We start from the raw sequence: 115343 nt of genomic DNA on the forward strand, positions 1-115343 counted from the left end.
CCCTTCACAACACAGGGGGTGGGGCGTCGAAGAAGAAGGCGGGATGGCGCTCTCGCGGGGGACAGGCCTGGAGTGGAAGGGGCCCCTTGGGAAGGCTCCCGGAGGGCCTGGCCGCTGCTCCTCAGCGCCAGCTCGCACCCACTGGGAATGTAGGCTGAACACGACGCCGGCGGACACGCGGGCGCATCTTGGGGGGATGGGGGTGTCGTCAGACTCCCCCGGTTTGGGTGCCTATGCTGTTGACGATCAAAGACCTTTCTGAACAGCTACGAATTAAACCCGCGACCCTCTACGCCTGGGCCGCGCATGGCAAGATCCCCTGCCGAAAGATTCATGGGTTACTCCGGTTTGATCAAAACGACATAGACTGCTGGCTCGCTTCCTTCGCTCCCCCACCGTACGTACCGCCCCAGATCGGGAACCGGAGGGCTGACAAGTCCGACCTCGACCGGCTCATTGCGAGCGCAAAACGCGAGGTCTATACTTCCGGCCACGGGGAAACTAGACCGAGATCAAGCCTCATCAGGAAGGAGGAGCATGATGGGGCTCTTGAAGCGGAATAAGGTCTGGTGGATGAGTTTTATGTATCAAGGGCGACAAGTTCGACGTACGACGGGTACGACGGACAAACGCACGGCCGAATCGATCCTGTGCAAGGTGAAGGTGCAAATTGCTGAAGGTCGGTTCTTTGAGAGGCGTGAGGAACAGGAACGCACTTTTGGGGAAATGATGGATCGGTATCTCAAAGAGCGGTCGGTTCTGAAAGCGCCAAAGAGCCACCAGCGTGACTGTCAGGTCTTGAACCATCTCCGGCCTGTGTTCGGAGCATCGGTGCTGGCCGAGGTCACGCCGAAGGTGCTGGCGGGCTACAAGACCCAACGGCGACTAGAGAACGCGGCTCCTGCCACGATCAACAAGGAGCTACAGCTCGTCCGTCATGCGTTCAACGTGGCAATGCGCGAATGGGAGTGGTGCCGGGAGAACCCCATGCACCGAGTCTCGCTAGAGCAAGTGCGGAACGAAGTGGATCGTTGGCTGACGGCCAACGAAGAGGAGAGCCTCATCGCCTCGTCCTCGCCCTGGCTTCGAGAGATTATCGGTTTCGCGCTGAACACGGGCATGCGTCAAGGAGAGATCCTCAACCTGCAATGGCAGGACGTGGATTTTGCGCGAGGGATCCTCATGGTGATGAAGAGCAAGAACGGAACTCGCCGCACGATCCCCTTGAATGCGACCGTGTACGAGCTGTTAGCGGCTAAGCAAGCCACGACGGGAGCCTCATCCGGTCCCGTGTTCAGAACCCCGCTCGGGCATGAACTCCAAGTACGCTACTTGGTTCGGGAGTTTTGCGAGGCACGCAATCGGGCAGGCATTCCAGACTTCCGCTTCCACGACATGCGGCACACGTTCGCCACGCGATTAGTACAACGTGGCGTGGATTTGTACAAGGTACAACGTCTGCTGGGTCACAAGACCAGCTTGATGACGCAACGGTATGCGCATCATTCGCCGGAGAGCTTGCGAGACGGCGTGAATGTCCTGGATCAGCCGCAACCGGAGCGATTTAGCACAAATTTAGCACAAGGACCGATTTTGAGCGGTCTTGCGAGAGCGAGGACTCTCGCAAGTTACTGATTTTCTGTGGTGAGCCGGCTGGGGGTCGAACCCAGGACCCTCGCCTTAAAAGGGCGATGCTCTACCAGCTGAGCTACCGGCTCACAAAATGGCGGGTGCGAATTCTACCACTGAAGATCGGTCTATGCCTAGAGAGGAAATCAATTTCTTACCGCGCGCGGGAACGGGTCTTGAGCGGATTGCGCAGAATGATGGTTTCGCTACGCTTCGAACCGGTCGAAATAATATCGATGGGACATTCGGCGATCTCCTCCAGATACTGGAGATAGCGCTTGGCCTCCGCGGGAAGCTGCTTGTAGGCGGTCGCGCCGGAGGTGGAGCCGGACCAGCCCTTGAACGTCTTATAGACCGGCTCGCACTCGGTCAGGACCTGAAGATCGGAGGGCATGTCGCGATGGAGCTTCCCTTGATAGCGATAGCCGGTGCATACTTTTAATTCTTTGCAGCCGTCGAGCACGTCCAGTTTCGTGACGGCCAATGACGTGAGTCCATTCACCTTGGTGGCGTAACGCATGACGACGCCATCGAACCAGCCGCAGCGGCGCGCGCGTCCCGTCGTCGAGCCGAATTCTTTTCCTCTGGCCTGGAGCCCGCCTCCCACTTCATCGGTCAATTCCGTGGGGAAGGGCCCGCTGCCGACGCGTGTCGTGTAGGCTTTGACGATCCCGAGGACCGCGTCGATCTTCGTCGGTCCCACGCCGCTGCCCGTCGAGGCGCCGCCGGCCGTTGAGCTGGAAGAGGTCACGAAGGGATAGGTGCCGAAGTCCACATCCAAATGCGTCCCTTGCGCCCCTTCGAACAAGACGGTCTTCTTTCCGTCGACCATCTTATTGACGAGCATGACCGTATCGACGATATGGCTCTTGAGCCGATCGGCATAGCCCATATACTGCTGGAAGACTTTTTCGACTTCGAACCGCTCCATCTTATAGAGCTTCTCGGCAAACCAATTGACTTCGACCAGATTCTCTTCGAGTTTGGTGCGAAAGGCCTTGGGATTGAGCAGATCCCCCATACGAATCCCGATTCGCGCCATCTTGTCGGCATAGGAAGGGCCGATGCCACGCCCCGTCGTACCGATTCTGCGAGAGCCTTTCGACTGTTCCGCTGCCTTGTCGATAGCCTTGTGATAGGGCAGGATGAGATGGGCGCGCTGACTAACGACAAAATTCTTGCCGATCTTCACTCCTTGAGTCTGGAGATGATCCATCTCCTCGATCAAGGAGGCCGGGTCCACGACGACCCCGTTCCCGATCACACAGAGCGTGCCGCGATAGAGGATACCTGAGGGGATGAGGTGAAACACGAAGGTGCCACGGTCATTGATCACGGTGTGCCCGGCATTGGACCCGCCCTGATAACGCACGACGGCATCGACGTCGCGGGCCAAGATATCCACGATCTTGCCCTTGCCTTCGTCGCCCCACTGCGCCCCGATGACTACGAGATTTCCCATCGCCTGAAATGCTCCCAAAAAAAGAGCCCTGGCCAACCGGGGGCCAGAGCGGAGGAGCCATGGTAGGGGTGGCACTGTGGTTTGTCAAGAACCGTCATTGCCAAATCGTTCCTAGTACCGTCCCTTTACTCACCCCCTCACCTTCAAGGGCAGGCCCAACCCGTCTCTTCTTGCGCGCGTCGAACGAGGGGAGTCTTCGACCGCGCGTTCCGCGAGCACGAGAGGCGATTGGGCCTGCTCGCTCTCCTTTTCTTGACTGCCGAGGGAAAGCCATGTTAGCATCAGCGCTGTTTCACGAGGATTTTCGCTTATTTCCAAGTCCATCGATGTGGGGCTGTAGCGCAGTTGGGAGCGCGCGTGAATGGCATTCACGAGGTCGCCGGTTCAATCCCGGCCAGCTCCACCAAAATAATCACGCAGGCTCAGCAAACCTCGACATCCACCCCTAATCACCGAATGACCATCGGCTCCTCCCGGTAAGCGCGATCCGCCTGGTTCACGAAATTTCTCATGCTCCAAATCGAATCCGTCTATAAACAATATTCCACGAGAGTGCTGCTTGAGGGCGCCACGGCGCATCTCCGCCCCGGTTCGCGGGTCGGCCTGGTGGGGCCTAACGGCGCCGGCAAAACGACTCTCTTCCGCATGATCCTCGAGGAGGAGTCGCCGGACAAGGGCACTATCCGCAAACGGCCCAGGCTCCGCATCGGCTATCTCCCGCAGGAGCTCGAAACCATCACGGGCAAAAACGTGCTGGACGCCACGCACCGCGACATCTATCCCGAGCATGAAGCCGAACGCATCCTCATGGGATTGGGATTTTCGGAGCTCGACTTCGGGCGTGAAGTCGAAAAGCTGTCAGGCGGCTATCGGATGCGCGTCGCCTTGGCACATCTGCTGCTGAGCAAGCCTGACGTGCTGATGCTCGACGAGCCGACCAACCACTTGGACAAACCGACGCAGCGCTGGTTCGAGCAATTCCTCCTGGACTCGGAAATGACGCTGCTAATCATCAGCCACGACACGGAATTTCTCAATCGTGTCGTCACCCACATCTGGGACCTCCGGCACCACAAGATCGAAGAATATCGCGGCAACTATACCTCGTTCCAAAAAATCCGCGCCGAACGGGACGCGCAGCAAGAAGCCGCCGCGGGACGCCAGGCCAAAGAAGTCGCGCGGGTTCAAACCTTCGTGGATCGATTCCGCTACCAGGCGAACAAAGCCAGCCAGGTCCAATCGCGCATCAAACAGCTTGATAAGGTCAAGATGATTGAGGTGAAGCGCGATCCCAAGCGGGTGAAGTTCAAATTCCCCATCCCCCCACCGAGCGGCCGGCAGGTGCTAGAGCTCCAGGGCGCGTCCAAACGCTATGGCGAAAAAGTGGTCTACGAGAAAGTCGACTGTTCGATCGAACGGGGCCAGCGCGTGGCGTTGGTAGGAGAAAACGGGGCGGGCAAAAGCACGCTGCTCAAGATGCTGGCCGGAGTGCTGGAGCCGGACAACGGCAAACGGTCTATCGGCCATGGTGTCACCCTGCACTACTTCGCCCAACACCAGGCAGAAACGCTGAACCCGGAACATACGATCCTGGAGTCCCTCGCCGAGGTTTCCAACCAGGCGGAAACGAATTTCCTCCGCGGGATTGCCGGCGCCTTCCTGTTTACCGGCGACGATCAAAAGAAACCGATCAAGGCCCTGAGCGGAGGCGAACGCAACCGCGTTGCGCTCGCACGGATGCTGGTCGAACCAGCCAATACCCTGCTGCTCGACGAACCGACCAACCACCTCGATCCGGCGTCGGTCGACATGCTCACCGACGCCCTCTCGGACTTTCCCGGCACGATCATCTTCATTTCACACGACCCGACCTTTCTGACCAGAGTCTGCACGCGCGTCATTGAAATCGAAGAGGGCAAGGCCCGCAGCTTCACCGGCGACTATGAATATTACTTGTGGAAGAAGGCGCAGGAAATCGAATCCATCAAGGAATCGAGCGAGGATCTGAAGGGGGCGGATCGCGGGAAAACCGTCGGACCGACCAAGGCCATGTTGTCGCAGACTCAGGCCAAACCCTCAGCCGGAGAGCGCCGCGATCTGAGTAAGACCCAGGCCCGCCTGGAGAAGCAAATCGTCAAAGCTGAAGCCGATATCGCCGAATGCGAGACGAAGATTAAAGCGCGGGACCTCGAGCTAGCCAACCCGGCACTCTACAAAGATGAATCCACCAAGTGGAGCGTGCTGCAAACGGAATACGAGGGCTGGAAGAGTGAGCTGGCGCGGCTCACAACCAGGTGGGAAACGCTCTCAGCCGAACTGGAAGGCGTCAAACAAAAGCTGACGGCTTACGCGTAACAGACTACGGCAGACTGCTCAAAAAGTCCGTCCAGCAAGGCCGCAGCGAGTGAAGGCCTGAGGCGTACCCCTAGGGTACGTTGAAGGTCTGAACGACGCGAGAACGAAGCTGGCGGACTTTTTCAGCAGTCTGCTAGGTGGAGGATTTGACCGTTTCTTCGAGGTAGTAAGACAACCAGCGGTTCTTTTCTTTCGTGACCAGCTCGTCCCAGACGACGCCGATCAGAAACCCCTTCTCCCACGGCTTGACCCAAGCCACTTTCCCGTCGAGCCGCTCCATCTGCTCTGCACGATCAGAATCCAGAAACGCCAATGACACGGTCACAGGCAGGGCCATCGCCAACTTCTCTTTCGTGTGCAAGCCTGCGCCGACTCTATTGACGTTATCCAATACGGCCGTCATCGCCTTGGCTCCACTTTTCGGGGAAATCAGCGCTGAGCCAACCAGCGTCGCCCGAACGAACTTACGCCGTTCATTCGTGGCTGCGATCAATCCACCATTTTTTTGATCCTGCCGCTTCACAGGCCTAAGTATAACCGATTAGAAATCTTTGTCCACCGCCAGATAATACAACAATTACGCGCTCTTAGGCCGATAGTACCGACGGCCCTTGAGCGATTCAGGGAGATGATCCTGCCCCCTGGCCTGGGGATCGTCATGGACATAGCGATAGCCTTTCCCGTACCCGAACCCCTTCATCATCGATGTCACGGCATTCCGTAAATGGAGAGGGACTCCCAGATTTCCATGAGATTTTGCATCTTCCATGGCTTCAAGTAATCCGACGTAGGAGGCATTATCTTTGGGCCTGGTGGCGAGATAGGTTGTTCCTTGAGCTAAGTTGATCTGTGCCTCTGGAAGCCCCACAAACTGCACAGCCTGAGCGACTGCGGTCGCCACCACCAACCCCATCGGATCGGCATTCCCTACGTCCTCAGAGGCAAAGATCACCAGGCGTCTCGCAATGAATTTCGGGTCCTCCCCTCCTTCCAACATCCGGGCAAGCCAATAGAGGGCTCCATCAGGATCGGAATCGCGGAGGCTCTTAATGTAGGCGGAGATGACGTTGTAATGTTCTTCACCGGACTTGTCGTACCGGATCGACTTCTTCATTAGCGCGGCTTCCAGCGCCGCTCCATCGATCAGGCGAGTCCCGTCAGGCCCGGCCTGCTGCTGCCGGACCACAAAATCTAGCGCCGTCAGAAGCGCCCTGGCATCGCCGTTGCCATAGGCAATCAATCGTTCCTGGGCCTCAGGGGACAGGCTGGCCTTCCACTTCCCCAATCCGATCTCAGAATCTGTGAGCGCCCGGTCCAGGATCTGCCCGAGCGCCTCGGGTGAAAGGGACTTGAGCACGATAACCAAAGAGCGAGACAGAAGGGGTGAAATCACTTCGAAGGAAGGGTTCTCCGTCGTCGCCCCGACCAGGATGATCGTCCCCCGCTCAACATGGGGAAGAAAGGCGTCCTGCTGCGCCTTATTGAACCGATGGATTTCGTCGACAAAGAGGATGGTTCGTTGACCGTTGATGGCCTGGCGTTGCTCCGCGGTCTTGATGATGGCCCGCAGTTCCGGCACCCCCCCTGTGACCGCCGAGAAGGGCACGAACTGCGCTTTGGTATGGCGCGCGACGAGATGAGCCAGCGTGGTTTTGCCGGAGCCAGGCGGCCCCCAGAAGATGACGGAGGACAATTGATCCGCCTCGATGGCCCTCCGCAAGGGCCGATCCGGCGCCGTGATGTCATCCTGCCCGACGAAATCCGCGAACTCACGAGGCCTCAAACGCTCGGCCAAGGGAGCCTCAACGGACTTCCCCCCTTCGGGAGTGCCAAATAAATCGGGAGTCTGATCGTGAGCAGTCATCATCTCACAGGCTGCAGGAAGACTATGGCGGCACGCCGGCACGTCACTCGTTCACCCAACGTAGGCAACTAATCGGAATCGCCGACGCTGCCACGGCGGATGAGCTTCAAAAACTCCAGCCTGGTTTGCGGCTGACTGCGGAAGGCGCCGAGCATGGAGCTCGTGACCGCGGTGGTATTCTGTTTTTCGACGCCCCGCATCATCATGCAGAGGTGCCGCGCTTCGACGACCACGCCCACTCCATGGGCATTGAGCTTGGATTTGAGCGTTTCGGCGATCTGGACGGTCAACCGTTCCTGGACTTGGAGCCGTCTCGCAAAGGTGTCCACGATGCGAGGAATCTTGCTGAGCCCCACCACCTTCTTGTTGGGCAGATACCCCACATGGACCTTGCCGTAGAAGGGCAGAAGATGATGTTCGCACATGCTGAAGAAATCGATGTCCTTCACGATCACCATCTCGTCGTACTCGATGGGAAAGAGCGCGCCGTTTAAGAGGTGGTCAATGTCCCGCTGATACCCCTGAGTCATGAAAGCGAGGGCCTTGGCCACTCGCTCAGGAGTCTTCACAAGCCCGTTCCGGCCTGGCTTTTCGCCGAGCGCGAGCAACATTTCCGTCACCAGGGATTGCAGCACATCCAGATCCACTGGTTTGCCGCTCCCGTTGACGTCTTCAACCTGTCGCTGCCCCCGCCGCTTGACTGCCTGCTTAGCCATGCCGTCCCTCTCTGAGCACCGGGGCCTGACTCGACGACCCCGCATACTCGAAATAATTGTCGCGCGTTTCGATCAATCCAACTTTTTCCAACTGTCCGGCTGGAAGGTGCTTCACGAGGAGATCCCAGATCAGCAGCACCAGGTTTTCCCCCGTTGTGGTGCAATCGGCAAATTCAGGATCGAGGTTGAGATCGTGATGGTCGAATCTGGCGACCACCTGCTCGCCGACAACCTGATCCAACCGACCGAGATCGAAGCCCCCCCTTGGCGCTGCCGACACAGCACTCTGCACCGTCACCAACACGACATAGTTATGGCCATGCCCGTTGGGATTATTGCATTTCCCGAACGCCGCCCAGTTTTCTTCTGGCGATAAATGATCCGTGTGCAGCCGATGGGCCGCACAGAACCGATATCGTCTCGTCACGCTTGCCTGGGCCATCGTGGATTCAGCTCACATCCAGCTCAAAAAAGAAAAGCCAGGGCTGCCCGAGACTCGGACAATCCTGGCTTCCCCTCACAGTCAACCTACCAACTCGCGCCACACCAGCGCCCATGCCTTAGGCGCTGAAAGAGCTGCCGCAGCCACAGGTCGTCTTCGCTTGCGGATTTTTGATCGCAAACCCGGAGCCCTGCAGACTATCGACATAATCGACCTCAGCGCCTTGCAAGAGCGGGGCGCTCTGCGAATCCATGATGACCTTCACTTCATTCTTTTCGAACACCGTGTCGTCATCGCCCATCTTCGATTCGAAGGCCATGCCGTATTGGTAGCCATGGCATCCGCCGCCTTTGACGTAGACGCGCAACCCGATGATATCTTTCTCTTCCACCATTAATTCTTTAATCTTTTGTTCCGCAATCGCCGTAATCGTCAACATTAGGATCCTCCTCTTGTGACCAGGCCGTCATTCGAAAACCTGCCTGGAATGACTTAGTGTAACACCTCTCTACCGAATTTCAATACCCTGCGACTCAGACTGCCCCGTCGTGGGCGCCACCCACTTACCTTCGGGCACTAACACCACCACGTCTCCCAGCACCTTGGCCTGGCACCCGAGGCGGTGCCACGGCTCGCTGAGGGCTTCCCGATCGAGAAGATCCTGCTCGTCGAAATCAATCTCCGACAGGTTCTCCGTGCCGATCTGCACTTCCACCCGACAGGTCGTGCATGAGGCATTCCCGCCGCAATCATTATTCAACACAAACCCGAGCAGCTTCGACGCCTCCAGCAGTGACGTATTGAGCTCAACCTCTCCGCTTTTGCCCTGAGGATGGAGAAACGTCACGCGCGGCATCGCCACTCCCTCCTAATGCGCCGCTGCACCAGCCGCTACCGGCTGATAGGGGCAACGCTGCAAACGGATATGCTCATCAAACTCGTGGCGGAACAATTTCACACTGCTCTGGACCAGCACGGCTGCGCCGGTCACCAACGTGCAATAGCCGGTCCCCTTCACAAACCCGCAGAGCTGGAGGAGGCTATCCATGTCCTTCTGCGTCCCCTCGCCCTGCTCGATCTTGGTCAGCAGCGCGGCAAGATTGATCGTGCCCATCCGACAGGGAGGACACTGACCACAACTCTCGCCCTTAAAGAAGTTCGAAAAATGCAGGGTCTTCGCCACCATACAGGTCGCATCATCGACCACGATCATGCCGGCTGACCCCAGCCCTGTGCCGGCCTTCTTCAAGGAATCGAAATCCATCGTCAGGTCGAGCTGATCGGCTGTAACCATCGAAAAGGCCGGGCCACCGGGAAAGACCGCCTTGATCTTACGCCCACCCGGCACGCCGCCGCCGCATGTATCAATCAGTTCCCGGATCGTGATCCCCATTGGCCGCTCGTACACGCCTGGCTTGTTGATGGCGCCACTGAGCGAGAACATCATCGTGCCGGGACACTTTTCCGTACCAACCTGCGTGAACCAGGCCGCACCCTTCTGGAGGATCCTCGGAATGTTGCAGAGGGTTTCAACGTTGTTGACCAGCGTCGGTTTTCCGTACAGGCCGAAATCTGTCGGGTAAAACGGCGGCTTCTGTCTCGGCATCGCCGGCCGCCCTTGCATCGATTCAAGCATCGCGGTCTCTTCACCAGCCACGTAGCTTCCATAGCCGTCGAAGATTTGCAGGTCGAGATCCATCCCGCTGCCCATGGCATTCTTGCCCAGGAAGCCCCGCTCCTTCGCCTGCGCCAAGGCCTTCTTCAGATTCTCCCGCTCTTCCTCATACTCATGATTCAGATAGATGAAGGCCGCCTTAGCTTGCACCGTATAGGCCGCGATGAGGCAGCCTTCGATGAGCTGATGGGGCGCCTGCTTGAGCATATAGCGGTCCTTAAACGTGCCGGGCTCATGCTCACCTGCGTTGCAGACGAAGTAATGTTCTTTGACCCGGTGGTTGAGGACCTTTTCCCACTTGATGCCGGTGGGGAAGCCGGCGCCCCCGCGCCCACGGAGTCCGGCCTTCTTCAGTTCATTGACGATATCGGTGGCGCTCAGCTCTTTGACGCACTTCTTCCAGGCCTCGTAGCCCCCGATTTTCAGATAGGCATCGATATCCCAAGGGGGCCCGTCAAGTGTTTGGAGAACTCGTGCGTCAGTTGCGGTCGTCATGCGCCATTCCTCACCCATTTGGCTCAAAGTATGGAGCGATACTATAAAGTGCCTCGCCCATCTTCGTCAAGGCAATGACCCGATAATAGGCCTGAATCTCAACGACTTAGGGCCACTGCCCCATAGGGAACTGGGCATATTGGCCATTTGAGCCGGTTGCGTGAATGCTGGAGGGTCTCAGCGAGGGGGGAATGAGTTGATCGCCGGCGGGCTTTCCCGTCGGCGATCAGAGAAAATCCTACTTGAGGTGGCTGCCGGCAGCCATAAACAACAGCATGGGAATCGACAACATAAAATTGACCCGCGACGCGAGGAGCGCCGTCCGGCCCCATTGGGCCATTTCCGCCGGCGCCGGGGTTCCCTGAGCTGCCGCTGCCGCAGTCACCGCCGCGATGATCTTCTTCTGGTTCGGCCAAATGATTGCGTGGACGTTGGCCATCATGATGATACCCAAGACGCCACCGATCATGAGCGCGGTCGCGCCTGCGCCGCCCTGCATGCCATAGGTTTTCGCGTACAAGAGGATCCCGGCCAGCACCGTGACCGTGGCGCCATAACGGAACCAGTTCAACGCGGCAGGCATCAACTTGGGAATCACGATATTCTTGGTTGGACCGTCCAGACTCTTCAGGAAGGCGGCATTGATGAGGTTGAAGAAATACAACAGTCCGATCCAGGTGATCCCGGCTAGAAAGTGAACCCAGCGCAACAACAGACCGGCCCAGTCTGCCTCGCCGACCCCAACACCGGCCATACCGAGATACCCCACCATCAACACTGCGGTCAGCGCAAACCCTGCGCCGATCGTCTGCATCGGATTCTCAAGAAATTTCATTATGTCTCCTTAGTTTCAGTGAACTGCTCCGCGCATTCTGTACTGTAGGCCCGCTTCGCTTGTCAAGCGAACGAAGCTCGTCACGCGTCAACCGTCATTCGTCAACCGAGGCACCGCTTCCATTTTCGCGTCGATTGGCGCATGACGATTGACGGTTTCCCCTATGCCATCAACCGGTCGACGGTCGCGCAGAGTTCGCGCACCGCGCGAGCAGAATTTTCCAGCCCCGCCTGTTCTTCCGCCGTCAGCTCATATTCGACCACCTGCTCCGCCCCGCCCCGGCCCAGCTTAACCGGCACCCCGACCACGACATCCTTCAATCCATATTCGCCCTCGCAGAGCACCGCACAGGGCAACACTCGCTTCTGATCCTTCATGATCGCCTCGACCATGTCGACCGCCGAAGCGGACGGGGCATAGAACGCGCTGCCGGTCTTTAAGAGGCCGACGATTTCGGCGCCCCCTTCACGAGTCCGCTTCACGATCGCCTCCAACCGCTCCTTCGACATCAACTCGGACACAGGCTTTCCCTTCACTGTCGTATAGCGCGACAGGGGCACCATCGTATCCCCATGCCCCCCCAGCACCATCGCATCCACATCGGGACCTGGCACACTCAACTCGGCGGCAATGAAGGAACGCATACGGGCGGAATCGAGCACCCCCGCCATCCCCAGGACCCGTGATTTCGGCAAGCCACTGACGCGGCGCGCCACATGGACCATCGCATCCAACGGGTTGGTGACGAGAATCAGAATAACGTTCGGCGAGCGGGAGACCAGCTCCGAAACGACCGACTTCACGATCTTGGCATTCGTGGCCAACAACTCGTCGCGGCTCATCCCCGGCTTGCGAGGGATGCCCGACGTAATCACCGCCACCGCCGAGCCGGCCGTTTCATCGTAGCCGTTGGTGCCGACAACGCGGGTGCCATAGCCGCAGACAGGCCCGGCCTGCGTGATATCGAGCGCCTTGCCTTGCGGAACCCCCTCGACGATGTCGACGAGCACGACCTCGTAAGCGTCCTTCTCCGCCAGCCGCTGCGCCGTCGTGCCGCCGACGTTTCCCGCCCCCACCACCGTAATCTTGGGTCTTCCCATCATCTACTCCTCGTCAAACGTGAGACGTGAAACGTAAAACGTGAAACGCAGGCCCCCCTGACGTCTCACCTTTCACCTCTCACGGATGTTCGTGCTCCGTCCAGCCCGCAACTTTGAAATTGATGGTGCAGACGAAATTTTCACCATCGTAGAAATTGACCTTGATCTTCTTCTTGCCATAAGTCTTGGCCAGAAAGCCATCCGGATCATCGACCAACTCCTGATACCCGCCCGCCGGATACTCGCCGAGGTCGTGGAAGACCACGATCATCCCGACTTTGACTTCCTGTAACAGCTTGGCCCAGCAGCGGGGATAGACCTCCCAAAACTTGGCCTCGATCATTTCCTTCGTCGGCTCCGGGCGATCCTCCCCCGGCTTGGTCGGCTGCGCGAACTTCGCCAGCCGACGGACATAGGGATACTGATTCCCCGTAAACAGCTTGTGCAGCCAGGGCGGCACTGCCGGTCGCTCAGTTTCGTTGCTCATGTATCTTCTCTGCCCCTTAATTCTGTTAGGTCGTGAGCCGTTGATAGATCTTCGGCAATCGCTTCGGCAAGGCTTCGATGTGATCGATGACCGCGAACTGCACGTCCCCGTACATTCGCCGGACATACCCATCGGCCTCCCGATCGATCGTGATACAAAACGGATGCACCCCCCGCTGACGCGCCTCGCGCAAGGCCGCCTTCGTGTCTTCCAGCGAATACTCGTCCTTGTAGCCGTCGTCGAGCGGGCGCCCATCGCTGATGAGGACGAGTAGTCTCGTCCGCGCCTCTCGTTCCAGTAATTTGGCCGTGGCATGGCGAATGGCCGCCCCATCGCGGTTCTGCTGCATAGGCACCAGGCCGCCCAGCCGCTGCGCAGCCTTCCCGCTCAACCGGTCGTCGAAATCCTTGACCACCAGAAAGTCCACTTGCCCGCGGCCCTGGCCCGAATAGCCATAGAGCGCATATTGATCTCCGACCGATTCCAGCGCTTCGCACAAAAGGACCAGCCCCTCTTTCTCCAGATCGATCACGCGGCGCCCACTCTCCAACTGGCGGCTGGTGGACCCGCTCACATCGACCAGAAATGCAGCCGCGACATCCCGCTCTTTCCGTTCACGTCTGACGTAAATCCGGTCCGACAGGTCTGCTCCCGCCGCCCGCTCCGCGCACATCCGCACCGCCGCATCCACGTCCAGTTCGTCGCCGTCCGCTTGGCCCGGCACGCGCCGCAACCCCGGCGGCCGCAACCCTTCGAAGAACCGTCGCAGGGCCGAGACCTCGCTCCGATGCTCGCTCAAAGTGGCGCTCACGATATCCCCGCTCCCCTCCTCCGCGGCACGTTCAACGACGCGGCACCAGTTGAGGCGGTAGTCGTCGATCCTCTGGTCCCATTCCGGATAACGTACCGCGCGATCGCCAGGTCCTGCATGATCAACCGGCGCCGGCTGCTCGACCTTCACGTCCAGGAGCTCTTCCACCTGGGAGGGCAACTGCCGTCCCCCGGTAAGCCGATCACCTTCCGTCTCCGTGCGCGTGCCCCCTCGATTCTGCTGACCCTGAGACGAGGATTCCTGCGACCCGCCTGCCGCGCTCGCCATACGCTGAATCTCTTCCGACTGTGGTTGATCATCCTGCATCCGCCCATCCTGTGCATTCTGCCTGATGAACTCGGGATTCATCGCTCCACGATAAACCCAGTTGGTGACGGGACGATAATCCTCGCCACTCTGGTCTGATACGGAAGGGCCCACGCCCACCTCCTCCAACGCATCATCGGCTTGCGCTCCCTGGATCATGGCGCCCTTCGGCGCCAACAGCTCTTCCAGCCGCACATACAGCACATGAGCCAGGCGCACCGATTCTTCCGCTGTCGCCGTGGGAACCAGAATCGCCTGGCACAGGGGCCAGAGAATGGCGATCTCGTCCTTGATGGCTTCGTGAATCGCGATGGGCTGCGAAGCCGCGGTCGAAAGCTGGAGCAGTTGATCGACGACGAGTTCCTTGACGGTCAGCCCGTGCGTCAGCGACCTGGTCTCGATAGATTCCCGCGCCAATTGCTGGAGATCCCGTTGTAGTCCCGGGTACTCCCGCTGCAACAGAAACTCCACCCTCGCATCCTCCACAAGCATCCATAAATCCTGGATCAAGCCCGGATGGGGATAGAAACGAAAGAGCGATGCCAAACTGTCCGGCTCGGCCTGTTTCGTACGGCCATACTTCTGCCGCAGAACCACAATCAAATCGGCGAATGGCGCAAGGGTCAGCCGATAGGTCCCGAACTCCACATGCCCCGCTTCATGAGCTGCCATGACCAGATACAGTCGCGTATTTTCTTCAGCCGTGGGATAGCGGCGGAGGAGCGATGGCAGCGAAATGGTGCGCCCGTCCTGGCTCACCGTCGCGCGCGCAAGCGTCTCCTGACTCAGCGAGTCGGGAAGCGCCTGAATCGTCATGTCCATCCCACAGAGCCCCTGCACGAACAGCTTCACGGTCCTGGCCACCTGCCTGAGCGGCACACCGCTCAAGGCTGTTTCCACCGAGGTCAGGGCCTTCTGCGACTCCAGGGCAAAGTAGGCCCTAGCTCCTTCGACGCTGTAGGCCAGGACTTCCATCCCGGCCGTGAACCAGGCCTCGAAGCGGGCCTTGGCCTCCGCAGATTCGCCGATCAGGCTTACCAATTCAGGCGCGCGCCGCAAATAGGCCAGCGCCGTCTCCGCATCGCGTTCTGCGAGCAAGGCCCCATATTGCAAGACCTTGAGCCGCCAGGCCTCATTCGGCACGACGCGCAACAGGCGGGGCGACTCCGACAGCCAGGCAATGCCAGACGCAGGATCGCGCTCAGCCAGCAACGAACCGACCGTGACGACCTTGGCCCTCACCGATGGGTCTTCGAGATCGCCGAGGATGAGCGGACTGGAGCGGAGAAATTCGATGGTCCCGAAATAGTCCGTCTTGCCGAAACTGTTCTGAGAAATCAGTTTCAGCCCGAACGTCGCCCAGGCCCTGGCCTCCTGAAGAGGCAACACGCGGGCGACCGCAGGAATTTGACGGATGTACTCCAGCGCCACGACAAAATCGACCTGGGTCAATTCGAACCCGACCTCCAGCCAGGCTCCCAATTGATCCGGCGCGATGACCGTCACCACCTCCGGCGAGACACGGAGGAATTCCAGCGCGACGTTCGCATCCTGCTCGGCCAGCTCCAGGGCAGTTTTCAGCACCAGCGACCGAGCTGATGGTGAATCGATCAGACCCAGGACCAGCGGGCTCTCTTTAAAATACTTCAACCCGATCGCACCGGAGGATCCGGCTAACGCAATCCCCAAATCCAGCCAGGCCACCGCATCGCTCAACCGATCCCGCCATTGCAAATCCGGGAACGACTCGATGGCGGCACGAGTAACTTTCGAAGAAATCTCCTCCAGCTCGTCGAACAGCAGCAACACGCCCTCCACCTGATTCGGTTTCGCGGAAGCCCCGGCGAGATCAGCGACCAGCTGCTGAGCCGGAACAGCCCCCAGCTCCTCGGCCAGTTTCGCGATCAATTGTTGATGAGTATCCGACATCTCGGTTCTCGGTCCATTCAGACAAATGTACAGGAAGTAATGGGAAGTACCGGATTGTAAAGGACGCCCTGGCGCTTGTAAACTACGCGCTTGCGCGCAGACATGGGGCAAAAGGCCCGAGGCTAGAGGGTGGGAATCGGGTTTGCCTCTCGCCCCTGGCCCTTCGCCTCTAGCCTATCGAAAGGATTTCGGAATGGCCGAGCCCAAGCCAGAGAGTATCGAGAAAATATTGAAGTTCGTGAAGGGATTCGCGGAGAAAAGCGGAACCTCTATGCACCCGACTCCCGCCGTCACCGAAGCCGTCGTCAAAGGCCTCGCGATGCATATCGATGAGCTGGGAAAACCCCTCTGCCCCTGCAACTTCTACAAGGATAAACAGGCAGAAGCCAAACTCCGCCGGTGGATGTGCGCCTGCGACGAAATGCAGATCTACAAATATTGCCACTGCCTGTTATTCGTGAAGGACGACGGCATGCCGATTACGGAATATCTTCCGGAAGGCCACGAAGGGCGGGAAATCTACGGCCTCGTCACAGACCCAACCCCCGACAAGGGCCGAGCCCTGAAACACAAAGCCGCGCAGACCTCTCCTCTCCCCTCCGACACAGACTCGAAATAAACACCCGCGCAGCCCTTCTTCCCCGCTTTTTCACTCACCCCGTGGCGGGGCGGAGGGAGCGACCTCCACCCCTCACCCCCTCACGACTTCTGCGGCCCCAGGTTCAAGCGAGCCAGCACCAGCTGCGAGGTGACTCCTTTAAGCAGGACACGTTTGTGCCGACCGCTCGCACCGGATTGGATCTGCACCGAACTGGAAGGGATCGAGAGTTGGCTGGCTAAGAACCGGATCAATTCGTCGTTGGCTGCGCCCTCGACCGGAGGCGCGGCCACGCGGATCTTGATCGCGTCGCCATGGAAGCCCACACATTCGGTGCGGGAAGCTTTCGGCTGGATATGAACGGAAAGGACCGCCCCGGCTTTGCTGTCCTGCACAATGAGCGCATTCATCTGTGATAGAGCCAACAGCCTAACAAAGCTTGCTCATTTACGTTGTCCCAGGATGCTCAAAAAGACCGTCCAACAAGGCCGCAGCGAGCGACCCTTCACTTGGGCGGTTGGGACGACCCCAACTGCGCGCGTCCAACGAGGGTCTTCTGAGACCGCGCGTTGCGCGAGCACAGGGATCACCCCAGCCGCCCCACTCCGTTTTTCAGCATCCTGGAATGGATTAGAAAATGGCCTTCACCAACTCCAGAATGCTGCGCTGCATATCGGGATCGTCGGTGATCGGACGAGCAATCGCGACATCGCAGGCCCGGTCGGTAGCTACACCCTGCCGGATGAGGGTTCCGGCATAGATCAGCAATCTAGTGCTGACCCCTTCTTCCAACCCATGGTTTTTGAGGTTCCGCACCTTGCCCGCCAGCTTGACCAACTTGGCCGCCAGGTCGCGATCGACCCCCGCTTCCCGCTCGACCACGGTGGTTTCAATGTCGGGCGCCGGATAGTCGAACTGAATCGCCATGAAACGCTGCTTCGTGCTTTGCTTCAAATCCTTGAGCACGCTCTGGTACCCGGGGTTGTAGGAAATGACGAGGAGGAAATTGTCAGCCGCTTCGATCACCTGCCCTTTTTTTTCGATCGGCAACAGACGGCGATCGTCGCTCAGGGGATGGATGATGACCGTCGTGTCCTTCCGCGCCTCGACGATTTCGTCCAGATAGACGATCGCGCCATGTTTCACGCCGAGCGTCAGGGGCCCATCGACCCAGACCGTCTCTTGGCCCTTGAGCAGATACCGACCCACGAGATCTGAGGCGGTAAGGTCTTCATGGCAGGCTACCGTGATCAAGGGGCGACCAAGCCGGTAGGCCATATGCTGGACGAAGCGAGTCTTGCCGCAGCCGGTCGGCCCCTTGAGCATGACCGGCATCTTGCTGTTCGCCGCAATCGTAAACAGACCGATCTCGCCATGGACCTCCGCGTAGAAGGGCTCCCGCTCGATCCGATATTGCTCAACGTCAACTTCGCGTGACTGCTGACTCATGGTTTCTGCCCTTGTTGGTTGACACGATGTTGCACTGTGGTACGGCACGATAAACGGAACCGAGGATGAAGATCAAGCAATCAGGCAGGATGCTGAAAATGGCCGTCCAGCAAGGCCGCAGGTGAGTCGAAACCGGAGGCGTACCCTTCAGGGGTACGTTGAGGATTTCGATGAGCCGAGAACGAAGCTGGCGGCCATTTTCAGCATCCTATTAAGAGACCGTCACGTCGTCCAAGATCTCTCGCACCTTTTTTGCCAACACGTTGGGCGAGAAGGGCTTCGCCAGAAACGACGTCTCTCGACTCACACCGCCTTGGTCGAACACCGGATGGTCTGGATAACCGGACATGTACAGCACTTTAATCCCAGGCCGAACGGTGAGGAGCTTTTCCGCCACTTCCGGCCCGCTCATCTGCGGCATAACGACATCCGTCAACAACAGATGAATAGCCCCCCCGTACCGTGCACCGGTCAGGAGGGCTTCGATGCCATGGCGCGCCTCCAGCACAGTGTACCCATGGAGTCGTAAGGTCTCGTGCACGAGCCCCCGCACGCTCGGCTCATCTTCGACCAGCAAGATGGTTTCGCGGCCATGTACCGACTCAATGGTATCGATAGCCACCGTCGGCTCCGACGCCTCTTGTGCGACGCGCGGGAAATAAATCCTGAAAGTCGTCCCCTTGCCAGGAGCGCTCTCCACGGTAATACTGCCCCCGCTTTGCTTGACGATGCCATAGACGGTCGAGAGTCCCAAGCCCGTCCCCTTCCCTTGTTCCTTCGTCGTGAAGAAGGGCTCGAACAAATGCGACTTAGTCTCCGCATCCATGCCATGGCCGGTATCCCGAACAGCCAGCAACACGTACGGTCCCGGGGTCACTCCCACGGCATCCCAACGCGGGTTTTTTCCAATCGTCATATTCTTGGTTTCGATCGTCAGGCTCCCGCCCTTGGGCATGGCATCCCGCGCATTGACCACCAGATTCATAATGACCTGCTCGACCTGTCCGGGATCCGCCTTGATGGCGCCAGCATGGGGATCCAATTCGGCGCAGAACTCGACGATGTCCTCCCCGAGGAGACGCCGCAACATACCGTCCATATTAGAGACCAGGGCATTGAGGTCGAGGACTTTCGCCGCAATGAACTGTCGGCGGCTGAAGGCCAACAATTGACGCGTCAGGCCGGTCGCCCGGTCCGCCGCTTTCTTGACCTCCTCCATATCTTTCCGCATGGGATCGGTCGGGAGCAGGCGGCTCAGGAGCAGCTCGCTATACCCTCGAATCACCGTAAGAAGATTATTGAAGTCATGGGCGACACCGCCGGCCAATCGCCCGACCGCTTCCATTTTCTGGGCCTGGCGCAATTGCGCTTCGGTCTCTCGGAGCACCCCTTCCGTTCTGGCCCGCTCGCCGAATTGGCCGATCTTGAGGCCGATATCTTCGACCATCTTCAACAATTCGTCATCAGGCTGCTGCACCTGGCGGCTAAAGAGTTCGATGACTCCCTCGATTTCACCCCCGACCCGAACAGGAAATCCAAACGCGCCGTGGAACCCCACCTCCTCCGCCACGGCCCTCCGGGGGGACGTACTATCCAACGAGACGTCCGTCACCCAGGCGGACTTGCCGCTGGACCAAATACGTCCTGGTAACCCCTCGTCTCGGCCAAACACTTGTTGCCAGTTGGCCGCAAGGAATGACTCAGCCTGGAGGGACGGCATCTGCCACTGGTCGAGACAGCGCAACAAGCCGGCAGCCTTATCCACTCGCCAGAACACGCCCAACTCCCATTCCAAACTCTCCCCAACTGCCTGAATGATCTTCGGAACGGCCTCTTCCAACGTCGCCGACTCGGCCAGGACTCTGGTCACCGCATACTGGGAGGCCAGACGCCGTTCAGTCCTCCGGCGCTCGGTGATATCCCGAATGAAGGCGCTGAAAATGTAGGCATCGCCGATTTTCGCCGGCGACACCGCCAACTCAACGGGAAGCTCCCTCCCGCTTCGATGTTGCGCGATAATCTCAATCCGGCGATTCAGAATCGCGCCAGTTCCTGTCCGAAGAAATTCATGAACACCCTGTTCATACGCCGGACGATCCCGCGCAGGAATGATCGTCTCGACCAGGGACCGACCCAGCGCTTCCTCACGGGACCATCCGAAAATCACAGAAGCCTGCGCATTCCAATCGGTCACGATCCCGCTCGAGTCGATCGTGATCACGCCGTCCAGCGCGGTATCGACGATAGCCCGGTTTCGCTCCTGACTTTGGAGCAACGCGGTCTCTGCCGCTTTCGCCCAGGCACTTTCCTGTTGCGCCTGCCGATGTTCCGTGCGCAAGCGCGCCGTGGACCAGAACAACAGCACCAACATGGGACCCCAGACCACTCCGCCAATAATCCCGATTTTCCACAGGAAGGTGTGAATCGGCGCCAGGATGTCCTGCCGATCCATGCGCACCAAGACCGACCAGCCCAGCCCGACAAATTCTCCAAACCCCTTGGTCTGCGCATAACCAGTCACCACGGGGACATGCCGGCTCAAATGCTCCTCTTCGATAAACCCCGGCAGGCCCGTCTCACTCAGCAACACCGACGGGAGCCCCATTTTTTTGAGATTCATGCCCACCTGAGGGGCGACATTCGAGCTGATAAACACGTGGCCATGCCGCGTCAATATTTGATACTCGACCCGCCCCCGCCCGGCTTCTCCTTGTCGATCTTCAAGCGCGCGAATGGTCCGCGTCGTCACTTCCTCCAGAAATGAGATCGACACCCGCGTGGTCACGACGCCCAGGAACAGGCCTCGCGTATCGAGAATCGGAGCGGTAAACGCGATGGTATCGACGCCATTATCCGACTCATGCACCGCCACATCGGCGACATCGAGTCGTTTCGTATCACGGGCCGATGTAAACCATGAAGTGTGGCTATGGTCCTGCCCCAGCAGCGAAGACTCGGTCGCCGCGATAATCGTGCCCTGACGATCCGTAACCGCGAGCCACAGATAGACTGGGGAATAGGCGGCCTTCATCCACGTCACATACTCGGAGAGATATTTCGGATCGGAACTTCGCGCGGAAAAGGCTCGGGCCATCATGAGGGCGTCGCCTTGGCGTTCGAACAACATCCGGTCGGTTTTCTCGGCCACTTCTGCCGCGGCCAGCGTGAGTTCTTCTCCGGTCGCCACCACCAGGCGCAATTCGACGAACTGCACCAGCCTAGCGCCAGCCGCAAGGGCGAACAGGGTCATCGCCGCAATGAGATAGGGCAGCCACCGATAGCGGTGAAAACTAAGAAACGACAAGGCCGTTGAGGTCTTCATGCTTCGCACACGCGGGACGCAATGAAATTGGAGATCAGCATAGCAGGGTGATAGGCCTGTTTGGACGCGCGCAACCCCGGAAGACCTGCGTCATCCATCGTACTAATATAGTCCGCCCCTTCCGCCATGGCAGTCCGACAGATCTCCCGAAATAAATATTGAGCCAGACCAGGAAAAGTCCGATCCGTAATCTCTACTAGGACACAGAATGTCTTGTTCGTCAACCAATAGCCGAATGTATAGGCGCAGATCCGACCATGAATCCTGACCACCGTCCCCCTGACCGGCAGGACCGACGCCTGCGACCATAGAATTTCATGCGCCGATTCCGCATCGGCCAGCAACATCACCCCGAACGGTTCCAGTCCTTCCGCCTGCTTCTGGCGTGACCATTCTCTCAACAATGCGCGGCAGCCCTGCTGGTCGCCAGCCTGATAGGAAGCCACCTCACAAGACTGCTCCCGCTCGAATCGGTTGCACAGAGCCCGTTGAGACTTATATCGATCGCCAGCCAAGGCCGCAAGGTCTGCCGCGCGATAGAGATAGTCCGGCTCCTTGGGCGTGAGGCGGTACCCCAGCCGCTCCAACTCCGGCGCCAACTGGGATGGCACGTTTTCCACCCGGCTGACCGGCGAGTCTCCGTTCCAACGATACAACAGCTCCATCGCATCGGACAGGGGAGCCTCAATCGAGCCGGATCCGATCGGAGGGAGGGGCAGAAACCAGCCGTCCGGCGATTGCGCGAAGAGGCACAAGGCTCCCTGCAGCTCCACCCACCAATAGGCCAGGACTCCCGTCCAGATGTAATGGTAGACCGGCGAATAGGCCGCAAGCGATTGAGGCCCGCAGAAGCCGGAACGATCCAGGGCCGTCGTCAGATGCGGGATATCATCCAGCATGAGCCGATGCAGCGGCGCAGGCCCCCACTGAACCGCGACGGCCTCGGTAAGGCGCGGAAGGCGAGCCAGCACGATCACGTCCTCTTGAAACCGCCCGATGAGGCGTGGATGCAAGACGAGTTGCTCATGAACGCCCGGTCGATCGAGCAAGGCCATCACCCGGTCTGCATGGCGCTGGATCTCCGCCGGAATCTCTTCCCGCAGAAAGGGACATTTCGTATCCCACCCCAATGCTATGTGGCTATGTGTGTCGTCCCACATCAGAGCCAGAGGATAGAGCTGACAGTCGAACGGACGCTGTGCATACACGCGGCAAGTTGAAGTCGCTGAATCGAAGGCCGGGCAGAGATAACCCTCTCCAGCCTGGTCGGGAACCAGGACCACCTGCGACCCTCGCCGATTAGGGAAGGCCGCCCCCTCAAGGCCCCCGGCCAAGGCCCCGGTAATTTCTTGCTCGGTGAAATAGGGACGAAGAGCGCTATCCGGGTCCGGGAACCGGCAACAGACATCGCACTGGAGGCAGGTGCGACTCGGCACAAATTGTGGAAGCGCAATCGATAACGTCACGGAAGCATCCAGCCGCCCGGTGGCCTATACGAATAGAAAAGGATTCCAATCAACCGGGGTTATCTTAGCACCGTTCACCAGTGCGCCCAAGGGGTCCCTGCTCACTGGCCCTTCGCCCCTTGTGCCAGTCTAAAGCCCATGTTACAGTCGCGATGCCTTGCATGAAGAGCTTTCATTGACACGGATACTGCCTCTGCCTGACTTGTCTACCTCCGACCTCCTCCACCGCTGCACGATCATCCGTGACCAGCTCAGCCAGGCTGGGCTCTTTCCTGCTCTGCCCGGCCAGGATGTCGCTCCCGGAACGGTGTCCACGACGACCACCTGGCGTATTGCGACCACACCGCTCCTGCTCACGCAAGACCAATTAGATTTCTTCCAGCAGTTGGGGCCGCAGCTCTTCTCATTTTATCGGGCGCTGAACCGCCTCTATGCCGACAGCCTGCGCGGCCTCCAGCCGGCCTGGGTCGCGGGATACCTCGACCAAGGCAAACCGGAAGGGCTGCTCACCTACAGCCACATGAAACGGTTTCGCGACCACGTGCCCGCAGTCATTCGACCGGACATCATCCCCACCCAGGACGGCATGGTCATCACCGAGCTCGACTCAGTCCCGGGCGGCATCGGCATGACCGCCTGCCTCTCAGGCCTCTACGCCGAAAGCGAGGCGGCAGGCCTCTCACTCGTGGGAGGCCCCGAGGGAATGGTGCATGGATTTGCCGCCATGCTGAAAGCCCAGCTCGGCCAACGGACCGGCTGTATCGCGATTCTGCTGTCGGAGGAAGCCAAAGACTATCGGCCGGAAATGACCTGGATCGCCACCAAACTGCGAGCCATCGGTCTCGACGCCTATTGCGTGGAACCCCGTCACATTCGATTCACCGAAGAAGGCCTCCGGCTCACTAGCGAGGGCATGGACCAGCCGATCGCATTAATCTATCGCTTCTATGAGTTATTCGACCTCCCGAACATTCCCAAGTCCGAACTCGTCCAATATGCGGCCAAGAAGGACCGGGTGGCCGTCACGCCTCCGTACAAACCGGCGCTGGAAGAGAAGCTGGCCTTCGCCCTGCTCCATCACCCGGTCTTGCATCCCTATTGGGAAGAGGCCTTGGGCCGGGAGGTCTTTCTGCACCTGACCACCATCATGCCGCGCACCTGGGTGCTCGATCCTGCGCCGGTCCCTCCCTCCGCCACGATTCCCGGATTGGCGATCGGTGGACGGGCCGTGTCGAACTGGCGCGATCTGGCCACGGCCACCCAGAAAGAACGGCACCTCGTCATCAAACCATCGGGATTCTCCGAACTCGCCTGGGGCAGCCGGGGCGTATCGGTCGGACACGACATGCCACAGCACGAATGGGCCGGCGCCCTCGACAAGGCCCTGGCCTCATTCCCCCAAACCCCCTATATCCTGCAGGAGTTCCACAAGGGCCGCCTGTACGAGCTCGACTATTTCGATCCGGTCACCGGCGAGATGAAACACATGTCCGGCCGCGCCAGGCTCTCACCCTATTATTTCGTGACTGGCGAAACGGTCGAACTGGCTGGTATCCTGGCAACCGTCTGCTCGGCAGAGAAGAAGGTGATCCACGGAATGAAGGACGCAATCATGGTTCCATGCGGGACAATGATGAAGGCAGAACGCTAAACGATGAACATCCGAAATGTTCCCGCTCAGCATTCATCGTTCATAGTTCAGCGTTAACGATATGCCCTTAACTCTCTATCATGTGTCCTGGTGTCCCGACTGCGATGTGGTGCGCCAGAAACTGGCAGACCTCCAGATCGAATACGAGCAGATCATCGTGCCCGATATCCGTCCGCTGCGAAAAATCGTCCACGAGGTCTCAGGTCAATACTATGTTCCAGTCCTCAAAGCTGGAGATCGGGTGTTGACGGAAACCGAGGACATCCTCGATTATCTGGACAAGACCTACGGTCAGGAACGGATCGCCGACAGCTAAGTGCCCCAGCAAGATTGCTGCTGCTGATTCACTCGACCAGCAAAGGAGACCGGCATGGAAGCATGGAGACGCATACTCGCCGACAGTATCGTAAAACCGAAAGACCTGGCGGAGCGGCTCGGTGTCGACGCGAAAGAAATCGAAGCCATCGTGGGCGACTACCCGATGCGCATCACCCCCACGGTGATGGCGACGATTAAAGAAAAAGGCGACGCCATCTGGAAGCAGGTGGTCCCGGACATCGCCGAGATGGACGACTTCGACGCGGAAGACGATCCGCTCGAAGAAGACCTCATGAGTCCGGTCCCGCATCTCGTCCATCGCTATCCGGATCGCGTCCTGCTCATGGTGACGAACCAGTGCCCGATCTATTGCCGCTTCTGCACGAGAAAACGGCTGGTCGGGAAACCGGGCTTCCTCAAAAAAGGCGAACTCGACCAGGCCATCGCCTACTTGCGCGCACATACCGAAGTGCGCGACGTCATCCTCTCCGGCGGCGACCCCCTGCTCCTGCCGGACCATCTGCTGGAGCGGATCCTCAAGGCTCTGCGCACGATCCCGCATCTAGAATTGGTTCGCCTCGGCTCCCGGGTGCCCGGCACCCTGCCGGAACGGATCACTCCGGAACTCTGCGCCATCGTGAAGAAGTACCACCCGATTTATATGAACCTGCATTTCAATCACCCGGACGAACTGACGCCGGCCGTCAAAGCCGCCTGCGGCATGTTGGCCGATGCCGGGGTGCCGCTCGGGGCGCAAACCGTACTGCTCAAAGGCGTCAACGACGACCCGGAGATCATGAAACGGTTGATGCATCAGCTCCTGCTCGCCCGCATCAAACCTTACTATCTCTACCAGGCGGACCTGACCAAGGGCACCAATCACTTCCGCACCACGGTCGAAACGGGCCTGAACATCATCAAGTCGCTGCAGGGCCACACCAGCGGCATGGCGATCCCCCACTTCGTCATCGACGCGCCGGGCGGCGGCGGCAAGATTCCCTTGCTTCCCGGCGACTATATGGTGCACATGGATGCCGATGGGGTCCTCTTGAAAAACTATGAGGGCAAGGCCTTCCACTATCCTCAGCCGAAACAGGGAGCCTCGCGCGAGCTGCCGATGGTCAGCGCAGGGCCTTCACTGAACGCTTGTAGCAATGGAGAACACGACGACCTGTGAGCACGCCATCCACTCAGGGCATTTTGCCCTACCAACAGATTAAGCAGCTGATCGCGAGCGGCGCCATCCATGTCGACGTGCCGATCGAAGACCGGCAAATCCAGCCGGCCAGTCTCGATCTGCGGCTCGGCCGCAAGGCCTACCGGTTGATCAGCAGCTTCCTGCCGGAACTGTCCGAGATCACCAGCCGCCTCAACGTCCTGGACTTCTACCAATCGGACCTCGTGATGTATGAGATGGACCTGACCGAGGGGGCCATTCTCGAAAAGGGCCATGTCTATCTGGTGCCGCTGCTGGAGCGAGTCACCTTACCCAAGACCATTCGGGCGCGGACCAATCCCAAGAGCACGACAGGGCGGCTGGACGTCTTTACCCGCGTCGTGACGGATCTCAACACCGGGTTCGATGAAATCAGAGCCGGCTATTCCGGCCCCCTCTATCTGGAAATCGTTCCCCGCTCGTTCACGATCAAAGTGAAGACCGGCTACGCGCTCAATCAAATCCGCTTCGTGCGCGGCGACGCCACCGTGCCGGACCGGTCGCTCCAGACGCTCCACAAGCGGGAACCCCTGCTCTATCACAATCTCCCCACGAAACAGGCGCTGGCTCCCCGTGACTTCCGAACGGATCGTGGCCTGTTCCTCCGCATCGATCTGAAGGGAGACGATCGGAGCGCCTCGCCGATCATCGGCTATCGCGCGAAGAAAAACAGTCACGTCATCGATCTGTCGAAGATCGGCCACTATGCGGCGCTCGACTTCTGGGAGCCTCTCTACCGCCACCGCCAGGACAGCCTCCTCCTGGAGCCGGAAGAGTTTTACATTCTCGCGTCGAAAGAACGGATTCGCGTGCCGGCCGGCTATGCGGCGGAAATGGTTGCCTTCGAAGCAGCCTGTGGCGAGTTGCGCACCCACTACGCAGGATTTTTCGATCCGGGATTCGGATATGGCCACGGCGAGTTGCACGGCACCCAGGTGGTGCTGGAAGTCCGCCCCCACGACGTGCCCTTCCTGATCCATGATGGACAAACCTTCTTCAAGGTTGTATACGACAGGATGCTCGCGCGGCCCAGCCAGCTCTATGGCGCATCCCTCGGGTCCTCCTATCAGCGCCAAGGGTTGACCCTGAGCAAACATTTCAAGGTATAGCCGGATGCTGAAACAGTCCGTCAGCTTCGTTCTCGCTTCGTTCAGCCCCTCAACGTACCCCCAGGGGTACGCTTCGGGCCTTCACTCGCTGCGGCCTTGCTGGACGGCCTGTTTGAGCATCCGGCAAAACGCGCATCGAGCTCCGCATTCGGACGTTTTACATTTCACGAACAGCTAGGAACCAGCGAACCATGCAGCCAGAACCAACCAACAAGCCGGTGCGCCCAGAATCAGAGGACGACTCCGGCAGCGATAACCAGATGCGTGTCGCCGGGATGATCGTGGGCACCGCCCTCATTTTCCTAGGCTTCCTGGACGTATTTCTCTCGATCAGCGGGGGATTCGAGATCGACGTCATCCCCCTCTTGATTTACTTCGGAGGCGTCGCGGTGTGGGCCAATGCGGTCGTCGAAAACATGACGCTCCGCTACAGTGTCATCGGGGCCTCCCTTCTGCTTGCCGCCGTCTTCTTCCATTATGGGGAAGTCCTCTTCTGGCACAAGCAAGTGGTGTTTTGGGTCACGGTCGTCGTGGTCATGTATTTTATGTTTAACGAACCAAAGAAGCCTGCCTAACCTCCATGGCGATGACGATTTCCGTCATCATCCCCACGCTGAACGAAGAGCAGACGGTCATGGCCACCGTGGCGCGCACCGCTATCCTCGGCTTCGATGAACTCATCGTGGTGGATGGAGGGAGCACTGACGCAACTCCCGCACTCGTCGAATCATACCGGCTGAGCGCTCAGTCCTCAGCACTCAGTCCCGTACAATGGCTGACCGCTCCCCGCGGGCGGGCCAGCCAGATGAACGAAGGCGCAAGGGCCAGTAGCGGTGAGATCCTCCTCTTTCTCCATGCGGACACCCAGCTCCCAGACAACGCCAAAGCGATGATCGAAACGGTACTGACCGATCAAGAAATGGCAGGAGGGCGGTTCGATGTCCGTTTCGATCACCCATCGATGTGGGGAACCATCATCAGCGGAATGATGAACTGGCGATCGAGACTGAGCGGCATCGCCACCGGTGATCAGGCCCTGTTCGTACGTCGTCCCATCTTCGAACGGATGGGAGGCTTCGCCAACCTGCCCTTGATGGAAGATATCGATTTCTCCCGCAGACTCAAACGAGTGGGAACGACCGCAGCCCTGACCTCAACCGTCACCACCTCCTTCCGTCGTTGGGAACAGCAAGGACCGTTACGGACAATTCTCTTGATGTGGAGACTGCGATTCCTGTACTGGATAGGCGTATGTCCTCACACACTTCACCGATGGTATAGATTGGTTCGATAAATGATGAAACAGCCTTCCTCTCCGTTATCTGACGCCACTCGCACGGCCTTAGTCATCTTCGCCAAGGCTCCAACCCCTGGCGAGGTGAAAACACGCCTCTGTCCGCCGCTGACGCCTGACGAGGCAGCCACCCTGCACGGTAGCTTCGTCCTCGACATGCTGGAACGGACCAAACTCGCCGTCGTGAAACTTCAGATCCCGTTCCATCGGTACCTGGCCTGCACGCCGTCCTCTGAGCTGGTCTTCTTCAAAATTATGGAGGAACGACAGGGCGTCCGCCTGTTAGATCAAGTAGGAGAAGACCTGGGCCAACGAATGCATCACACCTTTGCCGAACTCTTCGCCAAAGGCTACCAGCAAGTGATCATCGTGGGAACCGATGTCCCAACCTTGCCTCTGTCTGTGTATCAAGAGGCGCTCACGATGCTGGGACGCTCGGATGTGGTTTTGGGACCGTCCCTGGATGGCGGCTACTACCTCATCGGCCTCACGCAGCCGGCAGAACAACTCTTTGCCGGAGTGCCTTGGTCCACTGATCAAGTACTCGCCGTCACACAACAAAAGGCCAAGGCCCTGGGTTTGTCGGTCGGACTCACCACCGCCTGGCGCGACGTGGATACGATCGCGGACTTGCAGGCACTCATCACAGAATGCCAAGAGGACGACAAGAAACCCAAGCAAGACCGAATCTTCTCCATGCGAACAGCCGGCACCTTGCAGCTGCTCGCGACCAGACTCAAGACTCGCTAAGCGAAACAATCGGCAGCACCGACCACGTAAGGGATCACCGATGGCAGAACGAGTGGCACTCATCACAGGCGGGGCCAAAGGCATCGGACGAGGGATGGCGCTCGACCTGGCGGCGCAACAATGGTCGGTTGCCATCTGCTATCGCACCAGCGAAGCAGAGGCCACGGACACAGCCGAGGCCATCACCAAACTCGGCGGTCGCGCCCTCTCGATTCGCTGTAACGTGTCGGACCCCCAAGCGGCCAAAAGTCTCGTGGCGCAAGTCGAACAGCAGTGGGGACGGATCGATGCGCTGATCAACGGCGCAGGCCCCTACCATCGCGTGAACCTCTTCGACGAAACGGTCGAAGGCTGGAACGAAATGTTCGACGGCAATCTCCATCCCATTTTCTATCTCGCGCAAGCCGTCGCTCCTGGCATGAGAGCCCGCAAGGCTGGTCGCATCATCAACTTCAGCATGGCCAACGCAGACCAGATGATTTCCCAGCCGGACGTCACGGCACACTACATCGCGAAAGCCGGCGTACTGATTCTGACTCGCACGCTAGCCAAGCTCCTGGCGCCGCACAACATTACCGTCAATGCGATTTCCCCCGGCTTCATCGATTCCGGCAGTGCGCCGCTGGAAGAACTCGCCGCCATGACCAAACGCATCCCAGCCGGATACATTGGAACGGTAGACGACACAGTTGCGGCAGTGCGCTATCTCCTCAGCGACGAAGCGCGCTACGTAAATGGAGCCAACATACAAATTAGCGGGGCATGGGGAATATGACGGGTAGCCTGAGTGCCCTTCTTGCTCGCAGAACGCGCACATGCAGAAAGTGCTCGCTCGATGCGCGCAGTCAAAGGGCACATCAGGCCACCCGCTAAGAAGAGTAAGGAGGAATAGGGAAGCTATGAAAACAGAGCAAGAACTGACAGCACATAGTCGATTCATTCAGGCACTGCAACACGAGCATCTCACCTGTCCCAAGCCTGGATGCGACGGAGCGATGCACAGCAGGGATCTGTCCCAACATACAGATAAGATCAAGACCTATGAAGCCGAATGCGAACGGTGCGGCTTGAAAGAACGGATTGCAGGGAACGAACAAGCCACGCCACCCTGGGACAACGCCTCACTGGAACTGATGGCAGACGAGCACCTGATGCATCAGCAACCGGTCTGCCCCTTTGACGACACCCCGGTCGTCTTCATCTCCCTGCCCAACCCACGACGGCGCGCACGCTACCGGCTCTGCTGCTTCTACTGCGGCCGCCAAACCGAAATGGACTGGCCACCGGCAGAAACCAAGCGGTAACTGGAAGGGATGACCGGACCGCCCTCTTCTTTCCTCCTCCCCATCCGCTGCCTGAACTAAACAGGAAGGGCGCCTGCCTCACTCTCGATTGCGCGCGTCCAACGAGGGCCTTCGGAGGCCGCGCGTTGCGCGAGCAGGAGAGTGTGGCAGGCGCCCTTCCCGATCTTCTCTTCGACTCTGCTATTTCCCGAACGCTTTTTTCAGCAGCGGCTCCATCTCGCCTTTGGCTGCCATCGGGTCCAGGATATCCGTATCGCCGTAGAACTGTCCGTCGATGAACACCTTAGGGAGGGTCGGCCAGTTAGTCATTTTCGAAAGCGCCTCCCGCTTGGCCGGTTGAGACAACACGTCGATAAGCTCAAACGGATACCCGTACTTATCGAAAAACTGTATCGTCTCTCGCGTGAACCCGCACATCGGCATCTGTTTAGTGCCCTTGCCGTAGATCAAAATCTTGTGTGCGGCGACTTCCTTATTAATTTCTTCTTGAATGGGCTCTGCCATAGGTCGGCCTCCTAGACTTCTTCTGTTGTTTTAGCTGTGAGCTCGAGCGCATGAATCCGCCCGTCTTTCAGGGGGACATCCAGCGCCTGATAGATCATGCGGTGCCGATCTAGCAGGTTCTTCCCTGCAAAGGCTGTCGAGACCACCACTACCTTGAGGTGATCCATCGTGCCGGTCCGGTCTGATACCGTAACTGCGGCATCCGGCATCATCCGGCGCACATACTCTGTCAGGACATCTGGCGTAATCATGGCCGCTCCAATCTCATTTTGGTCAGAATACCTTAGCATCGGGAGGAAAGGCAATTCGAGGCGCCCAGAGCTGGCAGGCGGTGGTTTGTCTGGTCGATCTCGTCTGTCTGGTCTTTCCGGTCTGACGAAACCAACCAGATGAACCAGACAGACCAGATCGACCATCCATTTTTTTGCTCCACAGCCCATGATGCCGGTGGTGGACTTCAGCACATGCTGGTGGATAACCACCACGCCTGCCGACGTCGCATCACGATACCTTCCTCTTTTCCTGTAAATCTGAGCCATTTCTATGTAACTCTGCTGGCATGCGGATTGCGATTCACCTAAAACAGGAGCACGGACATAAACCAGACGACAGCACATCTCACCATCAACCAAGGAGGGCGCCATGAGTGAGTTCAAATCCGGGTTCTTCATCTCGGGAGAAGCGTGCAACGGGCGGGTCCTCATAGTGGACGACGAGCCGGACATTCGCAAAGTCGTGAAGATGACCTTGCAGAAGGCCGGCTACGAAGTCTTGGAGGCGGAAAACGGAGAGAAGGCCATCGAGACCATCAATTCCGGAGAAAACCGGCTGCTCCTCGACGTCGTCATCTGCGACATTCGCATGCCGAAGATCAATGGAGTCGAGGCGATTGCCTACTTCCGAAGCAACTACCCCCACGTCCCGCTCATCGTGCTGACCGGCTTCCCGGACACAGATATGGCGGCCTCTTTTCTCCGGCAGGGCGTGGTAGATTATCTCGTCAAGCCAGTCGAGGGAGAGAAACTGCGATCAGCCGTTGCGCGGGCCATGGAACAACGGGAACTTGCACGGCTGTAACGATGAGTCCCCGTCCCCCTATGCCGAGGAGGGCTGTGGCCCTCCTCGGCAAGAGTGCCACAACCCTCCTACAGGGAAGAGGTCTGGATGGACAGCTTCGACCGGACAAAGGTCGCCATTCTTGGAGCGGGGCGAGGCGGCCGCGCGCTGCTGGATCTGCTGCACCAAATCCCGTCAATCGAGATCGTCGGCATTGCAGACCGTGACCCTGACGCACCAGGGCTGCAGCGAGCGCGGGAGTTTCACGTTCCTGTCACCACCGATGTGCCAACCCTCATCCGCGCCCAGGGCGTGAGCCTGATCATGGATGTCACGGGCGATCCAGCGATGGAAACGTACCTGCGCGCCCACAAACCTCCGACTGCAGACATCCTCAGTGGATCGGCCTCCCGGCTGCTGTGGGAACTGGTGCAGCACGAATCCAAACTCGAAGCTGAACTCCTCCAGGCAGAAAAGCTCGCGGGCATCGGCTCATTCGCTGCGGGAATCGCGCATGACATCAATAATCCCCTGCAGCTCATTATGGGCCTGGCGGAAAACTTGGCTGAGGAACGCGACCTGGCTTCCGTCCACGAACAAGCCCAGGAGATTATCGAGGCGGTCAAACGGACGAGCGCCATCTGCCGGGACCTCACCCGTTACTCACGGCGCGCCTCTCCCCATGAGGACGTGCTCATTTCTCTCAACGGGAAGCTGGACGAGGCACTGAAAATCGCGCGCTATGCCTCCAGCTTCCACGATATCGAGATGATCAAAAACTACGAGCCAGGCGCCGCCGTCAAAGGCAACCCGGATGAGCTCCTGCACGTCTTCGTCAACCTGATTACGAACGCGGTCCATGCCATGGAGCAGGTGGGCGGCACCTTGACGCTGGGAACCCAGATCCTTGACGGTCAAGTCAATATTCGAATCTCCGATACGGGATACGGCATTGCCCAGGACAAAATCCCCGAGATTTTCGAGCCGTTTTTCACGACGAAGGCCCCGGGCAAGGGCACGGGGCTGGGACTCTATAATGTCAAAACCATCGTCAATAAAATGCAGGGCATGATTACAGTCGAGAGCATGCTCGATAAGGGCACCACCTTTACCGTGACCTTCCCCAGGGCCGTGTCGGCAGAACAAGGATGTCCGTCATGAGTCCCACGCGCCCCCCGTCTCACGCTGCAACGAGGTGGGGGCTCCAGCTCAAACTGATTCTGGCCATGTTGCTGGTGGGAGTCGTGCCCCTCATCGTGGGTCTCGGTCTCGCATTTTGGCAAGGCTCGCGCGAAATCCAGACCGTCAACGGCGAAAACTTCAAGGCCCTGGCCGAAGAGACGGCGCGAAAAGTCGACCTCCTGATGTCGGATGAAGTCGCACGAACCTCACGGATTGCGGCAGACCCTGCCATCATCCGTGAGCTGGAGCAACGGCGCGATGCCCTGCTAAACATGACGGAGGATGAACGCCGCCGCGCAATGGACGGGCTCAAGAAAGGCTGGGAAGCCAAAAATCCCGCAACAGTCCAGGCCATTACGGGCAGCCACATGGCCGGCCTCATTCAGGAATATTTCTCGGGAGCCAAGAGCGAAGCCGACCAACTGATTCCGCAAGTCGTCCGGTCTGCCACCAAACTGTTGTATATCACCGACATGGAGGGCCACCTGGTCGCGTCATTGACCACCCTGCCTCCCATTGCCAACAAAGACCAGGCCTGGTGGACCGGCGCCTTCCATCGCGGGGTCGGCCAGCTCTTCATCGAAGACGTGCACTTCGACGAACGCGTCCAGACCTATGTCATCAGCATCTCGCTGCCCATTATGGATCGCATCCGGTATGAAGCCATCGGCGTGATCCATCGCGTGATCGACGCCAAGGAATTTTTCTCGCCCTCGCTCGCGCCCATTCGCTTCGGCAAGACCGGGCATGTGATGCTGATCGACCATCGCGGCATCGTCATCAGCTGCCCCATTCTGCCGACCGGCCTCCCGCTCTCCGATGCACAGCTCATTCCCCTCGTCACGCCCCTGCACCCAGGCTGGATCAGTGCGCCAAGCGATGGCCACGGGGGGACCTCCACCTCGATTATCGGATTCGCCCCCGTGCCGGAAACCAGCCGCGCCACCAACGGCGCGCTGGACAAAGGCTCCTGGCACAGCTTCGTCTGGCAAGCCTCCGACGAACTCTTTGCCCCGATCCATCACTTCCTCACCTGGATGGCCCTATTCAGTCTGGTCTCCGTCGGATTGATGGCGGCCCTCGGCTACCTGGCGGCCAATCGGATCGTCACGCCGGTGCGCCGATTACAGGCTGCGGCGCAATTGGTCGGGCGCGGTGAACTGCATGAGCCCATCGACATTCGGACCGGCGATGAGATCCAGGACCTGGCCGATGAATTCAACCGCATGAATCACCAATTGGAAGCGGCCTTTGCGGGCCTGACCGATCAAGTGACCATCAAAACCCAACAAGTGGAGTCCCTGCTCCATTCAACGGACCAGATCCTGGATGCCGTTCCAACCCCGATCGTCATGGTCGATCACAACGAGCAGGTGCGGTACATCAATCGAGTCGGACGAGGCTCCTTTGAAACCATCCTGAATGGGAGCCACGACGTCCCCTTGTTTGATCTGTTCCCCGTCGATACCGCAACACGAGAGCGGCTCCGAACAGAATTCACACGTGTACGGAATGGAGAGAATGCCGCGGTCGCCGCGGTGACTGAAGAGGCCGCCGTCCGCAGCACGATCCGTGACCCGTTACGCCCGACGGCGGACGGGGCAGAAGCCGGCAGCCAGCAAGAAATTCAGATTGGGCCCCGGCGGTATCACTATCAATGGTTCCACCTGGCGGGAGGGAATCAGGAGGAAGACCGGATCGGCCTGATCTTCAGGGACACGACGGACGCCAGCCGGCTCCAAGAGCAACTGATCCAGTCCGAAAAATCCGGCAGCCTCGGGACCCTCACAGCCGGGATCGGACATGAATTGAACAATCCGCTCTTCGGCATTCTCGGACTGGGAGAAGCCATTGGAGAAGAAGCCAATCTCGATCGCGCCAAATCCTACGCCCGCGACATCGTCCAGCATGGCCGCCGCATGGCCGCGACCATTCGAGACTTTACCGGAGTCACGAGCCGCGAGTCATCGGACCAGCGGCAACCGGTGCACCTCGAACAGGAACTCGACCAGGCCCTCGATACCCTCACGGGCAACCTCAATCCTTCAGAATTCACGATCGAGAAAACCTATGCGGGGGACAGCTGTGTGCTGGCGCTCCCAGACCAACTCAGACAGGCCTTCACGAACGTGTTGATGAATGCCATCCAGGCGATGAAGGGCCGAGGGACCTTACGTCTCTCGACCTCCCGCACCGATAGCTCTATCGTCATCACCATCGCCGATTCCGGCCCCGGCATTCCGAAACAATACTTATCAAAACTGTTCGATCCGTTCTTTACCACCAAGGAGCAAGGCGAGGGATCAGGGCTCGGCCTGACCGTGGCGCACCGCATCATCAAGAGATTTGGAGGGGAGATCAGGATTGAGAGCCAGGAAGGGAGCGGCACCACCTGCAGCATCACCCTTCCGGCGATCCCTCTTCTGCTACCCCCACAGGAGGCTTCATGTACCGAATCAACGGCTCGCTCTACGCAACAGCCCTCATCCTCCTAGTGTGTGGGCTATGGTGGGGGCCTGACATACTGTCCGCCAAGGAACGCCCCGCATCGGCCGGCATCCCGCCGGAGAAAGTGGCGGCGTATGTCTATGCCGTCATCAAGGCCGACCGCACAGTCTACACAACGGAGATCGTCAATCGGCTTCAAGAAAAAGGTGTCATCATGGCGTCTGAACATTGGGAGCAGGAGAACGCGCTCATGTTGCCAGCCCAGTTTCTCCATCATTCGAGCAAACTGGCAGCCGAGAGCGGAAGCGGGATCCGCTATCGGCTGATCAGTCTCTGGCCGATTTATCGGCGCAACGCTCCGGCGAGCGACCTGGAACGGAGCGCGTTGGAGTCTCTCAGCAAGAATCCCGACTGGCCGGTCACGGGGATCGTGACCAGTGGGCGCAAGCAGTACTTTCAAGCCATCTATCCAGACCTCGCGATCTCACCGGTCTGCGTCAGCTGTCACAACAACCATCGGCTCAGCCCGAAGCGGGACTTCAAGCTCAACGATGTCATGGGTGGAATCACGATCACCATTCCGCTGGAATAACACATTTAGGCAAGAGGCATAGGGCCCAGGGGCAAGAGGACGGACAGCGGTTCTGAGGGCGAGGCCTATAGCCTCTCGCCACTCGCCTGGATATTCGGTTTAAGTGGAAGCCTTCGTGAAAGCCGAGAGCTACGAGGGTGTAGCAGGCCCAGCCGGTGGAGGAGTTTCAGCCTGCTGATACTCCTCACGGTAGATGGCAATCACTGTCATCAGGATGCTCATGAGGATCGGCCCGACGAAGAGCCCGATCAGGCCATAGAGAGCCAACCCGCCGAGAATGCTGAACACGAGAAAGAGCGCGGGCATTTGGATGTCCTGGCCGATGAGCCACGGACGGAGGATCTGATCGACGGTCGAGACCACGCCAACTCCCCACGCCAACATCACCAGCGCCTTGCTTACTGACCCGACCATCAACAAATACAGGACGACCGGCCCCCACACGAGCGCCGTACCGCCGACCGGAAGCGCCGCAAAGAGGATCGTGAGCGCGGTGAGTACCGCCGCAAAAGGCACTCCCAGCACCGCATAGGCTGCGCCGGCCAGCAAGCCCTGGACGATGGCGGTCAAGAGTACGCCCTTCACGACGGCGCGGACCGTGATATCCAGCCGCGCGAAAATCTTCTGCTTCTGCGCGTCGTTGAGCGGAACGAGCTCATAGAGGAACCAGAGCCAGCGGCGGCCATCCTTGTACAGAAACCAGAGGGTAAAGAGAATGATGAAAAAGTCGCTGACCAGAACAAAGGCGTTCTTCAGCAGGCTGCTCAATTGATCGACGAAAAAACCAGAGACCACTTGCGCGCTCGACCGGACCAATTCTTCCAGCGCGTTAGGATTCAGGAGATAGCGCCCGAGCACATCCTGCAACAGGCCTCCGACCACCGGCACCGTCGAGAGCTGCGCCGGCAGACGCTGAATACCGCCGGCATCGATCCATGCCCGCACCGCCAGCTCTGCGCCGACGGCTTCTTGCACTAGCAACACCGCCATCAGCAACACCGGCGCAACCACCATCACCAAGCCCCCCAGGGTCAGGCACGAGGCGGAGAGGGCGTCGCGCCCCCCCAAGCGGGCGGTCAACCGCACGTGAACCGGATAGGTCATGTGCGCGAGAATCACCGCCCACAGCATCGGGAAGAGAAACGGCTGAAACATCAGCGCGATCTGGTAGAGAAGCAGCAGAAGGAGAGCGAAAAATACGGCGGTAAAAATCTGCGGCTGTGTCATGAGTTCGGCAGGAACAGAAAAAATACGAGGAGCCTATCGGTACCCTTCACCGCGGGAATCTTTATTGTCCAGCACCACGACCTGCTTGGCCCTGTGCGCGGACAGATCACGGACGCCACCCGGCAACTTCGGCAGCTCCTCAGACCAGGAGGTCACCCCCATGTCCGTCATACCTTGGAGCTTGGCGCCCATTTCCATCATGAGCGCCGGCGTATGGACCTCCCCGATCAACGTCGCCGTCTTCATCAGCTGCACGGACTCCGTCGCCATCACCTTCGCCTTGATGCGCCCGCTGCTGATCAGCGTACCGGCCGTAATCGTGCCCTGCACCAGTCCATCCTCGCCGACAATGACCTGTCCCTTGGTCTCAATATCGCCGTCAAGACGGCCATCGATCCGCACCGTCCCCTCGACATGGATCTCGCCTTTTAAGATGACCCCTTTAGCCAACAGGGTAATGTTGTCATCTCCTGAAAAGTCACTCTTCTTCATGCGGCACTCCCCCTTCACACCTGAATTATTACCGCCAAGCTTACACTATTCGGCTCAGCGAGGCCTAGGAGAATCCAAAAGTATGCCGGAGCCGCTCCCATATTCCCCCTCCATGCACCTCGCAATAGATGGTGGGCTCCGTCCCCTCGATAAACACCTCCGACACCTGTTCAGGGCAGCGAAATGTCGCCAGCTGCCCGGTCTTGGGGTCGATGTTGCGAGTCACCACACCGGGCGGCATCGCGAACGAAGGGACGTTGGGCGGGATCACCCGCCGCGCGAGATCCATCCAGATCGGCAAGGCCGCCTGCGATCCTGTCAGCCGCAACGGCCGTTCATCGTCGTACCCGACCCAGACCCCGATCACCAGATCGGACGTATAGCCAACGAACCAGGCGTCCCGATAGCCGTCGGTGGTGCCGGTTTTCCCTGCCACCGCGCCCTGTAGTCCCAGCACGTTGGCCTTGTTCGCAGTCCCCCGCTGGATCACCCCTTCGAGCAGGGAGGTCAAGACGTAGGCCCCTTGAGGCGAAGTCGCCAACAATCGATCCGGCACAGGATTCCAGACGAGGGCTCCCTGCCGGTCTCTCGTCGAACGCACCAGGGTCGGCTTTACCGCAATCCCTCCGTTGGCGATCGTGCCATAGGCGGACGTGATCTCCAGCAACGACACAGACGAACTCCCCAAGGCCACCGACGAAAGGTCCTGGCCGATGGGACTCGTCACACCCAGACGATGCAGCAGCTGCACGATCGGCTTGGTCCCTACGGCCTTGGCCACCCACACGGCCGGCACATTGAATGACTGTTCCAGCGCGGTCCGCACCGTGACCTGCCCGTGAAACTGCTTGTCGTAATTTTGCGGCGACCAGGAACCGGCCTCGGACTTAAAGGTCATCGGGTCGTCCGCCAACAGACTCGAAACGGTCAGATGGCCGGCCTGCCCTTCACGCGCCGCTTCCAGCGCTGCAAGGTAGACGAAGGGTTTGAAGAGGGAGCCCGGTTGCCGTCGCGCCTGCACGGCGCGATTGAATTGACTCAGCCGGTAGTTCCTCCCTCCGGCCAACGCCAGCACGGACCCGGTCTTGGGATCGAGCACCACCACCGCCCCCTGCACCGGCTCCGTCGAACCCTTGAGATGGGGATGCGTGGCCTCTAACGTCGCCAGCCCCTTTGCCAACGATTCGGTCGCCGCCTGCTGGATCATCGGATCGAGCGTGCTCTCGATCCGCAACCCCTCCGGCAACGGCACCACCCCGACCTCTTCCACCTCCCGAAGCAGGGCATCGACGAAGTAGGGTGCATCGGTCAGGACCTCTTCCGACGGAGCCACGCGCAGCGGCGCCTGGGCCGCGCGAGCCCAGGCCTCCTCCGTCAGGAGACCGGTCTCTCTCAAGCGCCGCAACACGACATCGCGCCGCTGCTTCGCCAGCTCCGGATGTTTCGTCGGCGCATAGCTATTGGGTCCCTTGATCAGACCTGTGATCATCGCGATCTCTTCGACCGTCAATTCCTGCAGCGTTTTACCGAAATACCGATGGGCCGCCTCGCGCACCCCATAGAGCGACACGAATCCCGCCTGCCCCAGATAGATTTCGTTCAGATAGCTTTCCAGGATCTCCTGTTTTGTATACTTCACTTCCAGGACCAGCGCCGCCATCGCCTCCTTGACCTTTCGCCCCATCGTCCGCTGCGGCGAATAAAACAAATTCTTCGCCAGCTGCTGCGTGATCGTGCTGCCGCCCTGCACCACCCCACCCTTGGTAACATTGATCCAGAGCGCCCGCCCAACGGCAACCGGATCGATGCCGAAATGGGAATAGAACCGGCTGTCTTCGATGGCCAGGACCGCCTCGATGATCTGCGGGGGGATCTGCGCCAAGGGAATCCATTCGCGCACTTGGCGCGACTCGCCCCGGACGCCGCTGAGCAGCTCCGGCTCCAGATAGATGGGAAAGAGCGACGTACCATCCAACGGAGACAGGACCGCCGTCACACGCCCCTGCTCCAGCGGCAACCGCACCATCGTCGCCCCGACCTGATTCTCAGGCTGTTCGTGGAGATAGATCGTGAGGGCCTGACCGGTCAGCTGATAGTCGCCGGGGGACTGCACCGGCCCTGTCACCTGCCGATAGCCCAGCCGTTGCAACCGCTCCAGCAAGCGGCTGTGCGTCAGCGAAAGATCCGGCTTCAGGAGAAAGGGACCACTGTAGAGACGCAGAGGCGGATGGGCATCGCTCTTGGGCAGTTCGAGAAAGGTCGCGAGATAGGCGCCATACAGCAGGAGGGCAAAACACAATGTAGCGGCGAGGCCTCCCAAGGCCAGGCTCGCATAGGTCACCCATCGCACAGGTTTTTGATCAGCCATGCACTCCGATCTTCTGAGGCAGAAGCGAACCGACCACCATCCCAGCCGCAGCCGCGAGAAGCCCGGCCAGTTGCGGAGGCCAGATCGAATCGGACGGACCGAATAGTTCCAGCCCCAGCCAAGTCATCAAGCCGGCCGCGAGGGCGCACAAAGCTCCCTGCGTCGTCGCGCGGGGCCAAAAGAGCCCGGCGCAGAGAGGCACGAAGGCCGCCACCAGCGTCACCTTATAGGTGTTCACCACGAGTTGATAGATGCTGGCACTGGAACTCAGAGCGATGATGAGGACCAGGGCAGCAAAGGCCACCACCACCAGCCGCATGACCCGCAGCAACTCCCAGTCGCTCAGCTGAGGCAGCAGCCCCTTGATCACATTCTCGCTCAACATCACAGAGGGCGCCAATAACGTCGCGCTCGCGCAGCTCATCACCGCCGAAAGGACCGCCCCGAAAAACACGATCTGCGCAAAGACCGGCGTATGACGCAGGATCAAGGTCGGCAGCACCAGCTGAGAATCCTCGGCCAAAAGACTAGTGAACGTCGTCGGATCGACCAGCGTGGCCGCATAAGCCAGAAACATCGGCACGAAACAAAAACAAAAATAGAGCACCCCGCCCAGGATCGAGCCCCGCACCGCCGTTCGTTCATCCTTCGCCGAAGTGATGCGCTGAAACACGTCCTGTTGGGGAATCGATCCGAGCATCATGGTGATCCAGGCGCCGATAAAGGGAATCCAGGCCGCAGCCGTGGCACTGGGGAAGAACTCCAGCTTGCCTGCCTGAGCCGCATGGCTGATCACCGCCTCCACCCCTCCGGCCAAACCGCTGACGACCGACGTAATATAGAGCAGGCCTCCCATGATCACGGAGATTTGCACGAAGTCCAAAATCGCGACGGAGAACATGCCCCCGAAGGTCGTATAGGTCAGGACGATCAGCGCGCCGATCACCATCCCGACCGGCTGGCTCACGGCCCCCTCCGTCACCACGTTCAGGACCAAGCCCAACACCTTAAACTGCGCCGCCACCCACCCGAGATAAGACACCACGATACAGAGGGCACAGAGCACCTCGACCGTGCGGTTGTACTTCAACCGATAGAAGTCGCCGACGGTCAGGAGATTCATCCGGTAGAAGCGGGGGGCAAAGAACAACCCGGCCAGGATCAGGCAAAGGCTCGACCCGAAGGGATCGGCCACCACGCCGCGCAACCCGTCCTTCACAAAGGTGGCAGAGATTCCGAGCACCGCCTCTGCCCCGAACCAGGTCGCAAAGACCGTGGCGATCACGACCGGCAAAGGCAAGCTCCGGCCGGCCAACGCAAAATCCTTCGTGTTATGGACCCGCCTGGCGGCAGCCAGACCGATCCCCACAGACAGGAGCAGATAGAGAATGACGAATCCAAGAATCATGACATAGCTCAGATGGAGGTGTGGCCGGATTCTAGCGAGGCTGCTGCATTGGCGCAACGTCCGAAAGGATAAGACGCAGCCACCGATCCACGTTCATGTGTTTAGCCGGTTACGGAAAAACTATTGTGCCGCGCAGTGACATCGCGCTACCCTACAGCACTCCAGGGCTTGCGATATCAGGTCCATCGCCGTCACACATAAAGAAAGGACAGCTCATGCGCTTCGTTGTCTCCTGTTTAGTTGCCGTGCTCAGCCTGGGAACCTCTGCGGCCTTTGCCGCCACCCCAGAGCCCGCGAACGATGAACAAAAAACCCTCTACGCCCTGGGCTTAGCCATCAGCCAATCGCTCGGCGTCTTCAACCTGAACGAGTCCGAGCTTGAGCTCGTGAAGTCCGGCATCACCGACGGCGTTTTCAAAAAGACCCCGAAAGTGGAGCTCCAGACCTTCGGCCCGAAGATTCAACTCCTGCAGCAGGCCCGCGCCTCAGTCGTTGCAGACGCGGAGAAGAAAGCCGGAGCCGCCTTCCTCGCGAAAGCCGCAGCAGAGCATGGCGCCAAGAAAACCGAGTCCGGCGCGATCCTCACGATGATCAAAGAAGGCAAAGGCGCAACCCCGAAAGCCACGGATACGGTCAAGGTGCATTACCACGGGACCCTGACCGACGGGACCGTGTTCGATAGTTCCGTCAAACGCGGCGAGCCCGCCACGTTCGGCTTGAACCAAGTGATCAAGTGCTGGACCGAGGGGGTGCAGCTGATGAAGGTCGGCAGCAAGGGTAAGCTGACCTGCCCCTCGAATCTGGCCTATGGCGACAAGGGCGCGCCCCCGACGATCAAGCCGGGCTCGACCCTGGTGTTCGAAGTCGAACTCCTCGAAATCGTCGCAGCCAAGTAGTTCCGCACGATAGTGCTCACGAGGCCGAGCGGGACAACCTCCCGCTCGGCCTCGTGTTTTTCACTGCGCACACCCAACGAAGGTTGGTTCATCTCGTCTATCTGGTTTGGCAGATCTGAAATTCATCCGGAAGGACCAGAAAGACCATCCACCCAGACAGACGAACCTCTGCGCACGTCCAACGAGGGCCTTCCGATCTTCCACACCTCTCTTTAGGGGAGTGGCCGAGGCTGCCCTTCACTGCGCGCATCGAACGAGCACATTCTGATCGTGCGCGTTCTGCGCGAGCAGTGAAGGGCACCTGGCCGCTCCCTGCCAGCCCCCCCTTGTAGTTCGGCCCCCCAACCCGTACACTGTACTCTTCGCGATCCAGCCTGGCCTGAATAGTCCTGCCCGATCGTTCACTAGCAGATTCGGTTAATTTATCCATTCGGACACTAGAGCTATGCCACCTACAATTCTCTTGAGCTGCGAGTCCATCACCAAAACCTACGGCGTGAAACCGTTGTTTTCGGATCTATCGGTCGGGTTAGCCGAAGGCGATCATGTCGGGTTGGTGGGACCCAACGGCTCCGGCAAGTCAACCTTGCTGAAGATCATGGCAGGGCTCGAAGAACCGGATGAGGGCACCAGATCGATGCGTCGGCAGCTCCGCGTCGGCTACGTGCCGCAAGAACCGTTATTCGACGGAGCCCATACGATTGAAGAAGTCCTCGCGCAGGTCCTCATCGACGAAGGTCTGGACCCCCATGAACATAGCGGCCGCACTGCCGCAGCCCTCAGCCTGGGCGAGTTCCCCGCAGCAGACCAGTCCACGGCCTCGCTTTCGGGAGGCTGGAAGAAACGTCTGGCCATCGTCCGCTCACTGATGCTGGAGCCGGACGTCCTGCTAATGGACGAACCGACCAACCACTTAGACGTCGAAGGCATCCTCTGGCTGGAACGATTACTTCGAGCCGAAGCCCGCGCCTTTCTCGTCGTCAGCCACGACCGGCGTTTTCTGGAAGCCGTCACGTCGCGGATGATCGAGATCAATCGCAGCTATCCGAACGGCGCATTCGAAGCCAAAGGCAACTACAGCGACTTCCTGGAACAGCGGGATGCAGCCCTGCATGCGCAAGCCAACTATGAAGCCTCCTTGGCCAACCGGGTCCGCCGCGAAGTGGAATGGCTCAGACGCGGCCCCAAGGCCCGCACGACCAAAGCCAAATCGAGAATCGATTCAGCGGGCCGCTTGATCGAGGAATTGAGCAGCGCCGAATCCAGGAAAGACCCTGGCACGGCCGGCATCAATTTCACCTCATCGGGACGCCGATCCAAACAGTTGGTCGAAGCCACGCAACTTTCCAAATCGCTCGGCGGTCGTCCGATCGTCACGAACCTCGATCTGCTGCTCGGACCGGGCCAGCGAATCGGCTTGCTGGGACCGAACGGCAGCGGCAAGAGCACGCTGCTCAAGCTCATCGCTGGAACCCTCAAGCCGGATTCAGGCACCGTCACCCGCGCGGACAAACTGCGCGTGGTCACCTTCGAACAGCACCGCGAATCGCTGGACCAATCCATCTCGCTCCGCCGGGCCCTCGCCCCCTATGGCGATTCGGTCGTCTATCAAGACCGCGAAGTGCATCTCGTCTCCTGGGCGAAACGATTTCTCTTCCGGTCGGAGCAGTTGGATCTCCCCGTCTCCCGTCTCTCTGGAGGCGAACAGGCCCGGCTCCTCATCGCCAGACTAATGCTGCAGCCAGCCGACCTCCTAATCCTGGACGAACCGACGAACGACTTGGATATTCCGACGCTCGACGTATTGGAAGACAGTCTGGTGGAGTTCCCCGGCGCCTTGATGCTAGTCACGCACGACCGATGGCTCCTGGACCGCGTCTCCACCATGTTGCTCGCGCTGGACGGTACAGGCCAGACCGAATGGTTCGCCGACTATGCGCAATGGGAATCAGCACAAGAACGAAAAGCGGCAGAAGAGAACCGCGCGGCGAGCTCACGCCCCTCCAAGGCCTCACGCTCCGAGTCGGACTCGACTCCGAAAGCGAAAAAGACAGGCCTCTCCTATCGGGAGCAAAAGGAATGGGCAAAGATGGAACAGCGCATCCTCCAGGCCGAAGAGACCATCGCGACCTGTCAGGCCGCCGTGGAAGATCCGGCCATCGCCTCCAATGCCACAGCATTGCAAGAACGATCCGCCGCGCTGGATGCAGCCAAGACAGCCGCTGAACGGCTCTATGCACGCTGGACCGAACTCGAAGGCAAACAGACGGAGGCCGCCGGACAACCGCAGGCCTAGCCCCTCCCGCAGGATGCTCAAACAGTTCGTCCAGCAAGGCCGCAGGCGAGTCGAAACCGGAAGCGTACCCTCAGGGGTACGTTGAGGATTTCGATGAGCCGAGAACGAAACTGGCGGACTGCTTCAGCATCCTGCACCCGTCGCCTTGCAGGCCGCACTAAATTCTGTACAATGCAGCCATGCGCATGACTGCTTCTCTCTCCTCACTATTGATCGTCACCCTCGCCTTGACCGCATCCGGCTGTGAGTCGACCGACCAAACCCTCGGTGCCGCAAAACGAATCGCCACGGGCCAAACCGGCCAGACCATCATCGATCTCGCTCAGGGAAAAGATCCGGCACAGATCGCCAAGAAGCGTCTTGAGCAATATGCGCGCAATCCCAATGCGTTGCTCAAAGACCTACAGGAGGCCAAGAAAGACCTAGAGGCCATCCTGACCGCCCTCGGAGTGAATGTCGGAAAGACCTGGGGCAAGGAAGAGGTCAAACTCCCCGAGCAGAAAAAATATGTGAAGTACACGCAGAACTATAAGAGTCGGGCCATCGTCGACTTCGATGCGGGCGAGATCCTGATCGAGACGCTGGACGAGCAAGACCCTCAGCGCAGTCTCAAGAATGCCGTGGTCACGACGATCCTGACCCCGGAAGATCCCCGAGCGGTCGATTTATTTTCCGACAAAGAAATCGTCCTCACCGGCGACAAGGCCCCCTACCTCTTCGACCTCGTCCACGATCAGCAGAATAAACCGGTGCGCACGCCGACAGAAGCGGAGTCCTTCGCGACCTATCTCCTTGAAAAGAAATCTGCCACCAGGGCGATCGACCAGGAGGGGACCAAGAAGACGGCCCACTTCGTCAAAATTGCGATGGTGCCCAATCTTGCGGTGAAGCAGGCGGACAAATACCGGACGCTGGTTCACCAGTTCGCGCAGCAATATCACATCAGCCCCAGCCTGGTCTTCGCCATCATCCGCACCGAGAGCAACTTCAATCCCTTTGCCGTCAGCTCGGCTCCGGCCTATGGGCTCATGCAACTGGTCCCCACCAGCGGAGGACGCGAAGCCTACCGCAAAGCGAAAGGCCAGGACGTGTCCCCCTCGCGGGATTACCTCTTCAACCCGGCCAACAACGTCGAGCTGGGCGCCGCCTATTTGAATGTCTTGATGTTCAATCAGCTGGAGCCAGTCACACACAACGTGTCGCGCGAATACTGCGTGATCGCCGCCTACAACACCGGTCCGAGCAACGTGTTCCGCACCTTCTCACGCGACCGCACGGCTGCCGTCAACCAGATCAACAGCCTTCAGCCATCCGGCGTCTACGCCCAATTACACCAGCACCTGCCCTACGAAGAAACCCGCCATTACCTGGAGAAGGTGACCGGCTACCGCAAATACTTCGTCAGCTCGTCCGAGATTTCTGCTCAGTAGGGACGACCCACCTCGCCCCTCTCGCGACACAGGCATGGCTCCACTTCATGTTCATAACTGAGTCAGGTACACTGCAGGCGCAGACCCAACAGATAACTGCATATAGGATGCTCAAAAAGGCCGACAGCAAGGCCGCAGGCGAGTCGAAACCGGAGGCGTACCCTCAGGGGTACGTTGAGGATTTCGATGAGCCGAGAACGAAGCTGCCGGCTTTTTTCAGCAGCCTGGTGAGTGAGCATGAGAGAGAAGAACTACGACGCGATCATCGTTGGTGCCGGTCACAACGGACTCGTGACTGCCTGCTACCTGGCCAAGGCTGGCTGGAAGGTGCTGATGCTGGAGCGACGCTATATCGTCGGCGGCGCTTGCGTGACGGAAGAAACCTTCCCCGGCTTCAAGGTCTCCACTGCGTCGTATGTGAACAGCCTCTTCCGCAAGGAGATCATCAAGGATCTCGGCCTTGAATCCTACGGGCTGAAAATTCTGGAACGTAATCCCTCCTCCTTCACGCCCTTCCCCGATGGCCGCCATCTCTTGCTCGGTCCCGATCCGGCACTGAACCATCGACAGATTGCCAAGTTCAGCCTCAAGGACGCGAACGCCTATCCGGCGTACGAGGCCATGCTCGAACGGATGGCCACGGTCCTCGAACCGCTGCTGACCATGAGCCCGCCCAATCTGGCAAATCCAGGACTGCGAGACCTCTGGACGCTCTATCAAGCGGGCAAGCCGTTTCAAGCCATGGGGCCAGCCATGAGCGAAGCTTTTGAAATTCTCACCGCCCCGGCCAGGCAGATTCTGGATCGCTGGTTTGAATCGGAGGAGCTCAAGGCGACGCTCGCGACCGATGCCATCATCGGCGCGATGGCTTCTCCCTCGACGCCTGGCACCGCCTACGTCCTCTTCCACCATGTGATGGGTGAGACAAACGGAAAGCGAGGAGTCTGGGGCTATGTGCAGGGAGGCATGGGAAGAATCACGCAATCATTAGCGGCAGCAGCCCGTGATCTGAAGGTCGAGATCCGTTGCGAATCTGAGGTGGCAAAGATCCTCGTCAAGGACGGCAGGGTCCTGGGCGTTTCCCTCGCCAACGGAGAGGACTGTCACGCGCCGGTCGTGGCCAGCAATGCCGATGCGCAGGTGACCTTTACCCGTTTGCTGGACGCGCAGCAGCTTCCAGCAGAATTCTCCGAGGCCGTCAGCCGCATCAATTACGAAAGCGCGTCGCTGAAAATCAATGTGGCCCTGAGTGAGTTGCCGAACTTTCTGGCCTGCCCTGGCCTGGAGCCAGGCCCACAGCATCGCGGCACCATCCACATCAGCCCGGACCTGGATTACATCGAGCGGGCCTTCGACGAGGCGAAATATGGGCAGCCGTCGCAACGGCCCATTCTGGAATGCACGATCCCCTCGGTCGTCGATCCCACCGTGGCCCCGCCCGGCCAACATCTCATGTCGATGTTCGTGCAGTACGCCCCTTACAAATTGCGTGGCGCGACCTGGGACGATCTGCGTGAAAGTTTCGCCGATCGCTGCTTCGCCGTCCTGAACGACTATGCGCCGAACTTTCAGCGCTCCGTCCTCGCCAGGCAAGTGTTGACGCCGCTCGATCTCGAACGGACCTTCAATCTGACCGGCGGGAATATCTTTCAAGGAGCCATGACGCTCAATCAGCTCTTTGCCTGCCGGCCTGTGCCGGGATTCGCCAACTACCGCACCCCGATCACAGGGCTCTACCTCTGTGGAGCCGCAGCCCATCCAGGCGGAGGAGTCATGGGCATCGCCGGCGCAAATGCCGCAAGAGAAATTCTCTCATCCACCTCGTCGCTTTCGAGACTCGTGAAGCGTATCTCGTGACGCGTCGTTCGTTTTCCGATTCGGACGTTTCACGTCTCACCTCTCACGAACGCCACGGCCTCTGCCAGCCTGCCACCAGCCTCACCTTTTCCCCTCTTGACGGGGTTATGGCCCAAGCGTAACGTAAAGGTGTCCTGTCGAACCGCCTCATGGTAGTAGGTGGTAGCCATGGTCCTCCTTGGGAAACAGATCCAACGGTGCGACCCTGCCAGTTGTAACCTTCGTACTAATCGCGCACTTTCCAACGATATAGCCCGCTTGTCTCGCGAGGGAACTCCTGCGCGCACGCTCCGTCACGCGCTCACAGCATCCCCGTCTCTCGCACCCTCATTCAACAGAACGGACCGAACAAGTCCGCCGTCACTCACTCAACGCGGTATTACGTCACTCGAGCTGGACGACCCGCGGAAATTGACCGCTCGCCGAATGGCCCGAGACAACCAGGAGGTCGTTATGTCCTACAAATACACCACCATCGATGTCATCGTGGGTGTGGGCATGTGCGCCATCGTCTTCGGCGCACTCCTGTTTTTTGTCGCAGCCACGGGAACATTCCAGGTCGCCCCGATCTCGTATACGCCGATTGAGCAATCGACGGAGATGCTGGCCGGCATGGCCATGCTCCAACCAGCGCTCGGGCAAGCCATCGTCGAGCGTGAACTCCTGGAGCGCCGAACCAGCCAGGGCATGGCAGGTGCCATCGCCCTGTGGAACAAGGCGACCCTGGCCCAGCAGAATCTGGAATCCCTCCCCGGCGGACCGTTCGGAGCGGTCCGCCGCGACGCAATCACCGTCCCGGACGATCATGCAGCCCGCATCCAGACCGTCATGGGCCGGGAGATCGTGAATTTCACAAAACGTGGCATTCAGAGTGGGCTGTTGTCTGCCGATCGATACCGCTCCCGATACAACAGCCTCATGATTCACAGAAGCGACGCCAGAGCGCAGCGGCGCGATATCGAGTTTGCCTCGACCTGGCAGGCGACGCTTGGGCGCGGGATTGTCGAAGCGGCCCAGAACTACAGACGCCTGAGCGCGTCGATCCAGGAGCAGCTGGGTAGCGCGATTCTGCAGATGACGCATCTGCAAGCCACGCGCGAAGAAAGCCGGGCCGCGAACCAATATCAACTGGCCAGCTTAATCACCGCAGCCGTTCGCACCGGGGCCCTGGCGGATCGGATCGAGCTGCTCGCCGCAGCAGAGCCCAAGGCCAAACCGGCAGTGGTGGCCTCTCAGGACACAGCCTCCCTGCCGCAGGTCCCGATGGGCGTCCTGATTGCAGCCGCGCTCGGATTAGCCGCGGTATTTTTCGGAGGACTCACGATGGCCGGATCGCTGCGGGAGCGGAAAGCGATGGCAGAGATGAACCGTAACAATGCCCGGTGGGTCTATCGCACCGCGGCGTAACACAGGAGGAGAAGCAGAGAAGGGAGGCCGGTCCCTCACAGGGGCGTGCCGGAGATCAAACCCCGGCACGCCCCTTTGTTCGTGAAACGTGAAACGTAAAGCGTGAAACGTTTCGGAAGAAGAGCGCTCGGCAGTCCTACGTTTCACACAGATGGCGCGCGCAGAAAACAATCGCTCGCATGATCGTTCACCAGACCTGCCGCTTGCAGATAGGCATAGATGATCGTGCTGCCGACGAAACGAAACCCGCGCTTCTTGAGATCCTTCGAAAGTGTATCGCTGACTGCGTTCGTGGCGGGCACCTCTGCCATCCTGGTCCAGCGATTGACGATCGGCTCACCGCCGACGAATGACCAGACATAGACATCGAATGAACCGAATTCCTCCTGGACCGCAAGAAAGGCCTGCGCATTGGTCACAGCCGAATCGATCTTGAGCCGGTTGCGGATGATCCCGGGATTCTTGAGCAACAGGGCTTTCCTCTTCGCCGTGAATCGCGCCACCTTCTTCGGGTCGAACTTCGCAAATGCCTTCCGATAACCTTCCCGCCGCAGCAAGATCGTTTCCCAAGTAAGGCCGGCCTGCGCGCCTTCCAGAATCAGCATCTCGAAATGTTTCCGGTCATCGTGAATCGGCATGCCCCACTCTTGGTCATGATAGATAATGAAATGAGGCTTGGCCCCAACCCACCCACAGCGAGTTTTATTGTCGACAATCGGACGAACAGGTTTGGGCATCAATACAACCATCGGCTCAGAACACAGCCGCCTTCTACTTCAGATGAACGGGAATAAACCATTTCAGTCTCATGCGACCGAAGTCGGTCCGCGCATGGGAAACAGCAGGAGCCCGCTCCCGCAGGCTGCTCAAAATGTTCGTCCAGCAAGGCCGCAGGCGAGCAATCAACGATGGTCCTTCCAAGCTTGCTCGTTACGTTATCCTAGGATGGCCCGGATGAGTCCCCCACTGCGCGCGTCCAACGAGGGTCTTCTGAGACCGCGCGTTGCGCGAGCACAGGGGACTCACCGGGCCATCCCCCCCTGCTGGCGGGCATTTTCAGCAGCCTGTTAGGCCCTGAATTGTTGCAGCAGCGCATAGCCCTCAGCCCATGCCCCATGCCCGCTGTCTGCGTTGATGTGTCCTGCCTGGCCGATATCGACGAACGCGCTCCCCCAGGCATCCGCACAGTCTTTAGCATGGGCCAGCGAGCCGAACGAATCGTTCGTGCTGGCGACCACCAGGCTCCGAAAGGCGAAGGGCTCCATCGGCACAGACTCAAATCCACGAGCCGTAGCAGGAAAGCACTCGCTCTGCGGATCCGGCACCGCCACGAGAAACGCGCCCTTCAGAACGAGCGTCGAGCGCTGCGCCCAATGGGCCACCAGGAGACAGGCGAGGCTATGGGCCACGAGTACGGGAGGAGCAGGACAGGCCTTCACGGCAGCATCCAGCGTGCGGACCCAATCGTCACAGACGGGATTGTCCCAATGGCCCAGATCCACGCGCTGCCAATCGGGATGGCGCAAGCCCCAAAGCGTTTGCCAATGTTGCGGCCCGGAGTTACCGAAGCCGGGCAGGATGAGCACAGGCGGTATCATAGGATCACGGTGATGATGAAGCGCGATAGGCGGAATTGTTAGCGAACCCAGGGAGCAGGCACCGTCGGATTCGGGATCGCCCGCTCGATCGGTCCCACTGGCCGTCTGGACGGCTCCGGTCCCAGAGGGAGCCCTTCCGGCGAGGCATTCCGATTGAGACGGACGATGATGCCGCCCATCACATCCCAGCGGCGAAAATTCTGGCGTGGCGCCTGCGGGTGCTGATTATGGCAATCCACGCAGGACTGAACGATCGCGAGATCCGCCGAGATGGCTTTGAACTGATCACCGTCCACGAAACTGAGCACGCGCACATCGCGATTCTTCTCCAACTGAACGAGCGCATCGCTTTCGGCAAGAGTCCTGGGACGATTCGCAGGATTGAGCGGGCTCAGGCCGATCAAGCCCATTTCAAACCCGTTCACTTGCGCGGCAGCCGATTTCACAAATTGAGCCGGAAGCGGCATGAAGTGCGAATCCTTCTGCCAGTCTTCCTTCGGCACGACCCCGCTTTCCCTCAGATGCTCGACCACGTCCAGCACATAGGCCGTGCGAAACGCCTTGACGATTTCCAGGATGTACCGGGCCGTCTGATCGAACGTAGGATCAGCCGCCTTGGCGGACCAGGCGAAGAGGGTGAGACCGACAGACAGGACAAGGATGAGAACCGGGCGACCGAAGTTCAATCGAACCTCCTACAGCAACAGCCAAACCAGCAGAATGCGAAGCCTCACGAGGACGGGCACAACCTAGCCGATTCGACTTTAGCCGTCAACCATGCAGGCCAGAAGCCAATTCAACGTGTCCCTACTTTTTGTTTACGCGAAGAATTTGATAGTGCCACACGTGTGGCCGACAGGAAAATACTCCCGCAGGCTGCTCAAACAGTTCGTCCAGCAAGGCCGCAGGCGAATCGAAACCGGAGGCGTACCCTTGGGGTACGTTGAGGATTTCGATGAGCCGAGAACGACGCTGGCGGGCTGTTTCAGCAGCCTGCCTCTAGCAGGGGATGTTGACGGCCGGATCGCATAACACCGGCGGAATCACTGGCGGGCGCATGTACTTGCCTGATGGATCCTGGGAGCCCATCGATCCCTTGATCGGCGGGCCGCCTGGCATTCCTGGGAGTCCCTGCCCGGCAGAACCAAACCGCTTCCCGACACTTGAACTCGCCGAGGAGCCAACTCCGGGAACCGGCACCGATGTCGGCCCGCCTGTGGAAACTCCGACGCCGGACGTAACCGGTGGCAGAGCAGCTTGCGGAGTCTGACCCGCCTGATTTTGAACAGTAGGAGGAGTCGGCGTTTGCGGCGGCGCCTGCGCCCCACAAGGAACAGCGAGCAGGACCAACAAAGCAGCCAACGCGAGAGAGTGCTTCATGGGACCAAACATTCTCGAAAAAAAGATCGACATGGAAGGATTCTAACGAGACAGGCGCAACCAAGCAATCCCGCAGGTAGTGGGTCAGTTTGAAAAGCCATGATCTTGAGAATGCTTAAGCGGTCAGGTATGATGGCCGAATGAAAAAGAAACCATCTAAAGATGTCAACGTCACAGCATTTGAGATTTTACAGGCTGTGACTGGCGAGCCTGCCGATTCGTCCCATAATGGGAAACCTGCCAAGAAGAAAGACCTGCAGGATAAGAACCCTGCCGCTGTCGCTTTGGGTCGTTTAGGTGGACTCAAGGGCGGCAAAGCAAGAGCCAGCAAGCTTTCCCCAAATAAACGCAAACAGATAGCTAAAAAGGCTGCAAATGCACGATGGTCAAAGGATCGTTAATCGTAACGATAATATCGTTTGACTACTAACGATAAATGCGCTACTATTCCTCCTGGCGGTTCACCTAGGAGGGGTAAATATGGCGGCCTCAAGTGCGATCATTGATCGATTCGGTGGGCAATCAGCACTCGCAAAGCTGTTAGGCAAACGACAAAGCACCATCCAGCATTGGTACGCCAACGGGATTCCCTCTAAATGGCAAAAACCCCTCCTTGAATTAGCCAAAAAACAAGCGATTAGCCTGCAGCCCCATGATTTCTTTGACGATGCGCCTACCGAGAAAAGCAATCCGTCAAAGATTCCGCATGCAACCCACTGGGGAGAGTTGCAAATAGGAGAGGATCACTTGCCCTGCTATGTATTAGAGACAGGGGAGCGAGTCTTCAGTTTGAAAGGAATGGTAGTAGGGCTGATCGGCACCGAAGGGGGACAGCTCTCCGAGTACATCAAAGTCCAGAGCCTAAGGCCATTCTTACCTTTGGAATTAGTCCCTGGAGAAGGGGATCAAATTCCCGCTCTCATCAAGTTCGATACCGGCAACAAATCCTTCGCAAAATACTCATGGGGTCTGCCTGTCGAAAAGTTCATGGATCTGTGCGTTGCCTACTCTACGGCTTTAGAGAAAGCGGAGCTGACCGAGCGCCAGAGATCAACTGCAGCTAAAGCCAATTCTTTTCTTAGGGCATGCGCTAAAGTTGGTGTTGTTGCCTTGGTCGATGAGGTCACGGGTTATCAATATGAGCGTGCTCAAGATGCCCTGCAATTCAAGTTAAAGTTATATCTTGAAGACGAAATGAGGAAATGGGAGAAGACATTTCCTGACCAATTATGGGTTGAGTTTGGTCGTCTTACAAAATGGCAAGGATCTGTGACGCAACGCCCAAAATATTGGGGCAAGCTGGTTATGGAATTGGTTTATGGGTATCTAGACAAAGATGTGGCGGATTGGTTGAGGGCGCATGCACCGAAACCCAGCCATGGACAGAACTATCACCAATGGCTGAGCAATCAATATGGTCTAAAGCGGCTTACAGAACATGTTTGGATGCTGATAGGAATGGCAACGGCATGCGAATCAATGCCAGAGCTGAGACAGAAAATGGCCGAAAGATTTGGGCGCCATCCCGTACAAATCATGCTCTATCTTCCACCGTCAGAGGAATCTAGGTCAGCGTAAGTTGCTGAAATAATGATGTCTGCAGGCAGCCTATTGACAATGCTTGATCGGTCAAGCATAGTGCCTCTGTCACCACGGAGGAAGCTATGAACAAGCTGACGCAGGCCAAACGAGTTCAGATCATCGCCGCCTTGGTTGAGGGCAACAGCATCCGCGCTACTTGCCGCATGACTGGCGCAGCGAAGGGCACTATCCTGAAACTCTTGGCTGACCTCGGTACGGCCTGCGCTGCCTATCAGGATCGCGCTCTTCGCAATCTTCCCTGTAAGAAAATTCAGTGCGATGAAATCTGGTCGTTTTGCTACGCGAAAGAAAAGAACGTCCCTGAAGAGATGAAGGGCAAGCTCGGCTTTGGTGATGTGTGGACCTGGACGGCCATCGACGCAGACAGCAAGTTGATCGTGTCATATCTGGTCGGTGGACGGAGCGCAGAGTACGCGAAAAAGTTTATCGACGATCTGGCCTCACGCTTGGCCCATCGCGTGCAACTGACTACGGATGGGCACAAAGCCTATCTCAGGGCCATTGAAGGCGCGTTCGGTGCGGATGTGGACTACGCCATGCTGGAAAAGATTTATGCGGCTCCGCCACGCGACGGACAGGCACGGTATAGCCCTGCGGATTGTTGCGGAGCGAGGAAGATTAAGGTGTCAGGCAATCCAGATTTGGCCAAGGCATCAACGAGCTTTGTGGAACGACAAAACATGACCATGCGTATGGGCATGCGACGAATGACCCGCCTGACCAATGCCTTTAGCAAGAAGATTGAGAACCAAGCCCATGCCGTGGCCCTGCATTTCATGCACTACAACTTCGCCAGGATTCACCAAACGCTCCGAGTCACGCCAGCGATGGAGGCTGGAATTGCGAGTCATGTGTGGAGCTTGGGGGAAATCGCAGGATTGCTCGATTCAAACTGACCCACTACCATCCCGCACGCGGACGAGGCGCTCCGACAAAGACTCCCGGCCATTTTCTTCACCTCACAGCTTCGTGATCAGCCGATCCTGAAAGTTGCGAAAAAGCCGTTTTGCAGGGCCCTTGGCCTACAACGAACAACAATGGATCTTGACCACCTTTCCTATTTCCCCGTCGCCTTGCGATCCTGAGAACAAATGCTACAGTTCGACATAAGACTTTTCATTGCGATTCAGACAACACAGGAAGGAAACAGCCATCATGTCTAAAAAACAAAAAGGACCCGGACCATCCTCCCATACGGGCGAATCGATGGAAGAGGAGATTCGTGCTCTTGCCTATCAGCTGTACTGCGAAGGCGGCAATCAGGACGGTCGTGATTGCGAGTACTGGCTGGAGGCCGAGCGACAAGTGATCGCTCGCAGCAAGGCGCACGTGCGCCGAGTCGCCTGATCACGGAGAGACCAGCGTATAGTTGTCGCTTCTCGATGGCTCAATCCGCCCTGAAGCAGGTGCGTAGTAGCGCTGTGCCCTGACCAGCCCTATTGCCTTCAAGACAAACAGCCGCCTCTTTCACTCTTCAGCGCGCAGCACCAGCCGCACAAGGACGAGGCACACCAACAAAGACGCCCCACCCTTTTCCCTCTACCTGTCCTAGCGGACGGTGGCAGCACTGGTGGCTATGGAAGGATGATGGCCTGCTCGGAATGGCCGATCGCTTTGAGCGCCGTTTCCAGCGCGTCGACCATCGACGGAGGGCCGCAAAGAAAGATCACGGTATCGGGACCGGGCGGCGGCAGATGTTCGCGCAGCACCGCCTCGGTGATGCGGCCCGTGCCTTGCGACCAGCCTGCAGGCGGCTCGCTCAACACATGGTAGCAATGGAAGCTCGCGTGATCGCGGACATCCTCCTCCCACTCCTCACGGAAAATGATGTCGGCCTCGGTCTTGTTGGCATAGAGCAAAAACAACTCGACTGGGAGGCTCTTGGCGAGAATCCAGCGAATAATGGCAATCATCGGGGTGATGCCAGAACCACCGGCCACAAACCCCACCTGCTTCGCCATACCGTCCACCCAATGGCCACCGGGATTCGGCCCGCTCATCAGCACCCTGTCTCCGATCTCCCGATCATGGAGATACCGCGACATCGCGCCGGTCTCGTACCGCTTCACCGTCAAGTCGAAGTACCCAGTGGCGCCGGGCATCGACGACGGCGTGTAGGGCCGTTTCACCAGTTTGTCGTCGATCGTGGCATGGACATAGAGATGATCGCCTGGCAACAGATCCAACGTGGCGTCGTCAGGCAGGGCAAAGCAGAGGGTCTTCGTGTCGTGGGTATCGCGATGAACCGCCGTGAGCTCGTACGGCACGGGCAACTTCGACATGATGCGCGTGACAGGTCCCGACATCATGGCTCCATCATACGAGCCTGAGAGATCGGTCGCAACTGAGGCAGTGGCGGGCAAGCCCGCCAAGAGCTGATGGCCGATAGCGTATGGCGGATAGCAGAAACAAGAACCGCATCTAGGAAGATTGATCGCGCTTCACGCTTCATAAATGACGAGAGACGGAATCACGTAGCGCACGCAGACAAGGCACTTCAACAAAGACTCCCATTTCTTCGCCCCGGTGCTCTCGGAAAGAAGCAAGGGCGGGGCAGAATCCCCCCACTACCCACTAGCCTCGTCTCATTGCCAAGCAAGTAACTCCAATTCCCACTGTTACGAGGACAGCTGTGACAAGTTGCTCGCTGTGCGGTTGCTCCCCCCAAGCCCACGAGGCAAAGTGTTCGCAATTGAAATCGAACAGATGATAGGGCGTACCAAGACAACTTTGTGATCTTCGCAGAATTTGACTGCAATGAATCGAATTCGAGGGAGCCCTTACTATCTCGACAGGCTTGCCACAAGAAAACGCACCGAGCGGGGCTCGCACGACACCATGCCCCTTGCGAGCATGAATCACCTCACCGTTCCCTACATAGATACCGTGATGATAGACATGATCTGTCCATACTCTGATCCACGCGCCTTGCCGTAGCAATTGAACCCACTCACCAACCGAAGCATACATAGAAACTCCCTACTAAGTACACGACTTACCCGTACAGACTATTCTGCTCTCAGAAAAAAGTCAACGCGCCAAAAGTAAAGACGTGTCAGTTCAGCCAACACGCATGCCGAAAGTAAACCAATCCCAGCAACCTATCTCAGGCTAACGGACGCAGGGACCAGAATAATATGGCCTGCTCTTCATTGGCATCGGTACGCCCAAGTTACCTTTCCAGAAATGTGAATCTCCGAGGAGCCAATGATATAAGTTTGCATATTCATAGTCGGGATGAATTTTAAGGCCCACGCCTCCAACTCTTGATGTGTCTCTTACCAACATCTTCTTTATGGCCTCGAATACAGGAAGTGTATATTTAGCTTCTCCCCCAATCCTGGCTATAGAGCATGAGGCAACTACGTCGGCAAGCTGAAGAAGGCGGACAAGCTTCGGCTGCGAGGAGAGGACATTAAGCGCAAGCCTATCAGGCTTTACGTAGATAGTCCCAGACTCTACCGTTTCAAGGCAGTCTGCGAAAAACCGGTCCTCATCCGACCGATCCCCGCTGGGCCGTGCAGCGACGACCACACCATGTTTATCCCGGCGGGCCAGTTCGTTGTGCACACGTTCAATAAACAGACGAGTCACATCCGCTTCAGGATTTGGCGCTCCCGCTACAGCCCGTTTAAATCGTGTATCTTCCGCGATCACTAAAGCTTTCACGCCTGCTGCATCAGCAATTGCCAGAGATTGCAGAAAAAAATCCTCCCGCTTGGGATGGATTAGGTTGCGCCACATCCAGAGCTCACGGCCAGGCGACCACTTGAAGCATTCTCGGTCTGGAAATCCAAAATTCTTGCACACATCACTAAGCTTTCTTTCCAAATCCGCAACTTGCCCATCGGGTACACATATGCCTCCGATTCCAACAATAGGGCCCATGTTCGGCCTAGATGGGCTGTCTTGTCGAGCATCGTCAGCAAAAACAAATTCCATACGTCAAATCTACGCTTTAATTTTATACGGCCATGATTCACTGATAGCGAGAATGCGCTTTAAACGAGGTCTGCTTGTCTTTGAGCGGCAATTGAGATTGCAAGCTGCGGATAGCCCTCGACTTGTCCAGACAGAGTGAATCCAGAATCACTAGCCTTGCCTGACAGTATCAAGTCGAAATTACTGATAGCGCCTAATATGGAATTGAGCTGGCCACGATAGTGCGACACATGAATCTTCGCGTTTACTGATTGGCCATCAGCCTGATAGGTACCACGGTATAAATACGTGAGGTCACCTCCATGAATTTTTCCGTTATCTACGACTACCAAACCGACACCAGCACTCCCGCCTGGTGCCGAAAAAACTACTGAGTACAACCCTGGAAGCATTGGTCCTCTTATTTTGAGTGAAAGAATAGCACCAGGCTACTTTCCGTCAGCGATTGTGTCAACCCATTAAATAGGGGAAGCGAACTAGGAGGATATGGGGACTTCCTCCTAGTTCTATGAACTCTCTCCGCACGAACATCCCGCATGCCCCCACTGCGCGCGTCGCATTGACTCTTGTGAAGCGTATCTCGTTCCAGAGTTCGGACGCTTCACGGTCGACGAACGACGCTGGAACCATACGCGTTGCGCGAGCACAGAAGATCATCAGCCTCCACCCCCTCCTCTGTTCCGCGAGCAAGAGGACGGCCAGGCTACCCGCTCAGCGCCTCGAACCATCGTTCCGGCAGGCTTCGGTGCGCTGGTGAGAATTGAGTGCTGAGTCCTGAGATTGAATGACAAGAGCTTACGGTCTATGGCACCAGGGGAATGAGGGGCGCGCATGATTCACGAAATACGAACAGCATGCCGTTTCTGTCGTTGTACAGTCCTTAGGCCGCAGTGCGGACCTTCACTGTGAGACGCACCTGCGCGCCGAGCCGGGCCAGCATGTCAATCAACGCATCCGTGCTGAACAAATCGATACGGCCCCGAAGGAGATCGCTGACGCGGGGCTGAGTCACGCCGAGTATCTTGGCTGCCGATTTCTGCTTGTGACCGCGAGCCGCAATGAGCTTCTGCACCTGGATCATGAGGTCTGCCCGGACCAGCAAATGCTCCGCCTCGTCGTGGCGAAACCCGAGGTCACGGAATACATTCCCGCTAGACGATGAGATCTTCAGTTTCATCCTGCTCCCCCCTCTCGCTTCAGGTAGTCGGAAGAATACGTGCCCTTGGCCAGCCCCTGCAAGGTTCCCACATACCGCTTAGACTTCGACCTCACGATCATCAGATCGCCCTTCACGACAACCAGCAATTCATCGCCGCTTTTGACGCCCATCGCCTTCCGAGCTTCCCTCGGAATGACAAGCTGATTCTTACTGCTGAGCTTATGAATGGCCATAATATCCTCCCGACAAGGCGTTACATTACCGTAGAAATATAACGCCGCTCAATCGCACGCTCTTTTGCGCTCACGCACACCGTCCGACAGAAATCTCCCCCACTTCTCTCTAAGCGGGGAGGAGCAGCCGAGCTGTCCTTCACTGCGCGCGTCGAACGAGCACATTCTGATCGTGCGCGTTCCGCGAGCAAGAAGGATGGTCCGGCTGCTCCCTTCCCCTCACACTCATTTAAACGCCTCATCTTTTTCCGCCCCTCCCCGCGCCTTCCACTCCAAGTCGTAATATTCCCCCCGATCCCTCGCCCAGGGATCGAACACATTCACCACCCCCTGCAGCTCGCCTGCCAGTTCCGGCATCGTTCGCATGAGCACGCGTTTCATGGGGGAGTCGGGTCTCTCAGGCCCAGGCCCATTGTTCGTGACCCACTCGACGCCGAGCTTGCTGTAAAACTCCGGGCGGAAACTGGAAGTGAAGAACCGGTCGCTGAAGAGGCGGCGCGAGGCGTTGAGAATGAACACGACAAACTGGGTTTCCGAAATGGCGAAGCCATCCGGCCGCCGGAACTCCGCCAGCCAGCCCACCACCGTATCGACGTCCTCGATATTGTCAATCAAACTGCCGTTCGGATGGCCCAGGCAATCGTTAATGTCCGATCTATCGTCGTTCTTCTGCGCCTTGGTGATTTCCTTAGAATCATCACACTGGTGCTGCCCATAGACTTCCCGCAAGGTCTTCACGAACTGCTCCTGCTCGTTCCGAGTCGGTGAGTTCTTGGGTAACCGTACATCGATGAAGTCATCGAAGCTGGTCAATTGCTTCAACCCATACTGGCGGCGGAATTCGTTGTAGCGGGGAATGCCCCGCTCCCGGTCCCGGATGAGATCGAGCGCCGCCACGTCGATCTGCTGCGTGGAGGATTGCAGGCGAGGCAGCTTGAGGTTCTGCAAAAACTGCGGATGGTTCTGGAGCGTCAGCAACCCCAGCCTCTGGCGACCCAGGCTGAGCGCCCAATTGGCCAGCCCATTTTGATGCATGGCCTCGGTGGCCTTGCCCCGGAAGGTCTCGATCACCGGCACCTTGCTCCGAATGACGTTCGGCTCCTTGTTCCACTCACGATATTCCAGCAGGTCCGGCAATAAGGGATGCAGCCGGTAGACCGAGATGAACTCCTCAGGAAAATTGAAGGGGGAGCCGAAATGGTTGACGCCGCCGTTGATGTCCTCGTCGTTTGCGAGAGACCAGAGATCCTTTCTATTCCGATCGAACAGGGCATGGATCGGCGCCCCCTCATACCGATGGTTGCCCAGCCCGAAGATGCCAGGCCCTCCGGCCAGTGCTGCGTAGCGGCTATTCGCTTTCCTGGCATCCTCCGAATCTTCAAGGCGGCGCACGACTTCCTTCAGCGCATCCGCCACCGCCTCATGCTCGTGGAAGACGCCCTGCCAGTTGGCGTTCATGCCCCGGTTCAAGGGCTCGTTGTAGAGCAGTTGCGTGGTCCATTCGATCGTGTGGATCTTGGCGATCTCTGCCGCGACGACCAGCCGGGCGATCTCGAACAATTCCTGCGGCGTGACCTCTCTGTAGCGGATGACGTGAGCCGGGTCGGCAGGATTTCTCAAGCCGCTGTCCGCCTCGGGGGTTTGGGCTGCCTGCTTCCGGAATTCCTCGACGAAACCATTGTGCTCTCGCGCGAAGACGTTGTGATAGAAGCTCAGCCCGATGGACCAGTTGTCGGGAAAGGCCGTGGCTTCCTGGCCGGACCATTGCGGATTGATCGGATCGCCTGCTTCGAAGACCGGCAGGTAGCCCAGCTTGTCGCCCGCCCCCTCCCGGACCGACAGCAGCAATAATTTGGCCGGATCGTTAGGGTCGCGCTTCACTCGCTTGCCGGACCGTTCGTCGTAGCCATAGAGCTGCGAGGCGTCCCACCAGGCCGTGACATGGTTGCGGGTCGTCTTCTGCGCCCTCGTCAGATAGGTCTTGCCTCCCTGCGTGAAGGTCTCAGGCTTCGTGCCCTCGGCAATGAGTGCCGCGTCGATCTTGTCGCCGGGGCGGCAGCCCAGTTTCTGGATCTCCGCTCCTGTCAGAGGCTGCTCGACGTTCTTGACCAGTTGCGTGGCGCAGCCGACGGACTTCCACTCAGGCTGGTTATGTCCCTCCTCCAGATGCGTGAACCAGTCATGGATCATGAACTGGATCCAGAAGGCCGCCAGCACATTGAAGAAGGGCGCGGGCCTATACTCGCAGTGCGCCTCTTTCGAGTCGCCCGGCAGGCCGTAGCCCTCGCGGCATGTGGCCTGCGACGATTGCTGCCGCGTGAAGAGCTTGCGGCTGATCACTTGCGGGTCCGGTTTCAAGAGCCCGATGCGATCTCCATGGCGATTCTTCGTCACCTCAGTCAGCCCCAGATCGGGGAAGGTGCTGTCGAACTCCACGTTCCGCGCAAAGAGCTGATAGGTCGAGCCCATCAGCGGGTTGAAGATGTCGTTGCATATGCCCGTCTGCGTGCGGAAACGGATCAGCTCGCCCCGGCAGACCTGTTTCGTGCCGACATCCTGGAAATTGGGATGGGTCTGGGGCAGCTGCATGTCCGGCCAGATTTTCAACACTGGGCCGGCCTTGCCGTCGCGGCCTGTGACGTAGGATTTATAGGTCCCGTTGTTGTCGAAAAGGTTGAACTTGATGAGTTCGATCCGCTGCAGCTCTAACTCATAGAGCGCGCCGTTGATCCCATGCGCATTGGGACCGATGTACTTGGCATCGGACAGAACATGGAGTGGAACTTTTGACGTGACGTCACCCGCGCCCCAGAAGTTCGGCCAATCCAGCCAAGGCCCCTGACTGAATGCCACGGCACGGTCTCCTCCGAGACAACGAGCCCGCTCCTCGGGAACCTTTCCAAGGAAGCGCTCCTCCCTGGTTTTTGCGACTCGCTGGATGTCGCCATGTGCCAGCACTTTCAGGCAGGCGATCCCGGACTCCACAACATCGCATCCGCTGAGCAGGCACAGCCCCGTCATGACTGCGAACATTGATGGGCGACGTATCTGTCTCATATGCAGCCCTCCTCAAGATTGGGAAGTATTGCACGCGACATCACCGGCCCCAGGCTACGACTCGGGCAACATAGAGTCAATATTCCCTAAGTGTGAATACATGCATTATCAAGTGACGGTGCTCCAGAGGGAGGGAAAGATCAGGGCTGATTCCTGTTGTGCTGCGCAGCCGGCAAACAGCAGTGCGAAAACATTTGGAGGAGAAGAAGGACCTACGTTCGTGTGGTCGCTCGACCTAGCAGGCATCTTGGCGAACGGAACATCCGCTGCCATTCTTTCGATCTTGGAAGGCGCCGACTCAACGTTGTGCCTTGCAGAGAAGCGAGAACAACATTCGAGACATTTTCCGGACTCACGATTCTCGCGTGACACCGGTCACTGGCCGATCTAGGGACCAAGAAGCTACACCTGCCTGCTATCGACGATTGAGGCCTCTGGAGTGTAAAGAGTTCAGCCGCATGTTGGCCACGGGTGCGAGCATAGGACAGTGACCAGGCAGCGCCCCTCTTACGTTTCCATCATTTCCAATCGCGCATCGAATTCATGCCCGCAGGCCGTACAACGGATACAATCCGACTCGACCGTCAACTCGTCCGCCCGGATCCCCATGCCCCCACAATCGAGACACCGAGCGAGGTGGACCCTCTGATGGTCCACGGTTTCGTATTGCGTGCCACGGAGACAATACACCGGACTCCCGTCAAGCAGCCACGAGTTCCCCGCGTTGTCGACCACCGGCAAGGTCAAATAATGATGGTTCACGTAGTCTTCAAGCTCCTGCCGGCTGGCGAACCCGTCCTTAATCAGCTTTCCCCCCACCACCTCGTAGAGCCGGTTCTCTTTCACGATCACCTTGGTTGGACCCATCATGCACCTCCCGTTCTGATAGGAGCGTATGGCTAGAAAGCAGATGGCATGAACAAGAAACGTATCTCGCCAGACGAACGGCACTTCACGAGCGACGTGTTGTCAAACGACACCCGAGTAGTATCGGAGAATGTTGCTCACGGAAATGACCCCGATGATCGCCCCATCTTGCGTCACGGCCAGATGGCGGGTGGCCTGCTCCTTCATCATGCGCACGGCGTCGATAATCGGCCGATCACCTTCTATCGCCACCACCGGCGTCCGCATGCAGATTTTGACAAGGGTCGTATTGGGATCCAGCCCCTTGGCCACCACCTCGCGGGCCAGGATAGAGTCTGTGATGAAGCCCACGTAGGACTGGCTATCCGTCACGAGGAGCGAACCCAGCTTCCATTGCTGCATCAACTGCCCCGCTTCTCGCAGGCTGGCATCCTGAGACACATTCCGAATGTCGAAGGACATGTGTTCGGCGACCTGGGGGCCGGTGAGGACCTGCCGACTGGTCTTGTGCTTCTTGGGTTCGGCGGATCGGCGCGCCTCCAGTTCCGAGATACAGGTTTCCAATACCCGGCTGCGCTGCAAGAGGCTTTGGCGCAGGCTATCCATGCCCGTGCCCTCCGGCGCCTCGTCCGGCATATTCACCAATCCAGCGGCCTCGCCCACCTCTGCATATTCATAGGCCTCCAACAACTCGGAGGTCTCCCCGAGAAGATCGGCAATCATACGCTCTGTTTCCAGGTCGAACTCATCCAGGCTGCGCGTGGGCGTGCCCTTGCCCAGGAACGGAGCGAACCCGGCGAGCTGCTTTCGCAGCTGCTCGATGCTCCGGTCCAGAGAGACCCGTAGTTTCTTGGGAGTGGTGCGCGTCGTGTCCATGGCACCTCCTAATGATAATGGCTGAGAATGGCAAATCTTACCTCCGCTCGATCAGCAAGGGCAAGCGACCGGCAGGAGAAGCACCAGACGCACTGATGCAGCGGAATGTGCCCTTGAGGTTGCGCCGGGACAGAGGACACAGTCGGACGACTCGGTGCAGAGCATGCCAACCTTCCATCAGGCGAAATCACCCCACTCAACCTGGCCACTCGCGTGAAGGTCACCAGCCCCTCACGGCCCAACTGATGTGGTTTCGCGGGCCGGACCCGCTTAGGGGGCAAGGTCAGCGGAGAAAGAGGAACCAGAGGTAGACTGCGCTCATGAGGACCGACCCGATCATGACGGGAAACCCGAGCTTGAAGAACTGCCAGAAAGAGATGGGATAGCCGGCTCTGCGCGCCATATCCACGATCACGACGTTCGCGCTCGCGCCGATGATCGTGCCGTTCCCTCCCAGGCACGCGCCCAGCGCCAGAGCCCACCAGAGGGGAAGGATGTCCGGCTGATGCACCAGGGTGGCATAGTCCGTAATCTCGGGATGCAGCGAGCGGGCGAGGTCCACGATCAACGGATTCATCGCCGCGACATAGGGAATGTTATCCACCAGGGCCGAGAGGATGGCCGATCCCCAGAGCACTGCCATCGTCGATCCCGCAAGGTTCCCTTGCGTTACCGCGACCAACTGATCGGCCAGATAGCGAATCACGCCGACCTTGACCAAGCCGCCGACCAGCACGAACAACCCGATAAAAAAGAAGATAGTTTTCCATTCGACATCGGTGAGATAGGACAGTTCCTCGCCATCCTCCGGCTTCCGTCTCGCATGCCCGAGCAACATGAACAGGCTCGCGCCAAGAAGCGCGATCGTGGCCGGCTCAAGATGAATGAGCGAATGGACGCAGAACCCCACGTTCACGATCCCCAACAGCCAGAGACAACGGTACAGGAAGGGCCGATCGACAATGGCCTCTCGCGAGTTCAAGGCCAGCACCGCCGTTCGGAGATGCGGCAACACGGTCATCTTTCGCCCGAAAATGACCCACAGCGCCGCCACAAATACAGCCAGGATCAACAACGCGATGGGACCCAAGACCGCCAGAAAGTCGAGATAGCCCAACTCCGCCTTGCTGGCGATCATAATGTTGGGCGGATCGCCGACCAGCGTCGCGGTCCCGCCGATGTTCGACGCCAGCGCCTCGGTAATCAGAAAGGCAATGGGATTGAGTTCCAACCGCTTGGTAATGGCCAACGTAACCGGCGCCATGAGCAGCACGGTGGTGACGTTATCGAGCATGGCCGAGAGGCCGGCCGTCAGCAGGGCCAGCAGCACCAGCAGACGGAACGGCTTCGCGTCGGCCCGCTGCGCCGCCCAGATGGCCAAGACCTCGAAGAGACCGGTCTCCCGGACAATGTTCACGATCACCATCATCCCGATCAGCAGAAACACGACGCCGTAATCGATGCCGAACTCATGGGAGTAGAAGGCCTCGTCTTGCGACACCACGCCCAGCCCAATCATCACCGCCGCCCCGAACAATGCCACAATCGTCTTGTGGATCCGCTCGGTCATGATGACTAAGTAGCACACACCGAAAATAAGCAGGGCCACAGACACAGAAGACATGCCATTCCCCTTGTCGCGTAAACAATACCACTGAGCGAAAGCCTCTCACGCATTATCGGGAGACCGCCACTACAATGCAATGAAAGTCGTGTAACAGGATGCCCCAAAAGGCCGCCAGCTTCGTTCTCGCAAATCGTGAAAGGTAAGACGTGAAAGGTGAAACGTGGGGAGGCAGGCCTTTCTTCCTCCGAAACCTTTCACGTTTTACGTTTCACATTTCACGAACGCCCAAAACAGCCTTTTTGAGCAACCTGCGCAAAGGACTCCTCTTGCCCTAGACATGCAGACCCGTGGAGCCTTGCCACGTTGATTCGCTTCGCTGGTCCCGCTACGATGACCGTCCTGGGAAGGGTGCCTCGACAGCCCCTGAACCGTTCACGCAGGCAAGGAGGAATCCTGATGCCCCCACCGACCGCGCAACAGATCATCGAAGCCCAACGTCAGGATTGGAATCGTGTGGCCGGTGGCTGGGAGAAGTGGGACCACTTCTTCGAGCAGAACCTGGCCTGCCTCAATCACCGGCTCGTCGCGGATGCGCGGCTGCGAGCCGGTCAGCATGTGCTCGATCTCGGGTCCGGCACCGGCTATCCGGCCCTGCTCGCCGCGCAGGTCGTCGGACCGCAAGGCAGCGTGATCGGCATCGACGTGGCCGAATCCATGCTGGCTGTCGCAGGCCGCAAAGCGAAAACGCTCGGTCTGGCAAACGTGACCTTTCACGCCGGAGATGTGACGACGCTTCCGTTCGGAGCCGGTTCGTTCGACGCGGTGACCAGCCGCTTCTGTTTGATGTTTCTCCCTCACATTCCCAAGACCGCCGCAGAGATTGCGCGGGTCCTGAAACCGGGCGGCTGGCTCGCCGCAGCAGTCTGGTCCGCGCCGGACAAAAATCCCTCCCTCCTCCTGCCCATGAACGTGATCAAGCAGTTCCTCGACCTGCCGCAGCCGGACCAGAGCGCCCCAGGCATTTTCCGGCTCGCCAAGCCTGGCGATCTCGCCGGTATGCTGCAACAGGCCGGCCTGACAGACCTCATGGAGCAGGAGTTTCTCGCCGAATGGTCCTACCCTTCGGCGGAGGACTACTATCGAAGCCTGATGGACATTGCCGCGCCAATCCAGAATCTCCTGGCGCAACTGACGCCGCAGCAACAGCGAGAAGCCGAGCAGAAGATCGTTGCCGCAGCCGAGGAATATCGGAGAGGCACAGCCCTGGCATTCCCCTTCGCAGCCCGCATGGTCGCGGCACGCAAACCTCTGTGAACAACTCCGGCCCGAAACTATGGTAGGCTGCGTTGTGACTCGCGCATTCCCCCTATTCAGCGGTTCGCTAGTCCGGCGCTGGCTCCTGGCAGGATTGATCGCCTGTCTGTCCTCTCAGACTGCCTGGGCCGATGTGCCGCGCCTGCCTGCGACTCTGTGGCAGAACGCGCCCGAACAGGCGCCCCTCCCGCGGAAGCCCTGGATCATCCACGACCGGGCCATCGCCTTGAACCTCCCATCGCTGCTGACCCTGAAAGATGCGGCGGCCAGGCCACACACTCCCCTCTTCATCGAACTCTTCAATGGTCTCCGCTATGAGTTGGCGATCGACTCCACCATCTCCCGCAGCAACGACTCAGCCGTGGTGCGAGGGCTCCTCAAACACAGCGATCACGGGGACTTTATTTTCTATATCAATGGCACCGTGATGGCCGCCACCATCCACGTCGGGCATCGCCTCTTCAAAGTCGAACATGTGGCCAACGGCCGCCACCGATTATTGGAACTGAATCCCGCGAAACTCCCTCCGGACTAGCCACGGCGAAAGCCCATGATGTACCCCCTCCTAGCCAATCTGACCCTCATTGTTCACCTGGCATTCGTGGCCTTCGTCCTGTTCGGCGGGCTGCTCGTGCTGAAGTGGCGCTGGATCGCCTGGCTGCACCTGCCTGCTGCAACCTGGGGCGCGGTCGTCGAATTCACCGGCTGGATCTGTCCCCTCACGCCGCTGGAACATTGGCTGCGCGCGCAGGCAGGAGAAGCCTCCTCTCGTTCCGACTCCCTGGTACAATATCTCCTGCCGGCGCTCTATCCCTCCGGCCTCACGAGGGAGATTCAGATTCTACTCGGGATGCTGGTCTTGGCGGTGAACCTCGCGATCTATGGCTGGCTCTGGCACCGCACCAGCGTGAAGACAACGCGAGGCGCGAAGTAGGACGATTCATCTTGTTCGGCAGACCTGCGGTATAAAGAGATATTGACCTGGTTGTCCGGTCTTGATAGAGGAACGGGTCCGCGCATGTTCATTCGATTGTGAGGATTCTATGCCAATGGATGAGATTACCCAAAAAGTCAGCGATCGTTATGCCAAGGCCGCGTCGACGGGCGAACAGATGTGTTGCCCGACCAGTTACGATATGGCCAATCTCCAATCCTTCATCCCCGAAGAGGTCCTCAAGATTTCCTATGGCTGCGGAACGCCGGCCGGGCTGAAGACCGTCTCCCAGGGAGAAACCGTGCTGGACATCGGGTCCGGCGGCGGGATCGATTGTTTCGAAGCCTCCCGGCTCGTCGGCCCCACCGGCCACGTCATCGGGATCGACATGACCGACACAATGCTGGCCATCGCCAGAAAGAATGCCCCCCTCGTCGCGGCCAATCTTGGCTATCCTCTGTCCAACGTCGAGTTTCGCAAAGGGATGGCGGATGCGATGCCGGTGGAGGAGGGGACGGTCGATTTGATCATCTCCAATTGCGTGATCAACCTGGCGCCGGATAAACGGAGGGTCTTCCGGGAAATGTTTCGCGTGGCCAAGTCGGGCGGGAGGTTCACGATCTCCGATATCGTGGCAGATCAACCGGTGCCGCAATATTTAATCCATGATACGGAAAAATGGGGCGACTGCCTCTCCGGGGCCCTGACGCTCGCAGACTATATCGCGGGGCTGGCGGGAGCCGGCTTCCTGGGCATTCACCTGATCACGTCCTCGCCCTGGCAGGTGATCGACGGCATTCACTTCTTCTCCGTCACCTTAACCGGCTATAAACTTCCCGCCGAGGCGCCGGTCTCACCTGTTCGTTATGCCACGCTCCGCGGACCCTTCAGCCGGGTGGTCGATGAACTGGGCACGACCTATTTCCGAGGCGTACCCCAGCCGATCACGCCGGACGTTGTCGGCCTCTTAAGCCTGGCTCCGTTGGCTGCGCACTTTGTCCTGTCCCCCGACCAGGTCAGGCTGGATCAAACCGATGGCCGATGGACTGCGGTTTGTCCGCCAGAGGCCTCCTGCCTCTGGCAAGGGCACTTCGCCCTGCTCGCAGGGCCCTTCGCCGAAGCAGCCGACGACGATCACCATCTCTATCGCCGGGGTGAACCGGTGGAGATTTGCGACAAGACACTCGCCGTATTAGCGACAACAGGCTATGAACCCCATTTCGCGATCATCAATCGCGCGGGCCGGAGCGTCAGCGGTGAAGCTGTGACCTGCGCACCAGATGGGAGCTGCTGCTGAGGCATGGCTCTGACCCTGCTGGGACAACAGAATCCCCTCGCCTCCCCCACGGAACAATTGAAGATTCTCAGGGAGACCACGAGCTGTCCCCCCTTCGAGTCACAACTCGATCGAGTCGGCCTGCTCCCCCTCCGCGCCACCGGGATCACGGTCTTTCAAATCAATGTCGGCAAGCTCTGCAATCAGACCTGTCGGCACTGCCATGTCGATGCGGGACCGGACCGGACCGAAAGCATGTCCCTCGAAACGGCGGAGCAATGCATCAGGGCTCTCGCGAAGACCGATATTCCTACCGTCGATATCACGGGCGGAGCGCCGGAACTGAATCCCAACTTCCGCTGGCTGGTCGAGCAGGCTCATTCCCTCGGTCGGCATGTGCTGGATCGCTGCAACCTCTCCGTGCTGCTGCTTCCGTCACAGGCGGATCTGGGCGAGTTCCTGGCTAGACATCGCGTGGAAGTGGTCGCCTCGCTCCCCTCCTATCAAGCGGGGCAAACCGACGCGCAGCGAGGAGAAGGCATCTTTGAAAAATCGATCGAAGCCCTGCGGCTGCTCAATCGGCTTGGCTATGGCCAGCCTGACAGCGGGCTCTCGTTGAATCTCGTCTACAATCCGACAGGGGCCTTTCTTCCGCCGAAGCAGGAGGCCATCGAAGCACAGTTCCGGAAAGAACTTCTGGCTCGGCAGGGAGTCTCGTTCAACCACCTCTATACGATCACCAACATGCCGATCAGCCGGTTTCTTGAGTTTCTCCTGGAGAGCGGCAACTACGAGCAGTATATGGAACGGTTGGCCAACGCCTTCAATCCCGTTGCCGCGGCCAACGTGATGTGCCGTCACATAATTTCAGTGAGTTGGGATGGCAGACTCTACGACTGCGACTTCAACCAGATGCTGGATCTACCGGTTAACCAGACGGCGCTGGCCCATATCCGAGACTTCGACCCGGTTCAACTCGCCCAGCGCCAGATCGTCACAAACAACCATTGCTACGGCTGCACTGCCGGGGCCGGTTCGTCTTGCGGCGGGGCTGTCACGGTGTAATCCCGCTACTGCTCTCGATCGGCCAGAAACTGCCGAATGGCCGAGGCGATCTCGTCGCGGACGCGGCGAAAGACGAGGCGGCGGCCCTCCACGTCTGCAATTGCTGCCGGGTCATCGAAACTCCAATGGATCAATGTCGTCTTGCCTGGCCAGAGGGGACAGGTTTCTTTGGCCCGATCGCAGACCGTCACCACATAGTCGAGGGGCTGCGCCGCATATTCCTCGACATGTTTGGATCGATGCTGTGCAATGTCGATCCCGACTTCAGCCATGGCCTCAACCGATCCAGGATTCAGACCGACCGGCTTGGTTCCCGCGCTGAAGACCTCGTAGCGGTCACCAGCCAGATGCCTCAACCAGCCTTCTGCCATTTGGCTGCGCGCCGAATTGCCCGTGCAGAGGAAGAGGACCGACTGTTTCATGCCACCACCTCACGCCTGAACCAATGTCTCGTTCTGTTGCAGATGCCGCAGACCGACAACATGACCGGCACCTCCACCAGCACCCCCACCACCGTGACCAACGCCGCTCCCGATTCGGGGCCGAACAGCGCAATGGCGGTCGCCACCGCCAATTCGAAAAAGTTACTGGCCCCGATCAAGGCACCAGGCGCCGCGATTTCATAGGGCACATGAAACCGGTACATGAGCCCATAGGCCAATGAAGAATTCATATAAACCTGGAACAAAATCGGCACCGCGATCAATACGACATGCACCGTCTTGCCCATAATGTTCTGGGCCTGGAAGGCAAAGATGAAGACCAAGGTGAGGAGCAGGGCCGAGATGGTGACCGGAGCGAATCGCGGCAACAGCACCTCTTCCAGCCACAACTGCCCCTGTTGCCGCACGAGCCAGGCCCGGAGCCCCCACCCGATCGCCAGAGGAATCACGATGAAGGCCAGGACCGAATAGAACAAGACATCATAGGGCACGGACAGGGACGAGGCGCCGCTCACCAGCAGACCGACAATCGGCACAAACAACACGAGCATGATGAGATCGTTTACCGACACCTGGACCAGCGTATAGGCGGGATCACCGTCCGTCAGATAGCTCCAGACGAACACCATCGCCGTGCAGGGGGCTGCGGCCAGAATGATCGCCCCGGCGATATATTGATCGGCTTCGGCTGGCGTGATCCAGGCAGCAAAGACGATACGGAAGAAGAGCCAGGCAAAGAACGCCATCGAGAAGGGTTTAACCACCCAATTGACGAACAGGGTAATGAACAATCCGGTCGGGCGAGTTCCGACATGGCGAATCGAGGCGAAATCGACCTTCATCATCATCGGCACGATCATGAGCCAGATGAGCAGCGCGATTGGCAGGTTGATATGGCTGCCCTGGCCGAACTCCATCTCCCGCAAGGTCTGGACAAGGCCGGGAGCCGCCTGCCCGAGCAGCACGCCAACAACCATGCAGAGCGATACCCAGAGGGTCAGGTACCGTTCAAAGGGATTCAGTTTCTTCTCGACTGCCGGCGGCGTGGCTTCCATGATCCCTCCAAGTAAACCATCAAGAATTATTGATTCATCGAATAAAAAAAGTCAGCAGCGGGGATCGGAGCGGCCCTTCTTCCTCATGACCCTGAGCGACGCCACCAGCTCTTCAAGCTCCGCAACCGCATCGGCATTGATGGCGTAATAGATCCAGCGGCCCTCGGGACGATCCTGAATCAAGCCTGCATCTTTTAGGACTTTCAGGTGAAACGACAGCCGCGATTGCCCGGCCTGCAGGGCATCGGTCAGCTCGCAGACGCAACGTTCGCCGTCCTTCAGCTGGTCGAGAATGTCCAGCCTGGTCTCGTCTGCCAGCGCGTGGCATAGTTCGGCGGTCTTGGCCCGGTTCTTCCCCGACAAGGTAGGCATCGTTTCTTATACATCAAGAATTCATGATGGGTCAACCGGCGAGAATCCCGATTGCGTCGCTTCTGGCAGTCTGCTAGTCTGGCTTGGCTACAGCAGCTTCACCCTTTATTTTCGGATGACTACATCGCATGGTATATGACCCCAAAGATCCCTGGAGCAAGAAGAGCGACCCGCTCGAGGATGTCCTCCGGCAGGCTCAATCGCAGTTCAAGAACCTGATGCCCTCAAGCGGCATCAGAAACCTTGCCATGGCCGCGCTGTTAATTTTTCTCACCTGGCAGAGCGCGTTCATCGTGAGCCCGGACGAAGAAGGTGTCGTCAAACGATTCGGCACCCCGGTCCGCACCGTGGGACCTGGCCCCCATGTGAAAATTCCTCTCATCGAGTCGGTCCTGCAGCCGAAAGTCGAAAAGCTCCATCGGATCGAGATCGGGTTCCGGACCGATCGGCAGGGCCGCCAGCAAATGTTAGCGCAGGAAGCCCTGATGCTCACCGGCGACATGAACATCCTGGCCATCGAGTTCATCGTGCAATATAAGATTAAAGGCTCTGCGAACTATCTCTTTAGTGTCGCGGAGATCCATGAGACGATCGGCAAAGCGGCCGAAGCCTCCATGCGGGAAGTGGTCGGCAAGAGCAAGATCGACGAGGCCTTGACGACCGGCAAAGCCCAGATCCAGCAGGACACCATGGTGCTCCTCCAGTCCATTCTCGACCAGTATCAGGGCGGCGTCCAAATCGCCGCCATTCAACTGCAAGATGTCGATCCTCCGGAAGCGGTGGCGGCGGCCTTCAAAGATGTGACCAATGCCAAGGAAGATCGGGAGAAGCTGATCAACCAGTCACAGAGCTATCGCAACGACATTCTGCCGAAAGCCAAAGGCGAAGCCGCTCAGGTGGTGAACCAGGCCAAGGGCTATGCCCAGGCCAGGCTGAACCGCGCCCAGGGCGAGGCCAACCGTTTCGTGGCGACCCTGAAAGAATACAATCAGGCCAAAGACATCATCAGCAAGCGGCTCTACATCGAAACCATGGAAGAAATCCTGCCGAACATGGAAAAAATTATCATTGACGGCAAAGCGGGCGATCGCGTGCTGCCCTACCTGCCGCTTGAACGGCTCAAAGCCAAATCCAGCGCCGCTGAGGAGCCAAAACCATGACCAAGCAGGGATTCATCATTGCCATGCTGGCGGTCGTCATGGGGTTGTTTCTCCTGGGAGCCTCGCCGCTCTTCATCGTGGACATCACCCAGAATGCGATCGTCGTCCAGCTCGGCAAGCCGGTTCGCAACCTTACGGAGCCGGGGCTCTACGCGAAGGTGCCGTTCATTCAAGAAGTCACCTACTTCGACAAACGCCTGCTGGACTATGACTCGGACCCCCAAGATGTGATCACGCAGGACAAGAAGACCCTGCTGCTGGACAACTACGCCAAATGGCGGATTGTCGACCCCTTGAAGGTGTATCAGAACTTTCAAAGCCAGCGGGGCGCGCTCCAACGGCTGCACGACATTATCTATTCCGAGCTCCGGGTCGAACTCGGGCGCCATGACCTGCTGGAAATCGTCGCGACGGGCCGAGCCGAGCTCATGACCATCGTGACCCAACGGTCGAATGAGAAGGCCTCCGCCTACGGGATCGAAATTCAGGATGTGAGGATCAAACGCGCCGACCTGCCAGAGCAGAACGAAAAGGCCGTGTTTGCCAGAATGCAAGCCGAGCGGGAACGGCAGGCGAAGCAATACCGGGCGGAAGGGGCTGAGGAAGCGCAGAAAATCCGTTCAGAGGCGGAAAAAGACCGCGAAATTATTCTGGCTCAGGCCTACAAGGAATCGGAAGAACTGCGTGGCGCCGGGGATGCGAAAGCCTTTAAGGTCTATGCGGACGCCTACCGGCAGGACCCTCACTTCTTTGAATTTACCCGTTCGATGGAAGCCTACAAGAAGACGTTCAAAGACAAGTCCACCATGGTGGTCAGCCCTGATTCAGAGTTCTTCCACTATCTGAAGCATCGCTAGCGGTCAGGACAGCCCCACAACCTCGCCCGTGGCTGGATCGATGCCGATCCGTTCCCCTGCCGGCTTCTTGGGCAGTCCCGGCATGAGTTGAATGCCGGAACAGACTGCGGTGAGGAAGCCGGCCCCTGCCAGCATTCGCACTTCCTTGATCGGCAGCGTAAACCCGGTTGGGCGCCCCTTCAAGGCAGGATCGTGCGACAAGGATAACGGCGTCTTGGCCATGCAGATGGGCAACTGATCCAGTCCAAGCTGCTCCGCCACCTCGATATCCCGCTCGGCTGCTGGGTCGAACGATACGCCCGAAGCTCCATAGATCTCTGTCGCAATGGTCTGAATCTTCTTCTTGATCGGCCAGGCCACGTCATAGAGATGCCTGAACGATGATGGTTGCTCTGTAGCCCTGGCCACAGCCTGCGCGAGGGCTTCCGCCCCCTTGCCTCCATCGGCCCAATGGGTTGAGACCGCAGCATCCACCGCGCCAACCTCTCTGGACCTCTCGCGAACCCATTCCAGCTCAGCCACCGGATCATCCACAAACGCATTGACCGCCACAACCACCGGCACTCCATGGGCCTTCACGTTCGCGATGTGCTGCTCCAAGTTCGCAAAACCCTTGACCAAAGCCTCCTGATTCGGCCCGGTCAACCCTGCCGGAAGCGGGACACCGGCCTTGACCGTTCCTCCGCCACCGTGAAGCTTGAGGGCTCGGAGGGTCGCCACAACCACGGCCACCGCTGGCTTGAATCCTGAGAGGCGGCACTTGATGTTAAAGAACTTCTCCGCCCCGAGATCGCTGCCGAATCCAGCCTCCGTCACGACATAGTCGGCACAACGTAGGGCGATGGCATCGGAAATAATTGAACAGTTCCCATGAGCAATATTGCCAAACGGGCCCGTATGCACGAAGGCCGGCGTGCCCTCCAGCGTCTGCACTAAATTCGGCAACGGCGCGTCTCTGAGCAAAACGGCCATAGACCCGGCACAGCCCAGCTCTTCTGCCCGCACGGCCTTGCCACCCGTCGTGAACCCGACGATGATCTGCCCGAGCCTGCGGCGCAAGTCGGCCTGACTCGAAGCCAAGGCCAGCATCGCCATGACTTCCGAGGCTTCCGTAATCACAAACTGGCCTGTGCGACCTGCCGTCCCCTCACCCAGCGAAACCTGCCGGAGCGACCGATCGCTGATCCCCAAAGTCCTGGGCCAGGTGATCCGATTCGGATCTATCTGCAGTCCATTTCCATGAAACAGGTGATTATCGACAAAGGCCGAGAGGAGATTGTGGCTGGCGGACACGGCATGGGCATCGCCGGTCAAATGAAGATTGATCTCTTCCATGGGAAGGACTTGCGCTCTCCCTCCCCCCGTTCCTCCGCCTTTGATCCCGAACACTGGCCCCAACGAGGGCTGCCTAAGCGTCACGGCCGTTCGATGGCCGAGGCGGGAAAGGCCCATGGCAAGCCCAATAGACGTAGTCGTTTTGCCTTCTCCGAGCGGAGTCGGATTGATGGCGGTCACGAGCACATACCGGCCAAGGCGCGCCGATTTGAGCCGCTCAAGCACATCCAGCGAGACTTTTGCCTTCAGCCTTCCGTAGGGCAGCAGCTCGCTAGCCAGGATACCAAGCTGGTCGGCGATATCCTGAATAGGACGAGCCTTCACGGATCGGTTGATCTCAATGTCTGTCATAGATTGAGTACGAATAGGATCGCTATACCGTCATGCCGCGGCAGTATAGCATGAGAACCGAGGAGGGTCAGGATGGGAGGGAGAGGGAGAAGGAAAAGGAAGGCCGAACGAACTATTCGAGGATGTACTTGACCGGGTCCAGCGTCTGGCCATAGACCTTGACCATGTAGTGCAGATGGGGCCCTGTAGCAAGCCCGCTGCTGCCGACTAAACCCACGACTTCCCCGCGCTTCACGCGCTGCCCCTCTTTGACTAACGACTTGGCCAAGTGGCCATAGAGGGTTTCGATACCGAATCCGTGGTCCAGCTTCACGAGATTGCCCAGCTTCGGGTCAAACCCGACCATGGTCACGCGCCCTTGGGCGGGAGCCTGGACCGGCGCATTGGCAGCAGCTCCGATATCCAGCCCGTCATGCCAGGCCGGCTTTTCCGTAAAGGGAGACACTCGCGGACCAAACCCGGAGGTCACCCAGCCCTTTACGGGCCAAATGGAGGGAGTAGCGGCCCAGCGAGAAGACTTCTGCTCGGCAGCCAGGGACAACTCTTGAAGGAACTGCTCCTGCACCGTCGCTTCTTTTGATAGCCATTCGATACTATTCTTGATCGAGGCGATCATCTCCTCCTCAGTGAGGCCATTCGAACCGGCCAGGAGGCTATCAGCCGCATGGGCTGCTTCAGTAGAGCCTGGGATCAGGCTGCTGGCGTCACTTTTCTGAGTCTTTTCAATGGCAGGCATGACATTGCCCTCTGGAAGGGGAACGTCTTCACCGCCTCGCCCATTTACCATGTCCCCTGTCTTAGGGGCTTCAATACCCAGCATGACCCGGAGGCGTTGATTGACCTCCTTCATGCTCGTCAAACGCTTCTTCAGGTCGTCAACGGCCGTCGAGAAGGCTGCCGTCTGCTCCCGCGAACTCATCGCCTCAGCGCGGAACCCGGCAAGCTCCCAGACTTCATTGGTTCTGATCACATAATGCGAAATAACGAGCGCATCCGCCAACACAAGAATAGACAATCCAATCAATATCTTACGAATAGCTTTGCGGGAAAAGCTGAACCGCAACGGCTTAGCCGTTGAGCCCCGAAAGATCACGACGGTATAGGCGTCGTTATTTTCTGTACCGTTTCCTTGTCCCATAATTTCTACCCCCTATCAGAGCGGGGCTCCTCTACGTCCTTGAGAGCACTCAACAAGTGTACCTATCCAGGGCACTTCGGTCAACCTTTACTCTCCTTGAGACCGAAATATGGCCAGGCACCACAATTAGTTGTAGGTCTCATCGGCAACCCATGCTAGATATCGATCAAGCCCTGCACTAACGGACAGTGCGATAATCTCGGGAGTCTCATAGGAATGCAGTTTCTTGATCGCCTGTTCAAGGGCTGGATACCGAGCTTTCGTCGACTTCAAGATGATGAGAATTTCCCGCCCTTTCACAATCTTCCCCTTCCAGCGATAGATCGATTGAATCGCCGGAACAATATTCGCGCAGGCCGCCAGGTTGGCGCTCACCATCGCATTGGCAATCTTGGCTGCCTCTTTTTGGTTTGCCGCCGTAACCAGGATAACCAGCACTTGCCTGGACGCTGTCTTCAAACGTGGCGTAGCCATGAAAGAGCCTTTCCGCGTCGCACTGGCTGTCGCCCGTGACCTGGTACTAGAGCAATTCCCGGGCTAGACCATGGCGCGATGCTAATTACTTATATTTATCAAGCTATTAAGCGTATATGCGACCATGATCACTGCTCCGATAGATGCCGGAACAGATCGGAACAGCTACTCACTGGTACATGCATGACAAAAAATGCACAGGTTAGATCTCGATATTCTGATTGCTGAGTCAAGACGGCGATCAGTTCATTGACAGCCTTTTCTCCCCTCGCATATGATGCCCGTAGATAAGGAGGCCACTCAATGGGTTTTGCCATTTCCCCGAAAGAACTGAAAGCGCGACTCGACAAGGGCGACAAGCTGGTCCTGGTGGATGTGCGTGAGGATTGGGAATATTCGCTCGCAAAGATAGACGGTTCGATCCTGATTCCACTCGGAACCCTTCCGCAATCGCTGGCCAAGCTGAACCACGATTCGGAAATTATTGCCATCTGCCACCATGGCATGAGAAGCGCCGATGCGACGAACTTCCTGCTTCAACAGGGGTTCCCAAATGTGAAGAATTTGGTGGGAGGAATCGACGCCTGGTCGACTCAGGTCGATGGAACCGTCCCTCGATACTAGGCCTGCTCCGTCTGGATGGGCGGTCCATGCGTTCCGCTCCCTCCCGCCCACGCGATCGTAACTAGCCCATACGCTCGCGGAAATAGTCGACGGTGAGCTTAAGCCCTTCACTGAGTTCGGTTCTGGGCTCCCAGGACAATTCTTGACGGATCTTGCTGGGATCGATCACGCTCCGCGCCTGCTCGCCCTTCTTGGCCGGCCCATGCACTTCCTTGCTGGTTGAGTTCGTGTGCGTGATGAGCAGCCGCATCAAATCGTTGATCGAGGTTTCTTGCCCCGTCCCAACATTGTAGGTGCCTTGCGTGTCCTGACCCATCACCGCAAGATTGGCCTCCACCACATCCTCGACATAGACGAAGTCTCTGGTTTGGCGCCCATTGCCGTGAATGATCGCTTGCTCGTTATTCAGCAGCTTCTGAATGAAGATCGCGATGACACCGGCCTCTCCATCAGGATCCTGACGCGGCCCATACACATTGGCATAGCGCAGATTCACCACCTGAAGCCCGCTCACTCGTTGGTAGTAGGAGAGATATTGCTCCCCGCATAGCTTGCTGATGCCGTAGGGAGACAGGGGCCGCGTGGGATGGGACTCAGGGGCAGGATAGACATCCTGCTCTCCGTAGATCGCTCCGCCGGAAGACGAAAACACCACCTTCCGCACTCCGTGCCTGACGGCCTGCCGCAACACATTCAACATCCCCAACACATTCACCTGGGCATCGAAGACCGGATCTTCCACCGATTTACGGACATCCATCTGCGCCGCAAGGTGCATGACGACATTGGGCCGTTCGTTGCGAAACACGCCTTCAAGCCGCCAACTCTGAATATCCATCTTACAGAAGCGAGCGGCGCGATTGAGGTTTCTCCGCTTTCCCGTGGACAGATTATCCACGATCACAACCTCATGCCCTTCCTGGAGCAAGCGATCGACCACATGCGAGCCGATAAAACCGGCTCCGCCCGTCACCAGTACCTTCATGCCTGCCTCCATCGCCAATGCATCGTCACCATCATCGCTCCGCCCCAGGCCCGGTCATGCTGTCATCACGCGCGTAAACCCGACCAGGATCTCACGATTGCCTTTTCGCCCGATCACGGGAGAATCGAGCACACCTTTTAGCTGAAGCCCCAACTGCGTCGCGCAAGCAATGACCTTCTCCGTCACCGCTTCGCGCTGCGCATCGTCCCGCACGATTCCCCCTCGCCCCACCTGCCCCTTGCCGACTTCAAACTGGGGCTTCACGAGCGCCACAACCGTTGCGAAACGATTGAGGAGACCGACAACGGCAGGCAAAACCAGGGTCAGGGAAATAAAGGAGACGTCGATCACAGCTAAGTCGATCGGCTCAGGGACCGTTGTACGGTCAACATACCGAATATTGGTCCGTTCGAGCAAGACAACACGCGAATCCTGCCGCAGCTTCCATTCGAACTGCCCATACCCCACATCGACGGCATAGATCTTGGTCGCGCCCCGCTGCAACAAACAGTCGGTGAATCCGCCGGTCGAACAGCCGACATCCAGGCCAATCGTCCCGCTGGGATCAATCTGAAAGGCATCCAGCGCCGCCGCTAATTTGTCGCCCGATCGGCTGACGAACAATGCGGGCTGCACGACTTCGATTCGCGCATCCAGCGGCACCAGCTTCGCCGGCTTGTCTACCATCATCCCATCCACCGAGACTCCGCCCGCCAACACCGCTCTGGCCGCAGCCTCACGGCTGGGCACCAGGCCCTGCAACAGCAGCACACGGTCCAACCGTTCTTTGCGAATACGAGGGGTGGATGACATAGGGACTAGGGACGCAACGCTAGGGAGTGGAGGCGGGCTGAGAGGCCCCTTTCAGAAAATCTAGGCGGACGGCTCATCCGATTCGTCGTCTGCGGAGAAGGCATGGATGCGCTTTTTGCCGTTCTTGTCTTGCACGAGCACTTCGACTTTATGTTCGGCTTCTTCGAGAATCTTGAGGCAATTCTTCGAGAGGCGAATGCCTTCCTCGAAAATCCTGAGCGATTCGTCCAGCGGAAGATCGCTTTTTTCCAACTCACCGACAATCGCTTCCAACCGCGCCATGGCCTGTTCGAATTTCACCGCTGCCACAATATGCCTCGTAATCTATAGGTGTAGAAAACCATTATACGCGACCACCCCTCGATTTCAAACCGAGGAATCGTCCACGATCCGCGTGACCCTGCAATGCAATCGTCCTCTGGCCAATTGCGCCTCCAGCTCCTGCCCCACCTCCACGTCGCTCGCTCGATGGAGGACCTGCCCAGCTGGGACCGTCTGTAAAATACTGTAGCCCCGGCCAAGAACCGCCAGGGGGCTCAGGGTATTGAGCTGCGCCAGCAACGCATGGATCCGGTGACGATGCTGCGCCAAGATCGTTCCCATCTGCCCTTCGAGACGCTTCGAGAATTGCGGAACCGTCGCCAGCCCCTGCTTGATCGTGAGAATGGGATTGAGGCCGGAGAGATCCCGCTGCGCCTCATGCACCCGTTCACGCCCGGAGGTCAACACGCGCTGAAGCAACTCGCGCAACCGATCCACCATGTCATCGGTCCGTTGCGCCGCATCCTGGAGACGGAACCGCACATCCGTCACCCCGCGAATACCGGCATCCAACCTCTGCCGCTCGAACGCGCAATGCCGGAGCATCATCTGCCCCATACGGAGGGTCAGCTCCCGCAATCGCTCCACGATCTCAGCCAATACCGGAACGACCGCCTCGGCGGCCGCTGACGGAGTCGGTGCACGGAGATCGGCGGCGAAGTCGGCCAGCGTCACATCGATTTCATGCCCGACCGCCGACACCACCGGCACGTGGGAGGCGACAATGGCGCGCACCACGATCTCCTCGTTGAAACTCCAGAGATCCTCCAGCGATCCTCCGCCTCGCCCGACGATGATGACATCCACGGAGCCCCAGTCGTTCAAGGCAGCCAGCGCTTCGGCAATTTGACGCCCGGCGCTCTCCCCCTGGACTTGCACCGGAGCGATCAGGATATGCAATGTCGGCCAGCGACGCCTGAGCACGGCCAGAATATCCCGAATGGCGGCGCCCGTCGGCGAGGTGACCACGCCCACCGTTCTGGGAAATGCCGGAATCGGCTTTTTTCTGTCCTGATCGAACAGTCCCTCCGCAGCCAATCGCTCTTTCAACTGTTCGAAGGCCAGCTGCAGCGCACCGACGCCTTTCGGCTCCACCGTATCGAGCACGATCTGATATTCACCGCGCAGCTCGTAGACCGTGAGCCGCCCCCGCACGATCACCTGCATCCCCTCTTGCAAGGCAAAGCGCAGCTTCAGCGCGCTGGACCGGAACAGCACCGCGCGAATCTGGCTCGTTTTGTCCTTGAGGGTGCAGTAGACGTGACCCGACCCTGGCGCACGAATATTGGACAGCTCGCCTTCCAGCCAGATGTCGGAGAATTGTTCTTCGATGGAGGTGCGGAGCAGCCCCGTCAATTCCGAAACCGTGAAGACCTGTTTCGGGGGAGCGGGCTGAGAAAAGAGATCAGGGAAACCGGGAGGGCTCGTGATGAGACTCCTTTAATCGATAATGCGAATGCGTTCGATCGACAGCGCCTTCCCGAGACGCGCATCTAGCTCGATCAGGACCGCGCAGAACACGGCTGGCCCGGAGGCTACTTCAAAGCGCCGGGGCATCCCGGTCAGAAACTTTTCGATCGCCAGTTCCTTTTTCACCCCGATCACGGAGTGAAGCGGCCCGGTCATCCCGATATCCGTAATATAGGCCGTCCCTTTCGGGAAAATCTGGTCATCGGCCGTTTGCACATGCGTATGGGTCCCGACTACGGCGACGACCTCTCCGTCCAGATAATGTCCCATCGCCATTTTCTCCGACGTCGCTTCCGCATGCATATCGACAATCACGGCAGCCGTTCGTTTTTTCAACGAGGCCAACTCTTTTTTGGCTGCCTGAAAGGGACAGTCCAACGTCGGCATGTAGGCCCGCCCCATCAGCTGGAGCACGCCCAACTGTTCCCCGCCGGCTGACTCGACCACCACACTGCCAGATCCCGGCGCACCGCTCGGATAATTGGCCGGACGAAGCAGGCGCGGCTCCCGTGGAAAATAATCGAGAATTTCCTTCTTGTCCCAAGCATGGTTCCCGGTCGTAATAACCGCAAGCCCCATGTCGAACAACTCTTCCGCCAACTCCGGCGTAATGCCGAACCCGGCGGCGGCGTTTTCCCCGTTGCCAATCACGATATCAACCTGCCGCTGCGCCACCAGCCTGGGCACAGCCCGGGCCACCGCACGGCGCCCAGGCTCTCCAAAAATATCGCCAATGAAGAGAACCTTCACTTAGCATACTCCACATACCGGCTCTCGCGAATCACGGTCACTCTGATCGTGCCGGGATAGGTCAATTCCTGCTCAATCTTTTTTGCCAGATCGCGGGACAGTTGGAAGGACTCGGTATCCGTAATGTCTTCCGAACGGACAATGACGCGAATCTCCCGGCCCGCTTGAATGGCATAGGCCTTCTGCACCCCTTTGAGCCCCGTGGCCAGCGACTCCAGCTTCTCCAGCCGCTTAACGTAGGTCTCCAGCGCTTCCCGGCGCGCCCCCGGCCTGGCCGCAGACAAGGCTTCCGCCGCCGCGACCAATACGGACTCGGGACAGATCGGCTCCACTTGCTCGTGGTGCCCTGCAATGGCATTGATGATTTTTTCGCTCTCGCCGTACTTCTTGGCGATCTCCGCGCCCAACATGGCATGGGGGCCTTCTTCTTCATGACTGACGGCTTTCCCAATGTCGTGCAGCAGCGCGCCCCGTCTGGCCAGCTTCACGTCGAGACCCAGCTCCGAGGCCATGATGCCGCAGATATAGGCCGCTTCGCGCGCATGGTAGAGGTTGTTCTGCCCGTAGCTGGTCCGGTACTTCAGCCGGCCGAGCACTTTGATCAATTCCGGATGGAAATCCGAGAGCCCCAACTCGAAAATAATCTTCTCGGCTTCTTCGTACATGAGCTTGTCGATATCGACTTTGACCTTCTCGACGATCTCCTCGATTCGCGTCGGATGGATACGCCCGTCATGCATCAACCGTTCGAGCGACACCTTGGCGATCTCCCGGCGCAAGGGATCGAAGCCCGAGATCACGACGGCTTCCGGCGTTTCATCAATGATCAAATCGATCCCGGTTGCGGCTTCGATTGCGCGGATATTGCGCCCTTCCCGTCCGATGATCCGCCCCTTCATTGCGTCGTTCGGGATCTGGACAACGGAAATCGTGGACTCGGCGACATAGTCGCGCACCACCCGTTGAATCGAGGAAGTAATGATCTCGCGCGCTTCCCGCTCCGCATTCTCCCGCGCCTCTTCCAAGATCCGCTTGGCCAGCCCAATCGCCTCCAGCCGCGCCTGACTTTCCATTTCATGGATGAGCTGCTTCTTCGCCTCGTCGGATGTCATCCCCGCGACGCGCTCCAGCGCCTCACAGTGCTCCTTCTCCGCTCGCGTGCAAGCCGCTTCCTTCACCGTCAGCTTCTCTTCCCGCTTCACCAGCTCCAGATCCCGCTTCTGGAGATCGCTGTCCCGCTTGTCGATCGCGCTGACCCGTTTTTCGATGGTCTCGTCGCGCTGCAGCAAGCGTTTCTCGACGATGGCGAGCTCGGCCATCTTGGCCTTCTGCTCCTTCTCAAGCTCCGCCTTCGACTGGAGCAGCAGGTCTTTCGCTTCCAGCTTCGCTTCCTTGACAATATTGTCCGCTTCCCGCTGGGCATTCTGCACCGACTGGCGGGCCTGTTCCTCTTCCTGCGCCTTCTTCGCGGCGCCCGATGAGCGGCGGATCAATTCAAACAGCCCGACTCCGAGCAATCCCCCAACGAGTCCTGTCAACAGATACGCAATAATTGAGGTAAAAATTTGACTCACCCCCCTACAATCGCGAGACGAGAAACAGCCTGTTCCTCAGCCTCATCTTGATACAAGATTGGTCAACGGTCCTGTGCTAATGAAGGGAGCGCAGCGGAAGAATAGGTATACGGAAGAGGATCGCCCAACACGCGGCCGACAGACTTACTCCGAGAACGGACTCCACGGGGATGAAGATCGTGCTGAATTGAGAGAACGAGTACGTCCCGTGCAGGACAAATCCCACGAAGTCCCTCTGCGCTGGAACCCCCTCATCCGCATGAAAGGATTGCGTGCGTGAACCGGAAGCAACCGAAGACTGTTTCCGTGCACCGCACTGCCGGACGGCAGCAGATACTCCATGACTTTACCCAGCATCTCCAAGAGGTTATACATGAGGAGGACGAACCCTTGCACACATGATCTCTGTCTCAATTTCACCAGCATCAAAAACCCACATCTATTCCGCGGTGACTGCATCATCTTCCCGGATTACTGAACCGGTTCGAGCGTGACCTAATCGTATCCCTACCGTCGCATCCGCGACATCCCGACATCCACGTCTGACGATAGCAAAGGGGTCTCCCCTTTGCAAGGCGAATCTACCGGAACAGCGAGGTCGGCACCTGCTCTTCGATGGACTCCATGAGCGACGTCATCCGCCGCTCGACATCCGCCTCACCCTGCGCGCGCTTCCGTTCAACTTCGAACAACTGATGGGCCAGGTTGACCGCCGTCAGCACGGCAAGCTTCGACGGGGTCGTGGTGTTCATCCCCTCCGCAAGATGGCGCATATGGCCATCCACGAAGCTGGCGAGCCGACGGATATAGGCCTCGTCCGCCTCGCCGCGGATCGCGAACCGTTGACCGTAGATTTCCACATCAATGGTCTTCGTCAATGGCCACCTCCTTGCGTTCTTCAAAGCACTCCAACAACTCCACGTCGCCGAGAACTTTTTCGATGCGAGACTTGATATCGACGCGCTCTTGCTCCCAGCGCCGATTCGAATCATCCTTCTCCGCAAGTCGCTGTCGCACCACCGTCAATTCTGCTTCAACCGCCGCATTCCGCTTCTTGAGTTCTTGAACGAGCTTCACCAAATCTTTAATGCGATTTTCGAGTGCGTCCAGCCGATCCAGCGCCATTTCCTTGCTCCCCTTTAAGCCCCTACAGGTTGTGGCGCACTATAGAAACTTGCCTAGATCTTGTCAAGAAATGGCCCTTAGAACGTCTTGCCCAACCGCGCATACTCACGATAGCTCCGCAGCACGCGTTTCACATATTGCCGCGTCTCCTGATAGGGGATCAATTCGACGAACTCATCCTGGCTTCGTCCACGATGCAACGTAATCCAATTCCCCACCGCGATCGGCCCGGCATTGTAGGACGCGATGGTATACGCGACATTCCCGGAAAACTGTTCAAGCAGCTGCTCCACGTAGTGGACGCCGATGCGAATGTTGGTCTCTTGATCGAACAAGTCCTCCCGCCCGACGGCGGGCAGCCCGAGTCGCTGCGCGACATTATTGGCCGTGCCCGGCATCACCTGCATCAGGCCGATCGCCCCGACCCGCGACACCGCCCGCCAATCGTATTGGCTCTCCTCTCGAATGATCGCCGCCACCAGATAGGGGTCGACACCCTTCGCCCCCTGGCCCTTGATTGTCGGCAAGAGCCCCATCGGATAGGCGACAGGCCAGAGCGCCGGGGAGACGGACCCGCCGGTTCGCTCCAATTGATCGCGGAACTTGGCCCGCGCAAGCCGGAGGCCATGGTGATAGGCGCCCGCCTCGTTCAGCATCGTCGAGAGCACCATGAGGAGGCCCGGCTCCCGGCTATACCGGTCGATCAGCCCCGCCACCTCTCGCGCCACATCTGAATCCAGCCCCAGCGTCTTCAGCTCAAGCGCGCGCCGATAAGCTGTCTGCTGCTCGATCTCGGCTCTCGTCGTCACAGCCCCTGCCGCCGCACCATTCACCGGCTCGCCATCGTTCGCCGGGACACTCGCCGGCACTGGTTCCGGTGCAACGGACTCCGGCAGCGGGATCTGGGTACGTTCGCGCGCCAGCTGACAGTAATAGGTATAGATAAATCGATGACAGAGCTGCACATAGACATCGTGAGCCTGCGGCTGCTGGTTCAGCTCGGCCGCGCGCGCCATCCAATAGAGCGCTTGCGGCTCGAACTCTCCGTCATGCTGCTCCACGAGCGCCCGCAACTGGTCGAAGGCCTCGCGATAGCGCCCCATCCGGTAATAGCCCCAGCCCACGCGCCACTGTCCCTCGGCTCGCTGAGAGGCAGGCTCTCCAACTTTCGCCACCTGCCGATAGTGCGCAATCGCATCGTCGAAACGGCCCTGATCCTCCAGCCATACACCGGCAAAGAGCGTGATCTGCCCCTTCTGTTCCGGGGACAGCGACGACCCTGCCGCCGTATGAGCCAGCTCCAATAACTTGTCGCCCTGGCCCTGCCGAAGATAGACGCGGGCGAGCCAGACCGAGGCTTCGGAGGATTCCGTTGCGCCCTCTTTCGCCAGCGCGCGAAACGTCTCTCTGGCCTGGTCGTACTGTTTGAGCCGGACCTGCGCGATGCCGAGCTTCAACTTCGCCTCGGTGCGCTGAGGCGATGAGGGATCAGCCGCAAGAAACTTCCGGAGCTCCTCAATCGCCTCAGCATGGAAGGCTTGCCCAAGATAGGCCTGCGCCCTGGCAAGCCGCTCGCTCGGCTGAACCACCCATGGCTCACCGCCCAGGTTCGAAGCTAGCAACGCTTCTGCCTCTTTGGCTTCCGGACTGAAGGCAAACCGCACCCAGAGCTGCCGCAGCGTCTCATGGCCTTCCTGAATATTATTCTCTCGCAACTGGCAGGCGCCCTGCCGAAGCAGCGCCAGGGGCGTCTCCACTTCCTTCTGGCTCAGCCCCACCGCCTTGGCAATCCAGGCTGTCGCTTCGCGGCAACTCAACGTCTGATACCAGGCTTCTCCGGCTCGATAGGCTGCCTTGACCACCAACGGGGAATTCGGCGCGGTCTGGGAAATGGTTTCGAACATCTCGGCTGCCTGCTTACCCTCCCCAAGCTTCAGTAAAGCCTCTCCCATCCACAAACGGACATAGTCATCCAAAAGCGGCGAATCGTTCTGGGCCGCGCGGAGAAACTGCAGCGCCGCGGCAGGATCCCGTTCCAGGAGCAGCACCCCGGACAGCAAGCCTGCGCGCGCAGCCCAGACCGTGGCAGGAAATTGTTTCCTCAGCCGTTGGAGCCGCTCAAGCTTCAGCGACAAGACCTGTTCTTTGTTGAGCGACTTGCCAAGCCGTTCTTTCGGCAGAGCGGCTGCTTGAAAGCAGGCTTCCACCGTCTCACAGGTATCGGGGACACTTGGCAGAGGAAGGGAGGAGGAGTCGGCGGATACAGGCCAGGAGAACAACACAGCCCAGCAGAGGCCCAGAGCCGTGACGGAGAGCAGCTTTCGCACCGTTCGTTGATTCATACGATCATGCACCGGTCGTCATTCTCACCACTGTGACTACTTATATCAGTGTCCCTGCTCTCTTGCCAGCAAAGCCGCGTAAATCCTATGCCTTGTTCCACTTTTTCAGCCTGTGGTAGGCTGCACCATGTCGCATGAGCCAACCGCCGCCCCATCCAGTTCACCTCCCGTCAACCTCCTGGCCCTCACCGAAGAGGGGCTGGGTCGGTTTCTGCAGCAATTTGAATGGCCCCGCTACCGGATCGGTCAGATCTTGCGCTGGCTCTATCAGCGGCGCGCCGGCAGCATCACGCAGATGACCGATCTCTCACAGAAAGATCGAGAGCAACTGGCCCACGTCGCCACGATTTCGCGCACGCAACAGTGCACCGTACTTGAATCAGCCGACGGCACGCGCAAGTTCCTCCTCACCTTGGACGACGGGCTCCGCATTGAAACGGTGCTGATTCCGGACGAGGAGCGGCTCACGCTCTGCGTCTCGACCCAGGTGGGCTGCATGCTGGATTGCGGCTTCTGCCTGACCGGCACCATGGGACTCAAACGCAACCTCAAGGCGCATGAAATCGTCGATCAGGTCCTCACGGCGCAAGACCATTTAACCGGCGAGGAACGACTCACCAACCTCGTCTTCATGGGCATGGGAGAACCGCTGGCCAATATCGAGGCCCTCTCCACCGCCATCCAATGCCTGATCAATAAGTCCTGGGGATTGGGCTGGTCGCCCCGCCGCATTACCGTCTCGACCGCGGGGCTCGCCGCCAGATTGAAGGATGTGGCAGCGCTCGGTGTGAATCTGGCCATCTCCTTAAACGGCACGACGGAAGAGCAACGCCAGCAGTTGATGCCGGCGGTCAGCCAGATCGCTTCGCTCAAAACGCTCATGGCCGCCTGCCGCTGCTATCCGCTCGCCCCGACCAGACGGCTGACGTTTGAATATGTGTTGCTCGCCGGCGTGAACGATCGCGACGAGGATGCCCATCGACTAGTGAAGCTGCTCAAGGGCCTCCGCTGCAAAGTAAACCTGATTCCCTTCAATGAGTTTCCCGGCAATCCCTTCCGCCGGCCGACCGATCGCAGCGTGCTGGCCTTCCAGGCAATCCTCACACGGGCCGGCGTCGATGCCTTCATCCGCAAGAGCCGCGGACGCGACGTGCTGGGCGCCTGCGGACAATTGGGCAATCTCTCGCCCGACTACGCGGGGCGCGCCTTGACACAAATTGAATCCCGTTGCTAGCATGCACCGTGCGCGCCGCCCAACCATGATCTGGCTGAACTCCCGACATATGATGCCACTATTTCTTTTGATTGCCGCAAGCAGTCTCCTCTTCGCCTTCGCCTCGCCCGCCGCGGCCACAGAAACCCGTGAATTCATCCTGTCCAACGGAATGAAAGTCCTGTTGGTCGAAGTGCCCAAAGCGCCGGTGGCCACCGTCCAAGTCTGGTACAAAGTCGGCTCGCGCAACGAAGTCATGGGCCGGGCAGGCCTCTCCCACATGCTGGAACATATGATGTTCAAGGGCACTGTGAAATATCCCAAGGGCACCTTCTCCCGCCTCATTCGCAAGAACGGCGGAATCGACAACGCCTTCACGAGCCAGGACTTCACCGCCTACTTCGAAAATCTCGCGGCAGACCGCGTCGAGCTGGCCCTGGAAATGGAAGCCGATCGGATGCAGGGGCTCATCCTCGACATGAAGGAGCTGACGACGGAGCGAGAGGTCGTGAAGGAAGAACGACGCCTGCGCACGGAGGACGACCCGCAAGGCGCGCTCGTGGAAGCTCTCTTCGCCCAGGCCTATCTCAGCCATCCCTACCATTGGCCGGTGATCGGCTGGTTCAACGACCTGGATGCGATGACCCTGGACGACTTGCAGCGGCATTACGACACCTATTATTCGCCCAATAATGCGACCCTCATCGTGGTGGGCGACATCAAAGCCGACAGCCTGCTCCCCGCGATCAAACAGCTGTTCGAACCGATTCCGCGAGGACCGGAGCCCAAGCCGATCGCCACGATGGAGCCGGAGCAGAAAGGCGAACGCCGTTTCCTCCTCAAGCGCGATGCGCAAGTCGCGTTCGTCATGATGGGCTACCGCGTGCCGAACTTTACGAGCGAAGACTCCTACGCGCTCGACATTCTGGATTCGATTCTGTCGCACGGGAAAAGCTCGCGCCTCTATCAAAGCCTCGTGTATGAGCAAAAATCGGCGCTGGCCGTCGGGGCAGAATACAGCTTGCTGCAGACAGATCCTGGCCTGTTCTACTTCTATGCCCTCGTGAGCCCCAACCAGAAACCTGAGCTGGTCGAGGAGGCCCTCAACCGGGAGATCAAACGGCTCCAGGCCGACCCGCCGACGGAACTCGAGCTCCAACGGGCGAAGAACCAGGTCGAAGCCTCCCATGTCTTCGAACAGGACTCCAACTTCCGGCGCGCCATGTTGCTCGGACAGGCCGAATCCGTCAGCGCCGGCTGGCGGAAGATCGACCAGTTCGTCGAACGGATCAGAGCAGTCACAGCCAAGGACATCCAGCGTGTCGCGCGCCAATACTTGACGGAAGACAACCGGACCGTCGGCACCTTGATTCCCGTGCCGCCGAAACAACCGGACGCGCCCTTCAGCGCCGCGCAACAGGGAAGGCCCTAACCATGCCGACGGCAAGACGACGAACGATCCTGACCCTTGTGATGGGATGCTGCGCCCTCCTCTGGGCAGCCGGCCCCGCTTTGGCGGCGGAGATCGCCCCGACGAAATTCACGACCGCAAACGGCATCACCGTCCTCGTCCTGGAGCAACATTTCCTCCCCATTGTGGAAATCCACGCGCTGATCAAAGCTGGCTCGGCGCAAGATCCTCCCGAGAAGGCAGGACTCGCGAACCTCGTCGCCAGCCTCCTGGACGAAGGGACGACGACCCGCACCTCCAAACAGCTCGCGGAGCAAATCGACTTCATCGGCGGAACCTTGGAGGCCAAAGCCTCGGAGGATTTCACCACCGCCTCCATCCGCGTGCTCAAGAAGGACGTCGATCTCGGATTCACCCTGCTCGCAGACATGCTGCAGCGCCCCGCGTTTCACAAACAGGAATTCGACCGGATTCGCACCCAACTCCTGGGCGAGATGGCCAGCGATAACGACGACCCGGGCCATATCGCCATGAAGGCGTTCAATCAGCTCGTCTTCCACGGACACCCCTACCGCTGGCCCGTCAATGGCACGGAGGAGACGATCAGCAAGATCTCCCTGGCCGATGTGCAAACCTTCTACGGGCGGGAATACTCTCCTTCCCACGTCATCCTGACCATCGTCGGCGACGTCACGCTCGACCAGGCCGCAGCTCTGGTCCAGGCCCATTTTGGCAGCTGGAAGAAAATTGCTTCGACGGCGCGGAGCCAAAAAAAGCCCCTGCCGGTCGAGCGGAAAACGGTCCAGCTCATCGAGAAAGACCTCACTCAATCCACCATCGTGATTGGCCATGGGGGCCTCTCGCGCGCGCATCCTGATTTTTATTCGGTCACGGTAATGAACTACATCCTGGGGGCCGGGGGATTTTCTTCCCGCTTGATGGATTCGATTCGCGACAAGCAGGGACTGGCCTACGGCATCATGAGCCATTTCGACGCCAGGCTGATGCCAGGCTCGTTCTGGGTCAACCTCCAAACCAAGACGGAAACGACGAACCAAGCCATCGCCGGCGTCCTGGCCGAGATCAAATCCATCCGCGACCAGCCTGTATCAGATCAGGAACTGGCCGAGGCCAAATCATTCTTAGTTGGCAGCTTCCCGCTGCGATTCGATTCCACCGCGAAGCTCGCCCAGGTGCTCGCCCAGGTGGAGTTCTATGGCCTGGGGTTCGAATACTTTACGCAATATCCGAAATGGATCGACCGGGTTACGAAGGAAGATGTCCAGCGCGTCGCCAAACAGTACCTGGACCCTCAGCGTTACGCGCTCGTGGTGGTGGGCAACCTCGCCAAAGCGAAAGTGAAGCGCTAGCCCACGTTGTCTCAACGCGACCCCCGAGGTCAGGCATTCATGATGACCGAACCCCTCCAAGGCAAACTCGACCGGCTCCGCCAGGTGATCTCGGACATGCAGTCCGTCCTGGTCGCCTTCTCCGGCGGGATCGACAGTACCGTCGTCTTGAAAGTCGCCCATGAGCAGCTCGGCGCGCGAGCGCTGGGCATCACCGCAGTCTCGCCGACCTTTCCCACGATCGAACTCGACGGCGCAAAGCAGGTGGCAGCAGAGATCGGCGCGCGCCATGAACTGGTCCAGACCGATCAACTCGACATCCCGGCCTTCGTGCAGAACGACGCGGCCCGCTGCTTCCATTGCAAAACGGATCTCTATCAATTGCTGGACGGGCTGCGCGAACCTCGCGCAAGCCGATGGATTGTGGACGGGACAAATCTCGACGATCTGGGGGACGACCGGCCCGGCATCACCGCCGCGCGCGAGTGGAACGTGCGAAGCCCGCTGGTCGAAGCCGCACTGTCGAAAGCCGATGTGCGGGCGCTCGCCCGGACCCTGGGACTCTCCAATTGGGATAAGCCGGCAGCCGCCTGCCTCTCGTCCAGAATTCCTCGCGGCATCCCGATCACAATCGACAATCTCCGGCGCGTGGAGCAAGCCGAAGCGATCCTCCAGGCTGAGGGATTGCGCCAGGTGCGGGTGCGGGAGCATGGAGAGATCGCGCGAATCGAGGTTGGAACGGAGGAGTTTGCTCGGCTGAATCAGCCGGAGCTGCGCGCGCACATCAGTGCCAGCCTCCGCAAAGTGGGATTCCGTTTTGTCTGTGTGGATTTGGAAGGGTACAGACCGGGCGGGACCAGCCTAGGCTGACCCGCCCGATCGAAACATTATCGCTGGTAGGATTTCGACAGGGCCTCGAGCGCCTCGTCTGCGAACTTCTTGTGGTCCGCGTCAGTCAAACTGCGCTGCACCACCTTCTCCGCGACCATCAACGCCAACTCCGTCGTCTGGGCGCGAATGTCCTGAATCGCCTTGCGGCGCTCATGATCGATTTCGCGCGTCGCATCGCCCTTGATCCGATCGGCCTCAGTCGTCAGCCGCTGCTCATTTTCTTCCATGAGCCGCTGCGCCCGCTCTTTCGCGGCCGCCAAAATGCCTTCCGCTTCTTTCGCCGCGGCATTCAGCTTGGCCTCGTACTCCTTGAGTTTCCGCTCGGCCTCTGACCGATGACGCTCGGCTTGATCAAGGCTGTCCTTGATTTTCTTCTCCCGCTCTTCCAACACGCCCAAGATGCCCGGGAAGGCAAACTTGTAGAGCACGAAGAAAAGAATCCCGAACGACAGGACTTCCCAGAAAATCAGGGAAGAAAAAAAGTGAGATTCAAACTGCGGCATGATGTAGTTCTCTTCTTTTTATTTAAAGAATGCTCAAAATGGCTTTCCAGCAAGGCCGCAGAGCGTGAGAACCCCGAGGCGTACTGTCACAGTACGTTGAGGGGTTCGAGCGCTCGAGAACGAAGCTGGAAGCCGTTTTCAGCATTCTATTTGCGGAGACCCATGATGATGAAGGCAATGACCAGACCGTACAAAGCGATGGCTTCCACCAGCGCGAACCCGATCCACATATATTTTCCAACGCGGGCTTCCGCTTCCGGCTGACGCGCCACCGCTTCGATCATCTTCCCGAAGATGTACCCGATACCCACACCGGCTCCGGCAAACCCTGCCGCCGCCAACCCCATACCCAACAATGCTGCTGCTGCTGAATCCATTGTGTCCTACTCCTCCCTTGTCTGAAACTCACACGCGCTAGTGCGCGTGCTCATCGTGGCCGTGTAAGTGGAATGCGTCTCCCAAATAGACGCAAGTCAACACGGTAAAAATATACGCTTGAATGAATGCGATACCAACTTCCAATCCGTTCATGGCGATCGTGAACGCAAAGGGCAACCATCCGATCAACAATCCGCCGCTAATGGCCAAGCCGAACAGGACCCCGAGAATCACATGGCCGGCCGTCATATTCGCAAACAACCGGACGGCCAACGAAATCGGCCGTGCCAATTGGCTGATCAACTCGATCGGGATCATCAAGGGCAGCAACCAGGCCGGCGTGCCGGGTGGCACGAGGATGCCCAGGAACTTCACCCCATGCAACAGAAATCCCATGACCAGGCTCAGCCCATACACCAAGCAGGCGAACACGGCGGTCACGACGATCTGACTCGTCACCGTATAGCTGCCGGGGATCAACCCGATCAGATTACAGAAGAGGATGAACAGGAACAGCGTAGCGATGAGGGGGAAGAATCGCATCCCCTCCTTGCCCATCGTATCCATGATGATGCCGCGGATGAAGTCCACCATCATCTCCGCCATGCTCTGCAACTTGCCTGGCACCAGCTTGCGCGCCGACCCCGCCATCACCATGAGCACCGCCACCAGGGCGACGACCATCCACATGATGACCACGGCTTTATTGATGGAAATATCCAATCCGCCCAGCGAGATCGGGATCCAATTGTGCAGCTCGAACGGATGCAGCGGACTTTCTTCCATGATACGTTCGTACTTTCTCTTGAAAATCGTTAGGTCTTCGGCCACCGTTGCGCCGACCGGTACGCATTCCTGATCCCGGCTACGACGCCTAACACCAAGCCCACAACCATTCCCCAGGGAGTGGAGCCGAAGAGATATGTATCACACACCCAGCCCAAACCGCCCCCAACAATCAGCGACGCGAGCAGATCGGTTCCGATCCGGACCGCTTGGCCGAGCCCCGCGTACAATGGATCTTGTGAAGGGGGCATGTTGTACCCACGGAGGAGAGTGCGTGCCGCAGTCCGTCACGCAAGGACTCTGCCGATTGCGGGCGCGCAATTCAAGCAGAATCATCCTAAATTTGTCAAGCTGACCTCTGTTGTGACAGAGCGGAGACAGTCGGGTATAGTGGGTGGCGCGGGATTTGTCCAGCAATCGATCGTCACCCATGACTCGTTTTTCCCAACCATCATTCCTCACTGGTCCTCCGCAGCCCTTGGTCCTCACGATGGACAACCGCGGGAGAACCCCCTTCGACCTCTATCGATTGATTGCCGCTCCCTCTCAGCCGTCCTTCCTCCTCGACAGCGGGAAGGGAACGGACGGAGGGAACCACTATTCTTTTCTGGGGAGCAGCCCCTTCGCGGTGCTAACCGGACGCCAAGGCCAGGCCTCCCTCTGGACCAGCGACGGACAGGTCCATTCGTCGAACGATCCCTTCGGCAGCCTCCAGCGGCTGTTTGACGGCCCCCAGATCGAGCCCGCACCGGGCCTGCCCCATTTTTTTGGCGGGGCCATCGGCTACTTCAGCTACGACCTCGTGCGCGACTTTGAAACGCTTCCAGTTATGGCCAAAGACGATCTGCCGATCCCCCATTTGCAGTTCGGTCTCTATGACCTCATCGCCGCAGTCGATCATCGGCAGGACTTATTGCAGATTATCTTCTGCCCTCCCATGGAACGGTTTTCCGGAGAGCCCAGAGAAGCCCTCTATCGCGAGGGCTTAGACCGATTGACAGAATGGGAAGCCAAGCTGAGCGGGCAGCCCACTCCTCTCGCTGAACTCCCCGCTCTCGATCAGATGGCCTTTCATCCGGACCAAACGCGCGAAGCCTATCTCGATCGAGTCCGGCGCTGTCAGGACTACATTGCGGCGGGAGACATCTATCAGGCCAACCTGTCGCACCGCTTCACCCTGCAGCCTCCCGACACGTACCACGACAGTAGGGATCGACAAGCCTACGAACAGGAGCTCTATCGACGGCTGCAAGCCGTCAACCCCTCCCCCTTCTCAGGGCTCCTGCACTTCGACGACGTCACCTTGATCAGCTCCTCGCCCGAACGGCTGGTCCGTCTCCACAACCGGCAGGCGGACACGCGCCCGATCGCCGGCACCAGACCGCGCGGGCACGATGATCGTGACGATCAACGGCTCATCAGCGAATTACTCGCGAATGAAAAAGAGCGGGCAGAACACTTGATGCTCGTCGATCTCGAACGCAACGACCTGGGCCGCGTCTGCCAATTCGGCAGCGTGCAGGTCGATGAATTCATGGCCATCGAGCAATATTCCCACGTCAGCCACATCGTCTCCAATGTCAGCGGGACCTTGCGGCCAGAGGCCACACCCTTCGATCTGATTCGATCATTGTTTCCCGGAGGCACCATCACCGGCGTGCCCAAAATCCGCTGCATGGAGATTATCGAAGAACTGGAGCCGGTGCGCCGCGGCCCCTATACCGGATCATTCGGCTACATCGGCTGGAACGGCGATCTCGATCTCAATATCATCATTCGAACTTTGGTATGGTGTCAGGGGAAGGGCTACCTGCAGGTCGGCGCCGGAATTGTCGCCGACTCAGACCCGGCCAAGGAATATGAGGAAACGATTCAGAAGGCCCAGGCCTTCGTCAGCGCCTTGCAACGGAACTAACCATGTGGATTTACCTGAACGATCGATTTGTGCCGGAAGAACAGGCCGTCGTCTCCGTCTTCGACCATGGCTTCCTCTATGGCGATGGGGTCTATGAAACGATTCGCTCCTACGGGAGCCGGATCTTCATGCGGAATCAACACCTCGCCAGGCTTCGCCGGTCTGCGGAGGCGATCGGCCTGACCATTCCCATTCCCGAACAGCAATGGCCGGCACTCCTCCACGAGGCCATGACGAAGAACGAGGTTGGACAAGGCCACAGCGACGCCTACCTTCGCATCACCATCTCACGGGGGCCTGGCGACATCGGCCTGGATCCGGCCCTCTGCCCGACCCCCACCGTCGTCATCATGACCAAACCGCTGCAGCCTCCCCCACCGGAACAATACAAGACCGGCGTGAGCCTGATCGTCGCCAAGACAAGACGGAACCTGCCCAGCGCCCTCTCGCCCCAGATTAAGGCCACCAACTTCTTGAACAATATCCTGGCCAAGAGAGAAGCGATCGCGGCAGGAGCCTTCGACAGCATCCTGCTCAATTGGGAATCGCAGCTGACCGAATGCACTGTGAGCAATATATTTTTCGTCCGGGCCGGCAGGCTCTGTACCCCGGCCCTGGCCTGCGGCCTATTGGACGGGATCACCCGCGACCTGCTGCTCGGCCTTGCGCGGGACGCGAAGATTCCGGTCGACGAGGGCCATTTCGGCGTGGAATCGCTCTACCAAGCGGACGAATGTTTTCTCACCAATACGACGATGGAAGTGATGCCAGCCACCAGAGTGGACGGCCATCCGGTGGGGAAGGGGACGCCAGGCCCCCTCACCCAACAGCTCCATGGGCAATTTATGGCCAACCGGGCGCGCTTTTTAGAACCCTAGCAGCCACACCCATTCATAGACCCTGTTGCTTTTCCTCACTATTCTCACTGAGCCCCCCGGCATAGGAGCTGCACCTCTGTAGTTGCTTGACAGCCATTGGCAGGCTGGTATCGTTGCAACCAGACAGGACACCTTTGCTATGAGCATGACTTCCATCAAACGACAGGCAGCCCTGAAGCTCGCCACAGCAGTACTCGCAGGGATCGGCTCACTGACCCTCTCCGCGCCGGCGACTAGGGCGGAGATTTATCAGTATGTCGCGCGCGACGGCTCCATTGCCCTGACCAATGTCCCGGTCGACCCCCGCTATCGAAGGATCGATACGGCAGCTCGATTGCGTCATGCCTCCATGTCCGAGCGAGACCTTGAACCGGTCATTCGCCGCTATTCATCGCAACACCGGCTCCACCCCGCATTGGTCCGAGCCGTCATCAAGGCTGAGTCGAATTTCGATCCCTTGGCCATCTCTCGCGCAGGCGCGATCGGCCTGATGCAGTTGATGCCGCAGACGGCGCTCCGCCTCGAAGTGCGGGACATGTATGACCCGGATGATAATGTGGGGGGAGGCACGAAGTATCTACGTCAGCTGCTGGACCGGTTCCATGGAAATTTACCGTTGGCCCTGGCGGCCTACAATGCGGGAGAAAACGCGGTCGAACGCTATCAGGCGCTCCCTCCGTACAATGAAACCAGACAATATGTCCGGAAAGTGCTCCAATATTACCGCGCGGGCCTGGTCCGCGATGGCGTGATCCTGACACGCCCGGTCACCCGACGCGGCCCCGCAGAGACAACAACGCCCCCCGCGATTTCCGGACGGCTTTCCCGCTAACCACGTCCCCACTCGAGAGGCGGCTGTGTTGCTGCCAGCCAGCCCGCTTGGCCTCCGGAAAGTCCGACCGGTAATGGGCCCCGACGCTATTCTCCCGCCAGAGCGCCGCTTCCGCGACGCATTGCGCCACCTGCACCATGTTCTTCACTTCCAGCGCCGCTCTGGTTGCAAACGGCTGGGCCACGAGTTGCGCCCAGCGGGAGAGTTGCGCGCAGGCCCGAACGAGCGACTCGCCCGAACGAATGACGCCGACCTGGCCCCACATCGTGCGCCGGAGCGAGCTGCGCAACTTTTCCTCATCTTCTAATATGCCGAATGGGCCAGCCCGGAGCGCCGCGTCTTGCGCCGTCAGCTTGGGGATCTCCTGCCCCTCGGCAAACACCACAGCTGCCGCCGCCGCGCGCGCGCCAAACACTAATCCTTCGAGCAAGGAATTGCTCGCCAGACGGTTCGCGCCATGCACTCCGCTGCAGGCCACCTCTCCGGCGGCGAAGAGCCCCGGAACCGTCGTCGCGCCGTTCAAGTCGGTCCAGACTCCACCCATCATGTAATGCGCGCTCGGAGACACCGGGATCCACTCCTCGGTGATATCGATGTCGTAGCGCAAGCAGGTCGCATAAATCGTCGGGAACCGCCGCTTCACGAACTCCGCACCCAAGTGGGTCACGTCAAGATAGACGTGACGCGCTTTCGTGGCCGCCATCTCCGCCAGGATCGCCCGCGACACGATGTCTCTCGGCGCCAACGCCCCCATCGGATGGTAGCGCTGCATGAATAACGCGCCCTTATTGTTGCGCAGCTGCGCTCCTTCGCCGCGCATCGCTTCCGACAACAGGAACGGCGGACTCGACGGCAGATATAACGCCGTGGGATGGAACTGTACGAACTCCATATCTTGCAGCACCGCCCCCGCACGCAGCGCCATGGCCATCCCGTCACCGGTGGCATTCGGGGGATTCGTCGTCCGCGCGTAGATCTGGCCGGCGCCGCCAGTCGTCAGCACGATCGCGCGAGCCGGCAACACAAACTGGCGGCCGGACGCTTCATCCAGCACCGCAGCCCCGCAACACCGCCCGTTCTCGACGACGAGATCCACGGTAAAGTGATGATCCAACCGCTGAATCTGCTTCTGCCGATTCACTTCGGCAATCAAGACGCGCACCATCTCGTTCCCCGTCGCATCGCCCCGTGCGCGCAGAATGCGGCTCCGGCTATGGGCCGCCTCCCTGGCAAACGCGAACTTGCCGCCGATCTTGTCGAACTTGGCCCCCCACCCGATCAACTCCTGAATCCGCTCGGGCCCTTCTTCGACCAGCACCCGCACCGCCTCTTTCCGGCAGAGCCCATGCCCCGCTTTGATCGTGTCGGTCAAATGAATGGCCACATCGTCTTCTTCACTCATCGCCACCGCCACCCCGCCCTGCGCATGGATCGAACTACTCTGAAGCGGATGTCCCTTCGTCAGCACCATGACACGGCCGGAGCGGCTCAGCTCCAACGCCGCGCGGAGACCGGCGACACCGCTCCCGATGACCAGGAAATCGGCCTGCAGCGGCACACGGGATCGACGAGTGGCCATGGGTTACTTCTTCTTCGGGGACGGTGAAGGGGGAGTCGTGATCTGCCGGGCTTTCATGCCGAAAGGAGAGTCGCCCTGCATCCCTCGTAATAAAATTGCCTTGGTGCCGACCCACTGCAATCGCGTATGGCCGCGCTGACGGAGGCCCGGATCGTCCGCATTTTTCTTCCACAGGCCCTGCCAATGCACGAAGACATCGACGTCGTCCCCTTCGACCATAATGCGCTCGATCGAGAAATCCAACGTGATGACGCTAAACGTTTCGAAGTCGCCACGGGCCTCTTCCTGCAGCCGGTCCAGCTGGTCGAGCGGCATCATGAGCGAGGCCAGACCGGCCGCGTCCTTCTTCATATAGGTCTGGCGAAGCAATTCCACCGCCTGATCGATACGGAGGTACCGTTCGTGATCTTCGGGATATTGAATCGTCTTATTGCTACAGCCGACGCCGAGCCACGCCATCGAGCCGAGCAGACACAAAACGGGAAGCCACGAAATTCTATATGTTGTCATCATGGCTGCAGTATAGGAATGGGTCTCAGGCAGGTCAAGCGGCCCGTGAGCCGGCCCGCGCCGCGCCACAGGGCTCCCAGTGACTTGGTCGAGCCGCACGCTCCATCAATTTAATCCGCCGATGGTCTTGCAATTTGGGATGGAAACTTCTACACTCCCCCCTTCGCAGGAGAGAACGCATGTCCAGTGTTTTGAAAAAACGCCGTAAGAAAATGCGCAAGCACAAGTATAAGAAGTTGCGCCGGCGTCAAAAATTCGAACGTCGTAAGAGCTAGGCTCACCCGAAAGCGGGGAGGAGGGGTTCGTGCCCGAAGGCAAGAAGGTTCGCATCCGCGTCCGGACTGTGAGCTGTGTCTACGTAGGCGACTTCCTCATCCCCGCTATGCGGAACCGCGTGTCTGACGCGCTCAACGAAGAGCAACGTCTTTTTATCAGCCTCACCGATGTGGTGATCAACGATAAGGAGCGCTCGGACTTCGTTGCGCTCAACAAGAACCTGATTGAGTCCATCGCGCAGCTCTAGCTGCCGGTGGGCACTCTTTCTTGAACGCTCTTCTGTGCTCGTTGCGCTGTTCATAGCCGCCCCGAAGATCGCCCCTCACCATGTCCACTTTCTCACGATTTCTCCCGTTCCTGAAGCCCTACCTGTCCCGCATGACGCTCGCGGGTCTGCTGGTCATGGGGGTCGCCGCCATCAACCTGGCCCTGCTGCGGTTGGCCGGCATCCTGTGGGACGTCATTACCGTGCAGCGCGATCAGTCCCGCATGACGGAGCTAATCACCCTCTTTCTCGGGCTCGTCGCCTTACAGGGAATCTGTTCGATGGGCCACAGCTATCTGACGGCCTGGGTGTCGCAACGCATCGTCGCCGACTTTCGCCGACATCTCTTTTCTCACCTGCATACGCTCTCGGTGAGCTTCTTTGCCCGCCGACGCACCGGCGAACTCCTTTCACGGCTCATGAACGATGTGACGGTCATCCAGTCCGTCGTCACCGAAACGCCAATCGATAGCGTCAAACATCTTGTGACCTTCGTCGGGGGGATCGCGTTCTTACTGGCGATGAATTGGCGACTCTGCCTCTTGATCCTGGTCCTGCTCCCCCTGCTCGTCCTCGCGGCGAAATTCTTCGGGCGGCGGCTGAAGTTCCTCTCGACCTCGATTCAAGATCACACCGCAGCCCTGAGCACCCTGATCGAAGAAGTGATCTCCGGCATCCGTATCGTGAAGTCCTTCGTCCAGACACAGCGCGAAGAGACTCGGTTTGCCGCGCAAGTCGAACAGACCCTGACATTAACGATGCGACGGGCCGGCATCATGGCGGTGTTTATTCCCGTCATCAGCCTCCTCACCTTCTCCTCGGCGGCGGCAGTCTTGTGGTACGGGGGACGCCAGGTCATCGACGGAGCCGTGTCGCCGGGCGACCTCTTCGCCTTCGTCCTCTTTGCCGGCATCCTGATCGGCCCCTTCAGCTCCGCTGCCCGCGTGTTCACGCAGATCAAGGAAGCCCAAGGCGCAACCCAACGGGTGTTCGAAATTCTGGACACCCCCTCCGACGTGAGCGACTCCCCCACGGCCACGACACTGCCCACCGTCTCGGGCCATATCAGGGCGGAACACGTCGGCTTTGCCTACGATCCGCGCCAACCGGTCTTGACGGATGTGTCCTTCGAAGCCAAGCCTGGCGAACTGGTCGCCATCGTCGGCCCCACCGGCGCGGGGAAAACGACCATGATGAACCTACTCCATCGCTTCTACGATCCGACAGAGGGACGCATCACCATCGACGGCCAGGATCTCCGCCAGGTCACGATGGACAGTTGGTATCGGCAGGTCGCCCTGGTCCCGCAAGAAACGATCTTGTTCGGGGGCACGATTCTCGACAATATCCGCTACGGAAACAGGGAGGCGACGGAAGAGGAAGTGATCGCAGCAAGCCGTGCGGCCCATGCCCACGATTTCATCATGGGCTTCCCGGACCAATATCAAACCGTCGTGGGAGAAAAAGGAATCAATGTGTCGGGCGGACAGCGGCAGCGCATCGCCATCGCCAGGGCCATTGTGAAGAACCCGCGGATCTTGTTATTAGATGAAGCCACGTCCGCTCTCGATAGCGAGTCGGAGCGACTCGTCCAGGAAGCGTTGGAACAGCTCATGAAGGGCCGCACAACCTTTGTGATCGCCCACCGATTGACGACCATCCAACGGGCTGACCGCATCCTCGTCTTCAGCAAAGGGTGCCTCGTGGAATCCGGCACCCATGCCGAACTGCTCGACAAAAAAGGGCTCTACCAGTACCTCTACACCCTTCGGCTCACCGAGCTCTCCTCGTAAACCTCGAAGACTTGCTGCCACGCAGCTCAGTTGTCGCCCCAAACAGACCGATAAATAAAAGTCCCTAAGATATCCAGGCGACCAGCCATCTCGTTCGTTGTTCACCTGGCTGTCCCCCGCCACACGATACGCCTCCTGTCTCAACGTGCACTTATGCTGGCGGACTGAGCAGTCTCCTGGTAGGGTTCTAAGAAAAGGTCCGCGCCACCAACTGTTTTCCTGTACGACAAGTTGAGGAGCTCCATGCCACGTTCGCGCCGAACCGGCCCATCAAAAAACCCGGCCACTCCACCACCGCTTGCCGCGGAAGAGCAGCGCCTTGAAGAAGACGCCCGCCGGAAGGAACATTGGAAACGCTGGGGGCCCTATCTCAGTGAACGGGCCTGGGGGACTGTCCGTGAAGACTACAGCGCCACTGGGACCGCCTGGGAATCGTTTCCCCACGACCATGCTCGCTCGCGCGCCTATCGATGGAATGAGGATGGACTGGCGGGCATCTCCGATCGCCACCAATACATCTGCTTCGCCATCGCCCTCTGGAACGGACGAGATCCCATTTTGAAGGAACGGCTCTTCGGCCTCACGGGCAACGAAGGGAACCACGGCGAAGACGTCAAAGACTATTACTTCTATCTCGATTCGACACCGACTCACTCCTACATGAAGTATCTCTACAAGTACCCGCAGGCGGAGTTTCCCTACGCGAAGCTCGTGGAAGAAACTCGTCGACGCGGCCGGCCTGACACGGAGTATGAACTGATCGACACCGGCGTCTTCGATGAAGATCGCTACTTCGACGTCACCGTGGAATATGCCAAGGCCACCCCGGAAGATCTCTCCATTCGCATCCAGGTCGTCAACCGTGGTCCCGATCCCGCTGAGCTGACGCTCCTGCCCACGCTCTGGTTTCGCAACACCTGGTCTTGGGGTCTCGACGCAAGGCGGCCGCGCATGCGGGAAGGAGCCGCAGCCAAGGGCATGAGCGTCATCGAGCTGGAACACGAGTACTATGGCAAGCGACGCCTCTGGTGCGATCGCCAACCGACACTGCTATTCACGGAGAACGAGACGAACACCAGCCGGCTCTATGGCGACGAAGAGGGAGGCCGGTATGTGAAAGACAGCTTTCACGACTATGTGGTGCAGGGAGACATCGGGGCAGTCAATCCAGCCAAAATCGGCTCGAAAGCCGCAGCCCACTACACCTTCACCTTGGCGCCTGGCGCATCAGACACCATCCACCTTCGCTTGACGAACGACACAAGCACCAAGGGCCCCACGCGTAAGTCCTTCGATGCAACCTTCACGCAACGGATTCAGGAAGCCAACGAGTTCTACGACCGCCTCGCGCCGAGCAATCTCTCAGACGATGCACGCCGCGTGCAGCGCCAAGCCTTCGCCGGCCTGCTCTGGAGCAAGCAGTTCTACCACTACGACATGTCACGCTGGCTCAAAGGCGACCCGATGGGGCCGGAACCGCCGCGCGAACGACTCCACGGCCGTAACGCGGACTGGTCACACCTCTACAATGCCGACGTCATTTCGATGCCGGACAAGTGGGAATATCCCTGGTATGCCGCCTGGGACCTGGCGTTTCATTGCATCCCCCTGGCCTTAGTCGACGCGACCTTCGCCAAAGAACAACTGATCCTCATTCTCCGCGAATGGTATATGCATCCGAACGGTCAGATCCCGGCCTATGAGTGGGCCTTCGGCGACGTCAACCCTCCGGTCCACGCCTGGGCGGCCTGGCGGGTCTACAAAATCGAAAAGAAGCGCAAAGGGACGGGAGACCGGGTCTTCCTTGAGCGGGTATTCCAAAAGCTGCTCTTGAATTTCACCTGGTGGGTAAACCGTAAAGATGCCGAAGGGAAAAACATTTTCCAGGGCGGATTCCTGGGCCTCGACAACATCGGCGTCTTCGACCGCGGCGCGCCGTTGCCCACCGGCGGCCACATCGAACAATCGGATGCGACAAGCTGGATGGGCATGTATTGCCTCAACATGCTCTCGATGGCGCTGGAGCTGGCCCGCGAGAACCGGGCCTACGAGGACGTGGCCAGCAAATTCTTCGAGCACTTCGTCTACATCTGCCGCGCCATGAACAATATCGGCGGTGAAAAGATCGAGCTCTGGAACCGGGAAGACGGGTTCTTCTACGACGTGCTCCATCTTCCCAACGGGGAGACCTTCCCCTTGAAAGTCCGCTCGCTGGTCGGGCTGATCCCGCTCTTTGCCGTCGAGACCTTGGATTTCGAGCTCATCGATCAGCTGCCGCGGTTCAAACACCGAATGCAGTGGTTCATTGAAAACCGTCCCGACTTCAGCTCGCACGTGGAAACCCAAACCCATGACGGCGGAGTCCGGCGCTTCCTCTCGCTGGTGAGCCGCGACCGGCTGAAATCCGTCCTGGGGTATATGCTGGACGAAAATGAATTCCTGTCTCCCTACGGCATTCGCGCCCTCTCGCGCTACCACAAGGAGCACCCCTACGTCCTGTCGGCGCTGGGCACGGACTATCGAGTCGACTATGAACCGGCCGAGTCGAGCACGGGAAATTTCGGCGGCAACTCCAACTGGCGCGGCCCGATCTGGTTCCCCGTCAACTATCTGCTGATCGAATCACTCCAGAAGTTCCATTACTTCCTGGGTGACGAATACAAGGTTGAATACCCGACCGGATCCGGACGCTCGATCCCCTTGAACGAAGTCGCCGCAGAATTGTCACGGAGGCTCACCCACATTTTTCTCCGCGACCATACCGGACGGCGCCCCGTTTTCGGCGACACCACCAAGTTCCAGAAAGATCCCCTCTGGCGAGACGCGATCCCCTTCTACGAATACTTCCATGGAGACAACGGCACAGGCCTCGGCGCGAGTCACCAAACGGGCTGGACGGGGTTGGTGGCGAAACTGATCCAGCAGTCGGGGGAATAGGGGAGCCTGGGGCAAATGGCTGATAGCGTATAGCGAGAAACTCTTGCCATCGGCCATAAGCCATCAGCTCTTGATACGCGAGAAACCATGAAGGTTAACGCAACCACATGCCAGAACTTCGAGCAGGCGCTCAGCCTCGAATGGCTGGAGACCAACGGCCGCGGCGGGTTCTCGTCCGGCACGGTCGCAGGCGCGAATACCAGGCGATATCATGCGCTGCTCCTCACGGCACGGAAACCGCCAAGCGAACGCTTCGTCTTAGTCAATCATCTCGACGAATGGCTGGAAATGGACGGCCGCACGATCCCCCTCTCGACCAATCTCTACCCCAACGCCATTCACCCGGAAGGGTACCAACAATGCATCGGCTTCACGACAGACCCCTGGCCCACCTGGACCTATGACTGCGACGGCACGGTCGTGCAACGAGAGGTCTTCTGCGTACGTGACCGCGACCTGGTGGTCATCCGATGGACGATCGCCCAAAAGACCAAGAAGGCGATTGCGCTGCGCCTGCGACCGATGCTGAGCGGGCGCGACTACCACGCAACCCACCATATGAACGACAGCCTCTCTCCCACCGCCACTGTGACGGACGGGCTCGTGTCCTGGCAGCCCTACAGCGGGTTGCCGTCGGTGCAGGCGCTCCAGAACGGAACCTATCGTCATGACCCGACGTGGTTTCGCGCCGTGCAGTTCCCGGCTGAGCAGCAACGAGGACTTGACTTCGAAGAAGATTGGTGGTCGCCCGGTGAGTTCACCTACCAGCTCAACCATGGAGCCGCGGCGACCTTAGTCCTCACCACAGAACCCATCAATTCGCTGGATGTCGCGGCCCTGGCCAAGGGGGAGCGGAAGAGACGAGCCGGTCTTCGCGCGTCGGCCCCAACCGCTGATCCCTTGGCGGGCGAACTCTGGTACGGGGCGGAAGCCTATTTCTCTACGCGAGACAGCCAGCAAACCATCATTGCCGGCTACCCCTGGTTCACCGATTGGGGACGAGACACCTTCATCTCGCTGCCGGGGCTTTGCCTGGTGACAGACCGGTGGGAAATCGCCTGGCACATCATCGAATCCTTCGCCGCACATATCTCGCACGGTATGATCCCGAACCGCTTCCCCGACGCAGAGGGGCAACCGGAATACAACACAATCGATGCCTCGCTCTGGTTTGTCCACGCGGTGGAACAGTATTTCATGTACAGCCATGACGAGGCTCGCGTGCGCTCCGTAGCCTGGCCTGCAATGAAACAGATCCTCGACGGCTATCGGCAAGGCACGCGCTATAACATTCATCGGGACACAGACGGGCTTATCGCCGGAGGGATCTCAGGAGTGCAACTCACCTGGATGGATGCCAAAGTCGGCGACTGGATCGTCACGCCGCGTCATGGGAAGCCGGTCGAGATTCAAGCGCTTTGGGCGAAGGCCTTGGAAATCGGGGAACGCCTTGCCACGACATTCGGCGAACCGGCCTATGCCACACGTTGCCGAAAGGATCGGCAGCAGGCCGTCTCGTCCTTCCGCGCGAAGTTCTGGAACGAAGCGGGAGGCTATCTCTACGATGTGATCGACGGGCCAGAGGGCAACGACGCATCGATTCGCCCGAACCAACTCTATGCCATCTCTCTGTGCGACGACCTCGTCACCAAAAAACAGGCTCAGCAACTGCTCCAGGTCGTGAAGGAACATCTCCTCACGCCGGTCGGATTACGGACCCTTTCGCCGACAGACAGCCGCTATCGTGCACGGTACGAAGGTGGGGTACTGGAGCGAGACGGAGCCTACCATCAAGGGACCGTCTGGCCGTTTCTGTTGGGGCCGTTCATCACAGCCTGGCGGAAGGTCCACGGCAACAGCCCGGCGAAGAACAAACAGGCGCGGTCCTTTCTCAACGGGCTGGAGACGCATCTCCATGAAGCCTGTCTCGGCCAGGTCTCGGAGATTTTTGACGGGGACGCGCCGCACCAGGCACGAGGCTGCGTCGCGCAGGCCTGGTCGGTTGCAGAACCGCTACGCGCCTTGATGGAAGACCTCGGCGTCACAGCCTGTGCCAAGCCTGCCTTATCGAAAAAATCCTGACTGGTCTCCACAACGGGACGAAGCCAGCCAGGAATCCAGCAGAGCGGCCAGACTACAGCCCGATCGTTTCGATCACCTGCAAATCTTCAGCGGTCAGGGTGAGCTGTTCGGCTTCGAGATCTTCTTTCATATGTTGCTGGTTCGTGGTGCCGGTCAAGGGAAGCATCCCCACCTGCATCGCAAACAGGAAGACCACTTGCGCGAGGCCGGCCCGTAGCCGTTGGGCGATAGCGCGCAGGCTCGGCTCGGCAAAAATTCCCTGGTTCGCGGTCAACAACGAAAAGCCTTGATAGATGATGCCATGGATCCGGCAGATCTCCCGCACCTCTTTGTCCCATCCCAATGCGGCATAACAGCGGTTTTGCACCATCATAGGTTTCACCGTGGCCTGGGCGCAGAGCTGGGTGAGTTGCTCCGCTGTGACATTGCTGATGCCGATCATTTTCGTCTTCCCCGACCGGTAGAGCCCCTCGATGGCGGCCCAAACCTCCCGGTCCGCCTCCCCCAATCCCTGTCTCTGATAGGGCCCATGCAAGACATAGGAGTCGAGATAGTCTGTGTGCAGATGGGCTAACGAACTGTCGAACGACTGGATCACTTGGGTCGTGAGATCAGCCGAGGCATCATAGGGGGTGCGGTGGTCCTGGCCATTCGTCGAGGTAAACTTGGTTTGCAGAAAGAGGCGATCGCGCGGGACCCCTTGCTGCGCGAGGGCCTGCAAGGCCTCCCCCACCAAGGCTTCCTGGTAATGGATCAGCTGGTTGGCCGTGTCAATGGCCGTGAAGCCGGCCGCCACGGCCATCTGCACCAGTTGCGTCGTGGCCTCTTTTTTCCATGCTGTGCCATACATGAACGAAGGAACCGGCACATGGTTATAGGCGATCAAAGACATGCAGTGTTCTCCAACAGGCTGCGGATAGCTATTGCGGTATCGCGAACGTCGAGGGACTATCTGACCAGGATAAGAAGAGGCGATCCTCGCAGCGGGCCGCGGCACACAAGGCCGCGGCTCCCCGATCTTTCCCCCAACGATGTTACTTTCGAACGGCGATCCCGTGGGTATCAGCCGTTTCTTTTTCGTCTTTCATATTGGTAATGACGGCCTGCCCTTTATAGTGGCCGACCTTCCCTTCGGCATCCACGTAAATGACACCGACGCCTGGGATCGTCCCCTTGGCATTGTGCACCACCTTGTCATTCCCAGTGAGGGGGTTGGGGCCGCGCAGCCCGACAAAGATATACTGACCGTCCGGCGCACTGTCCAGGAGATCAGGAGCTGGATCCTTGTTGAAGTCCGTCACCAGCTCGATCGAGCCTACGCTCAGGTTCGAGAGCGTATCGATGATTTCGACGTTGTTCCCGGCACGATCTGCGCTCCAGACATAACGCCCAACCCCGACCATCCCGTGGGAGTCGGCGAATTTATCATCCCGTTGAGACACCAGCTTGGCCGAGACCGACTTCGGCAGGGTGGAGAGATCGAGTGCATACACATCGTACGAAAGCGGCGCGATCGGCCAGCCGCCCCCGGAATTGATATACATCGTCTCTCCGACCTGAACACCGCCGCAGCCGGCGGGATGAATCTGATTGTTGTCGAGCGTGGCCACGACCTTCATCGGCGTGGTGGTGACATCGACCACCAACAATCCGCCGCCGCGCAACGTGACAAAGGCATAGTGGCTGGACGATTCCGTAATCGGACAAATCGGCGAGGTATCCGGACGCTCCCCACCCTCCCACGCGGTGAGATTCACCACGTCCTTCTCGGGATCGAAGCTGAATGTATGGGCGGCATAGTCGGTCCAGATCCGGATGAATTTCTTCTCGGCGATATTCGCCGCAATCGCCATCTTCTGATCAGGCGTCGGCCAGGCCGCATGGACGTTCTTCCCCATCGACAAGCAGGCTTCCGGCTTGTGCGTCTGGGCATCCATAAACAGCACGTGGCCGCTCAGGAAGGAGAGGATCGCGTGATCCTGGTTCTTGTTGAAGAACAGCATGTGCGGACGCCGGACTGGCTTCTTAGTTGCGGCTTCACAAAACGTGTTGATCTCGCCGGAGAGATCAATGGTAACGGTCGGTTTCGCAGCGGCAGGATTCGCCGCGAGCGCTGCCCCGTCATAGATATAGAGGAAGCCGCCGCTTTCTTTCGCCGTATCGGATTGATCCGTCAGCCACACTTCATAGGCGGAGACTGGAGCCACGCCGCCGATCCCCACCCCGACCCCAACCAGGGCACCAGCCGCGATGGCAAGAACAAAACGAGACAGACCTCTGCTCGCCAGATCGTTGATTATCATTTCGGCCTCCTTCAACCAGACGTGACAGGTGCGAAAAAATCCCCTCCCGACATGCAATGACCATTGCACCCGTGAGAAAGCATGTAGCGTAAGAGGATTAGAACGAGAGATCAATGGTCCATCCCGGCAGCAGGCTGCTGAAAAGTCCGCCAGCCAGGAAACGCTGAATGAACGGTGAGCGATGAACAAGGACACGGTTGTCACTTCAGCGTTCCGCGTTCATCGTGCAGAGTTCGCTCGCCACGGCCTGTTAACCAGAACCATCCGTCGCGGTTTCGTGGCCGGACCCTGGACTGCAAAAAATCCAGGATCCGGCCTGCCGTTCATCGCTTCACCGCTCTCCCTCACTGCGGCGAAGCATTCACCCTCGTTCCTTCCTTCACAGGCGGCTCGATCTTGATATTCGGCCCCTGAACTTTGGGCAGCAGCCCCGCACCAGGCTTCTCCAGCAACCGCTGGTCATTCTGATTGATCGGCAAATTCTGTTGCACGTGGACGTCGTCAAACGCCGCTGCCTGGGCCAACGAATTCTCTCCCGTCGCATTGGTCTGGCCAGGATCGTTCGCGAGCGATTGCCCGCTGATTGGATCAACGGCCTTGCCCATGGGATACCCCTGGTGCTTCGGCAACATGGTCGGATTGGCCAGGGCGAGAGAGATCGGCAACAACAGGACGGTGAAGACGGTGAGTAGAACGAGTGAGGTCTTCATGATGCAACCTCCTTGCTGAGAGGGAAAAAACAATAACGCCTTCGAAAGCGTTGAACCGACGAGAGCACAGGAAAAGAACAAAAGGGAGATAACGGAAGCGTGAACGGCGATGAAACCGCCGAGCCAGGCTTCACACCACACCTCCTGAATATAAATAGCATCCCTCCCTATTGAAGCAGAGTCAAGCGGGTGAGAATCGGCCCAGGATGCCAGCTTGCGGCGCCGTGAGGAAGATCAGGAACTGCGGCTTACGGAGGGGCCATGAGAACGAAATGGAACACGAGAAGCAGGGTGGCCGAGAGGGTATCGTTAGAATCTGAGCGATCAGGAAACCTGGGAGACGGCCCTTCAGCCGCCTCCCAGGAACCGACTTATCGACGAGCGGCTTGATCGCGGGTGCAGCTTTCTTCCGCCAACATCCTCTGGCCTTTGCTGGCGTCACTGGGAATACGCCCCAGGCAAGTCGCCCAACTATCCTCTGCAGATCCGACAGCAATACGGTTACGGTCCGTCGACGCAACTGGCGCTGACGAGGCAGGAATCAATGCTACCGTCGCTTCACTCGCACAACCGCCCACCATCATCCCCAACAAGGCGATGACACCGAACACATTCACTGATCGATTTGCCATGACGCGCCCCCCTTATACATAAAGACCATTGTTTAGAACTTCGATGATCCTACTCTCGACGCAGCAGAAGAACAAGTTGAAGTCCTCGCTTCGCGCCAGCCAAGACGTTTTCAGCATCCTACTAGTTAGGGCCGGTTTGAGACGACTTCCGGTTCGCCGTACCTTGCAAATCCATATCCAGCGAAACCGCGCTGTCCTGCTTCTTGGGATCGAGCTTGAGCGGCATCTGATCGACAACCAGTTTGACCAGGGGCACCGCGACGATATAGGGAGTCTTCTCCGAGGGATTGGAATGCATCGAGAGCCGGACATTTTTCGGCCGCTGGCTCGGCATCAACAGGGGCTTCAGCTCCGCCGCCACAAATCCCACGAGCATCCCGCTGCCGTCGGCCAGCTTATGGATCTCATAGGCATTCGCGACGGGAGGGATTGCCTCTAACGGAAGATCCGGACTCTGCGTGACCAGCGCCAAGCCTAACAGCCTCGGGGTAATAAACCCGTAGCTCCCCGTCGGCGCAACCGAGAACCGAATCCCGGAGGCGGAAGCACTGAGTTCGGCCACTCCGTTCTTCGTCCGCAATTGCCGACGCAGCTCCACTTCATTTCCGATCGTCTCGATCACGACCGCCGCCGGCGCAGCTGTTTGCACCGGCAACACTTCCGTCTTCCCTCCTCCTCGTGCCGCATCAAGCGACGCAGGGAGCAGGCTCATCAGGAACAGGCCCAGCAACGTGCCGGCGAGCACCGACCGGACAGGCATAGGTCGAATCAATCGTGCAACGAGGTCAACCATGGGTGCAAATCCTCCTGGTACGGCAATAAAGAGCGAGCCCTTCTACAACAACTGCCCCCTTGTTTATCAAGCTTACCCTATGCGGCGCAATCTATGAGCCGTGAAACGTGAGACGTAAGCGGTTAAACGAACGACGAAACCCTCCGCGGACCGAAACGGGGCCTGGCAATATTTCTCAACCACGCGAGGTTGAATTCCAAAACCTGGCTCTCATTCTGCTTTGTCGTCATGGTATGCACGATATGCCATAAAGAATCTCGAACTGTCTGCTCCCAGGCCTCTACGACTTTCCAAAGAAACCTTTTACGCAGCTCACGTAATCGATACAATATGACCATGACACGCGACACCTCGAACACAGCTCCCATAACGGGGGCTCCCTTTAACCTTCCTGCCTGGGCTAAATTCTCCCTGCGACAACAAAAGATGCCACTGGTTTCGAGCAAGGATCGCATGCGTTTTGTGATTCGTTTAGCCATGAAAAACATTGAACATGGCACAGGCGGGCCTTTTGGGGCGGCCGTCTTTGAAGCAAAGACGGGAACCCTGGTTTCTATTGGCGTGAACATTGTTGTGTTAGCGAATTGCTCTCATTCCCATGCAGAAATGGTTGCCTTAGCCAATGCACAGAAAAAACTCGAGAGTTTTGACCTCGGGGCGCCTGGATTTTCCGAGCACGAATTGGTCACCAGTTGCGAACCTTGCGCCATGTGCTACGGAGCGATTCCCTGGTCCGGAGTCCGAAGAGTCGTTTGTGGGGCGAGGGGCAAAGACGCAGAAGCGATTGGGTTCGATGAGGGTCCTAAGCCAAAGAATTGGGCGAGCGCATTAGAAGCAAGAGGCATTTCAGTTGTTCAGGACCTGTGCCGAGAAGAAGCGGCAGCCGTCCTTCAGGAGTACAAGAAGCGGGGCGGCATGATCTATAACCCGTACCAATGACTTCAGTTGCATCACTCAAGACTTCATCTGACGGACATCTCAAACCTCGCGAGTGAGAGAGAATCACGCTCCATGACTGTTTAGCCCAAAAATCGGAAGATCGCTTCGCCTATCCTGTCCTCTTTCCATACCGGCTCTCAGGGAACTAATAGTCATTTTCCAGCTATCTATCCGCTTCGAAAAATTGCGCGAACAAGAACTTCAGGAACTGCATGTCCTTCAAGCGTTGGGACGTCGCGCGCCGCGAAAAGGGTGACTGCGCCGTTTCTTTCCGATTCCTAGTGGTCATGCCGGTGATGCAGTTCCGACAGGTGCGGGTGATCATGGGTGAGGGGCAGGTGCCGATGCAGATGAGCATGCGGTTCGTGAGGTAAAACCTCTCCGTCATGCCGGTGGTCGTGATGATCTTCGTGCCGATGAACATGGTCATGCTCTAACGCATCATGCCTGTGCGCATGCGCATGATGCGCCCGGAGGAGCAATGTGATGCCAAGCAGCATGAGCGCAGTGGCGATCGCGTCTTGCATGGTCCATCGCTCGCCCAAAACCGGCACGGCAACCAACGCTCCGATGAAGGGAGCGGTGGCAAAGAACCCCGCCTCACGCGCCGCGCCGAGCAGCCGAAGGGCACGCATGTCGAGCACCAAACTCACCCCATAACTGACGAGTCCCAGCAGCAACGCCGCCAGCGTCATCCCGACCGAGGGCCACGGTTGGCTGGTGAGACCCGCCAGGCCGAGCATCCCGAGACCGGCGCCGAGGGTCTTGATGCGCGTGACCACCAGCGGATCGCGCAGCGAGAGACGTTGACTCAGATTGTTGTCGACCGCCCAGCAGAGACAGGCGCCCAACACGGCAAGGATACCGACGAGGTCGCCACGGATCGCGCCTGGCTGATAGGTGAGTATCCCTGCAGCAACAACGATCGCGAGAACGCCGGCCAGTTCGAGCCGGACCAAATGTTCGCGAAAGACAAGCACGGCGACCAACACGGTGAGGGGCGCTTCCAGATTCAAGAGCAATGAGGTCAGGACGCCTGACAGGCGCTCCAGTCCCCACAACATCAGAAAGGGACCGAGCATCCCCCCGGTGAGAATCACCCCCGCCAGCCATCCGACATCGGCCCGACGGACCGGGGCCTCCTGTACCCCATGCTGAAGCGGGCGTCCGGTCATCTCGAAGAGGAGCAATCCCAGGCCCGCGCCGAGATAGAGCAAGCCCGCGATCAGGATCGGGCCGCTCTCCGGCAGCAACAGCTTAGCGAAGGGAGGACTGATGCCGAACAACAGGGCAGCCGCAAGCCCGAAGAACGCTCCTTGCCGTTTCGAAGGACTCATGGGAAGGCAGCTTACCGAGGGGAAAACCGCAGCGCAATGGGTCAGGCTTCGCCGACGGCCTGGTCGGATATCACCCCACTGACAATGGCAGGAAACAAGCGGCGAACTACCGCGCGCTGCGAAACGATGCTTCGCAGCCATCGAATGTTACTCCTTGCCAGAAAGTAGCTTATAAGCTACGCTATGAGTCATGGAGGCTACGCCCAAAGATCTCCAGATCTACGTAACAGAAGATAGCCGGGCCCCCTTCAGCGAATGGCTCGCCTCGCTACGGGACACCAAGGCCCGCGCTAAAATTCGAATGCGGTTAGATCGAGTCAGTCTTGGGAATCTTGGCGATTGTCGTGGCGTGGGTGACGGGGTGCAGGAGCTCCGCATCGATTACGGCCCTGGCTATCGAGTCTATTTCGGTCAGGCAGGTACAGCCATTGTGCTGCTCCTCTGTGGAGGAGATAAGAGCACGCAAGCCAACGATATCGAACAAGCAAAACGCTATTGGAGCGAGTACAGGAGGCGGCCATGAAGAAGAGCAAATCCTATCAAGCGGAACTGATTGAGGGCTTGCGCGACCCCATCGAGGCGGGAGAGTATCTGAATGCGGCGTTGGAGGAAGAAGACCCGGAACTGTTCTTAGTGGCGCTGAGAAACGTGGCTGAAGCACAAGGCGGCGTGGCACAACTCGCGGAGAAAACCAAACTCAACCGCGAAAGTCTCTACAAGATGCTCTCAGAACGCGGAAACCCAGAACTGAAAAGCCTCGACACCCTACTGCACGCCTTAGGATTCCGCCTCGCCGTAACTGCCAACCGATAAGACGTGAAACGTAAGATGTGAACGGTTAAATGAAAGAGACGAAATGCCGCGCGATGTGAGATTGCAAAACCTGACTCTCAATCTACCGCAACGAGCTCTCTGCCACTGACCGCACCATACACCACCCGCGCCGGGGGCATCATTTCAGCTTACCTGTTCCATTACATCGTGGATAGCCTTGAAAAACGGCCTTCGGCAATTTCACCGAGTCCAGCGCATTCGGGTTCTCGTACACAGAGAAATGATAGTGCAACCCTGTGTCCCTGAGATCAACTCTGAAGATTCCAACACCACCAAGGCATTCGTATCGCCGGTCCGTGAAGCAGCCATCGCCAGAGCGATAGAGAGCGATGTCGGGGCCGAGGAGTTTCTCTAGCGATACGAAATAGTCG

General features: G+C 58.8%; 112 protein-coding genes and 2 tRNA genes (1 of these 114 running past the window's edge). 51 read left to right on the plus strand and 63 right to left on the minus strand.

The window, feature by feature from the left end:
- The first annotated feature begins 233 nt into the window (after window positions 1–233).
- Together NT179_08650 and NT179_08655 are read left to right on the plus strand one after the other, a co-directional pair.
- Window positions 234–563, plus strand: coding sequence for a helix-turn-helix domain-containing protein (locus NT179_08650; GenBank protein ID MCX5722082.1), 330 nt, complete (start codon window positions 234–236; stop codon window positions 561–563).
- A complete protein-coding gene (locus tag NT179_08655) occupies window positions 538–1635 on the plus strand; it encodes a site-specific integrase (GenBank protein MCX5722083.1) in 1098 nt (365 codons plus the stop codon). The genes NT179_08650 and NT179_08655 overlap by 26 nt, the downstream gene beginning before the upstream one ends.
- A gap of 7 nt (window positions 1636–1642) precedes the next feature.
- Here the strand turns inward: NT179_08655 and NT179_08660 are convergent.
- Window positions 1643–1718, minus strand: a tRNA-Lys gene (locus NT179_08660).
- A 65-nt stretch (window positions 1719–1783) separates the two neighbouring features.
- Window positions 1784–3091, minus strand: coding sequence for an adenylosuccinate synthase (locus NT179_08665; GenBank protein ID MCX5722084.1), 1308 nt, complete (start codon window positions 3089–3091; stop codon window positions 1784–1786).
- 330 nt (window positions 3092–3421) lie between these two features.
- On the opposite strand from NT179_08665, the gene NT179_08670 reads away from it, so the two are divergent.
- Together NT179_08670 and NT179_08675 are read left to right on the plus strand one after the other, a co-directional pair.
- Window positions 3422–3497 (plus strand) — tRNA-Ala (locus NT179_08670).
- A 104-nt stretch (window positions 3498–3601) separates the two neighbouring features.
- Window positions 3602–5446, plus strand: coding sequence for an ABC-F family ATP-binding cassette domain-containing protein (locus NT179_08675; protein ID MCX5722085.1), 1845 nt, complete (start codon window positions 3602–3604; stop codon window positions 5444–5446).
- A gap of 133 nt (window positions 5447–5579) precedes the next feature.
- On the opposite strand, the gene NT179_08680 is transcribed toward NT179_08675, so the two are convergent.
- The 11 genes from NT179_08680 to NT179_08730 all read right to left on the minus strand — a co-directional run bounded on the left by NT179_08680 (window position 5580) and on the right by NT179_08730 (window position 16127).
- On the minus strand, window positions 5580–5969 hold the full coding sequence (locus tag NT179_08680; GenBank protein MCX5722086.1) for a PilZ domain-containing protein: 390 nt from the start codon (window positions 5967–5969) through the stop codon (window positions 5580–5582).
- A gap of 54 nt (window positions 5970–6023) precedes the next feature.
- The gene (locus NT179_08685; GenBank protein MCX5722087.1) at window positions 6024–7313 is read right to left on the minus strand and encodes a replication-associated recombination protein A; all 1290 of its coding nucleotides are present in this window, start codon (window positions 7311–7313) and stop codon (window positions 6024–6026) included.
- A 65-nt stretch (window positions 7314–7378) separates the two neighbouring features.
- Window positions 7379–8026, minus strand: a complete 648-nt coding sequence (gene folE / locus NT179_08690; protein MCX5722088.1) for a GTP cyclohydrolase I FolE — start codon at window positions 8024–8026, stop codon at window positions 7379–7381.
- Window positions 8019–8468, minus strand: coding sequence for a 6-carboxytetrahydropterin synthase (locus NT179_08695; GenBank protein ID MCX5722089.1), 450 nt, complete (start codon window positions 8466–8468; stop codon window positions 8019–8021). Before NT179_08695 ends, folE begins: the two co-directional genes overlap by 8 nt.
- A gap of 118 nt (window positions 8469–8586) precedes the next feature.
- On the minus strand, window positions 8587–8907 hold the full coding sequence (gene erpA / locus NT179_08700) for an iron-sulfur cluster insertion protein ErpA (GenBank protein MCX5722090.1): 321 nt from the start codon (window positions 8905–8907) through the stop codon (window positions 8587–8589).
- Between the two features lie 69 nt (window positions 8908–8976).
- Window positions 8977–9324, minus strand: coding sequence for a 2Fe-2S iron-sulfur cluster-binding protein (locus tag NT179_08705; protein MCX5722091.1), 348 nt, complete (start codon window positions 9322–9324; stop codon window positions 8977–8979).
- A gap of 12 nt (window positions 9325–9336) precedes the next feature.
- On the minus strand, window positions 9337–10638 hold the full coding sequence (gene nuoF / locus NT179_08710; GenBank protein ID MCX5722092.1) for an NADH-quinone oxidoreductase subunit NuoF: 1302 nt from the start codon (window positions 10636–10638) through the stop codon (window positions 9337–9339).
- 238 nt (window positions 10639–10876) lie between these two features.
- On the minus strand, window positions 10877–11473 hold the full coding sequence (locus NT179_08715) for a urate hydroxylase PuuD (protein MCX5722093.1): 597 nt from the start codon (window positions 11471–11473) through the stop codon (window positions 10877–10879).
- 161 nt (window positions 11474–11634) lie between these two features.
- Window positions 11635–12573 carry a malate dehydrogenase gene (gene mdh / locus NT179_08720; GenBank protein ID MCX5722094.1) on the minus strand — a complete coding sequence of 313 codons (939 nt, stop codon included), beginning with the start codon at window positions 12571–12573 and terminating at the stop codon, window positions 11635–11637.
- 79 nt (window positions 12574–12652) lie between these two features.
- The gene (locus tag NT179_08725) at window positions 12653–13060 is read right to left on the minus strand and encodes a hypothetical protein (GenBank protein ID MCX5722095.1); all 408 of its coding nucleotides are present in this window, start codon (window positions 13058–13060) and stop codon (window positions 12653–12655) included.
- Between the two features lie 25 nt (window positions 13061–13085).
- Window positions 13086–16127, minus strand: a complete 3042-nt coding sequence (locus tag NT179_08730) for a VWA domain-containing protein (protein MCX5722096.1) — start codon at window positions 16125–16127, stop codon at window positions 13086–13088.
- Between the two features lie 193 nt (window positions 16128–16320).
- Here NT179_08730 and NT179_08735 point away from each other — a divergent pair, with 193 nt between their 5' ends.
- On the plus strand, window positions 16321–16746 hold the full coding sequence (locus NT179_08735) for a ferredoxin:thioredoxin reductase (GenBank protein MCX5722097.1): 426 nt from the start codon (window positions 16321–16323) through the stop codon (window positions 16744–16746).
- A gap of 80 nt (window positions 16747–16826) precedes the next feature.
- Here the strand turns inward: NT179_08735 and NT179_08740 are convergent, their stop codons facing one another.
- The 4 genes from NT179_08740 to NT179_08755 all read right to left on the minus strand — a co-directional run bounded on the left by NT179_08740 (window position 16827) and on the right by NT179_08755 (window position 22962).
- Window positions 16827–17135 (minus strand): DUF167 domain-containing protein, encoded by a 309-nt coding sequence (locus tag NT179_08740; protein ID MCX5722098.1) that lies wholly within the window; start codon window positions 17133–17135, stop codon window positions 16827–16829.
- A 220-nt stretch (window positions 17136–17355) separates the two neighbouring features.
- Window positions 17356–18174 (minus strand): CbbQ/NirQ/NorQ/GpvN family protein, encoded by an 819-nt coding sequence (locus tag NT179_08745; protein MCX5722099.1) that lies wholly within the window; start codon window positions 18172–18174, stop codon window positions 17356–17358.
- A 211-nt stretch (window positions 18175–18385) separates the two neighbouring features.
- Window positions 18386–21496 (minus strand): PAS domain S-box protein, encoded by a 3111-nt coding sequence (locus NT179_08750; GenBank protein MCX5722100.1) that lies wholly within the window; start codon window positions 21494–21496, stop codon window positions 18386–18388.
- Window positions 21493–22962, minus strand: a complete 1470-nt coding sequence (locus NT179_08755; protein MCX5722101.1) for a phosphatidylglycerol lysyltransferase domain-containing protein — start codon at window positions 22960–22962, stop codon at window positions 21493–21495. Before NT179_08755 ends, NT179_08750 begins: the two co-directional genes overlap by 4 nt.
- Before the next feature lie 175 nt (window positions 22963–23137).
- Here NT179_08755 and NT179_08760 point away from each other — a divergent pair, with 175 nt between their 5' ends.
- The 9 genes from NT179_08760 to NT179_08800 all read left to right on the plus strand — a co-directional run bounded on the left by NT179_08760 (window position 23138) and on the right by NT179_08800 (window position 30604).
- On the plus strand, window positions 23138–24613 hold the full coding sequence (locus NT179_08760; protein MCX5722102.1) for a hypothetical protein: 1476 nt from the start codon (window positions 23138–23140) through the stop codon (window positions 24611–24613).
- Between the two features lie 61 nt (window positions 24614–24674).
- Entirely contained in the window at window positions 24675–24929 is a 255-nt protein-coding gene (locus tag NT179_08765; GenBank protein MCX5722103.1) for a glutathione S-transferase N-terminal domain-containing protein, read from the plus strand.
- A gap of 54 nt (window positions 24930–24983) precedes the next feature.
- Entirely contained in the window at window positions 24984–26108 is a 1125-nt protein-coding gene (locus NT179_08770; protein MCX5722104.1) for a KamA family radical SAM protein, read from the plus strand.
- Window positions 26105–27256, plus strand: a complete 1152-nt coding sequence (locus NT179_08775; GenBank protein ID MCX5722105.1) for a 2'-deoxycytidine 5'-triphosphate deaminase — start codon at window positions 26105–26107, stop codon at window positions 27254–27256. The genes NT179_08770 and NT179_08775 overlap by 4 nt, the downstream gene beginning before the upstream one ends.
- Window positions 27257–27447: 191 nt before the next feature.
- Window positions 27448–27831 (plus strand): hypothetical protein, encoded by a 384-nt coding sequence (locus tag NT179_08780; protein MCX5722106.1) that lies wholly within the window; start codon window positions 27448–27450, stop codon window positions 27829–27831.
- A gap of 11 nt (window positions 27832–27842) precedes the next feature.
- Window positions 27843–28550 (plus strand): TIGR04283 family arsenosugar biosynthesis glycosyltransferase, encoded by a 708-nt coding sequence (locus NT179_08785; GenBank protein ID MCX5722107.1) that lies wholly within the window; start codon window positions 27843–27845, stop codon window positions 28548–28550.
- Window positions 28551–29300: a TIGR04282 family arsenosugar biosynthesis glycosyltransferase gene (locus NT179_08790; protein MCX5722108.1), complete on the plus strand. Its 750-nt coding sequence runs from the start codon at window positions 28551–28553 to the stop codon at window positions 29298–29300.
- A gap of 40 nt (window positions 29301–29340) precedes the next feature.
- The gene (locus NT179_08795; protein MCX5722109.1) at window positions 29341–30075 is read left to right on the plus strand and encodes an SDR family oxidoreductase; all 735 of its coding nucleotides are present in this window, start codon (window positions 29341–29343) and stop codon (window positions 30073–30075) included.
- Between the two features lie 124 nt (window positions 30076–30199).
- On the plus strand, window positions 30200–30604 hold the full coding sequence (locus NT179_08800) for a hypothetical protein (GenBank protein ID MCX5722110.1): 405 nt from the start codon (window positions 30200–30202) through the stop codon (window positions 30602–30604).
- A gap of 180 nt (window positions 30605–30784) precedes the next feature.
- On the opposite strand, the gene NT179_08805 is transcribed toward NT179_08800, so the two are convergent.
- Window positions 30785–31108 carry a glutaredoxin gene (locus NT179_08805; protein MCX5722111.1) on the minus strand — a complete coding sequence of 108 codons (324 nt, stop codon included), beginning with the start codon at window positions 31106–31108 and terminating at the stop codon, window positions 30785–30787.
- Between the two features lie 11 nt (window positions 31109–31119).
- Window positions 31120–31359 carry a BolA family transcriptional regulator gene (locus NT179_08810; GenBank protein MCX5722112.1) on the minus strand — a complete coding sequence of 80 codons (240 nt, stop codon included), beginning with the start codon at window positions 31357–31359 and terminating at the stop codon, window positions 31120–31122.
- Between the two features lie 391 nt (window positions 31360–31750).
- Between NT179_08810 and NT179_08815 the strand changes: the two genes are divergently transcribed.
- From NT179_08815 to NT179_08830, 4 genes are all read left to right on the plus strand, one after another.
- A complete protein-coding gene (locus tag NT179_08815; GenBank protein MCX5722113.1) occupies window positions 31751–32185 on the plus strand; it encodes a response regulator in 435 nt (144 codons plus the stop codon).
- Window positions 32186–32272: 87 nt separating this feature from the next.
- Window positions 32273–33325, plus strand: a complete 1053-nt coding sequence (locus tag NT179_08820; GenBank protein MCX5722114.1) for an ATP-binding protein — start codon at window positions 32273–32275, stop codon at window positions 33323–33325.
- On the plus strand, window positions 33322–35841 hold the full coding sequence (locus NT179_08825) for an ATP-binding protein (GenBank protein MCX5722115.1): 2520 nt from the start codon (window positions 33322–33324) through the stop codon (window positions 35839–35841). Before NT179_08820 ends, NT179_08825 begins: the two co-directional genes overlap by 4 nt.
- On the plus strand, window positions 35793–36386 hold the full coding sequence (locus NT179_08830) for a DUF3365 domain-containing protein (protein MCX5722116.1): 594 nt from the start codon (window positions 35793–35795) through the stop codon (window positions 36384–36386). Before NT179_08825 ends, NT179_08830 begins: the two co-directional genes overlap by 49 nt.
- A gap of 129 nt (window positions 36387–36515) precedes the next feature.
- Here the strand turns inward: NT179_08830 and NT179_08835 are convergent, their stop codons facing one another.
- The 4 genes from NT179_08835 to NT179_08850 form a co-directional block, all read right to left on the minus strand.
- Window positions 36516–37613 (minus strand): AI-2E family transporter, encoded by a 1098-nt coding sequence (locus NT179_08835; GenBank protein MCX5722117.1) that lies wholly within the window; start codon window positions 37611–37613, stop codon window positions 36516–36518.
- A 33-nt stretch (window positions 37614–37646) separates the two neighbouring features.
- Entirely contained in the window at window positions 37647–38105 is a 459-nt protein-coding gene (locus tag NT179_08840; GenBank protein ID MCX5722118.1) for a polymer-forming cytoskeletal protein, read from the minus strand.
- A 64-nt stretch (window positions 38106–38169) separates the two neighbouring features.
- Entirely contained in the window at window positions 38170–40473 is a 2304-nt protein-coding gene (locus NT179_08845; GenBank protein MCX5722119.1) for a PBP1A family penicillin-binding protein, read from the minus strand.
- Complete coding sequence (locus NT179_08850) at window positions 40466–41881, minus strand: sodium:solute symporter family protein (GenBank protein MCX5722120.1); 1416 nt, start codon at window positions 41879–41881, stop codon at window positions 40466–40468. The genes NT179_08845 and NT179_08850 overlap by 8 nt, the downstream gene beginning before the upstream one ends.
- A gap of 215 nt (window positions 41882–42096) precedes the next feature.
- Between NT179_08850 and NT179_08855 the strand changes: the two genes are divergently transcribed.
- The 4 genes from NT179_08855 to NT179_08870 all read left to right on the plus strand — a co-directional run bounded on the left by NT179_08855 (window position 42097) and on the right by NT179_08870 (window position 48360).
- On the plus strand, window positions 42097–42777 hold the full coding sequence (locus NT179_08855) for an FKBP-type peptidyl-prolyl cis-trans isomerase (protein ID MCX5722121.1): 681 nt from the start codon (window positions 42097–42099) through the stop codon (window positions 42775–42777).
- Between the two features lie 445 nt (window positions 42778–43222).
- Entirely contained in the window at window positions 43223–45073 is a 1851-nt protein-coding gene (locus NT179_08860) for an ABC-F family ATP-binding cassette domain-containing protein (protein ID MCX5722122.1), read from the plus strand.
- A gap of 185 nt (window positions 45074–45258) precedes the next feature.
- A complete protein-coding gene (locus NT179_08865) occupies window positions 45259–46503 on the plus strand; it encodes a murein transglycosylase domain-containing protein (GenBank protein ID MCX5722123.1) in 1245 nt (414 codons plus the stop codon).
- Between the two features lie 237 nt (window positions 46504–46740).
- Window positions 46741–48360 (plus strand): NAD(P)/FAD-dependent oxidoreductase, encoded by a 1620-nt coding sequence (locus NT179_08870; protein MCX5722124.1) that lies wholly within the window; start codon window positions 46741–46743, stop codon window positions 48358–48360.
- Window positions 48361–48389: 29 nt separating this feature from the next.
- On the opposite strand, the gene NT179_08875 is transcribed toward NT179_08870, so the two are convergent.
- On the minus strand, window positions 48390–48530 hold the full coding sequence (locus tag NT179_08875; GenBank protein ID MCX5722125.1) for a hypothetical protein: 141 nt from the start codon (window positions 48528–48530) through the stop codon (window positions 48390–48392).
- A gap of 283 nt (window positions 48531–48813) precedes the next feature.
- On the opposite strand from NT179_08875, the gene NT179_08880 reads away from it, so the two are divergent.
- A complete protein-coding gene (locus tag NT179_08880) occupies window positions 48814–49767 on the plus strand; it encodes a hypothetical protein (protein ID MCX5722126.1) in 954 nt (317 codons plus the stop codon).
- Between the two features lie 143 nt (window positions 49768–49910).
- Here the strand turns inward: NT179_08880 and NT179_08885 are convergent, their stop codons facing one another.
- The 3 genes from NT179_08885 to NT179_08895 form a co-directional block, all read right to left on the minus strand.
- On the minus strand, window positions 49911–50504 hold the full coding sequence (locus tag NT179_08885; protein MCX5722127.1) for a DNA-3-methyladenine glycosylase I: 594 nt from the start codon (window positions 50502–50504) through the stop codon (window positions 49911–49913).
- Window positions 50505–50834: 330 nt separating this feature from the next.
- A complete protein-coding gene (locus NT179_08890; protein ID MCX5722128.1) occupies window positions 50835–51365 on the minus strand; it encodes an alpha/beta fold hydrolase in 531 nt (176 codons plus the stop codon).
- A gap of 38 nt (window positions 51366–51403) precedes the next feature.
- Window positions 51404–52051, minus strand: coding sequence for a DUF3365 domain-containing protein (locus tag NT179_08895; GenBank protein ID MCX5722129.1), 648 nt, complete (start codon window positions 52049–52051; stop codon window positions 51404–51406).
- Window positions 52052–52374: 323 nt separating this feature from the next.
- Between NT179_08895 and NT179_08900 the strand changes: the two genes are divergently transcribed.
- The 5 genes from NT179_08900 to NT179_08920 all read left to right on the plus strand — a co-directional run bounded on the left by NT179_08900 (window position 52375) and on the right by NT179_08920 (window position 55694).
- Window positions 52375–52635, plus strand: a complete 261-nt coding sequence (locus NT179_08900) for a hypothetical protein (GenBank protein ID MCX5722130.1) — start codon at window positions 52375–52377, stop codon at window positions 52633–52635.
- A gap of 250 nt (window positions 52636–52885) precedes the next feature.
- Window positions 52886–53146: a hypothetical protein gene (locus tag NT179_08905; GenBank protein ID MCX5722131.1), complete on the plus strand. Its 261-nt coding sequence runs from the start codon at window positions 52886–52888 to the stop codon at window positions 53144–53146.
- Window positions 53147–53225: 79 nt separating this feature from the next.
- Window positions 53226–54323, plus strand: coding sequence for a P63C domain-containing protein (locus NT179_08910; protein ID MCX5722132.1), 1098 nt, complete (start codon window positions 53226–53228; stop codon window positions 54321–54323).
- Window positions 54324–54409: 86 nt separating this feature from the next.
- Entirely contained in the window at window positions 54410–55243 is an 834-nt protein-coding gene (locus NT179_08915; GenBank protein ID MCX5722133.1) for an IS1 family transposase, read from the plus strand.
- A gap of 259 nt (window positions 55244–55502) precedes the next feature.
- Window positions 55503–55694, plus strand: a complete 192-nt coding sequence (locus tag NT179_08920) for a DUF2934 domain-containing protein (protein ID MCX5722134.1) — start codon at window positions 55503–55505, stop codon at window positions 55692–55694.
- 227 nt (window positions 55695–55921) lie between these two features.
- Here NT179_08920 and NT179_08925 read toward each other — a convergent pair whose 3' ends face one another.
- The 8 genes from NT179_08925 to NT179_08960 form a co-directional block, all read right to left on the minus strand.
- Complete coding sequence (locus NT179_08925) at window positions 55922–56656, minus strand: NADH-cytochrome b5 reductase (GenBank protein MCX5722135.1); 735 nt, start codon at window positions 56654–56656, stop codon at window positions 55922–55924.
- A gap of 802 nt (window positions 56657–57458) precedes the next feature.
- On the minus strand, window positions 57459–58289 hold the full coding sequence (locus tag NT179_08930) for a hypothetical protein (GenBank protein MCX5722136.1): 831 nt from the start codon (window positions 58287–58289) through the stop codon (window positions 57459–57461).
- Between the two features lie 880 nt (window positions 58290–59169).
- A complete protein-coding gene (locus tag NT179_08935; GenBank protein MCX5722137.1) occupies window positions 59170–59466 on the minus strand; it encodes a helix-turn-helix transcriptional regulator in 297 nt (98 codons plus the stop codon).
- The gene (locus tag NT179_08940) at window positions 59463–59681 is read right to left on the minus strand and encodes an AbrB/MazE/SpoVT family DNA-binding domain-containing protein (protein ID MCX5722138.1); all 219 of its coding nucleotides are present in this window, start codon (window positions 59679–59681) and stop codon (window positions 59463–59465) included. The genes NT179_08935 and NT179_08940 overlap by 4 nt, the downstream gene beginning before the upstream one ends.
- 225 nt (window positions 59682–59906) lie before the next feature.
- Window positions 59907–62738: an oxygenase gene (locus tag NT179_08945; protein ID MCX5722139.1), complete on the minus strand. Its 2832-nt coding sequence runs from the start codon at window positions 62736–62738 to the stop codon at window positions 59907–59909.
- A gap of 507 nt (window positions 62739–63245) precedes the next feature.
- Window positions 63246–63608 (minus strand): hypothetical protein, encoded by a 363-nt coding sequence (locus NT179_08950; GenBank protein ID MCX5722140.1) that lies wholly within the window; start codon window positions 63606–63608, stop codon window positions 63246–63248.
- Between the two features lie 99 nt (window positions 63609–63707).
- Window positions 63708–64481 carry a CBS domain-containing protein gene (locus tag NT179_08955; protein ID MCX5722141.1) on the minus strand — a complete coding sequence of 258 codons (774 nt, stop codon included), beginning with the start codon at window positions 64479–64481 and terminating at the stop codon, window positions 63708–63710.
- A gap of 283 nt (window positions 64482–64764) precedes the next feature.
- Complete coding sequence (locus NT179_08960; GenBank protein MCX5722142.1) at window positions 64765–66105, minus strand: ArsB/NhaD family transporter; 1341 nt, start codon at window positions 66103–66105, stop codon at window positions 64765–64767.
- A 399-nt stretch (window positions 66106–66504) separates the two neighbouring features.
- Between NT179_08960 and NT179_08965 the strand changes: the two genes are divergently transcribed.
- The 5 genes from NT179_08965 to arsS all read left to right on the plus strand — a co-directional run bounded on the left by NT179_08965 (window position 66505) and on the right by arsS (window position 70637).
- Window positions 66505–67362 carry a methyltransferase domain-containing protein gene (locus NT179_08965; protein MCX5722143.1) on the plus strand — a complete coding sequence of 286 codons (858 nt, stop codon included), beginning with the start codon at window positions 66505–66507 and terminating at the stop codon, window positions 67360–67362.
- A 34-nt stretch (window positions 67363–67396) separates the two neighbouring features.
- Window positions 67397–67897 carry a hypothetical protein gene (locus tag NT179_08970; protein MCX5722144.1) on the plus strand — a complete coding sequence of 167 codons (501 nt, stop codon included), beginning with the start codon at window positions 67397–67399 and terminating at the stop codon, window positions 67895–67897.
- A 15-nt stretch (window positions 67898–67912) separates the two neighbouring features.
- A complete protein-coding gene (locus NT179_08975) occupies window positions 67913–68296 on the plus strand; it encodes a DUF2784 domain-containing protein (GenBank protein ID MCX5722145.1) in 384 nt (127 codons plus the stop codon).
- A 115-nt stretch (window positions 68297–68411) separates the two neighbouring features.
- Entirely contained in the window at window positions 68412–69593 is a 1182-nt protein-coding gene (locus NT179_08980) for a methyltransferase domain-containing protein (protein ID MCX5722146.1), read from the plus strand.
- 3 nt (window positions 69594–69596) lie between these two features.
- A complete protein-coding gene (gene arsS, locus NT179_08985) occupies window positions 69597–70637 on the plus strand; it encodes an arsenosugar biosynthesis radical SAM protein ArsS (protein MCX5722147.1) in 1041 nt (346 codons plus the stop codon).
- Window positions 70638–70642: 5 nt separating this feature from the next.
- Here arsS and NT179_08990 read toward each other — a convergent pair whose 3' ends face one another.
- From NT179_08990 to NT179_09000, 3 genes are read right to left on the minus strand one after another with little or no spacing between them, the layout of a single operon-like run.
- Window positions 70643–71059, minus strand: coding sequence for an arsenate reductase ArsC (locus NT179_08990; protein MCX5722148.1), 417 nt, complete (start codon window positions 71057–71059; stop codon window positions 70643–70645).
- On the minus strand, window positions 71056–72135 hold the full coding sequence (gene arsB / locus NT179_08995) for an ACR3 family arsenite efflux transporter (protein ID MCX5722149.1): 1080 nt from the start codon (window positions 72133–72135) through the stop codon (window positions 71056–71058). The genes NT179_08990 and arsB overlap by 4 nt, the downstream gene beginning before the upstream one ends.
- 51 nt (window positions 72136–72186) lie before the next feature.
- A complete protein-coding gene (locus NT179_09000; protein MCX5722150.1) occupies window positions 72187–72507 on the minus strand; it encodes a metalloregulator ArsR/SmtB family transcription factor in 321 nt (106 codons plus the stop codon).
- Window positions 72508–72635: 128 nt separating this feature from the next.
- On the opposite strand from NT179_09000, the gene hflK reads away from it, so the two are divergent.
- The gene (hflK, locus tag NT179_09005; protein MCX5722151.1) at window positions 72636–73667 is read left to right on the plus strand and encodes an FtsH protease activity modulator HflK; all 1032 of its coding nucleotides are present in this window, start codon (window positions 72636–72638) and stop codon (window positions 73665–73667) included.
- Window positions 73664–74524: a protease modulator HflC gene (gene hflC / locus NT179_09010; protein ID MCX5722152.1), complete on the plus strand. Its 861-nt coding sequence runs from the start codon at window positions 73664–73666 to the stop codon at window positions 74522–74524. Before hflK ends, hflC begins: the two co-directional genes overlap by 4 nt.
- A gap of 3 nt (window positions 74525–74527) precedes the next feature.
- On the opposite strand, the gene NT179_09015 is transcribed toward hflC, so the two are convergent.
- From NT179_09015 to NT179_09025, 3 genes are all read right to left on the minus strand, one after another.
- The gene (locus NT179_09015; protein MCX5722153.1) at window positions 74528–76210 is read right to left on the minus strand and encodes a formate--tetrahydrofolate ligase; all 1683 of its coding nucleotides are present in this window, start codon (window positions 76208–76210) and stop codon (window positions 74528–74530) included.
- A gap of 112 nt (window positions 76211–76322) precedes the next feature.
- Window positions 76323–77348 (minus strand): M23 family metallopeptidase, encoded by a 1026-nt coding sequence (locus tag NT179_09020; protein MCX5722154.1) that lies wholly within the window; start codon window positions 77346–77348, stop codon window positions 76323–76325.
- 126 nt (window positions 77349–77474) lie between these two features.
- Window positions 77475–77822: a divalent-cation tolerance protein CutA gene (locus tag NT179_09025; GenBank protein MCX5722155.1), complete on the minus strand. Its 348-nt coding sequence runs from the start codon at window positions 77820–77822 to the stop codon at window positions 77475–77477.
- Window positions 77823–78125: 303 nt separating this feature from the next.
- Between NT179_09025 and NT179_09030 the strand changes: the two genes are divergently transcribed.
- Entirely contained in the window at window positions 78126–78446 is a 321-nt protein-coding gene (locus NT179_09030) for a rhodanese-like domain-containing protein (GenBank protein MCX5722156.1), read from the plus strand.
- A 61-nt stretch (window positions 78447–78507) separates the two neighbouring features.
- Here NT179_09030 and NT179_09035 read toward each other — a convergent pair whose 3' ends face one another.
- From NT179_09035 to NT179_09075, 9 genes are all read right to left on the minus strand, one after another.
- Complete coding sequence (locus NT179_09035) at window positions 78508–79431, minus strand: GDP-mannose 4,6-dehydratase (GenBank protein ID MCX5722157.1); 924 nt, start codon at window positions 79429–79431, stop codon at window positions 78508–78510.
- Window positions 79432–79485: 54 nt separating this feature from the next.
- On the minus strand, window positions 79486–80244 hold the full coding sequence (locus NT179_09040) for a TlyA family RNA methyltransferase (protein MCX5722158.1): 759 nt from the start codon (window positions 80242–80244) through the stop codon (window positions 79486–79488).
- Between the two features lie 60 nt (window positions 80245–80304).
- Window positions 80305–80553: an exodeoxyribonuclease VII small subunit gene (gene xseB, locus NT179_09045; protein MCX5722159.1), complete on the minus strand. Its 249-nt coding sequence runs from the start codon at window positions 80551–80553 to the stop codon at window positions 80305–80307.
- A 57-nt stretch (window positions 80554–80610) separates the two neighbouring features.
- Window positions 80611–81996: an exodeoxyribonuclease VII large subunit gene (gene xseA, locus NT179_09050; GenBank protein ID MCX5722160.1), complete on the minus strand. Its 1386-nt coding sequence runs from the start codon at window positions 81994–81996 to the stop codon at window positions 80611–80613.
- A gap of 9 nt (window positions 81997–82005) precedes the next feature.
- On the minus strand, window positions 82006–82785 hold the full coding sequence (locus NT179_09055) for a TIGR00282 family metallophosphoesterase (GenBank protein MCX5722161.1): 780 nt from the start codon (window positions 82783–82785) through the stop codon (window positions 82006–82008).
- A complete protein-coding gene (gene rny, locus NT179_09060) occupies window positions 82782–84323 on the minus strand; it encodes a ribonuclease Y (protein MCX5722162.1) in 1542 nt (513 codons plus the stop codon). The genes NT179_09055 and rny overlap by 4 nt, the downstream gene beginning before the upstream one ends.
- 617 nt (window positions 84324–84940) lie before the next feature.
- Window positions 84941–85237 carry a cell division protein ZapA gene (locus tag NT179_09065; protein ID MCX5722163.1) on the minus strand — a complete coding sequence of 99 codons (297 nt, stop codon included), beginning with the start codon at window positions 85235–85237 and terminating at the stop codon, window positions 84941–84943.
- Window positions 85221–85484: a cell division protein ZapB gene (gene zapB, locus NT179_09070; protein ID MCX5722164.1), complete on the minus strand. Its 264-nt coding sequence runs from the start codon at window positions 85482–85484 to the stop codon at window positions 85221–85223. Before zapB ends, NT179_09065 begins: the two co-directional genes overlap by 17 nt.
- Before the next feature lie 77 nt (window positions 85485–85561).
- A complete protein-coding gene (locus tag NT179_09075) occupies window positions 85562–87826 on the minus strand; it encodes a transglycosylase SLT domain-containing protein (GenBank protein ID MCX5722165.1) in 2265 nt (754 codons plus the stop codon).
- A gap of 127 nt (window positions 87827–87953) precedes the next feature.
- On the opposite strand from NT179_09075, the gene rlmN reads away from it, so the two are divergent.
- Genes rlmN through larE form a run of 4 tightly spaced genes read left to right on the plus strand, consistent with a single transcriptional unit; the run spans window position 87954 to window position 92669 of the window.
- Window positions 87954–89060: a 23S rRNA (adenine(2503)-C(2))-methyltransferase RlmN gene (rlmN, locus tag NT179_09080; protein ID MCX5722166.1), complete on the plus strand. Its 1107-nt coding sequence runs from the start codon at window positions 87954–87956 to the stop codon at window positions 89058–89060.
- Between the two features lie 49 nt (window positions 89061–89109).
- Complete coding sequence (locus NT179_09085; GenBank protein MCX5722167.1) at window positions 89110–90471, plus strand: pitrilysin family protein; 1362 nt, start codon at window positions 89110–89112, stop codon at window positions 90469–90471.
- Between the two features lie 2 nt (window positions 90472–90473).
- Window positions 90474–91820, plus strand: coding sequence for a pitrilysin family protein (locus NT179_09090; GenBank protein ID MCX5722168.1), 1347 nt, complete (start codon window positions 90474–90476; stop codon window positions 91818–91820).
- 39 nt (window positions 91821–91859) lie between these two features.
- A complete protein-coding gene (gene larE, locus NT179_09095) occupies window positions 91860–92669 on the plus strand; it encodes an ATP-dependent sacrificial sulfur transferase LarE (GenBank protein ID MCX5722169.1) in 810 nt (269 codons plus the stop codon).
- 17 nt (window positions 92670–92686) lie between these two features.
- On the opposite strand, the gene atpF is transcribed toward larE, so the two are convergent.
- The 4 genes from atpF to NT179_09115 all read right to left on the minus strand — a co-directional run bounded on the left by atpF (window position 92687) and on the right by NT179_09115 (window position 94608).
- On the minus strand, window positions 92687–93193 hold the full coding sequence (gene atpF, locus NT179_09100) for a F0F1 ATP synthase subunit B (GenBank protein MCX5722170.1): 507 nt from the start codon (window positions 93191–93193) through the stop codon (window positions 92687–92689).
- Window positions 93194–93339: 146 nt separating this feature from the next.
- The gene (gene atpE, locus NT179_09105) at window positions 93340–93570 is read right to left on the minus strand and encodes an ATP synthase F0 subunit C (protein ID MCX5722171.1); all 231 of its coding nucleotides are present in this window, start codon (window positions 93568–93570) and stop codon (window positions 93340–93342) included.
- A 37-nt stretch (window positions 93571–93607) separates the two neighbouring features.
- Window positions 93608–94357, minus strand: coding sequence for a F0F1 ATP synthase subunit A (locus NT179_09110; protein ID MCX5722172.1), 750 nt, complete (start codon window positions 94355–94357; stop codon window positions 93608–93610).
- 29 nt (window positions 94358–94386) lie between these two features.
- Window positions 94387–94608 carry an AtpZ/AtpI family protein gene (locus tag NT179_09115; GenBank protein ID MCX5722173.1) on the minus strand — a complete coding sequence of 74 codons (222 nt, stop codon included), beginning with the start codon at window positions 94606–94608 and terminating at the stop codon, window positions 94387–94389.
- Between the two features lie 179 nt (window positions 94609–94787).
- Here NT179_09115 and NT179_09120 point away from each other — a divergent pair, with 179 nt between their 5' ends.
- The 3 genes from NT179_09120 (at window position 94788) to NT179_09130 (ending at window position 97982) form a co-directional block, all read left to right on the plus strand.
- A complete protein-coding gene (locus tag NT179_09120) occupies window positions 94788–96272 on the plus strand; it encodes an anthranilate synthase component I family protein (GenBank protein ID MCX5722174.1) in 1485 nt (494 codons plus the stop codon).
- Window positions 96273–96274: 2 nt separating this feature from the next.
- Complete coding sequence (locus tag NT179_09125) at window positions 96275–97150, plus strand: aminotransferase class IV (protein MCX5722175.1); 876 nt, start codon at window positions 96275–96277, stop codon at window positions 97148–97150.
- A 139-nt stretch (window positions 97151–97289) separates the two neighbouring features.
- Entirely contained in the window at window positions 97290–97982 is a 693-nt protein-coding gene (locus NT179_09130) for a lytic transglycosylase domain-containing protein (protein MCX5722176.1), read from the plus strand.
- Here the strand turns inward: NT179_09130 and nadB are convergent.
- The gene (nadB, locus tag NT179_09135) at window positions 97918–99561 is read right to left on the minus strand and encodes an L-aspartate oxidase (protein ID MCX5722177.1); all 1644 of its coding nucleotides are present in this window, start codon (window positions 99559–99561) and stop codon (window positions 97918–97920) included. The genes NT179_09130 and nadB overlap by 65 nt on opposite strands.
- 3 nt (window positions 99562–99564) lie before the next feature.
- On the minus strand, window positions 99565–100074 hold the full coding sequence (locus NT179_09140; protein MCX5722178.1) for a hypothetical protein: 510 nt from the start codon (window positions 100072–100074) through the stop codon (window positions 99565–99567).
- 176 nt (window positions 100075–100250) lie between these two features.
- Between NT179_09140 and NT179_09145 the strand changes: the two genes are divergently transcribed.
- The 5 genes from NT179_09145 (at window position 100251) to NT179_09165 (ending at window position 107424) form a co-directional block, all read left to right on the plus strand.
- A complete protein-coding gene (locus tag NT179_09145; protein MCX5722179.1) occupies window positions 100251–100346 on the plus strand; it encodes an AURKAIP1/COX24 domain-containing protein in 96 nt (31 codons plus the stop codon).
- Window positions 100347–100375: 29 nt separating this feature from the next.
- Window positions 100376–100594: a hypothetical protein gene (locus tag NT179_09150; GenBank protein ID MCX5722180.1), complete on the plus strand. Its 219-nt coding sequence runs from the start codon at window positions 100376–100378 to the stop codon at window positions 100592–100594.
- Between the two features lie 80 nt (window positions 100595–100674).
- A complete protein-coding gene (locus tag NT179_09155; protein ID MCX5722181.1) occupies window positions 100675–102405 on the plus strand; it encodes an ABC transporter ATP-binding protein in 1731 nt (576 codons plus the stop codon).
- A gap of 243 nt (window positions 102406–102648) precedes the next feature.
- Complete coding sequence (locus NT179_09160; GenBank protein MCX5722182.1) at window positions 102649–105342, plus strand: glucosidase; 2694 nt, start codon at window positions 102649–102651, stop codon at window positions 105340–105342.
- An 87-nt stretch (window positions 105343–105429) separates the two neighbouring features.
- Window positions 105430–107424: a glycogen debranching enzyme N-terminal domain-containing protein gene (locus NT179_09165; GenBank protein MCX5722183.1), complete on the plus strand. Its 1995-nt coding sequence runs from the start codon at window positions 105430–105432 to the stop codon at window positions 107422–107424.
- A gap of 52 nt (window positions 107425–107476) precedes the next feature.
- Here the strand turns inward: NT179_09165 and NT179_09170 are convergent, their stop codons facing one another.
- From NT179_09170 to NT179_09190, 5 genes are all read right to left on the minus strand, one after another.
- Window positions 107477–108316 carry an aldo/keto reductase gene (locus tag NT179_09170; GenBank protein MCX5722184.1) on the minus strand — a complete coding sequence of 280 codons (840 nt, stop codon included), beginning with the start codon at window positions 108314–108316 and terminating at the stop codon, window positions 107477–107479.
- A 142-nt stretch (window positions 108317–108458) separates the two neighbouring features.
- Complete coding sequence (locus NT179_09175; GenBank protein ID MCX5722185.1) at window positions 108459–109727, minus strand: hypothetical protein; 1269 nt, start codon at window positions 109725–109727, stop codon at window positions 108459–108461.
- 344 nt (window positions 109728–110071) lie between these two features.
- A complete protein-coding gene (locus tag NT179_09180) occupies window positions 110072–110437 on the minus strand; it encodes a hypothetical protein (GenBank protein ID MCX5722186.1) in 366 nt (121 codons plus the stop codon).
- 371 nt (window positions 110438–110808) lie between these two features.
- Window positions 110809–111069 (minus strand): hypothetical protein, encoded by a 261-nt coding sequence (locus NT179_09185; GenBank protein MCX5722187.1) that lies wholly within the window; start codon window positions 111067–111069, stop codon window positions 110809–110811.
- 121 nt (window positions 111070–111190) lie between these two features.
- Window positions 111191–111862 (minus strand): hypothetical protein, encoded by a 672-nt coding sequence (locus tag NT179_09190; protein MCX5722188.1) that lies wholly within the window; start codon window positions 111860–111862, stop codon window positions 111191–111193.
- Window positions 111863–112315: 453 nt separating this feature from the next.
- Between NT179_09190 and NT179_09195 the strand changes: the two genes are divergently transcribed.
- Window positions 112316–112801: a nucleoside deaminase gene (locus NT179_09195; protein MCX5722189.1), complete on the plus strand. Its 486-nt coding sequence runs from the start codon at window positions 112316–112318 to the stop codon at window positions 112799–112801.
- 278 nt (window positions 112802–113079) lie between these two features.
- On the opposite strand, the gene NT179_09200 is transcribed toward NT179_09195, so the two are convergent.
- Complete coding sequence (locus NT179_09200; protein ID MCX5722190.1) at window positions 113080–114138, minus strand: DMT family transporter; 1059 nt, start codon at window positions 114136–114138, stop codon at window positions 113080–113082.
- A 190-nt stretch (window positions 114139–114328) separates the two neighbouring features.
- Between NT179_09200 and NT179_09205 the strand changes: the two genes are divergently transcribed.
- Complete coding sequence (locus NT179_09205) at window positions 114329–114661, plus strand: type II toxin-antitoxin system RelE/ParE family toxin (GenBank protein ID MCX5722191.1); 333 nt, start codon at window positions 114329–114331, stop codon at window positions 114659–114661.
- Window positions 114658–114951: a putative addiction module antidote protein gene (locus NT179_09210; GenBank protein ID MCX5722192.1), complete on the plus strand. Its 294-nt coding sequence runs from the start codon at window positions 114658–114660 to the stop codon at window positions 114949–114951. The genes NT179_09205 and NT179_09210 overlap by 4 nt, the downstream gene beginning before the upstream one ends.
- A 139-nt stretch (window positions 114952–115090) precedes the next feature.
- On the opposite strand, the gene NT179_09215 is transcribed toward NT179_09210, so the two are convergent.
- Window positions 115091–115343, minus strand: the end of a protein-coding gene (locus tag NT179_09215; protein MCX5722193.1) for a hypothetical protein. The gene runs 557 nt beyond the window's last position; the window shows 253 of its 810 coding nt (coding positions 558–810); the start codon falls outside the window, past its right edge — the gene reads right to left on this strand; its stop codon occupies window positions 115091–115093.

The sequence above is a fragment of the Nitrospirota bacterium genome, from assembly GCA_026387665.1.
Lineage (GTDB): Bacteria > Nitrospirota > Nitrospiria > Nitrospirales > Nitrospiraceae > Palsa-1315.

Bases quoted from the DNA above. Each gene is read 5' to 3' on its own strand.
- NT179_08650 (MCX5722082.1), top strand. From the start codon at position 234: ATGCTGTTGACGATCAAAGACCTTTCTGAACAGCTACGAATTAAACCC.
- NT179_08655 (MCX5722083.1), top strand. From the start codon at position 538: ATGATGGGGCTCTTGAAGCGGAATAAGGTCTGGTGGATGAGTTTTATG.
- NT179_08665 (MCX5722084.1), bottom strand. From the start codon at position 3,091: ATGGGAAATCTCGTAGTCATCGGGGCGCAGTGGGGCGACGAAGGCAAG.
- NT179_08675 (MCX5722085.1), top strand. From the start codon at position 3,602: ATGCTCCAAATCGAATCCGTCTATAAACAATATTCCACGAGAGTGCTG.
- NT179_08685 (MCX5722087.1), bottom strand. From the start codon at position 7,313: ATGATGACTGCTCACGATCAGACTCCCGATTTATTTGGCACTCCCGAA.
- folE (MCX5722088.1), bottom strand. From the start codon at position 8,026: ATGGCTAAGCAGGCAGTCAAGCGGCGGGGGCAGCGACAGGTTGAAGAC.
- NT179_08695 (MCX5722089.1), bottom strand. From the start codon at position 8,468: ATGGCCCAGGCAAGCGTGACGAGACGATATCGGTTCTGTGCGGCCCAT.
- erpA (MCX5722090.1), bottom strand. From the start codon at position 8,907: ATGTTGACGATTACGGCGATTGCGGAACAAAAGATTAAAGAATTAATG.
- NT179_08705 (MCX5722091.1), bottom strand. From the start codon at position 9,324: ATGCCGCGCGTGACGTTTCTCCATCCTCAGGGCAAAAGCGGAGAGGTT.
- nuoF (MCX5722092.1), bottom strand. From the start codon at position 10,638: ATGACGACCGCAACTGACGCACGAGTTCTCCAAACACTTGACGGGCCC.
- NT179_08715 (MCX5722093.1), bottom strand. From the start codon at position 11,473: ATGAAATTTCTTGAGAATCCGATGCAGACGATCGGCGCAGGGTTTGCG.
- mdh (MCX5722094.1), bottom strand. From the start codon at position 12,573: ATGGGAAGACCCAAGATTACGGTGGTGGGGGCGGGAAACGTCGGCGGC.
- NT179_08725 (MCX5722095.1), bottom strand. From the start codon at position 13,060: ATGAGCAACGAAACTGAGCGACCGGCAGTGCCGCCCTGGCTGCACAAG.
- NT179_08730 (MCX5722096.1), bottom strand. From the start codon at position 16,127: ATGTCGGATACTCATCAACAATTGATCGCGAAACTGGCCGAGGAGCTG.
- NT179_08735 (MCX5722097.1), top strand. From the start codon at position 16,321: ATGGCCGAGCCCAAGCCAGAGAGTATCGAGAAAATATTGAAGTTCGTG.
- NT179_08740 (MCX5722098.1), bottom strand. From the start codon at position 17,135: ATGAATGCGCTCATTGTGCAGGACAGCAAAGCCGGGGCGGTCCTTTCC.
- NT179_08745 (MCX5722099.1), bottom strand. From the start codon at position 18,174: ATGAGTCAGCAGTCACGCGAAGTTGACGTTGAGCAATATCGGATCGAG.
- NT179_08750 (MCX5722100.1), bottom strand. From the start codon at position 21,496: ATGAAGACCTCAACGGCCTTGTCGTTTCTTAGTTTTCACCGCTATCGG.
- NT179_08765 (MCX5722103.1), top strand. From the start codon at position 24,675: ATGCCCTTAACTCTCTATCATGTGTCCTGGTGTCCCGACTGCGATGTG.
- NT179_08770 (MCX5722104.1), top strand. From the start codon at position 24,984: ATGGAAGCATGGAGACGCATACTCGCCGACAGTATCGTAAAACCGAAA.
- NT179_08780 (MCX5722106.1), top strand. From the start codon at position 27,448: ATGCAGCCAGAACCAACCAACAAGCCGGTGCGCCCAGAATCAGAGGAC.
- NT179_08785 (MCX5722107.1), top strand. From the start codon at position 27,843: ATGACGATTTCCGTCATCATCCCCACGCTGAACGAAGAGCAGACGGTC.
- NT179_08790 (MCX5722108.1), top strand. From the start codon at position 28,551: ATGATGAAACAGCCTTCCTCTCCGTTATCTGACGCCACTCGCACGGCC.
- NT179_08795 (MCX5722109.1), top strand. From the start codon at position 29,341: ATGGCAGAACGAGTGGCACTCATCACAGGCGGGGCCAAAGGCATCGGA.
- NT179_08800 (MCX5722110.1), top strand. From the start codon at position 30,200: ATGAAAACAGAGCAAGAACTGACAGCACATAGTCGATTCATTCAGGCA.
- NT179_08805 (MCX5722111.1), bottom strand. From the start codon at position 31,108: ATGGCAGAGCCCATTCAAGAAGAAATTAATAAGGAAGTCGCCGCACAC.
- NT179_08810 (MCX5722112.1), bottom strand. From the start codon at position 31,359: ATGATTACGCCAGATGTCCTGACAGAGTATGTGCGCCGGATGATGCCG.
- NT179_08815 (MCX5722113.1), top strand. From the start codon at position 31,751: ATGAGTGAGTTCAAATCCGGGTTCTTCATCTCGGGAGAAGCGTGCAAC.
- NT179_08820 (MCX5722114.1), top strand. From the start codon at position 32,273: ATGGACAGCTTCGACCGGACAAAGGTCGCCATTCTTGGAGCGGGGCGA.
- NT179_08825 (MCX5722115.1), top strand. From the start codon at position 33,322: ATGAGTCCCACGCGCCCCCCGTCTCACGCTGCAACGAGGTGGGGGCTC.
- NT179_08830 (MCX5722116.1), top strand. From the start codon at position 35,793: ATGTACCGAATCAACGGCTCGCTCTACGCAACAGCCCTCATCCTCCTA.
- NT179_08835 (MCX5722117.1), bottom strand. From the start codon at position 37,613: ATGACACAGCCGCAGATTTTTACCGCCGTATTTTTCGCTCTCCTTCTG.
- NT179_08840 (MCX5722118.1), bottom strand. From the start codon at position 38,105: ATGAAGAAGAGTGACTTTTCAGGAGATGACAACATTACCCTGTTGGCT.
- NT179_08845 (MCX5722119.1), bottom strand. From the start codon at position 40,473: ATGGCTGATCAAAAACCTGTGCGATGGGTGACCTATGCGAGCCTGGCC.
- NT179_08850 (MCX5722120.1), bottom strand. From the start codon at position 41,881: ATGATTCTTGGATTCGTCATTCTCTATCTGCTCCTGTCTGTGGGGATC.
- NT179_08855 (MCX5722121.1), top strand. From the start codon at position 42,097: ATGCGCTTCGTTGTCTCCTGTTTAGTTGCCGTGCTCAGCCTGGGAACC.
- NT179_08860 (MCX5722122.1), top strand. From the start codon at position 43,223: ATGCCACCTACAATTCTCTTGAGCTGCGAGTCCATCACCAAAACCTAC.
- NT179_08865 (MCX5722123.1), top strand. From the start codon at position 45,259: ATGACTGCTTCTCTCTCCTCACTATTGATCGTCACCCTCGCCTTGACC.
- NT179_08870 (MCX5722124.1), top strand. From the start codon at position 46,741: ATGAGAGAGAAGAACTACGACGCGATCATCGTTGGTGCCGGTCACAAC.
- NT179_08875 (MCX5722125.1), bottom strand. From the start codon at position 48,530: ATGGCTACCACCTACTACCATGAGGCGGTTCGACAGGACACCTTTACG.
- NT179_08880 (MCX5722126.1), top strand. From the start codon at position 48,814: ATGTCCTACAAATACACCACCATCGATGTCATCGTGGGTGTGGGCATG.
- NT179_08885 (MCX5722127.1), bottom strand. From the start codon at position 50,504: ATGCCCAAACCTGTTCGTCCGATTGTCGACAATAAAACTCGCTGTGGG.
- NT179_08890 (MCX5722128.1), bottom strand. From the start codon at position 51,365: ATGATACCGCCTGTGCTCATCCTGCCCGGCTTCGGTAACTCCGGGCCG.
- NT179_08900 (MCX5722130.1), top strand. From the start codon at position 52,375: ATGTTGACGGCCGGATCGCATAACACCGGCGGAATCACTGGCGGGCGC.
- NT179_08905 (MCX5722131.1), top strand. From the start codon at position 52,886: ATGAAAAAGAAACCATCTAAAGATGTCAACGTCACAGCATTTGAGATT.
- NT179_08910 (MCX5722132.1), top strand. From the start codon at position 53,226: ATGGCGGCCTCAAGTGCGATCATTGATCGATTCGGTGGGCAATCAGCA.
- NT179_08915 (MCX5722133.1), top strand. From the start codon at position 54,410: ATGAACAAGCTGACGCAGGCCAAACGAGTTCAGATCATCGCCGCCTTG.
- NT179_08920 (MCX5722134.1), top strand. From the start codon at position 55,503: ATGTCTAAAAAACAAAAAGGACCCGGACCATCCTCCCATACGGGCGAA.
- NT179_08925 (MCX5722135.1), bottom strand. From the start codon at position 56,656: ATGATGTCGGGACCTGTCACGCGCATCATGTCGAAGTTGCCCGTGCCG.
- NT179_08930 (MCX5722136.1), bottom strand. From the start codon at position 58,289: ATGGAATTTGTTTTTGCTGACGATGCTCGACAAGACAGCCCATCTAGG.
- NT179_08935 (MCX5722137.1), bottom strand. From the start codon at position 59,466: ATGAAACTGAAGATCTCATCGTCTAGCGGGAATGTATTCCGTGACCTC.
- NT179_08940 (MCX5722138.1), bottom strand. From the start codon at position 59,681: ATGGCCATTCATAAGCTCAGCAGTAAGAATCAGCTTGTCATTCCGAGG.
- NT179_08945 (MCX5722139.1), bottom strand. From the start codon at position 62,738: ATGAGACAGATACGTCGCCCATCAATGTTCGCAGTCATGACGGGGCTG.
- NT179_08950 (MCX5722140.1), bottom strand. From the start codon at position 63,608: ATGATGGGTCCAACCAAGGTGATCGTGAAAGAGAACCGGCTCTACGAG.
- NT179_08955 (MCX5722141.1), bottom strand. From the start codon at position 64,481: ATGGACACGACGCGCACCACTCCCAAGAAACTACGGGTCTCTCTGGAC.
- NT179_08960 (MCX5722142.1), bottom strand. From the start codon at position 66,105: ATGTCTTCTGTGTCTGTGGCCCTGCTTATTTTCGGTGTGTGCTACTTA.
- NT179_08965 (MCX5722143.1), top strand. From the start codon at position 66,505: ATGCCCCCACCGACCGCGCAACAGATCATCGAAGCCCAACGTCAGGAT.
- NT179_08975 (MCX5722145.1), top strand. From the start codon at position 67,913: ATGATGTACCCCCTCCTAGCCAATCTGACCCTCATTGTTCACCTGGCA.
- NT179_08980 (MCX5722146.1), top strand. From the start codon at position 68,412: ATGGATGAGATTACCCAAAAAGTCAGCGATCGTTATGCCAAGGCCGCG.
- arsS (MCX5722147.1), top strand. From the start codon at position 69,597: ATGGCTCTGACCCTGCTGGGACAACAGAATCCCCTCGCCTCCCCCACG.
- NT179_08990 (MCX5722148.1), bottom strand. From the start codon at position 71,059: ATGAAACAGTCGGTCCTCTTCCTCTGCACGGGCAATTCGGCGCGCAGC.
- arsB (MCX5722149.1), bottom strand. From the start codon at position 72,135: ATGGAAGCCACGCCGCCGGCAGTCGAGAAGAAACTGAATCCCTTTGAA.
- NT179_09000 (MCX5722150.1), bottom strand. From the start codon at position 72,507: ATGCCTACCTTGTCGGGGAAGAACCGGGCCAAGACCGCCGAACTATGC.
- hflK (MCX5722151.1), top strand. From the start codon at position 72,636: ATGGTATATGACCCCAAAGATCCCTGGAGCAAGAAGAGCGACCCGCTC.
- hflC (MCX5722152.1), top strand. From the start codon at position 73,664: ATGACCAAGCAGGGATTCATCATTGCCATGCTGGCGGTCGTCATGGGG.
- NT179_09015 (MCX5722153.1), bottom strand. From the start codon at position 76,210: ATGACAGACATTGAGATCAACCGATCCGTGAAGGCTCGTCCTATTCAG.
- NT179_09020 (MCX5722154.1), bottom strand. From the start codon at position 77,348: ATGGGACAAGGAAACGGTACAGAAAATAACGACGCCTATACCGTCGTG.
- NT179_09025 (MCX5722155.1), bottom strand. From the start codon at position 77,822: ATGGCTACGCCACGTTTGAAGACAGCGTCCAGGCAAGTGCTGGTTATC.
- NT179_09030 (MCX5722156.1), top strand. From the start codon at position 78,126: ATGGGTTTTGCCATTTCCCCGAAAGAACTGAAAGCGCGACTCGACAAG.
- NT179_09035 (MCX5722157.1), bottom strand. From the start codon at position 79,431: ATGAAGGTACTGGTGACGGGCGGAGCCGGTTTTATCGGCTCGCATGTG.
- NT179_09040 (MCX5722158.1), bottom strand. From the start codon at position 80,244: ATGTCATCCACCCCTCGTATTCGCAAAGAACGGTTGGACCGTGTGCTG.
- zapB (MCX5722164.1), bottom strand. From the start codon at position 85,484: ATGGCGCTGGATCGGCTGGACGCACTCGAAAATCGCATTAAAGATTTG.
- NT179_09075 (MCX5722165.1), bottom strand. From the start codon at position 87,826: ATGAATCAACGAACGGTGCGAAAGCTGCTCTCCGTCACGGCTCTGGGC.
- rlmN (MCX5722166.1), top strand. From the start codon at position 87,954: ATGTCGCATGAGCCAACCGCCGCCCCATCCAGTTCACCTCCCGTCAAC.
- NT179_09085 (MCX5722167.1), top strand. From the start codon at position 89,110: ATGATGCCACTATTTCTTTTGATTGCCGCAAGCAGTCTCCTCTTCGCC.
- NT179_09090 (MCX5722168.1), top strand. From the start codon at position 90,474: ATGCCGACGGCAAGACGACGAACGATCCTGACCCTTGTGATGGGATGC.
- larE (MCX5722169.1), top strand. From the start codon at position 91,860: ATGATGACCGAACCCCTCCAAGGCAAACTCGACCGGCTCCGCCAGGTG.
- atpF (MCX5722170.1), bottom strand. From the start codon at position 93,193: ATGCCGCAGTTTGAATCTCACTTTTTTTCTTCCCTGATTTTCTGGGAA.
- atpE (MCX5722171.1), bottom strand. From the start codon at position 93,570: ATGGATTCAGCAGCAGCAGCATTGTTGGGTATGGGGTTGGCGGCGGCA.
- NT179_09110 (MCX5722172.1), bottom strand. From the start codon at position 94,357: ATGGAAGAAAGTCCGCTGCATCCGTTCGAGCTGCACAATTGGATCCCG.
- NT179_09115 (MCX5722173.1), bottom strand. From the start codon at position 94,608: ATGCCCCCTTCACAAGATCCATTGTACGCGGGGCTCGGCCAAGCGGTC.
- NT179_09120 (MCX5722174.1), top strand. From the start codon at position 94,788: ATGACTCGTTTTTCCCAACCATCATTCCTCACTGGTCCTCCGCAGCCC.
- NT179_09125 (MCX5722175.1), top strand. From the start codon at position 96,275: ATGTGGATTTACCTGAACGATCGATTTGTGCCGGAAGAACAGGCCGTC.
- NT179_09130 (MCX5722176.1), top strand. From the start codon at position 97,290: ATGAGCATGACTTCCATCAAACGACAGGCAGCCCTGAAGCTCGCCACA.
- nadB (MCX5722177.1), bottom strand. From the start codon at position 99,561: ATGGCCACTCGTCGATCCCGTGTGCCGCTGCAGGCCGATTTCCTGGTC.
- NT179_09140 (MCX5722178.1), bottom strand. From the start codon at position 100,074: ATGATGACAACATATAGAATTTCGTGGCTTCCCGTTTTGTGTCTGCTC.
- NT179_09145 (MCX5722179.1), top strand. From the start codon at position 100,251: ATGTCCAGTGTTTTGAAAAAACGCCGTAAGAAAATGCGCAAGCACAAG.
- NT179_09155 (MCX5722181.1), top strand. From the start codon at position 100,675: ATGTCCACTTTCTCACGATTTCTCCCGTTCCTGAAGCCCTACCTGTCC.
- NT179_09160 (MCX5722182.1), top strand. From the start codon at position 102,649: ATGCCACGTTCGCGCCGAACCGGCCCATCAAAAAACCCGGCCACTCCA.
- NT179_09165 (MCX5722183.1), top strand. From the start codon at position 105,430: ATGAAGGTTAACGCAACCACATGCCAGAACTTCGAGCAGGCGCTCAGC.
- NT179_09170 (MCX5722184.1), bottom strand. From the start codon at position 108,316: ATGTCTTTGATCGCCTATAACCATGTGCCGGTTCCTTCGTTCATGTAT.
- NT179_09175 (MCX5722185.1), bottom strand. From the start codon at position 109,727: ATGATAATCAACGATCTGGCGAGCAGAGGTCTGTCTCGTTTTGTTCTT.
- NT179_09180 (MCX5722186.1), bottom strand. From the start codon at position 110,437: ATGAAGACCTCACTCGTTCTACTCACCGTCTTCACCGTCCTGTTGTTG.
- NT179_09185 (MCX5722187.1), bottom strand. From the start codon at position 111,069: ATGGCAAATCGATCAGTGAATGTGTTCGGTGTCATCGCCTTGTTGGGG.
- NT179_09190 (MCX5722188.1), bottom strand. From the start codon at position 111,862: ATGGTTGACCTCGTTGCACGATTGATTCGACCTATGCCTGTCCGGTCG.
- NT179_09195 (MCX5722189.1), top strand. From the start codon at position 112,316: ATGCGTTTTGTGATTCGTTTAGCCATGAAAAACATTGAACATGGCACA.
- NT179_09200 (MCX5722190.1), bottom strand. From the start codon at position 114,138: ATGAGTCCTTCGAAACGGCAAGGAGCGTTCTTCGGGCTTGCGGCTGCC.
- NT179_09205 (MCX5722191.1), top strand. From the start codon at position 114,329: ATGGAGGCTACGCCCAAAGATCTCCAGATCTACGTAACAGAAGATAGC.
- NT179_09210 (MCX5722192.1), top strand. From the start codon at position 114,658: ATGAAGAAGAGCAAATCCTATCAAGCGGAACTGATTGAGGGCTTGCGC.